Raw genomic sequence first — 115343 nt, forward strand, 5'->3', positions numbered from 1 at the left:
GCTTGCTTCATTTTATATTCTTTCAAATAAGAGATGATTTCTGCATTTTGTTCTTGTGTTCCGACTGTGATACGTAAGCATGTCGGGAAACCTAAAGCTTTTCCGGACCTCACAATATATCCTTTTTTCATTAAATATTGGAACAATACATCAGAGTCTGTTTGGAAATCAATCAAAATGAAATTCCCCTCAGAAGGATAATAGGCTAGTTTCATTTCTTCGCAAAAAGAATAATACTGCTCTAACCCTTCTTTATTCTTGAATACACATTCTTTGATAAAAGATTGGTCTCCTACTGCAGCCTTGGCAGCAACTTGCGCTAGGGAGTTTGTATTAAAAGGTTCCCTGGCAGGTTCGATCAGGCGGATAAGCTTTTCATTTGCGATCCCATAACCGATCCGGAAACTTGCAAGTCCGTATGCTTTCGAGAAAGTACGGGTAATCAAAAGGTTTGGATAGTCCTTAAGCAGCTTCACTGTTTCGGGGTAATCCGCTGCTGTCACATATTCCTTGTATGCTTCATCTACCACTACTAATGTGCGACTTGGTACTTTTTTAATAAAGGATAGAAGAAGTTCTTCATTGATATAAGTCCCTGTTGGGTTATTCGGACTGCATAACCAAACGATTGCTGTGTTTTCATCGATAGAGTTCAGCATTTCATCCAGCTGGTGATAGCCATCTTTCAAAGGAACTTCTCTCACTTCAGCGCCTTCAATGATGGCATTGTGTTTGTATTGCGGGAACGAAGGCGTTGGCATGACAGTATTCTTACCTGGTTTTAATAGTGCTCTGGAAAGAATCTGGATAACTTCATCAGAACCATTTCCGAAAATAAGCTCTTTTTCTCCTACGCCCGTTTGAGCTGCAAGCACTTCTCGCAAATCTCTTGCGTATCCATCAGGATAAGTGGCAGACTTGCTGAGTTCATCCATCAATGCCTGATTGACAAAAGGCGAGCAACCATAAGGGTTTTCATTGGAGGCGAGTTTGACGATTTTCTCCAAGCCCAATTCCCTTTTCACTTCTTCCATTGTTTTACCTGGTTGATACGGGGTTAAGTTAAGCAATTGTTCTTTTACATCCATCTTCAACATTCACCTTTCTGCTAAAAGTGGAGAAATAAGCTCCTCTATTTGTTGCTTTAATTCCTGCAATGTTTTTTCTTCATCAACTTTAAATTGTTTTTCATGTTCTTCAATCATTGTAATGAGCGCACTTCCTACCACAAAGCCGTCGCAATACGGCTTTAATGTTTGTATGTGTTCACTCTCTGAAATTCCGAATCCAACAGCAGTGGGAACGTTACTTTTCTTTTTAACTTCTTCTAGAAAGGCATAGAGCTCACTGGAAAATTCCTTGCGAACTCCTGTCACTCCAAGTGACGAAATACAGTAAAGGAATCCTTGAGCATGTTCTGTGATCCTGTTCATCCGTTCTTTGGAAGTTGGTGCTACTAAAGATATATACGTTATAGCATGTTCGGTGCATTTCTCTCGTATGCGTCCGCTCTCTTCAAAAGGAAGGTCAGGAATAAGAAGCCCATCGACCTGATTTTGCTTCGCTAAAGCGAAAAAGGATTCTTCCCCTAATTGTAACACAGGATTATAATACGTAAAGAGGATGATCGGAATTTTCAGTCCTCTTCTTCTCATCTCTCCAGCTAGCTTCATGGTGCTCGTAATCGTCGTTTTATGTGCCAAAGCCCGCTTGGAAGCACGCTGGATGACAGGTCCATCTGCTAACGGATCCGAGTACGGGACCCCAAGCTCAAGTACAGAGGCCCCTGCTTTTTCTAATAGAAGGGCAAGCTTTATCGTCAATTCTGGTGTAGGGTCTCCAGACATGATAAATGGAATAAACAGCTTGTCATGTTTTGGCAATCTTTCTAGATACGATGTCATTCTACTGTCCCCTCCATTCTATTCATTAATGTATGAACGTCTTTGTCCCCACGACCTGACAAACAAACGAGTATTGTTTTGTCCCCTGGCATGTTTGCAGCCTCTTTATAAGCTGTCGCTAGCGCATGTGCCGACTCAATTGCCGGGATGATCCCTTCTTCTTTTGCCAGAATGTGAAGAGCCTCTAAAGCTTCCTCATCTGTGACACTTTGGTATTCTACTCGGCTGCTGTCCTTGAGATATGCATGCTCAGGTCCAATACCTGGGTAATCAAGGCCTGCAGAAATGGAATAAGGCTCAATGATTTGGCCGTGTTCATCTTGGATCAGGTAAGTCAAGGATCCATGAATGACTCCCTTTGTTCCTTTTGTTAACGTTGCAGCGTGCAGGGGGGTATCGATACCCTTTCCGGCAGCTTCCACTCCAATGAGTTCCACATCGTCGTCCACAAACGGGGCAAACATCCCAATTGCATTGGAACCTCCGCCCACACAGGCTATAATCTTATCAGGCAAACCGCCTTCTCTTGTCTGGAACTGTTTTTTGGATTCTTCTCCGATCACTCGTTGAAACTCCCTCACCATATATGGATATGGATGTGGACCAACAACGGATCCAATCATATAGAAATGATCTTCACAATGTTGGACCCAATAGCGAATCGCTTCATTTGTCGCATCCTTTAACGTTTTATTGCCGCTTGTTGCAGGTATGACTTCCGCTCCTAAAAGCTTCATTCGAAAAACGTTCAACGCCTGCCGCTCAATATCTTCCTCGCCCATGAACACTTTACACTCTAGACCGAACTTGGCAGCAACTGTTGCGGCTGCTACCCCATGCTGGCCAGCTCCAGTTTCCGCGATAATCTTCTTTTTACCCAATCGTTTTGCAAGCAATGCTTGGCCGATTGCATTATTTATCTTATGGGCACCTGTATGATTCAGATCTTCCCTTTTGAGATAGATTTTCGCTCCGCTAATTCGACTTGTAAGTTTCTCAGCATACGTTAAAGCGGTAGGTCTGCCCGAATACTCTTTCAAATAATAGTGATAGTCTTCTAGAAAGGTTGGATCTTTAAGGGCGTCCAGTAGGCCTTGTTCAAGTTCTTCCAACGGCAGCATCAATGTTTCGGGTACATATTTCCCCCCGAACTCTCCAAATCTACCGAAACTATCTGGTGTTTTTACGTTTGTCATGTTCCCTCACCATTCTTTCTATCAGATTCATTTTTTCTCTGCTTTTGACAAAATTCTCTTCTATTCCACTCGACAGATCGATTCCTTGTGGGGCATAAGGTAATAATTCTAGTAGTGTATCTTCATTTATTCCGCCTGCAATCAAGTATGGAATATCATATAGGGTAGACAGTTTGTCATAGAGCGGTATATGGGTCCAGTTGAAGCTTGTTCCCGTTCCACCGTATTGAGAGCCGTTCTTTTTATCAACGACAAAACCGTCTACTAAGCCAAGGAAGGATTCTAATTTCTCTATGCTCGTTTCATCTTTATGGTGAATCACTTTCCAAATCTCGACACCACAAACTGCCTTCAACTCTTTTATAAAATTTAGGTCCTCATCTCCATGGCACTGAATGACATCAAGCGGGACCGTGCGGATGACATGTAGAATATCCTCTTTGCTTTGATTGACAAAAATCCCTACGAGCCGCTTATTCTCTGGCGGCAAGTCCGCTACCCATTTTGCCACCCATTCTGGTTTCACTTGACGCTTACTCTCTGCAAAAACGAACCCTATATAATCTGCGTCACTCTGTACGGATGACTCATAATCTTCCAAACTTTTGTTGCCACAGAACTTTATTTTCGTTTTAGACATGCTCAAGCTCTCCAAATACTCTCCTAACTCCTGTACCTGGGGTCTGATCTTTCATGAACGCTTCCCCTACTAGAACTGCCTTTGCTCCAAAGCCTTTTACTTGGCGAAGGTTTTCTGCTGTAAGGATGCCACTTTCACTAACGAGCAAGGAAGAACTTGGGATATGAGCTGCCAGTTCCTTCGTAGTTTGAATGTCTGTTTCAAAGGTTGCAAGATTTCTATTATTGACTCCGATTATTTTTGGCGTGATTGTTTGGAGGAGTTGAGTGAGCCTATCCAAGCTGTGCACCTCCACCAGTACATCCAAACCTAAGTCTATTGCTTGTTTATACAACAAGGCTAGCTTTCTGTCAGAAAGGATTTCAGCAATCAATAAAATTGCATCTGCTCCAATACGCGCACTTTCTTCGACCTGAATTGGATCAATAATAAAATCTTTTCTTAAAACAGGTAGGCTTGTTGTTTCCTTTACCATCATCAAATCATGTTTTGATCCTTTAAAATAAGTCTGGTCCGTGAGCACCGAAATCGCGTCCACGCCGACTTTTTCATACTCCGCTCCAATGTCTATCGGTGCGAAGCTTTCTTTTAAAATTCCTTTGGACGGAGAGGCTTTCTTCATTTCAGCAATCACACCTAGTTCTCGCTTTGGATTAGCCAGCGCATCGTAAAAGGAAAAACGCTCTACTTCTTTCTGTGAAGGGAGTGTTAAGTTCTTCACTTCCATCTTCTTCGTTTCCACAATTTTAGTTAACATGCTCGTTTACCCCTGCCTTCTTTAGTTGCTGTAGTAGTTCGTTCGGTTTATTTGCTTCAATCAGTTGTGAGGCAAGTTCTACACCCTTGTGGATGGTTTCGGTAATTCCTGATACATAGAGAGCTGCACCAGCATTTAAACAAACAATGTTTCGTGCACTTTCGTTACCTTTATTTTGAAAGATATGTTTGATAAGATGGGAACTCTGTAAACTGTTAGATACTTGAATGTCCTCAAGTCTGCCCCGTTCAAATCCAAAGTCCTCTGGCGCTATGGTATAAGAGGATATGTTACCGTTTTTCACTTCCACTACATGCGTGTTGGCATTGATAGTAATTTCATCCAATCCGTCCTCTCCCGCTACTATCAATACATGTTGTGAACCGAGTTCATTCAACACTTCGGCCATTTTAAAGGCATAATCCGATGAAAACACCCCGATTACCTGCTTTTTGCACCGAACAGGATTGGCAAGCGGACCAAGCAGATTGAAAATAGTCCGGAATCCAATTTCCTTTCTCGGAGCGACGGCATGCTTCATTGCCTCATGATAGATAGGAGCAAAAAGAAAGCTCATTCCATTGACTTGGAGATTTTCAGTAGCTTCTTCTAGAGTTTGTTGGACAGGAAGCTGTAATTGCTCCAATACATCTGCACTTCCACTGGAGGAGGATACTGCACGATTTCCATGTTTGGCTACTTTTGCGCCGCCACTAGCTGCTACGATCGCAGAGGCGGTAGAAATATTGAAAGTAGATGCTCCATCCCCCCCTGTACCGCATGTATCTATTAGATGGGGATGCTCATAGGTTATCGGTTTCATATGACCTCGCATCGCTTTGGTGAATCCCAACATTTCTTCTGAAGTCTCCCCACGAAATCTTAGAATAGAAATAAAACTTGCAATCTGACTGGATGTCACTTCCCCTTTCATCATCAAATCCATCGCACTTTCTGCTTCATCCGTCGTAAGGTTTGCGCCATCTATAAGTTTGGTTAAATAGGCTTTAAACATAGCTGCATGACCCTCCTGTCTTTTTTGCAAAATACTTATTTGCTAGCTGGATTGTTTCAATTAATGCCGAAGCTTTATTAATCGTTTCCTTGTACTCTAGTTCCGGGACGGAATCTGCTACCACTCCCGCACCTGCCTGGACATAAAAGCTATTCCCACGCTTTTGGATGGTCCTGATGGTAATACACGAATCAATATTCCCGTCAAAACCGATATAACAAATGGCGCCTGCGTATGTGTTTCTCACCGTCGGCTCAAGCTCTTGCAGGATCTGCATTGCTCTTACCTTTGGTGCACCTGAAACCGTACCAGCCGGGAAAGCCGCAAGCAATGCTTCTACAGGTGTATAATTTGGTGCCAGCTCTGCTTTTACGATGGAAATCAGATGCATGACTCTCGAAAAATATACAAGCTCTTTCATCACAGGCGTATGAACAGATCCATAGGATGCGACCCTTCCTAAATCGTTTCTTGCAAGATCTACAAGCATATAATGTTCCGCCTGTTCTTTTTCATCTTGCATTAGATCTTGGGCTAATTTCTGGTCCGCCTCTTCTGTTTTCCCTCTTTTTCTCGTACCGGCAATCGGGTGGATCTCTAATTTTCTATCTTGAATTTGTATTAACCTCTCCGGTGAACTTCCTATCAATTCCATCTCGTCATATTTCAGATAAAACAAATATGGTGATGGATTTTGCCTTCTTAGTACTCGATATACATCAAAGCCTTCAATATCCGCTTCTAATTCAAAACGCTGGGATAGAACGCATTGGAAAATATCCCCTGTCTGGATATATTTTTTTATCTTTTCTACCTGTTCAATAAATCTTTCTTTTGTGTAATTGGACTGAACCGGCAGTTCTTCTTTTTCTGTGTTCACTTCCACAAGCCCGTCGTTTTCTCCCCGCCTTCTAATTAAAGAGACTTTGGCAAGGATCGATTGTTTAGCCTGAGTAAATCTCTTCTTTAGCTCTTTTTCATCCTCTTCTCCATCTAAGCGGATGTAATGAATAAAATGCAATTCATTCTCCTTATGGTCACATACCACGATATCCTCACAATAGAATAGATTTGCAGTGTGTTCACCGGCATAAGAAGGATGCATCGGCACTTTTTCGATCGTAGGGATAAAATCATAACTTAAATAGCCAACTGCTCCACCAGTAAATCCTATCTTTTTTTCCAGCTGCTTTACTTGCAACAATCTATTGGCATGTTGAATGACTTCATTCAATTCTTTAGATTGATAGAGGACATTGTTGCTCTTTTCATCTCGTAAAGAAATGGTGGTACCCTCTGCTGTAATTTTCATAAAAGGATTCAATCCAATAAAGGAATATCTTGCCCAAGCAGAATTTGGCTCTTTGCTCTCTAAAAGATAAACCGCTTCTTTTCTTAACGCTTGGAAGATGGAAACTGGTGTTAATGTGTCTTCAAAAAAACTTTCGATAATGGGAATGGTTTTAAATTGTTTGCTTGCATGTAGGAACTCTGCAAACTGTTGCATTAGATCTCCTCCATTTTCAAGAAATGGAGAATGAGTTTTGTAACGAGGTGTTACAGAATGAGGAAAAAAACAAAAACCCAAAGACAGAGGATAGTCTTTGGGTAGATATATAGAATACATTCTAACCTCAGCTCATCTCGACTCATTCTCAGCTATTCTCTTCTCAACTCGGCTCATTTAAAATTCAATTGGTAAAACTGCTTGGCTCTATAGCCCTCAACTTAATTCTCTACACTGATCTCTAAACTGTTTACTTGCTTGTAAGTACTATATGATAGAAGATTGCTAATTGTCAACCGATAATGTTTTTGCAAGATCTGGCCTGAGACTGACCGCTTCATGCAGATAAATGTGGCGGATGTCTTTTTGGGATACTTCTGTGTTCACTGTCATCATGATCCTGACACAGGAAGAAAGTGAGTTGGGTACAGCGATTTCCTTCGTACACATGACTGGAACATAATCCCACCCTTCAAGGTTACGCAGCGCCTTGGCCGGGAAACATGCCGTGATATCTGCCGTCACGGAGATTAACACTTGCGCGACATCTTCTGCAACAATGTTGTTTGCTTCGATCATATTTTGTAATAATTCTTCTGTCTTACTAATGATTTCATTTTCCGCATTCTCCAATATGGTCGTTGCGCCTCTTACTCCACGGATCACCGAATTCCCCCTTTGTTAATAATCTAATAACTTTTTTAATAAAATTCTTGTAAAGTTTCTAAAATAAGCTCATCTGGTACCGACCGCACTTCCACACGTCCTACTGATTGAATCAATACCATATGTATATGACTGTTTTGTGTTTTCTTGTCTTTTTTCATCCAAGATAACAGTTGTTGTGGGGATACAGTAGATTGAACCTTGGTTGGAAAACCGTAACGTTTCCAAGCCTCAGACAAGTTATGGCTAAGCTGCAGCTCTGGATTCAGCTTTTCACTTAACCTTGTTGCAAAAAGCATCCCAAGAGCCACCCCATCACCATGTGTAATTTTTCCATACCCATAAGCCGCCTCAAGGGCATGACCAAGGGTATGGCCAAAATTTAAAATCGCACGCAGACCTGTCTCTTTTTCATCATTTGACACGACTTCCGCTTTGATTTTAATACCGTTTTCCAAGCATACAAGAAGTCGGTCTTCTGTAAGATCGTTTAGATAATGTATATTGCTATTTATCCATTGATGGAACTCTCTGTCCCAGATAAGGGAGTGCTTGACCACTTCCGCAAAGCCTGAGCGAATCTCACTATCTGGCAAACTGTTTAAGAAATCCACGTCATAAATGACTGCTTCTGGTTGATAAAAGGAACCAATCATATTTTTCCCGAGTGGATGATTGATGGCGACCTTTCCGCCAACTGCACTGTCATGTGCGAGCAGTGTAGTTGGGACTTGAATAAACTTAATACCCCTCATAAAAGTAGAGGCAACAAACCCAGCAATATCGCCAACTACACCACCACCAAGCGCAATGATGACGGAATGGCGATCCAAGCCATTTTCAAGCGCATATGTCTGGATAGCATGATAGTTTTCAAATGACTTGGCTTCTTCCCCATTTGGAAGTACAAAAGTAAGGACAGAGAAAGATGGAGCAAGACTTGAAACTATTTCTGATAGGTATAAGTTTGCAACAATGTCATCTGTCACAATTAGCACTTTACTTGGTTTCTTTTGAAAAGAACCAAGTAACTGCGGCAGTTGTTCTATCGCCCCTTTTCCCAAAAATACGGGATAGTCCTTTGAGGAAGTCTGAACGGTAACCTGTTTCCAATTAGAATTTTGCGGCATTATCTCGCATCCTTTGGACATTTTCCTTAATAAGATCCATTCGATCCTGTCCGAATTGTTGTACGATAGCTTGAGCAATTTCCCACGCAACCACTGCTTCGGCAACAACACTTGCTGCTGGTACTGCACAACTGTCAGAACGTTCAATGCTTGCCTGGAACGGTTCCTTTGTATCAATATCGACGCTTTGCAACGGTTTATATAGGGTTGGAATTGGTTTCATGACCCCTCTTACGACAATCGGCATACCAGTTGTCATACCGCCCTCAAAACCACCAAGGTTATTGGAAAGTCGGTAATAGCCTCTTTCTTCGCTCCAGGCAATCTCATCGTGCACTCTACTGCCAGGTAGGCTGGCTGCTTGGAATCCAACGCCAAACTCGACTCCCTTAAACGCATTGATGCTCATAATCGACGCTGCAACCTTTGCATCTAATTTTCGATCATAATGTACGTAACTTCCCACTCCAGCAGGAACTCCTTCTACAATGACCTCGACAATCCCGCCAATAGAATCACCGTTCTCCTTGGCTGTATCAATCGCATCCATCATCGCTTGCTCTTTTGCTTTATCGTAGCAACGAACAGGAGAAGCTTCTGTTTGCGCTTTTAAGTCATCTAGGCTTGTAATAGATTGGGGCTCTGCTTTCACGCCTCCTATTTCCGTTACATGGCCCGCTACCTTGATACCCAGTTCAGCAAGGAACTTTCTTGCAACAGCACCTGCTGCTACCCTGACGGTTGTTTCACGGGCGGAAGAACGTTCCAAAACGTTCCTCATATCACGGTGTCCATACTTAATGGCACCATTTAAATCTGCGTGTCCTGGTCGAGGCTTTGTCACCTTGCGCTTAACCTCTTCTTGGTCTTCTTGGGAAAGGGGCTCTATCCCCATAATTTTCGTCCAATGTTTCCAATCATCATTTGTAACCGCCAAGGTTATGGGAGAACCTAATGTTTGACCATGACGAACTCCACTTAGAATATTTACGGTATCCTTTTCTATTTGCATTCTTCTGCCACGGCCATGCCCCTTCTGTCTTCTTGCAAGATCCTCATTAATATCCTCGACAGTCAGTGGCAGCCCAGCTGGGACACCTTCCAAAATGGTTGTCAATTGCGGTCCATGCGACTCGCCAGCAGTCAAATATCTCATCGTCATCAGCCTCTCCTTTATCTCTTTAAAGCTTTTAAGCGTGTAAGTGAAATTAATTATGTAATACTATAACACAAGTGTATCGGATTGTTCTAGTAAAAAAAAGCAGGTTGTTGGGGAAATGGGGGCAGATTGCATGGTTTATAACTTTTCTATTAGACAATATGCGCTTTTTACGTTGCTGTTCGGGCGTATAGACTGGTTCTATTGGACAATTTGGGCATTTTTCATTGCTGTTCGGGCGTATAGAGCGGTTTTATAAGACAGTTTGGGCATACCTCGTTGCTGTTCAGGCGTATAGAACCGTTCTATTAGACAGTTTAGGCATTTCTCGTTGCTGTTCGGGCGTATAGAGCGGTTCTATTAGACAGTTTGGGCATTTCTCATTGATTTTTGGGAGTATAGAACCGTTCTATTAGACAGTTTAGGCATTTCTCATTGCTGTTCGGGCATAAAGAACCGTTCTATTAGACAGTTTAGGCATTTCTCATTGCTGTTCGGGCACAAAGAACCGTTCTATTAGACAGTTTAAGCATTTCTCATTGCTGTTCGGGCACAAAGAACCGTTCTATTAGACAGTTTAAGCATTTCTCATTGCTGTTCGGGCATATAGATATCCAGCGGCAACCATACGTTTATACTTTCCTGTAAAAAAAGGTGTCGACCACTTCAAATCCGTACTTTGCAGGCTGGAAAATTTGTTCGGTACTTCCAACAAATAGAATACCGCCCTTTTTAAGCGAGTTACTAAACTTGTGGTAAAGTTGCTCCTTCGCTTCTTCTGTAAAATAAATGAGAACGTTTCGACAGACAATCAAATCGTGTCCAGTTTCAAACGGATCAGAGAGTAAATTAAGTCTTTTAAAAATTACGGTATTCTTTATTTCATCTTTGACCTTATAGAAACTATCTTGTTTAGTGAAATACTTATTTTTGACTCCCACGGGAACTTCTTGTAGCGACCTTTCCTGGTATGTTGCTAGCTTTGCCCTTGCAATAACATTTGAGTCAATATCGGTCGCTTTCACTCTGATATTATTTGTTGGCAGGAAATTACTAAGGACCATAGAGAGTGTATATGGCTCCTCTCCAGTCGAACATGCAGCACTCCACACTTTTAGACTTATATTTTCTTTTATCATTTCAGGTAGGATTTTCTTCTCTAAGATTTCCCAACGCTTGTAATTGCGATAAAACTCCGAAACATTTATGGTCATTCGATCGAGAAATTCGAAAAGTTCCTCGCGATTTTTATCGAGCAGTTGGTAATATTCATTAAAATTCTTCAGTCCCTTTTTTTCGTAGAGTGAGGTCAGCCTTCTTTTCATCTGCCCTTCTTTATACAAAGCCAGGTCAATACCTGTTTTCCTCTTTATTTGTTCAATAAACTGATTGTAATCGTCCCTCATGCTATTCATCTACTTTCTCTCTATATCTGTAATTTCAGTATAGCTGATTAGAGATGAAAGATGGGAAGGATTTTTCAAACAAAAACACCCCTCTCAAACTGAGAAGGGTGCCTTAGATAAAGCGTTTTCAATTTATCGTAAGTATTAGTAGATCCAGTTGTTTACGTCTCTTTTGTATTCAACAAGACCTTCGCCTTTAAAGAAAAGACCGATTTCGCGTTCTGCACTCTCGGAAGAATCAGAACCGTGAATGATATTCTTGCCAACGATAACTCCGTACTCGCCACGGATTGTTCCAGGAGCTGCATCTTTAGGGTTTGTAGCACCCATCATGTGGCGCGCGGTAGCGATTACATTTTCGCCTTGCCAAACCATTGCGAATACAGGACCAGAAGTGATGAATTCTACAAGTTCTCCGAAGAAAGGACGCTCTTTATGTTCACCGTAGTGCTCTTCTGCCAATTCAGTTGGAATTTGCATTAATTTTGCACCAACAAGTTGGAAACCTTTTTTTTCAAAACGAGAAACGATTTCACCAACAAGATTACGTTGTACGCCATCAGGCTTTACCATTAAAAATGTTTTTTCCATAATAATTTCTCCACCCCATTACGAATATGTAAGATTAGGTAAACCCTAACCTACCAAAATATATCACGGTTTTTACAGTTTCGCAACAGAAGATGGAGAATTATCGTAATATTTTACAAAGTTCACGTAATTGGGCCTAATATTTACGTTTTCCAATATACTTTGCCACGTTGTTGAAGGTGCGTTTAGCAATTCCGTTAGGAAGGTTGGCAAGCTCCTTGAAGGCTTTTTCCAAATAACGGTCACTTAATGCAAAGGAACGGTCAATAGCATCTGATTTCTTGATTAACTCAATGATTTCCTTTATTTCCTCCGAACCGCTGTGTTCATGAATAGTACGAATCTTTTCGTTCAATGTAGGCGATTCCATCGCATAGAGGACAGGCAACGTAATATTCCCTTGCAGAAGATCGCTTCCGGCAGGCTTTCCCAGTTGTTCTTCGGTGGAAGTAAAGTCTAGAATATCATCTGTAATTTGGAAGGACATTCCGACATAATAACCAAACCAGTAAAGGCTTTGATGAACAGAAGCGGGGACACCAGAAGTGATGGCACCCAGCTGACAACTGACTGCAATAAGGATGGCGGTTTTCCTCTTGATTCTTCGCAAGTATGTCCGCAGGTTTTGATCATAATTATATTTATCCCGGATCTGTTCGATTTCCCCTTTACAGAGTTCGACAAGCGTATTGGACAGGATACGGTGAGCTTCGATATCATCCACTTTGGTCATCATTTCAAGGGATCTGGCAAAAATATAATCGCCTGTGTACATCGCGATACGGTTGTCCCACTTTGCTTTAATAGTGGACTTACCGCGCCTTAATTCGGCATCATCAATGACATCATCATGCACTAGTGATGCCATATGCATGAGTTCAAGGGCAACTGCGACGTTCTTGACCTTATGAATGTCGTACGTTCCCAGTTTTGCAGCCAACAGGACAAATACCGGCCGAATCCTTTTTCCGCCAGCCTGAAGCAAGTGCAATGACGCCTCTTGCAACAGGGCACGTTCTGTTTGGATTGTAGCTTCTAATTCGTTTTCAATTATTTGCAAATCGTTATTTAAAAAGGAATACATCATCTTTAATTTCATGTAGGTCACCTTTACAAACTATTTTCTAGGTTTAACTCCTAAATGCATGGCAGCAACTCCACCTGTATAAGCCTTTACCTCTACTGGTCGGAAACCTACTTTTTCATACATCATTTTTAGTTCTTTCATTCCCGGAAAGTCCTTAGCCGATTCATGTAACCACGCGTACTCATTATAGCTTTTAGCGAAAACCTTTCCAAGCAACGGCATTACGTATTGGAAGTATAGAAAATAGACTTGGCGGAAACCCGGCATGGTCGGTTGTGATGTTTCCAGACAAACAACCTTTCCTCCTGGTTTGACTACCCTGTACATCTCCTTTAACACTTGGAAGTAATCAGGTACATTTCGCAAACCGAAACCTATCGTGACATAATCAAAGGTGTTGTCTTCAAACGGGAGTGCCATCGCATTTCCATGAATCAATTCAATGTTGTTCATTCCAAGGCCTTTGACTTTTTCCTTTCCGATAGAAAGCATGTTTTCACTAAAGTCCAGGCCTACCACTTTCCCATTATGGCCAACTGCCTCTGCCATTGAAATGGTCCAGTCCGCTGTCCCGCAGCAAACGTCCAATGCTTTAGCGCCATCGGCCACATTCATTCTTTTCATCGTGTCTTTACGCCATGCTACATGACGTTGGAAGCTGATGACAGAATTCATTTTGTCATAATTTTTATATATTTTTTCAAAAACGGTATGGACACGCTCTTCTTTGGATGGATGTTGCATGGATTACCCTTCTTCCGCATACTTTTTTGATGAAAATGGAATTTCATAGAAAAGTTCTTGTATTCTTGCTTCCAATAGTTTGTTCATGGTTGGAATGGAGTGCGTCAATTGTTCAATCTTTTGTTTGATATGATCTATATATCGGTCAATCAGGTATAACATATATGTTTCCTGTTCTTTTGATGCGACATCCTTTTCTCCTTTAGAGAAAGCAATTCTTCGCAACGTATCAAAAAGGAAGGTAGATCTTTCCTGACAGAAATGTTTGCGTTCCTGAATTAAGCGCTTTAATAAAAGAAAGTTTCCGCTTAAGTCTTTAAGAAGCGAGTCGGAGAAAAAGGCAGAAACGGACTGTATAAGTGAAGATTCAATTTTCCCAAGACTGTCCATTAATGGTTCAATTCCTTCAAGCTCTTTGTGATAATAGGCAATTTTGTGCTCATTAATTTGTTTTATGGAATGAGCCAGTGTCTTTATCATGGAAATATCATTTACATCTGCCAATAGGCTGTAATAAAGGCCGCTATAATAATCCCCTGCCAAAACGGTCAGTTGTTGACTTTGGGCATTGCCGTCTTTCAATTGATCCGATTTCGCATTTGTCACCATATCATGGGTATCAAGGGCGATCTGAACAAGCATGGTCGATAATATGTATTTTTCTTTTGTTTCATCAGGTAAATCAATGGACTCCAAGACGGAATATAGCAACAATAACTTATCCTCATCAATAGCCGGGTATTCAATATGTTGTATTAAATATGGATGTGTAATCAGATTATGTAGTTTCTCTTTTATAATAGATATATGTATATGACTCACTAAAGACCACCCTTGTTCCCTTTTCTTGACTGCCGCCCGTTATCCCAAAAGATAACACAGACGATAGAGTCGAACTAAAATAGACAAAGTTAATTATAGCACATTAGTGGAGCATATTGTTAAAATGGGCTATCTTTCTTTAGTTTAACCCGCTATTGAATAGATAATAAGAAAAGCAGAGAAATATTTATTCATCTGCTTTCTTACTCCGTACATATAATAACTTTATTTAGTAGGAAAATGTACGTCAGTCTGTTTCCATTTCTCCATGGGAAGATTGAATGAGCGCTTTGCCTCTTATCTTAATCGCGGAGGTATGTTCTGTGAACTGGGCAATCATGACTTCTCCTCTGTCAAGCTTTTCGGAATGATGGAACCTTGTGTCGGTTCCGCGTGTAAGTCCAATGACACTTACGCCATCTTCCTTCGCTTTAATTACAATAAAATCGTTCGAGTTTGATTGACTCATGACAATCCTCCTTTTAGTTTACAGTGATGGCTTATCCCTTTATGAAAGATAAAACTTCGGCTCTTGCTGCAGGATCATTTTCCAGCACGCCGCGGACTGCAGATGTTATGGTCAATGCACCAGGTTTTTTTACTCCGCGCATAGTCATGCACATGTGCTCCGCTTCGACTACTACCATAACACCATGCGGATCAAGGGACTCTACAATGGACTCCGCTATAGTAGATGTAATTCTTTCTTGGAGTTGTGGTCGTTTTGCAACCGCCTCCACTGCACGGGCAAGTTTACTTAGACCAGTAACTTTTCCGCCTTTAGGTATGTATGCCACGTGGGCTTTTCCGAAGAAAGGAACCAAATGATGTTCACACATAGAGAAGAAAGAGATATCTTTGACAAGTACCAATTCTTCATGCGCTTCCCCGAATACTGTCTTAAAGTGTTCTTTAGGATCCTCATTTAAGCCTGCGAAAACTTCCGTGTACATCTTTGCTACACGTTTTGGTGTATCTAGAAGCCCTTCACGGTTAGGATCTTCTCCGATTGCTTCCAAAATCATTCTTACTGCTTCTTCTATTTGCGCCTTATTTACTTCTGTCATATATTTATCCTCCTACATTACCCTTAAATAGCTGTAATGTGATTCTAGCATAAGTTTTTTTAAAAAAGCAAAAATAAAGAGGCGCAAACTATGCGCCTCTTTAAGATGACATTCATTTGACTATGTAGCTGTCAATTATTTCACAGCATCCTTAAGTGCTTTACCAGGTTTGAAAGCTGGTACTTTGCTTGCAGCGATTTCGATCTCTTCCCCAGTTTGTGGGTTACGACCTTTACGCGCAGCACGCTCACGTACTTCAAAGTTACCAAAACCGATTAATTGTACTTTGTCACCGTTTTTAAGTGCGTCAAGAATTGTATCGAAAACAGCATCAACTGCTTTAGTAGCGTCTTTTTTGGAAAGTTCACTCGCTTCAGCAACTGCATTGATTAGATCTGTCTTGTTCATGCCATTCACCTCCTCCCAAAGGAGTTATCGCTATTCTAAACCAAAATAGAATTTTAGTCTAGCAAAAGCCTTTAGTACTAACATTTGTTCACAATTTTGATTGATTCTATACATGCTAGAATCGCTTAATCTTGTAACTAGGCTTATATTAACCCATTAAACACTAGATTTCAACAAATTTCTCACAAAAAAGTGCTTCTAGAGGAATATTTCACCATTTCAGAGAAGATTTTCTGTTTGTAGATTAACACATGAATGCTTTGATATCAAGCGTTCCTCTGTCTTAATACACAAAACAAGCTTCCCATCTGTGTTATTTCCACAGTTGGAAAGCTTTTAAACATTTTCTACAGAAGTCTTATAGAATTATCGCGATCAGGCCGCCAGAGCCTTCGTTGATGATTCTCTCTAGTGTTTCTTTTAGTTTATATCTTGCGTTTTCAGGCATTAAGGATATTTTTGCATGAATTCCTTCTCTTACAATGGAACTCAAGGATCGTCCGAAGATGTCAGAATTCCAGATAGATAGCGGGTCATCCTCAAAGTCTTGCATCAGGTAGCGGACAAGTTCCTCGCTTTGTTTTTCGGTCCCGATAATCGGTGCGAATTCACTTTCCACATCCACCTTGATCATGTGAATGGATGGAGCTACAGCCTTTAATCTGACCCCAAAGCGTGATCCTTGGCGGATAATCTCTGGTTCCTCAAGGCTCATATCTGTAAGAGCAGGAGAGGCAATGCCGTATCCCGTCTGTTTCACCATTTTCAATGCGTCGGAGACTTGATCGTATTCTGCTTTTGCATAAGCAAAGTCTTGCATCAACTGCAGCAAGTGATCTTTTCCTCGAATCTCTACTCCCACTACTTCTTTGAGAATGTGGTCATAGAGGTCGTCTGGAGCATATAGGTCTATTTCCGCGATCCCCTGCCCCATTTCAATTCCGGCAAGACCAGCCCTGTCGATGAATTCATATTCACTGAAATGACCCACCACTCTGTCTACGTCACGAAGCCGCTTGATGTCCTTCACTGTGTCTTTCACTGCTTCTTGGTAGCTTTCACGCAGCCAGTGGTTATCTTTAAGGACCATCACCCAGCTTGGAAGATTAACATTCACTTCAAGTACCGGGAATTCAAACAATGCTTCTCTTAACACATTGTAAACATCAGATTCCCTCATGCTTTCCACACTCATTGCAATTACTGGGATATCATATTTTTCACTGAGCTCACGCTTTAGAGATTCTGTTTCAGGGTGATGCGGTTGAACAGTGTTGATTACCATAATAAATGGTTTCCCAACTTCTTTTAACTCTTCCACCACTCTTTCCTCTGCTTCAATATAATCTCTGCGAGGAATTTCTCCAATGGAGCCATCTGTCGCGATAACAACACCAATCGTAGAATGCTCTTGAATTACTTTTCTTGTACCGATCTCTGCTGCTTCATGGAATGGGATTGGCTCATCATACCAAGGTGTATTAATCATTCTTGGTCCATTTTCATCCTCATACCCTTTAGCACCTGGGACTGTATAGCCCACACAATCCACAAGTCGAATATTCACATCAAGGCCTTCATCCACTTTAACCTTTACTGCCTGGTTAGGAACGAATTTAGGCTCTGTCGTCATGATCGTTTTTCCTGCTGCACTTTGTGGCAACTCATCTTGAGCACGAGCTTTATCGGACTCGTTTCCTATATTCGGCAGAACCACTAACTCCATGAACCTTTTGATGAATGTTGATTTCCCTGTACGAACAGCTCCTACGACCCCTAAATATATATCGCCGCCCGTACGTTCAGCGATATCTTTGAAAATATCTACTTTTTCCAAGTGATTCCCTCCCGACATTTATCTTGGGATTTTCATTTTCTAGTAAGGATATAATCTATGACACTATATGTGTATGATGTTGTCCTAATTAAATATGACTACTTTAATAGAAAATTTATCCCGTTTCCCTCTTTATTTTTATATATGGTTAATATTCAAGAATTAGTGGGGAATTAAGTTCTATGTGTATAAAACAAAAAACCCTTCTTTAGAATGTATTCTCTAAAAAAGGGTTCATGACAACTATTCTATTCTTTATTTAAAAAGACCGGCTCATTGTTCTCATCTATCGTGTAAGCTAGCGAAAATGCAGGTACAAACACGGAATGTTCCACTATGATGTCACGGATATCATCCCCTGGTTTGTAGTCATGATCATGCTCTTGAAGAAAATCATACAAATCGATAGAATAATCTAATTGAGCTTGTCCAGCGCTATTTAAAACAAACGGCAGATTTTTACCGGAAATCGGACTTTCGGCAAAAGGCTCTGAAGAATATCCGAGTTTTTCCCAATCCACTTTGAAAGCCTGATCATTTATTACTTCTTTGATCGGGGCATATCCATTATTGGAGCGCTTGTACATATCAATCCTAATATTAATATCACGTATCTGTTCAGCCACGCGGAGATCAATCAGCTTCACTTGTGGGTCTTCTTCAACATTTACAAGGACATAAAGATAGACTCCGCCACTCTCATACGCTGTCCCAGGAGGATCTTGCATGTATCGCGGGGAGAGTTTATTAAAGTCGATTGGATACTTCTGATAGATAGGAGTCTCCATATCCCTGTCTTTTATTGGTAACAAGCCTCCCGTTGCCTCTTGGTACTGCTCTACTGAGGACTGCACCGCTTCTAGTTGATCCTGATAAGGGATTTGGTTTTGCTTTAGACGATCTTGAGGGTATAAACATCCAGAAAGAACGCTGCTTACCACCATTATTCCTACTAGTAGGAAGAACCTATTTAATTTCATAAATTATTCCTTCCTTCATCATTATTGCTCTGGCACAGGACCGCTGAATACTACATAAAAAATAATTAATCCGGCAAACACTATCAATAAAAAAGCAACCGTATTCAAAATACCTCTGATAATGGTGTTATTTACCTTGAATCTAGTAAAATAAACCGTTAAAACGGATATAAACATGAACCCCATTGCTACAAATGAAATCCACATCTTCATTAATGCAGGTGACATCCTCATCTCTCCTTTTCCGTGAAACATTATAGCATAAGATATACATGAAATAAAACAACAAAAAAAGCTGAAGTAAAAGGGGCCATTTTTACTCCAGCATGATAAAAAAGACTAAATAATCCAATCCCACAGCTCAACCAGTGATATCCTCATACACATCTTATGCGGCAGTTAACATACATGCATCGCCAAATGCCTATTTATCGCAAAAAAGCTTGTAAAAATTATGGATTTCTTTCTTGAGCACCCTCCTATGGTTTCTTCTTTATAAGTTATGCACTCTTGATGGATGGGTGTTTGTTTACTTTATGTAACAATTTGTTAATAAGGTCAAGAAAAATAGTCCGTTTTATTAGTATGGTGTATTTGTTTGTGGGTAGTCGACCGCTGTTCCTTTCCGCGGGACGGTGCTTGAGCCTCCTCGGCTTCGCCTGTGGGGTCTCAAGCTACCGTTACTCCCCCGCTGGAGTCTACGCCATTTGCTCCAATTCACAGCTGAAAATCACATAATCAATACGCAATGCTTATTCAGTTAACACAGTTAGATTGCTTTTCATAGCCCTTCAATAAATGAAACCACCTAGTTGATTGTAGTGGAAGGCGCGCAGACGCCCGCGGGAGGAAGGGACAGGTGAGACCCCGCAAGGCGAAGCCTGAGGAGGCTCACGGACCGCCCGCAGGCAAGCGAAGCGCCTGGAACGGAAATCAACTGTATTAATGGACTATTAAAAATGGTCTTAAACAAACAGAAGCCCCTTCATAACACAAAGGGGCTTCTGGATTTATTGGACTCTGTCACCCAAAAGTTGTGCAAGGTCGTCCAGTTCAGTTGTTTTGGAACGGCTCATCAGTTCATCCACCGCATCCTTTGGATCCACACCGTCAAATAGCACATGATAAAGTGCAGATGTCAGCGGCATTTTCACCTGGAGCTTCTGTGAAAGCTGGTAGGCTGCCTTGGTTGTACGAACACCTTCGACGACCATACCCATGCTATCTAATACCTCTTCAAGCTTCATGCCCTTCCCTAGCATGTTTCCGGCTCTCCAGTTTCTGCTGTGAACGCTTGTACATGTTACGATGAGGTCTCCCATACCTGTTAGACCAAGGAAGGTAAGTGGATTGGCACCGAGGCAACTCCCAAGGCGTGCGATTTCAGCAAGTCCCCTAGTAATCAAAGCAGCTTTCGCATTATCACCATATCCTAGTCCATCCGTAATACCTGCAGCCAGAGCAATGATGTTCTTAAGAGAACCACCAATTTCTACCCCCACTACATCACTATTGGTATAGACGCGGAAATGCTGGTTGATGAAAAGGTCCTGTACCTTCTCAGCAGCCGCAGCATTCAAGGAAGCGGCAGTAACCGTTGTAGGTTGTCTCATACTTACTTCTTCAGCATGGCTAGGTCCGGATAGAACAACAACCGCTTCACGGACAGTTTCCGGCAGCTCGTCTTCTATCACTTCCGAAACCCTTAAGTGAGTATCAGGTTCAATTCCTTTACTTACGTGCACAAACAAGGCAGGTGCCTTCAAGTAGCCTTTCAGTTGTTGGCACACTTCCCTCATCGCTTTGGTAGGAACAGCAAGTACGATCGCTTCTACAGAATCAACCGCCTCATCCATCGATGTATACCCGATAATTTTATCGGATAGTTTTATATTTTTTAAATATTTTTCATTCGTATGAGTTTGATTAATCTCATCAATTTGAGCCTGTTTATGCCCCCATAGACGAACTTCATGATTATTGTCGGCAAGAACCATCGCAAGGGCAGTTCCCCAGCTACCAGCTCCCAATACAGCAACCTTTTTCACTGATTCACTCCTCCCTTTTACTTTCGTGGACGTGCGATTAGTTTAATAGGTGTTCCTTCAAAACCGAATGCATCTCTTATACGATTTTCTAAGAAACGTTTGTATGAGAAGTGCAAGAGCTCTGGGTCGTTGACGAAAATAACAAAAGTAGGCGGCTTTATCGCAACTTGAGTTGCGTAATAGATTTTCAAGCGCTGACCTTTATCGGTTGGAGTCGGGTTCATCGCAACTGCATCCATGATAACATCATTTAAGACAGTTGTTATTACACGCATGGAGTGATTTTCACTTGCCAACTCAATTTTAGGAATAAGTGTATGGACTCGCTTCTTTGTCTTAGCAGATAAGAACACGATTGGTGCATAATCCAAGAACAAGAAGTGATCTCTAATTTTTTGCTCAAATTCCTTCATAGTCTTTTCATCTTTTTCCACAGCATCCCACTTGTTCACTACGATAACAATAGCTCTACCTGCTTCATGTGCGTATCCTGCGATTTTTTTGTCTTGCTCAATAATTCCTTCTTCCCCATTAATGACAACCAATACAACGTCAGATCGTTCAATAGCACGCAAGGCACGTAATACACTGTACTTTTCAGTCGTCTCGTAAACTTTACCTTTTTTACGCATACCAGCAGTATCAATGATTACGTAATCTTTCCCGTCGTATGAGTAAGGAGTGTCAATTGCATCCCTTGTTGTTCCGGCTATATCACTAACAATAACACGCTCTTCCCCTAACAACGCATTTACAAGGGAAGACTTTCCAACGTTCGGACGGCCAATTAACGAGAATTTAATGATATCCTCATCATATTCCTCTTCTTCATCTTTTGGGAAGTTATCAATGACAAAATCAAGCAAATCCCCAAGCCCCAAGCCATGTGAACCCGAGATCGGGATCGGCTCGCCAAATCCTAGTGCATAAAAGTCATATAAGGTATCTCTCATATCAGGATTGTCCACTTTATTAACAGCCACAACAACAGGCTTTTTAGAACGGTAAAGTATTTTGGCAACTTCTTCATCTGCTGAAGTTAATCCTTCACGCCCGTTTGTCATGAAAATGATTACATCTGCTTCATCAATGGCAATCTCCGCTTGTTCACGGATTTGTGTCATGAATGGAGCATCACTTATTTCTATTCCACCTGTATCAATGACATTAAAATATTGGTTTAGCCATTCTCCAGAGCTGTAAATTCTATCTCTTGTCACTCCTGGTACATCTTCGACGATAGAAATTCTTTCTCCAACAATTCGGTTAAATATTGTGGATTTACCCACGTTTGGTCTTCCAACGATCGCTACGGTTGGTTTTGGCATGGTGACCACCCTCCCATTTTTCTATAATTTATGTAATATTTCTTTCATACTTAACATTCGGTTTTCTTAGTCTTTACTAAAGGCGGGTTTTGGATACTTTGTTGTATCCTCTAATAAAAGAAACCCTCCTGCAAAGGAAGGTCTAACTTGAATAGTTTAACATTATTCCCCGCAATAAGGAAGTCTGACTTTTTTAAAGTCTTTATATTGCCCTTAATGTTTCACGATAATATATAATTCTTCACCCAAACCATGGGCAATTCCATCTAGTATCGCCTCTAGATTTGCTGCAACAAATTCCATTTCCTCTTTCGTTTCACAGGGGAAAATCGGGACCCCTCCTGTTATTTTCGATGCATTGGTGGTTATAGCTGCAAGTATGTATTTCTCAAATTCCATCCTACTTTTCCACCTTTTTCTTCAAGTTTTTCGTAGGCATTCTTATTGCATTCTCTAAAGTAGGCACCCTTTCAAGGATAGCCATACCTATGGTTAAATCTTGTTCCTGGGGCAAGAGGAATACCCCGACACGGCCGTCATCCAAGTCCCGTTTTGCCAACGGAACAAGTGCAGGTGTTCCAGAATCACGGTAGACTCCAAGGGCAGTGGACATATCGTGCAGGATAGCCTGTCTCTGTCCCAGGTTTGCTATAGTAGTTCTGGCGTTAAAATTTTTAGGTTTTAAAATAAATCCCATTCCGTAATGCAACACTTCCTTTTGGCGTTCGGGCAAACCTATATTCATAATATAGATGTTATCTACATACAGACCTGCTCCATCAAAGTGCGGTTTTACATACTCAATATCCACTATATCTTTCAACTGCCCACCAGTCATTAACTTGTGGGAAATGAGAGCAGCAGAAATCCCCACCACTAACCCTACCCACACATTCGCTGCCAAATATGCAAGCGTCGCCAAAAATGCTGTAATCATAACGAGATAGTTTCTGCCTTCAAATGCAATGGCAATTCCCTCTATATAAGTACTTCCTCTAGGTACCAATTCAAATGAATCTAATTCAGTTAGTGTGTTTCTTTCCATATTCCGAACATCACGAAATTGGGACGCTGCCAAAGCCAGAAACGTTATTGCTGCAAACTCTTCTTCCATAATGGCCGGGACTGCAATGGTACCTAAACCAGATGCAATGAACGCAAGTGATAAGTGTATGATTTTTCCATGCAAATAGGTAGGATATTGACGATAATCCGTAACAAGCATATAAAGTCTTGTCGCTAAACCTATTACAACACCGAAAATGATGGGCAATGTGTACTCATTCATCCTTGTCTCTCCCTTACACGCTTTTGTATTAACGAATCTAATTGTATGGTCAAGGTTTCAAATATCATCCATGTACAAAGCCCCGCTGTAGATAGCGCAAGGACTGCCAAAAACTCAAATGACCCAATTACAGAAAAGGAAAAAATTCGGTCTATTACAATACTGTGCAAGATCTCACCCAGTAGGACCCCAGTAAGCTGAAACACAAACCTTTCCCGCTTCGCTTTGAACAATAGCAAGGATAAATATAAGATGATAAAGGAAAGCAACCAAGTTCTATCAAAAATAATCCAGACAGGATCATAAATTTCAAAAATAATAAAGCAAACATACGCCATTGCTACAGTACAGATGGACAGGTAATGTAAAAGGTATTTTTGCTTTAATGAGTTTACTAATAGGATAAAAGCAGACACTGCTAATACGAGAAAAGAGACAGTCACACTGAATCCGAAAATTTGGACAGCAGTGGTTGAGCCTGCAATCACTAATAATAATAGAATAGACATATATGTTCGGAATGTAGATTTAGGGAAGAAAAACGTAACGATTATCCATCCCACCCAAGATAAGAAATAAAAATATTGATCAGCTGTTTCCATTTTTCTCCCCTCCTCTCACCAAATCATTATGCCTAAAATGAGAGAATACTAATCATTTTTCCCAGTATGTTTTTAACGATAAGGCAAATAATATCAAACATATTCTCGGAAAAGAGGTGATCATATGGGAAAAGATAGACAAGAAAGAAAATTGAAGGCCCAAAAGAGAACTGAATCAGATCGCGATCAATCTCTAAAATACCCAGGAGCGACAAGCATGGAAGGTCCTGCAGAAGCAAGAGAGAGAAACAAATAATTATTCGGGATTTAACTAAGCGCAGCTGTTCCTTACCGCAAATCGCTTCGCCTTCTGGTGGGGAAGTCTTTATACCGCCCACTTGTACTTGTATACTTTCACATTTTAAAAAAACGCCCCCTTTCTCAAATAAGAAAGAGGGCGTTAAATATTCCTTTAAAACGTTCTATTACTAAATTCCGAACAATCAACTCTACGTTGAGTCAACCAATGATAGGTTTGCCCAGTAATCACGACAGGAACATGCTGCAATTGTTCAATAGTGGAGGCTCCAAGCGCAGTCATCATCCATCTTAATTCGTCGTGCGTCTGTTGAATCAATTGAATCAGAGTTTCTTGACCTTCCTCCATATATGTCTTTAAGAAGTAACCTGCCATTCCAACAGCAGAAGCACCAAGGGTTATTGCTTTTGCAATATCCATTGGATTCTGTATTCCCCCAGAGCCGATAATAGAGGTATGAGGAACTGTATGTTTAACTTCGGCAATGGATGCGGCTGTAGAAATTCCCCATTCGTTAAAGAATTCCAATTTTTGTGTGCGGCGTTCGTTTTCTATTTTTGAGAAATTTGTCCCGCCATAACCACTAACATCAATAATAGAAACCCCTATATCCACTAATTTTGTCGCGGTCTCCCTGCTGATCCCAAAACCTGTTTCTTTTACAATTACCGGAACGTGTATAGAATGAACAATTTCCTCAATTCTTTTCAGTGCACCGGAAAAATCACGGTCACCTTCTGGCATCACAAGTTCCTGTATAACATTCAAATGAATTTGAATAGCGTTTGCTTCTAGCATATCTACAGCCTTTTTGGCTTGATCAACCGTGGCTTCGCTTCCTAAGTTAGCAAAAATGAGCCCATTTGGGTTTGTTTTTCTTACTATTTCATACGTGGCTGCCTCATCACGATCCTTGATTGCGGACATTTGAGATCCAACTGCTAAACCGATATTGCACACTTTTGCTACCTCAGCAAGCGCCTTATTGATTTCCCACGTTCTCTCGCCGCCACCGCCTGTCATCGCATTGATAAAAATAGGCGAACTTAGTGAAAGTTCGCCTATTTTTGTATTCAATTGAATGTCAGTGGTGGCAAGGTTAGGCAAGCTTTGGTGAACCATCATAATGTCGTCAAAACCTGATTGCCTTAATTGTCCAGTAGTTAATGCATGTTGGATATGGTCCATTTTCCTTTGAGCTCTACTCACCAGTTATCACCTTGACATCTTTATTTGTATATCATTTATTATTTCTTAAGCTTACTCAGTTTATCCCCGATCATTTCGCCCAATTGGAAACCGCCAGTGTCCTCTGATTGGTTATACTGTCTGTAATCCTCTTCTTGCTCAGGCTCTTCCAATTCACGGATGCTTAAGGAAATTCTTTGATCAGCTTCATTTACATCCAAGACTTTCACTTGTACCTTATCGCCTTCTGTTAATACTTCATGCGGCGTACCGATATGCTTGTTGGAAATTTGAGAAATGTGAACCAAGCCTTCCACACCAGGAAGTACTTCAACAAATGCTCCAAAAGATACAAGGCGTTTAACAACACCTTCTGTCACACTACCTGCAGAAAGCTTTTCTGATACTTGGGACCACGGTCCAGGCAATGTTTCTTTAATAGATAAAGAAATCCTTTCATTATCGCGGTCTACAGAAAGAACCTTCACATTTACCTTTTGGCCTTCTGTCACAACATCTGAAGGTTTTCCTACATGTTCATAGGATAATTGGGAAATATGAACCAACCCGTCTACTCCACCAATATCAACAAATGCTCCAAAGTCGGTGATTCGTTGTACGGTACCTTCAAGCACTTGGCCCGTCTCAATGGTATCTAATAGTTGATGTTTTTTATTTTGCATCTCTTCCTCTACTACAGCACGGTGAGAGAGGATAACACGATTTTTCTCTTTTTCAAGTTCTACCACTTTAAAAGTTAATGTTTTCCCTTTATAATCGGAAAAGTCATCTACAAAGTAATTTTCAACTAAGGAAGCAGGAACAAATCCCCTTACGCCAAGGTCCACTACAAGCCCGCCTTTGACTACATCCTTAATTTCAGCTTCAAATACTTCTTTTGATTCGAATTTTTTTTGAAGATCTTCCCATGCCAAGTCAGCATCCACTGCTTTTTTAGAAAGTACCAGCAATTCTTCTTCTACTTTTGTTACTTTAAGTTGAAGTTCTTGACCTTCTGAAACGACATCCGTCGCTTTTTCTACATGTAAGCTGGATAGTTCGCTTATTGGAATGATACCATCTAACTTGCTGCCCTCAATGGAAACAAGGACCTGCTTTTCTTCTACTTTTGTAACTGTTCCAGTCACTGTGTTGCCAACCTCTAAATTGTTAACTTCTACTTGATTCATGTCTTCCACCATCATTATTACCTCCTCCATACAAACCAGCTAATCCATTATTTATGTAAGTAACGGTAGACGTTACGTAAGCATGCCGGCATAAACCAGTACATGCATACTTAACAAAAGTTGCATTTGTTTCGTGTAATAATTCATAAATTAACGGATGTTAACTTACTTGATTGATTGGACAGATCAATTAGAACTGCCAGGTGATAAATTAATAGAAATAACCTTAACAAATTCCTACATAATTTAGCTTCCTTCTACTAACTTCTAATAAATAGGACATTTTGTCAAGTTAAAACTCTTAAACTATCTGTTTTTTTCGATAAGTTCTCTTATGGAATCCATTACCAATATAGTAGCTTCCTCTGCCGAGATTTTTTCCAACCTGTGTTGGGTAAAATCGATTGGTTTTCCATATACCACTTTAAGTGGCTGGAACTTTTTATAAGGTCCGATGATTGCACATGGAACTACTGTAGCTTCAGAACGGAGTGCAAAAAAACCTGCGCCTGCCAACCCTTTACCTAGCTCGCCCGTTTTACTTCTCGTACCCTCTGGAAAAAGTCCTAAAACATGGCCTTCTTTTAACACTTTTAATGCTTTTCTCAACGCTTCCCTGTCACTCATTCCCCTTTTAACAGGGAAAGCATGCAGCTTTGGTAGGATCGTTTTAAGAATAGGAACATGGAAGATTTCTTCCTTTGCCATAAAGCGAACAGTCCTTGGGGAAGTGATTCCGACAACTGGAGGATCCAAATTATCTATATGGTTGGAACAGATTAAAACGGAACCTTCTTTAGGTATATTTTCACTTCCCACCACTTTAATACGGTATAGCGGCTTTAGCACAACAGAAACGATGAACTTGGCAAATGAGTAGAATGTCATGGTTACCTAGTCTCCTCTTTTTGATCAACCAAATCCATTATTTTACCTACAACTTGTTCAATTCCCAAAGAAGTGGTATCAATTTCTTTCGCATCCTTTGCCTTTTGTAATGGGGCAATTTCGCGCTCGGAATCAAGTTTATCTCTTCTAGCAATTTCTTCTTTCAGTTTTTCAAGGTCTGAGTCAAAGCCCTTAGAGAGATTTTCAGCATGTCTTCTATGTGCTCTTTCATCCACAGAAGCCAAAAGGAAGACTTTTATTTCAGCATCAGGTAGTACATGAGTCCCGATATCTCTTCCGTCCATTACAACGCCGCCTCTTTTAGCCAGCACTCTTTGCCTTGCAACCATTTCTTCTCTGACATGTTTATGTTTGGCAACAATGGACACGTTATTTGTCACCTCATGTGTGCGGATTTGTTCTGTTACATCCTCATCATTTATGTAGACGTGTTGCGTTTGATTGTTTGCAATTCGAAGGTCGATATCCATCTTTTCTACCAGTTGTTGCAAAGACTCCTCGTCTTCAAGATTTACATCCTCTCGAATCGCCTGGAACGTCACAGCTCTGTACATAGCCCCTGTATCAATATATAGATAACCCAGTTTGTCTGCTACAATTTTTGCTACCGTACTTTTACCAGCCGCTGCAGGGCCATCAATTGCTATAGATAATTGTTGTTTCATAGTTCCTCCTGAATGTACCTTTTATCATTTTTCGCATGAAAAAAGCAGGTTACCCTGCATATTTTCTCACACATATTGCATGTATATTTTATCATACTCATCTACTTTGGTCGAATGTTTCTATATGTTCTATTATCTTCATGCCACCTACTCCTTCATACTGAATGACCTTGCTTAAAAAAGGGGCAGATTCGGTATATAACAAGAGTCCTTGAGCACAAATTAGACAGATCAATTGAATGACTATCAGTTTAATGATAATCCCTTCCACTCTTTTCATTTCAATCTCCCTCTTTTTTCCGATCTTTTCACTAGTACTAGTATGGATGGATTTGGAAGGATTTATGCTAACGAATACGTTTTTCTTAACAATAGCTGCTGTTCAAAGCAATACTTCATGATTATCTGTCTTTCTAATTCATTAATAGGATCGAACTGCAATGATGCTTTCCATCTTTTCTTTGCAGGTTCCTCGACTAATCTAATGACCTTACTTTTAAGTTTTAAATAATGCGTCTCCCCATTATTCAAATGGATGACAAAAGTGGTGAATACGTGCCCTTTTTCTGGGATACTGATGTTTTTAGGCAGGTTAAGCGAAGCTCCTCCAGCACTAATATCATGGGTGACTGTAATAAATGGTGAAAAATGATGGGTTAGCGGATGTACCGAGACATCGATATTACTTTCAACCCTTACATATTGCCTACGCTGGACCTTTTGCACCATATGGTATCCAGGAAAGGATAATTGAACCATTGGAATGGCTTGCTTCATACGTCCAAGGACTTCACTTTCAAATGTGTATGCTACACCTTCATCTGACACGTAAGTAATAAGTAGTTGCGTGCCGTTTAATATGTATGTTGTTCTCCCGTTAACTATATGGGCTGGATAATCTACATAAAATTCTCTCTCTTTAACTTCCTGTACTTTACATCTATATTTTTCAACCTTATCATCGTTTCTCACCTGTAGCGTTAATACAACCCCTGGCTTTAACAAAAAATTGCCTCCCTCACAAACCCGTTCTCTCTATATACTTATTAAACCATTTTACGAAAAAAAGGAAAAGCCAAATTTGACTTTTCCTCCATATAATTACAAATCATATAATAGTTCCGGGTTTTTTAACTTTTCGACTTTTTCTTCACTGCCATCATTGGCATTGATGAAAATTTGATAGGTGTCATTATCGATTGTACCCAAGAACTCATAGCAAAGCACTTCTTCACCAAGATCATTGTTGATGATGGCAAGGGAATCTTCCATGATCATCACTTTATCATTAATTCTCTCCGTAGCTTCTTCAGATGTAATACCCGGTTCTGGTATTTCACGCAGGTGATGTGACATTAAGTAATCTTTTGCAGAAAACCCTACGATTTCGCCTGTTTCAAGACTCACTTTCATCTTAATGGAATCAGGATATATCCTTACCCCGTCCACATTTGACACAAACGTAAAAATACCAAGTTTTTTGTATTCCACACTTTCATACAAATCCAACGTGTCAAAATTATTTTGCTTCAGAAAGTTTCTAGCTTTCTCGGTTGCTTCGTTCAAGCTGATGTTTTTCTTTTTAGATTCTTTGTTTTGAACCAGGTAGATAGGGATACCACCTTTTTTAGCAATATCCATGAATGTGTCCTGCTGGTTTTTATCTACAATTTTTAAACTGTAGAAGCCAAACTTAGAACCTTCTCCATTTTCAGTAATGGTAATCTTTTCGTTTCCTTCAAGCTCTAAGTATTTATCCGCAATCTTTTTAGCCTCTTCTTTTGTTATTGTTTTTCCTGAGAGTTGGCTGAAGTTCTTGTCTTCCTTATTCATAGAGGTAAATGTTGGACCGAAGTCAGCTTCATCATAGCCTTCCACGTTCTTCTCTACCGTTTTAAATCCGTCAATGATGGTGTTATCTTGCGGCTGGTCTTTAGCAGAAAGCGCAAGTTCCACATCCATCCAGCGCAGGTTGTTGCTCATAACCATGCTTTGTACTCTTCTCAGCTCTTGTTTAATTTCATCCGATTTTTGATAGAGCGCTTGCAGGGTGCTATATTCTTCTTCCGATAAAGGATTTTTGTCCAAATCCCTGATTGCCACTTGATACGTATAATCCCCTGTATTGGTCAAAAACTCTTCCGTTTTATTAAAAGGAAGAAGTGTCAACGGCAACTGACCTACGTCATTCTGAGCTTCTGACGTGATTCTCCACACCTCCGCAAAGGATGGTGACAACTGCTCTCTTGAACTCATTGCCAAGGTAGTTCCAATTTTGTCATGCAACAAATCTACATGATAGACAAGGTCATGAAAAGCACGCTGATAATTGTTTTCCGCATTGATGAGGACTGCGTTTTTATCTTGATGCTCTTGATAACCCCAATAGCCTGTTCCTGCTACTGCAATTGCTAAAACAGCGATGATAACAAGTCTCAACATAATTCTTCACCCTCTTCTTTAGTCACAGAAAATGTGCTTTCCAATTCGCTTAATTTGCGGACGACCCCATATCCAACCACTTGTTGCGGTATCAGGATTAAAATAATAAGTTGCCCCTTCTGATGGATCCATTCCGTTGATCGCATCAATGACCGCTCTTTTTGCCGTATCATTTGGAGTTAGCCAAATTTGACCGTCAGCAACTGCTGTGAAGGCTAGCGGTTCAAAGATTACACCTGAAACTGTATTTGGGAAGGTAGGCGAGTTGATACGGTTTAAAATAACAGCCGCTACCGCAATCTGACCTTCATACGGTTCTCCGCGCGCTTCCCCGTATACGGCATTTGCCATCAATTGAATATCGTTTTCCGAAAAACCGCCAGGCATGTTGGTAGCACTCTGCGCTTCTCCCTCTTCTTCTGCAGGTTGGTCTTCGGGAGCTGCTTGTTCTTCTGGTGCTGGCGCTTGCTCTTCTGGTGCAGGTTGTTGCTCAGGAGCTGGTTGTGCTGGTTGTGCTGGTTGCTGCTGCTCAGGAGCTGGTTGTGCCGGTTGTTCTTGTTCTGGTGCAGGCTGTTGACTTGGCGCCGGCTTAGCTTGGTCCTTTTGCGGAGCCGCCGGAGTTTGCTTTTGATATTGAGGCTTTTGCTGTTCCCACTGATTTGCTGCCCCTTGTTTCGCTTTATCAACGGTCGCCTGGGAAGGTTCTACTTGGTACTTTAACTCCATTCCCCCGTAGTGCGTAAACTTTTTACCGGACTTGATTTGCTGGTGAACCCAATCTTTATAGAATTTCGTAGACTTATGAAGCATTTGTTTCGTTTTAGGTCCGACAAGCCCATCCACATGATCTAATCCAAATTCTTGCTGAAAATTTTTTACTGCCCAATATGTGCTCCACCCATATACCCCATCAATTCTTGCATGGTAATACCCGTTATATTGGAGGCGTGCTTGCAATTCGACCACATCATTCCCTGTCGCGCCTCTTTGGATGATTTGCTCAGAAAAGGCGCTGACTGAATGTTGATTTATCGAAAATAACATACAGGTGCTGAAAAGAAACATACATGAAATTAACAGGAACCGTTTCACCTTACATTTCCTCCTTTGACTACTTTAAACAATTGTTACAATGTATTTTCTGTAGATATTGGTATTTTATACAGGTTCATTTGGAGAAAAGAGGTATTCCATAAAATGGATGTCACACAAAAAAATAGCTCGCCACAACCGTTGTAAGATTTAACGTTTGTGTGAGCTATATTTCTGCTGTATTTGCGAGTTTTACTTTTCTAAGGCCAAGCCACCATAAGAACACCATAAAGGGGACCATATACAATCCCCAATACTTCTGGGAAAGAATAATCATGTCATACAGGCCGTGTAAAAAGATCGGAGTTAATAATGACAGAGTAAGACATATCCTCTTTTGCTTCGTATTCGTATTGAATTTCCCTTTGCCAAGGTAATACCCCATTATTACACCGAATAAGGCATGACTTGAGACAGGAAGAATCGCTCTGCCCAAGGCAAGTTCCACTCCATTGGCAATAAGAAAGAGAATATTTTCAGCTGTAGCGAAGCCAAGTGATACGGCAACTCCGTAAACGATACCGTCGTAATGCTCATCAAAATGGAGGTTTTGGTAGACCAGATAAATGAGAATAAACCATTTAAAAAATTCTTCGAGGAGACCGGACATGAGAAATGCTTTTACAAAATGGGAAGTTACTCCGAGTTCAAGCTCAATGACATATTGAATAAACATAAGCGGAAACACAAGTAAAGCACCGAACATAAACATTTTAAATACATAAGTAATTGGTTCTTTTTTTAATGTATCCTTTAAATAAAAATAAGACAATAATGCTAAACCTGGAGCAATCCCGGCGGACACAACTGCCAGCATAAATAAGCCTCGTTTCAATCTGTTTTTTTTTATCGTATCATGTTATCGTAATTAATGAAATAAGATGTGAAAACTTTTGGAAATTGTTTGTAAACTGAGAAAAAAACATTTGCAAAGTTAATACAAGAAAACAGTCCAATTTAATGAGGTGACATATGTCAATGAAAAAGAAAATCATGATTATACATACTGGAGGGACTATCTCGATGTCAGAGGATGAACAGACCGGTGCAGTATCACCCGGTGAAAGAAATCCTTTGACTACGATACCGTTGATTGTGGACAGCAATATTGATATAGAAAGCCATGAACTTTTCAACCTTCCTTCTCCGCACATCACATCGACACATATGCATTTGCTTTCTAAATTTATTGATCAACAAGTCATAGAACGTGGCATTGAAGGGTTCGTGGTAACCCACGGAACGGATACTTTAGAGGAAACGGCCTTTTTCCTTGATTTAACTGTCCAGACCCGGCTCCCCATCGTATTGACCGGAGCTATGCGTTCAAGCAATGAAATTGGTTCTGATGGCCCGTACAACCTGCTTTCTTCAGTTAAGGTTGCCGCAAGTTCAGAAGCTATAAATAAAGGTGTACTCGTGGTATTGAATGATGAAGTTCATACAGCCAAAAATGTAACAAAGACACACACCTCCAATATAGCAACCTTTCAGAGTCCACAATATGGTCCAATCGGAATTGTAACTAAGCGAGGGGCATTCTTTCACCACTCCCCTGTTTCCGAAGACAAATATCAAGTGGATTCCGTCACCAAAAATGTGATGCTTTTGAAAGCATATGCAGGAATGGATTCAAGTATTTTTCATGCGTTGAAAAATATGCATGTTGATGGGGTAATATTAGAAGCTCTTGGACAGGGGAATATTCCTCCAACAGCAGTGGAAGGAATTAAGTCTTTAAGGGAAGCCAACATCCCGGTTGTGATGGTTTCACGATGCTTTAACGGAATCGTCCAGGATATCTACGGTTATGAGGGAGGCGGGCGTCGTTTAAAGGAACTTGGGGTAATATTCTCCAATGGTCTTAACGGCCAAAAAGCACGAATCAAACTGATGGTTGCACTAGAAAGTACGAATGACCCTCTTAAGTTACAGGAGTTATTTCTAAGATAAAACGCAAGCCAGTTTCCAACATTGGATACTGGCTTTTTTATATACTATCTATTCTCGCCCTTTAATGCATTCTGCGATCATCCCGCCATGAAAGCGACCGTTTTCAATGAAGATCTCATTTGCATTATTACCCGCGGCTATAACACCTGCAATGAAAATACCTGAAACATTTGTTTCCATCGTTTCCTCGTTAAAAGTCGGCCGTCCAGTTTCCTCATCAATCCCTACACCCATCTTGGTCAGGAAAGAATGATCGGGATGATAACCAATCATGGCAAATACATAATCATTATAAATGGTTTTTTCTACTCCAGCCTTATTTACAAAAGAGATTTCTTTCTCCGATATCTTTGTCACATTTGATTCAAACTCCATGCGTATCGTTCCGTTTCGCACCAGTGCGTCAAATTCAGGAAGAATCCACGGTTTTACACTCGGAGAATAAGTTCCCCCACGGTAGATGACCGTTACATGTGCATCTGCTTTCACTAATTCTAATGCAGCGTCGACACTGGAATTCTTGCCCCCGAGTACAGCAACATGTTTATCAAAGTAAGGATGCCCTTCCTTGAAGTAATGTGCCACTTTATCTAAATCAGCCCCTGGCACATCTAGTTTATTATGATTATCATAATAACCTGTAGCTATAATGACATATTTTGTGGAGTAGGACTGTTTGGAGGTATGTACGTTAAATGAACCATCATGGACTTTTTCCACACGTTCTACCAATTCAAACGCATTCACTTCAATTTTCTTTCTCTTCACAACTTCACGATAGTATGTCATAGCTTGTATTCTAACAGGTTTCCTATTTTCTGTAATAAAAGGCACTTCTCCTATCTCCAGCTTTTCGCTTGAGCTGAAGAATGTTTGGTGCGTAGGGTAATTATAGATGGCATTTACGATGTTTCCTTTTTCTATGACAAGCGGGGATAGTCCTGCATCCTTAAGCGCAATGGCTGCTGCCAGGCCGCACGGACCACCGCCGACAATGATGGCATCTCTGTTTATCACCGTTGTTCAACTCCGTATTCTAAAATTCAGGGGAATGAATATAACTTTGTTGATTTCCGTTGCTGGCTCTTCATTTATTTACACAATCGGAAAATCCCCCATCATTATATGATAGGGGATTGTGAAGTCTTAAGCAAATATTATATCCATCCTCTGAAGCGGGAAGCTTCCGCCATTTTACGGGCGCCGACCATGTAAGCGGACAATCTCATATCCACACGGCGGCTTTGAGATGTATCGTACACATTGTTGAATGATTTTACCATAACCTTCTCAAGTTTCTCTTCTACTTCTTCTTCTGTCCAGTAATAACCTTGGTTGTTTTGAACCCATTCGAAGTAGGAAACAGTCACGCCACCTGCACTTGCAAGGACATCAGGAACAAGCAAGATGCCGCGATCCGTTAGAATCTGCGTACCTTCAATCGTAGTAGGGCCATTTGCTGCTTCTACGACAATTTTGGCACGAATATTATGTGCATTCTCTTCTGTAATTTGGTTTTCAATGGCTGCAGGAACTAAAATGTCACATTCCAGCTCAAGCAATTCTTTGTTGGTGATCGTATTGTTGAAAAGCTTTGTAACCGTTCCGAAGCTGTCACGGCGGTCTAACAAATAGTCGATATCCAATCCGTTAGGATCATACAGTCCACCGTAAGCGTCGGATATACCTACAACCTTGGCTCCAGCATCATGCATGAACTTGGAAAGGTAACTTCCAGCATTTCCGAAACCTTGTACAACTACGCGAGCTCCTTCAATGTTAATTCCTTTTTTCTTGGCTGCTTCACGGATACAGATAGTAACCCCTTTAGCTGTAGCTGACTCACGGCCATGGGAACCACCAAGCACTAAAGGTTTTCCTGTAATGAAGCCAGGAGAGTTAAATTCATCAATTCTGCTGTATTCGTCCATCATCCAAGCCATGATTTGAGAGTTGGTGAAAACGTCTGGAGCAGGAATATCCTTTGTAGGCCCTACAATCTGACTAATCGCACGAACGTAGCCGCGGCTTAACCTTTCAAGCTCTCTAAATGACATTTCACGAGGATCGCAGACGATTCCCCCCTTACCACCACCATAAGGAAGATCCACTATTCCACATTTCAAGCTCATCCAGATGGATAGGGCTTTTACTTCTTTTTCAGAGACATTGGGATGGAAACGAATTCCACCTTTGGTTGGTCCAACTGCATCGTTATGTTGTGCGCGATATCCAGTAAAGATTTTCACTGATCCGTCGTCCATACGAACAGGGATTTTCACTGTCAGCATACGCAAAGGTTCTTTTAGTAATTCATACACTTCTTCGGGATAGCCTAACCTTTCTAGTGCTTTATGTATAACAACTTGTGTCGATTTTAAAACATCTAACTTATCTTCATTGGAACTTTTTTTATCATTGCTTTTCTCGGCTACCATAAGTAAACCTCCTAGATTGTCTCACATAATAAGATTCAAATAGTCCGTCTTCATGACATAGTATACACCTTACTTCAACTTATGCAAAGATAGAAAATAAACTTTTATTAAAAAAATGTAACCGATTACAAAACGTAAGAAATATCAGAAAATACTTACAGCCTACACTACAAAATATATTATGTAGAATAGGCTGCTTTCTAATTAAAATACGAATTTATTTGTTTCAGTGCGGAATCTCTCATAATCAACTTACCGTATTCTTCTATTCGATGTATCGTCATCGTCGATGGTGTACCATATTCAGATAAAAGGGCAATTAAGGTATCGATATTAATGTCGGCATCTACATCTTCATCCATCAGCAGAAGATAGAACATTTGGTCATGCGAATAGATGGTACCGCCATTTATTTTAAGGCTTTGAAGCCTTTTGGCTAAATCGATTAAGTGATCGAAAGATTGAAACACATAAAACAGTTCTTGACATTCATCTACCGTCACTTGCATCTCTATATAATCATCATTGAACTCTTCTTCTATTTCTTCGTGTTCTGTTGATGTTACAATAACCACCATTCCCTGGGCTTGAAGAGCATATACTTCCACATTCAATGATCCGCTCACTTCAAATCCCAGTTCCGCACTAGCTTCATCAATCATGTCTCGAAACAGCTGATGAACCTTTTGCGAATCCTTCCACAAATCCTCTTTTGTCAACCCGCGATCTTCCAAGTCATCAAATGTGAGGAATATCTTTATCTTGTTGTAGTTTAACCGTTCCAGCCGCATGAAAGACTCCTCCCAACCTTTAACACCATTGAACTTCTTACATTTTATGATAAAAGGTGTTAGTTGGTTCGTGAGTAATACTCATTGTTGGTGTGGAAATTAATTCATTCTGATTCTTAACCAATCTTCCCATTGTTTCATGGAATTACCGATCAAATGATCAGCATATTCACTTTTCTTGTTCTCAGGCATTTTATCCACGGCCGTACCGCCCAAACCGATCATCAGTTCCGGATATTGCTCTTTTAGATCTTTCACCATTTCTAATGTTTTTGGCAGATTGACGGACAACGTACAAGACAGGAATAAAAACTTGGGCTGCACTTCTTTTAATACTACATGAATATCATCATCTGCAATACTTGTACCTAAGTAAATGGTTTCGAAACCTTTTCTTCTTACAAAAAGTGTATAGATTAATAACCCGAGCTCATGCCATTCTCCTGGCCCGCACACAGACACGGTTTTGGGAAGGAATCCGTTAACTGGCAATCCGTGGAGAATCATTCCTATTCTAGAACGTAAAAAAGCAGAAGCAAAGTGTTCATGTGCACTTGATATTTCATCATTTTCCCACATGTCACCAACCTTCACGAGTAACGTCCCCAATATATCTATTAATACTTTTTCAACTGAATACAAACTAAATATTTTATCCATTAATTCGTGCGCTTGACCTTCATTAAACTCTAAAAGTGCCTCTAACAATTGGTTTAGCAAATCAGTAGATAAGTCTTGTTGATCCGTATGTTGGGGGGAATCTGACTCCAGAATAGCCTGATTGTTTTTTTCAAGGAGCGAAACAGCTTGGCTGATGGTAAACCCTTTATTTACCCTTTGAATCAACCACTTCAGTATCTTAATATGCTCCTCTGTGTATAAACGGTGTCCAGACTCGTTCCTTACGGGAGCGATGATCTGATATCTTCTTTCCCAGGCCCGTAATGTACCGGGTTGGATACCCAGCATTTTTGATGCTGCCTTAATATTGTACTTTCCTTCATTATTTGCCATACAGATCCCTTTCTCTCTTTTCAAAATCATTACTTGAAGTATATAGCACGCTGGTCGTTGTGTAAACTTTGTATAGGTTTTGAATAGGTTAAATCTTGTTTACTATGCCAGATAATAGTTCGCTTCCAAAAAGAAAAGCGGAACCCAAAAATCAGGCCTCCGCTCGGGTTGTAATGGTTAAAATATGTGTTTCAGGCGGGGCACCAAGCCTTAGCGGCACAAGGGATGTCCCAAATCCATTACTGATTAAATGGGTTGTATGGGGCAACTGAGAAAGCCTCCCTTTTTCATGAGGACCATAATCGAATATCCTTATTTGCCCACCGTGTGTATGCCCGCTCAATACTAGGCTGATTTTTTCTACGCTCGTAAACTTTTCCACTATCTCAGGCTCATGACTGACCAAAATTTTAAAACTCTCACTTATGGTATTGTTTAAAGCGACGTCAAGCTCGTCCCTTTCATGTACCATGTCATCCACTCCAACTACTTCAAGCATGTCTCCCTGTTTACTCTCAAATAAATAACTAGTGTTGTCCAATATTTTCACCCCATGTTGAAGCAATAGGGAGTCCAATTCATGATACTCGACTTCATAGTCATTATTTCCCCATACGAAAAAAACAATGCCGAGTTTCTTTAGTTGTTCGATATTTTCAGAAACTTGTTGAAAAGGGACATTTTTCTCTGTTAAATCTCCGCCAATAATGACCAAATCTATATTGTTTAATTTTTGTATGAAATCAGAACTGATTTTCCGTCTATGGATGTCTGAAATAAAGAAAATCCTTATTTCCCCAAAACTTTGCGGAAACTCTGGAAAAGCGAGAGTTTGCTCTATAATATTTTCTTGTGTGGCTTGTTTATACATATAAAAAAGAAGTGATACTCCTAAAAGAGCCACCACTCCAAGTAGAATCCATAGCATGTTGAAGTTCCCCTTCTGCGATTAGTAGTAATCCAACTATATCACATTGAATCTAAATCTGTATCACACTCACTTGGTCTCATGATACAAATTGATATCAAACTCTTTTTTCATTAAATCGAATACTTGATGTCGCTGCTTCCAATCTACCGGTTTTGACCAATAGTCGTCGCTTCGTTTCACCATTTCCTTTCGGAGATCATGGTATTCCTTTTCTGCTTTGTCTTTCTTATACAGTAAATACTTAATCATCCCAATTTGAACTCCTATAAACATGACAATCCAAAAGTGAATGGAACGATCAAAGAAATAGGAAATACCCTCAGAGTTGGATGGCGCTTGACGGAAAATGAAAAAGTAAATGTAAATCAAGAATAATCCCAAGGTGATGCAGCAGGAAATTCTCCATCTCCACTCCCTCTTTTTGAATGTATCTTGTTTACGCTTTTTTTCTACTAATAGTTGCAGTGTTTGTTTTGTTGCTTCGTCCGTATGATGATTGAGCATTTTAATAGCATTTTCCAATGTCTTCCCCTCTTTCGACGTGTCCTATTAGAAAGCTATGCGCAAAAAATCAAGACTATGATTTAGGAAAGACAGGAAGTAAAAGAAAAAACACAGGGAGGTTCTGTGTTTTATGTTTTAACATTATCTATTTATAGGTATGAGTAGCTTTTGGCCGACATCCACTTGGTCGTTCACAAGGTTATTGTGGTCGCTGATGATTCTTTCTCCATCCCTGCTGCTAAAATATTTCATGGATATGCGGTAAAGAGTTTCGCTTTCTTGAACTATATGTTCTACATATGTCACATTGGATGATTCCTCTTCCACTTCCGTTACATTCTCTTCTTCAGGTTCTGATTCGGTTACAGGAGATGCGCTATTTTGCCCTGAAGAACTTTCTTGACTTACTTCTTCGTTTTCTGCAGTTTTCCCTGAACCATCTGTTTTACTATCCTGATCCGCAACGTTTTTTGCTTCTTTATCTTCAGTAGATGTCTGTTCTGCAGCAACTGGTGTTTCCTTGTCTTCTTTATCAGCTTTTTCTACTGTACTTGCAGAAACATTACTTGGAATAGAGATCTGCTCTACATTTTTAACTGCCGGCGTAAACATTTTGTCTAAGAAATTTGTTTCCTGATTGTTAAAATGGAGGGCCATAATACTGATAGGAATTAATAAGAATAATACGCCTACCAATCGTACGAATGGGAAATTCACTTTCCATTTTGTTTTTTTGCTTCGCTTTTGTGCGTGAAGTTCACTTCTTGATGGCAGTTTCTCCGACTCTTTTTGTACTTCTTCTCGCAAACCGTCTGCTTGATCCAAACTTCTTTTATTCTCCATCTTTCACCACTCCCGTGTTCAACTTAACTTTATTTTTTAAATAATCTTTTCTGATTTTGTAAGCGAGCAGCGCGTCGATTAGAAAATGGGCCCAAATAGTAACCCACAAACTACCTGTAACCTCATAGGTGTAACCTAAAATAAAACTGATCATTACAACCGATAAAAACAATACCCACTTATGTAAGTATCTGATATGAAGTACTGCAAACAAAATACTGGCTATCCAAATTCCAAAATGAGTTTGGATAACTCCGCGAAATAGGAATTCCTCTGCAGTGGATATGATGAAAGCTAATAAAATAATGTGCGGCAAAGTCCTAGTTTGAAACATTTTCTCGTTAATGCCGCCATCATCTAAAAGGTTTCCAGGTACCATTTTTATTAATAATAGGTCAGCCCCTACTACACAAAATGCGATTATTGTTCCTATGACAAATATGTCTACAGGCTGCCATGCAAATATATCTATAAAAGTTGGGAAGCTGTCAAATAAAAAGTAGGCTAGTACAAGTCCGATAGCGAAAAAAGCAAACTGAGAAAGATAGAGATGATACAAAAGTTCTTTTGGGCTCATATGCTTGATCATTTCTGATTGTCTGTTTTTCAATTCTCATCTTCCTGCCAAAATATATTTTTCAAAACCTTTTCCCAGGTTACAAGTTCCTCTGTAGTATTGGAAGTGACATGGATCTTCCTAGTATAGCGGTCAATATTTACCCCACAGTTATCACAGCAATGTTCCACTGTTGTTAGCAGTTCCTCATCGAAATAAAGAAGCAATTCTTTTCTCCTGCAATTCGCTGTGGTTGTCCAATGGTTTAACTCCTCAAGCTTTGAACGTTTCATGGAAGTGCGACTGTCGATCTTTCTTTGAATAGCTTCCGTGCACTGTTCAAGGGAACTCGAAGTAAGTTTACCGTGACTTTCCATATACTCGTTTAGTTGAAATAAAAGATATCTCAAATGCGACTCATTTTCCGGTTGTTGCTCCATCCAATCTCTCATTTGTTTCTTTGACAGATATTCTATCTCACCATAATGGTTCACCAAATTGCGAATAATAAAAGATGCCCAAGCCGGATCAGGTAATTCATTTTCAATCATAAATTCCGGCAACTTCGCGTCTTCCTTACTCTTAAGCAGGATAGCAATACTCTGGTTTCCACCTCTACCTGCACGGCCAATTTCCTGGACATATGATTCAATCTGAGTTGGTTGGTGGTAATGAATAACGTACCGCACATTACTTTTATTGATTCCCATACCGAAAGCACTGGTACAGCAGATGATATCTATCTGATCCATCAAGAACTGTTGTTGAATTAATATGCGCTGTTCTTGTGATAAACCAGCATGATAATAAGCGACTTTAATTATTCCGTTTTCGGACAAATATTCATACAGCTCTTCTGTTTTTGTTCTGCTTGAAAAGTAGATGATACCAGGAGGCTTTAAGGCTGTCGCCAAATCCAATAACCGTTCCTTTTTTTCCTGATTATTGGTGACCTCCTCCACTTTCATTGCTATATTAGGCCTGTCCAAAGAATTGATATGAAATAAAGGCGCTGACAAGCATAAATATAATTGAATATCTTGGATGACAGCTTTTGTAGCGGTCGCTGTCAGTGCCAAAGTAGGCGGCTCTCCAAGCAATTGCTTCACCGCTCCCAATTTCAAGTAGTCGGTGCGGAAATCATGTCCCCATTGGGAAACACAATGTGCCTCATCTACTACAAACAAATCGATTTGTATGGATTGAAGTTTCATGACCCATTTATCTACTTGAAGCATTTCTGGTGAAATAAAAATATATTTAAACGAATTTAAATCAACGGTCAATAGCTTTTCTTTTTCTGAGAACGTTAAAAACGAGTTTAAGGCGACAACACTTTTTTCTCCGCTTGACCTTAATTGTTGTACCTGGTCCTCCATTAAGGATAAAAGGGGAGAAACAATGACTACCGAGCCATCAAGAGCATAACCTGGAAGTTGATAACATAGAGATTTACCTCCTCCTGTAGGAAGTAATGCTATGACATCCTTTTTAGAAAGGACGTCTTGAATAATTTCTTTTTGTCCCGGTCTGAAGGATGAAAAACCGGTTTTAACTTTCAGCAGGTTGTCTAGATTCATTCGCATTCACCATCCTTGTCAGCACTAACCTTATCTGAAAATAGCTGATTGCCTCACTGTTTAACTGTTCCTTGATTTTTCGCAGTTGGTGAGTTTGCCTATCATGTATAACCGCTTCAATTGCTTTTATTTTCTCTGCTTCCACATATGGGGTGATGGGGAAATCCTTCATCTGCATGGCAATCTCCACCACGTGATCTTCAATGGTGCTTTTCTTCAACCTGCGAACATTCGCAATTTCCGATATGCTAAGCCCTCGATGTAAAAGTTTTAAACTTTTCTGTGTCGTATCAGTTAGAAGGGGCCGATCGAGCAAATCACAACATATTAAATAAAAGCTTTTGTACGTTGAAGCAGTTTCTTTTTTTTCTAAGGTTTGAATGATATAGTGCAGTAGGGAGTGGAACTCTACATGTATCCATACAGAATCTTGTTTCATGATTCTCGCTATTTGCTCCTCTGTATTACCGGCATGATGATAACCTGATAATTTGAGCGCAAAAACAGTAGCCTGATTAGCCGGTACTTGATTCAGCAGTTTGTACGTTTCGTCATATAAATCATTTAACAATCGCTCTTTCGAAACACCCTTTTGACTTAGTAGATGATTTTTGACCCACCTTTGTATGTCATCATCATACTGGATAGGAATGAATGAACTTTCTTTGCCCACTAGGTTAGATAAAGTTTGAACAAGAAGGGAATATCTTTTCCAAAAAGTCAAACTTTTATCTTTGTAGGCATATCCATTTAAATATGGGGCTAATGGATAGATATGTTCTCTTTCTGACAACTGCCTTGTCCCTTTGTCTGTAACTTCCCAATGTTCATTATGTATCTCGCGTATAAGTTGATCCGCCTTTAAGGAATGTATGGTTTGTTGAAGATAGTTCCTGTTTAAATCGGGAAAAAGTCCATATACATTCACGAGTAAGAAGATATTGGCATCTTGTATCGTTTGAGAAGATTTCTTCCCTCTAAATAAATGGTATATGGCAGAAATACTTCGTTCTCCTTTGAAAGCATATATGCATTTCAAACACAAATATTCGAATGATTTCATCAAATTTCTACACCTTTCTTCCCCTACAGTCATTTTATCAAAATTTTGTAAAGGATGACATGTTTATCACATCTTTTCGTCGGGTAATCTAACAATATGTTTCAAAACCCTTGTGTGATAAGCATTCTCAGTGAGTTTTCTATTGAAAAGTTGGGAAAACAGTTTTACAATATATAATATAAGGAATTGGCTTCCAACTAAATATTGGAAATCACTTAATTGACTAGTTACTATTTGGGAGGTTTATTTTCATGGCAAAATACACGATTGTTGACAAAGATACTTGTATCGCTTGTGGAGCGTGCGGTGCTGCTGCTCCAGACATCTACGATTACGATGATGAAGGTATTGCGTTCGTAACACTTGATGACAACCAAGGAATTGTAGAGATTCCTGATGTTCTTGAAGATGATATGATGGACGCATTTGAAGGCTGTCCAACTGATTCAATTAAAATTGCTGATGAGCCATTTGATGGCGATGCATTAAAATTTGAATAGTAAATAAAAAAAAGCCCCGAATCCTTAAGGATTCGGGGCTTTTTTTTTATTGCTTTTATTTATACATTTTTCATTTCTAACTGACGATCGAGCCAAATTGCCAGCTTCTTGTATAACAACAAAAATAAGAAAGTGACAATCAACCCTTTAATTATATTAAATGGAAGGATTCCCTTCACAATCCCTTCTATCATCTGAGCGGAAGACCCAGATGGGACATTAAGGAAATACGTGAAAGCCGGCAAGAAGATATAGTAATTGAGCACACTCATGATTAGTGCCATGGATAATGTACCTGCTACCAAACCTAACCCTAATCCTTTTGTTGTACGGATTTTATTGAAGATGAAATAAGTTGGCAAGATAAACAATACGCCTGCTGTAAAATTGGCCAACTGTCCAACAGGAACTCCTGTCATACTTCCTTGGACAATATAATGCAGGATATTTTTAATTGCTTCCACAGTGATACCCGCCACTGGTCCAAAGATGATGGCAGCAAGCAACGCCGGCACATCACTGAAGTCCACAGATAAGAACGGCGGCAACAAAGGCAGTGGAAAACTTAGCCACATAAGCAGATAGGAAATACCACTTAACATCCCTACTGTTACCATTTTTTTAACGCGTCTTGATTGATTCATACTTTTTCTCTCCTTTTCAAATGGAGATCCACCTCGTACGAAAAGAGAGAATTCAAAGATGTTTGTATATTTTTCAATGCCAAACCACGCAAATAACCGCTTGTCATATTAACAAACGGGAGTACGAAGGCATCAGAAAATAAGCATCGAAACAAGGAATTTTCGTTTCGAAACCTTTGAACCTCCATCTTCTCCCATCCAGACTATACTGTCGGCTTTGGAATCGCACCAAATCCTGCCCCAACATCAGGCTCGCGGGCTTAGAGTATTTCTCTCATCACCGCCGATCGGGAATTTCACCCTGCCCCGAAGATAGATCATATTATTTAGTTACGAATTTATTATACTCAAAAAATAGTAAAAAGGGAAGAGAAATGAACTTTTATTCATTTCTATAGGGATTTTGGAACAATAAGCGCTTACATAGGTTCGACCTGTCGTAAAGTTATTGACAGGGCTACTTGATAGATGATAAGTTATCAGAAATTTTATAATATTTTTTGGAGGGATTGCATTTATGTTTCATGTGCTTGTTGCAGATTCTATTAGTTCAGAAGGACTTACCCCGCTCTTAGAAGCGGATAACGTAAAAGTATATCGGAAAGACCGAGAAGGCGATAACTACAATCCAGAAGATATTGATGCATTGCTTGTTCGAAGTGCCACGCAGGTAGACGATGCCCTTCTTTCTTCCCTGCCGAAGCTCCAAGTAGTCGCAAGAGCCGGCGTCGGAGTGGACAATATTGATATTTCTGCTGCTACTAAAAGGGGCGTTGTGGTCATAAATGCACCTGACGGAAATACCATTTCCACTGCAGAGCATACATTTGCCATGATTTCTTCATTGGTCCGCCATATCCCTCAAGCTAATATGAATGTGAAGGGTTCCCAATGGAGCAGAAAAAAGTTTATTGGGACAGAGCTTTTCGGCAAAACACTTGGAATTGTCGGCTTCGGCCGAATCGGTGGTGAGATTGCCAAACGTGCAAAAGCTTTTCAAATGAAAGTAGTTGTATATGATCCGTTTCTAACAGATACGCGCGCTGAAAAATTAAGTGTGACCTCCTTATCTTTAGATGAAGTGATGAAGCAAGCAGATATTATCACCGTACATACCCCACTTACAAAAGAAACAAAAGGTCTGTTTAATAACGAAAATATCCCTCAATTAAAAAAAGGGGTATATCTTGTTAACTGTGCCCGAGGTGGGATAATTGATGAAGAAGCACTGCTTCACCATTTAAACACAGGGCATGTTGCCGGTGCTGCTCTGGATGTATTTGAAGTGGAACCTCCAACCAATCATGATCTTGTACAGCATGAACATGTAATCGTCACACCACATCTTGGGGCATCCACGAAAGAAGCACAATACAATGTGGCTTACCAAGTTTCAAAAGATGTTTTGGCTTATTTGAATGGGCAGTCTGTCAATACAAGCATCAATTTGCCTACTATCCCAAAAGAAATTTATAAAAAGATTCAACCGTTCTATCAACTTGGAAAAACTCTAGGTTCTATTCTCTCTCAATCTGCAAAAACACCTATTGAAGAAATTACTGCTACTTATGCCGGCGTCATTACAGAGTGGGAAACATCCATACTTACTAAAAGTATCATTGCAGGATTTTTAAGAAATCGCGTCGATACGACTGTCAATGAAGTCAATGCTGCTACCATTGCCAAAGAACGAGGCATCAGCTATGGGGAAAAGCATCAAACGGATAGTTATGGATACTCCAATATCATTCAAGTAGAGGCACAAGGAAAAGATGTAAACTTAGTCGTCAGAGCGACATTCATTGAAGGTTTTGGCGCGAGAATTGTTCATATGAACGGATTTGATATCGACTTTGCACCTAGCGGACATTTGCTTTATGTGCAGCATACAGACCGTCCTGGGGTAATCGGACAACTTGGGAACATATTCGGTAAACACGAAACCAATATCGCTACTATGCACGTTGGCCGTATGCTTCAAGGTGGAAAAGCCATCATGATGCTTTCTTTTGACCAGCCGATTGAAAAGGTGCTTGTAGATGAAATCCTTCTCATACCTGATATCTCTTCTGCGATTACTTTAGAGTTATAGCAATATGGTGGATGAAACTGTTCCCAAGCAAAAAAATCCCTTTATTTTTGTAAGGGGAATCAGACTTTAGACAACCTCGTGGTAATTCGAGGTTGTCTACAGTTTTTTTGTGTAGCTGTATAATAAAAACCGTTGATTTCCAAATTTATTGTAGAACGATAACCACGTGTATTTTAAAATGAATAATGATAAAAAGGAGTTCGGAATGTGAACAATCCGAACCCCTTTTTATCTACAAACTGAAACGAGCACTAATAAGTGCTCGTTCTTGTAGTCTACCTCTATTATCACCATGTTAACTATTATCTTCGGAATAGGTATGTTTGCTGTTGGTAAGTTTCTGTAAATCTTCTCTATATAATGTATCCTTCAATTCATGCATTTTAAATGGAATTAATGGTGAAAGGTAGGGAACACCTACTGATTTTAGGCTCACCATATAAATTATTTGCAGAGTTGTAGCAATAATTAACCCGATAAATCCAAAAAAATTAGCAGTAAGCAAAAAAATTATTCTTAAAGTGTTATCAACTACTACGAGGCCTCTGTTTGCCCCTAAGAAACTTGAAAGAGTTGTTATCCCAATGACGATTAGACTGACTGGGTGAATTAATTTGGCCGTAACCGCTGTTTCGCCAATTACTATTGTTCCGATTAAAGAAACCAAAATTACTGCCGTTTGCGGAAGACGGAACGAAACATCAACTAGTATTCTTATCAAAAATATTAGAATGATAATTTCCCAAAAGGTCGGCAACATCTCATCCTTAGAAATGATTGCTTCTGAAATCTTTTTTGGCAGATCATCTTTGTGAAAATTGGCTATCGCTATATAAACAGCAGGCAGATATACTCCCATAAAAAATGCGAACAATCTCATTGCACGGCTAGTAAGCCTGCCCAATGGAATATGATATTCATCAGGTGCCTGAAGAAATTCGACAAATAAAGCAGGAGCTATGATGGCGAAAGGGTAGCCATCCACAATAACAGCTACTCTTCCTTCAAATAAGGAAGATACCACTCCGTCAATTCTTTCTGAATGTCTTACTCGTGGAAAAATAGACCTTGGATTTCCCTCTAATATATCCTCCACTACTCTTTCACTGAGGACATACTTTATCCTAAGACTATTTATTCTTTTTTTAACTTTTTTTAATATTCCTTTATCGACAATTCCTTCTATGTATAAGATAGAAACTGATGTTGGGGAAATCGAGCCCAACTCTATTGTATCTACACAAAAATCGGGAGTTTTTAACGAACTTCTTATCAGATTGATATTTGTTTTCATTTTTTCAGTTAATCCAATTTGGGGACCTCTTGCGGTACGTTCTCCTAGTGTTGCTTCGATGCTCCTTTCCGCCCACTTAGGAGATGGGATGATGATTCCTTGTTGATGCTTGTTTATCAGTAAAACAGCACTCCCCTGTACAATGGCATCGGTCAGCTCTTTATACTGAGCAGTGGTCTTCACTTCTGCCGATTCAATGAATCTTCCCATTATCTGCTCTATGAGTAATTCCTTCATATCTACATTCTTAAAGGGTTCCAATAAAGGTTTGACCACGTGTTCCTGAATTAGATCTAAATCAATGATTCCGTCCAGATAGACAACAGTCATTTCGGCAGAACCTTTGTAACCCACCTTTAAATTACGTACTATAAGATCGGATGTATGGTGAAAAGTTTTTTTGATATTTCTGATATTTTCTTCAAGGCATGTTTCTATGTTAGGCATTACACTACCTCCCTTAAAGGTAGTATTAGAAAATGTCAAAATACTATACTTTTTAACTGAATCAGTGCATGCTGTTTTGGGACTAATATATAGGAGAGAATCACGTTGTTAACATTAGGGGGAATAATATGAATTTTTAGAACATTAGTATTCGCCGATGCCAAATAAAAGCATAGCATTTGTCGGACAACCCTAAGGGGGCTTAGATACTTACTTTCGCTGCATTAAATCTAAAGAAGATGGCCAACCCTTGACATGGAGAGGCCGAGCGATGTCCTATAAATAGTATTCAAGAGGTCTATCCATTCATCTCAAATCGATTAAATCCAACTAAATATAAAAAGGGGTTCGAATTGTGAACATTCCGAACCCCTTTTGTCTACAAACCGTATCCCCCTTTACTTTTGTAAGGGGATTTTGACTGCCATAATATTTATTTAGTGGACAAGATTAACCTAATTCTACTTCTCTGCGTTCTCCTCTATTAAAGGTCATAATTGTTTTATATCCAACTTCCTTAGCAAGCTGAACAGCTTGGTCATAATCGGCACCTACATGTTCAGGCACATGAGCATCCGAAGAGAGCATAATCGGCACCCCTTTGTCATGACACATCTTCAGCAATCGTTTATCCGGATATAGTTCTCCCACCGGTTTTCTCAGTCCCGCAGTACTGATTTCCACACAAGTTTTTGAGTTGGCAAGCGCGGAAGCTGCTCGCTCATATTGCTCTAATAGAAACTCTTCGTCCTTTGGCACATAATTGAAAATCTTTACTAGATCTAAATGTCCGATAATATCGAACATATCTGACTGTGCAAGGGTGACGACCTGGTCAAAATATTTCGTATATACCTCATTGGTATCACGGCGATCCCATTCTTTACGAAACTCTGCCAAGTCAATTCCAAAGTCCTCTACCCAATGTATGGAACCGATCACATAGTCAAAAGGATAAGCATCGATAAACTTTTTCATCTCAGCATGTTTACCAGGTGTATAATCCATTTCAATGGACATTTTTACATGGATACCTTCATTCCACGCCTGCTGAAAAAGTTGATAATATGTAGCCATATCATAAAATCTTCGTTCTTCCACCCAAGGGTTGCTGAGAATATCTTTTGTTTGATAGAAATGATAAGCATGTTCTGATATGCCAAACTCTTCTATCCCTTTTTGTTGAGCTACTTTCGTAAATTGTTTCAGATAATCTAAAGTTAATGTCCCTCTCTCAAGATGATTATGATAATCTGTCAGCATAAAAATGTCCCCTCTCTTCTTTTTTGCTAATTATACTATTAATCTAAAGAGAGATGGGACTTATTTTCAAAATCTTCACAAAGAATAAAGGAGCCTAATCAGCTCCCTTTTCCTCTTCTTTTAGAAGGGATGTACTAGGACAAGGGCTGCTATTCTGTGAAAGGCATCTGGATTCATACCGGTAGATTGAGCCAATTGATAGTATTGATCGCCCGATACTTCCAGGGCAATTCCCCTCCCACCTGAAGCAGACCCTGTAATCATTGCCATTAATTGAACGGACAGTGCTTTTGAAATAAGTGGATTACCTTTTATACCAAGAAGGATGTCCGTCAACGTTTCAAACCCCGGAGCTGCTGTTACGACTGCACCGAAACCTACTGCAGCACTCGTATTAATAATGGCCATTACAGAATCCGATGCTCCACCATTAATCGCTCTAATAAAGGATTTGAACTTTTTTATATTAAAAAGCATGATTGCTAATGTTCCCACAATGAGTGATGGAATGATGTCCCACTTAAAGCCATTGAGTGTGATCACTACAATCACTAAAGGAAGAAAAGACAAAATCCAATTAGGCAATTCTTCTTCCTTGATTTGCTTTACTTCTTTTCCGCCATTTGGCTCATCAAATGTCTCTCCAGCTTTTGTAAGTCTTCCTTCTCTCCATTTCAAGTAGAAGTATCCACCAATAGCCATTATTAAGCCTGTTACAATCCCCATGATAGGTGCTGAAAGAGGAGTGGTTTTAAAGTACGGAATAGGAATCAAGTTTTGAATTTGTGGTGTGCCGGGTAAGGCAGTCATGGTAAAGGTGAAGGCTCCAAGCGCAAATGTTCCAGGCAGCAATTTTCTAGAAATATCCGCTTCCCTTAACAGAGCAATGGCGAGCGGATAGATGGCAAAACCACCACAAATAAGCTCACCCCGCCATATGTCAGTACTGCTGCAGCTATTAGTACACCTAGAATGGCTCTCTTTTTCCCTATCAACTTCGTGATTTTAAATGCAACGGATTGAGCTGCCCTAGTGTCTCCATCAGTTTTCCAAAGATGGCTCCAAGCAAGAAAACAGGAAACCATTGTTTGGCAAAATCGACAAAACCAGTTATATAGGTTTGAGTATAAGCTGGCAACAGGTCCAGACCGCTTAATAACGCTAATGGACCAGCCAAGGTATGCTAGTAACATTAAAAGCACTAGACCGACAATAATACTTAACATATGTACCCTCTTTAGATGGGAGAAATGGCCTTGCTTTACGTATGGAGGTAGTGTCTACTTTTCTATATAGAAATATGTATAAATGTATGGTGGAGGTTTCGGGCGGAGAGAACCCATAAAAAGTAAAAAAGCGTGCTCATTTGCACGCTTTTTAAACTTACTCGCTATATGGAATTGGATTCGGGGAATAAGGCACGCTTACTTCTTCATTGAGTGTGATAGTACCGATCGTTCCATTTTGAGAGGATTCAAAAATCACACCCCGTAATCCGAATTCTTTTGCCACCATCATCATCGCCTCAAGGGCAAAGATGGTTTCATCGTTATTTTCAAGAACGCTGCTATCTGCCAGCTTAATGCGAACCACTTCATTATCATTTTCTAGCGCCAATTTTTCCACTTTTACCGTAGCTGGAATGGATGGCTCTAGCTTACTGGTATCAGCTTGCTCTGGTGCACTTGTCATCGCCGTGAGAGCATCACCTATTGAAGTATATCGTTCATGGCCTGGTACAAGTAAAGGCAGGCTACCTGAGTGATATTTGAAATAAGCCCTCTTGTTTTTAGTCTGTAACTCTATCGGGCCATCATATACATTATTGCCGATTTCTACGCCTTTTGTTGATCCGTTTTCACTAAACAGAATATAAGTATAATTAGTACTGAAAGTATCGCTTAGTTCTCTAGTGAAAAGAATATCTTGATAGGTTGATAAGCCTTTAGCCATATCAGTTACATCTAGGATAGGCATTGGACTAGCCAATCCTATATCTCCTTCTGAGACTTTTACATTGTCATTAATTAACGGCGGTACAGCCCCAAGTTCATCATAAGCAATGTTTCCTCGGACCTTATTGAGCGCATCCACATATGTGTCATTTTCACCACGGGGCACTATTACTGTCAAAGGAGTTGTAGATCCACCATGGTCAAAGTTATCCGCCTCCATCAAGGACACCCCAATGGTAACAGCATACTCTGATGCTACATTATAGGAAGGTGTGACAAAACTCTTCCCTTCTGCTGTACTGATCTCGGCTGCAGCAAAGTCACTTGATTCCTCTTCCCCCTCCACCTGTAATGAAGATTCTTTCTCTTCCTTTAAGGCTTCCCTGCTGGTGTCTGCGGCAGAATCATCTGAGTTTTCATCGGCATTCATCGTTGCAATGTCCATACTTTCTTCTGAACTGCTGTTCGCGTCAGAGCCACTTAAGCTCATGTCGAATTGCATGTTGTTTACGAACATAGGTGTAACCAGGACAAAAAGGACTAGAGCAGCAACCAATGCGAATGCTGGGACTATTTTCGATCGACGTGGTGAATTGGACAGTTTAGGTTGTATTTCTTTATATATTTGTTTAGGGTCACGATCATCTTTAATTTTAGGCATTTGCCTCAAAAGCTTTTCCAATTGGTCTTCATCATTATGACGCATTGCTGTTTCCTCCTTTCTCTTGAAGTTCTTCCATATATGCCTTCAAGACCTTTAAGGCTCTATGTTGAGTTGTTTTCACCTTACTTTCCGTCCAGCCAAGAATTTGGGCTGTTTCTTGGATAGTTAGGGCTTGTATGTACCGAAGGACAAGGACCAGTCTGTGATCGACTTTACATTTATCCAAGCACAGGTACATTTGTTGAACTTGTTCATTTTGTACGGCTATCTCTTCAGGAAGAGGAGCATGATCTCTGACTTGTTGTTTATTCCAGTCAAAAGTTTCAAGTAGTTTGTTTTTCCATCCTTTTTGTTTGCGAAAGGAATCAATGGCAACGTGCTTGGCAATAGAAAACAGCCAGGTCTTTTCACTGCTCTTCCCTTCAAAACGGTCATAGGAACGCAAAACTTTTATATAAACTTCTTGAACGAGGTCTTCCGCTTGCTCCTTGTTGTTCACCATGTAATATAAAAATTGATAAACATCCTGGTGATATTTTTCATAGAGCTCTTGAAAAACGGTATTCATAGTTTCCCTCCGTTCATTTCATTAGTCGCAAATTATAGTAAGAAAGTTACATTACAAATATATTAAAAAAGTTACAATTTGACTAGAGGTATTTGGTAATTATTTCTTTTATTTTTTGTGTGTAATATAAGTATAAGGGATGTCCATTAAGGATTGTAGGGATTTTTGTAGGCTTTTCCAGGAAGGTTTATACATATTTCGACCTATTATTTTTAGTTATCCAATGATACCGCTGTTACTTTCCGCAAATGACTTCGCTTCTATAATATAAATAGTAAAAGCGCCAACCCAATTGAATTGACGCTTTCGTTTTATTTCTTGTACGAACTGCTCATTTGGTATTCAGGTAAACTCTCTTTCCTTTTTATTAGGAAGGGTGCTTTTTCGTTTAAGAGTTTGGAAAGGATCGGATATAAAATGATGAAGAATACGACATTTCCTACTGCGTGATTAATATCAAACGGAAGTCCTGCTAGATAATAAGGAAGGAATGGAAAGCCGCCGACAATCATGTTCTGAATTGAAAATACAAATCCAAAAAACAGACCGCAAAGTCCAGCATAAATGGAAAGAATGAATACAGGAATTCTTTTGAACCAGATTCCGATTGCCCCACTCAGCAATCCTATAATAGACCATGCAAGTATTTGTGTGAATGTCCACATGCCTGTTCCAAGGACCAGATTCGTTGCAAAGGTCGTACCTACTGCGAGAATCACACCTGAAACTGGACCCATCCAGAAAGCACATATAATAATAATTGCTGTCACTGGCTGGACGTTAGGTACGGAGGCGAAAACAATTCTCCCTACTACACAAAGGGCTATGAGTACTCCAAGCAGAGCTATTTTTCTGGTTGTCATAGTTATTCCACCTTTTGATAATCAAAATGAACTTCGTCGTTCTCCTCTAGCGTATAGTCATTTGCTCCTACCATTAAACTTTCACCATTGACCGAGATGTTCCAGTAGAAATCTGCTTCTTCTTCAGAACCTAGGCCGTCGATTCCAACGATGAAATCCCCGCCAAATCCAGTTGTAAGGTCAAAATTGCGGTCCATAACCTCCATCAAAGACTCACCTTCTTCAAACTCAATGGTATCTTCACTGATGACTTCTTCGCCTTCTTTAGTCAGCTTTATGGAAGCAGACAGCTGCTCTTCTTTTTGTTCTTGGCTCTCAGTAGTTGTTTCATTGTTTGAAGGTTGATTGGAGTCACTACCACCACTTGCGCAACCTGTAAGTGCAAGAATTAATGTTAAAAGTAGTGTGAATAATAGTTTTTTCATGTGTATTTCCCCTTATGTATTAGATTTGTAAAGCATGAAGAACCGTGTATTTTTCTCCTCCCAACTTTACCCCAGTGTGTTTCAATCAATTCGGCTTGAGTAAAAATAAAAAACCTCATCCAATTTCAGGATGAGGTGATAACGGCATGATCAGGATACATGTACAAATAAAAACAGAATTCTGCCATCTCTCCTACTCAACCCCCGAAGTATTGAAACTGGTGTAATAATTGGCAGGTCTACTGACTTATGCTTCTCCCTACTTTGAGCCTTCCCATATGGGGACCTAATTTCTTAAGCCCAATCATACAGTGGTCCTCTCATTTCGTCCACATTTACAGTTGCGGGGACAGTTTTGGCATCTCACCAAATTCCCTATTAAGTCACTATTGTGACACCAACTATTTCTTTACGCTATTCAGTTAACTATTTTTCATATTACAAGATATATTGGTACTTGACAAGATAATGTTTCATAGAAAACAAGATTTTTCGCTACACGTCTCCATTTTAAGCGTGTTTTTGCGGAATATACATGGAAAATGTCGTTCCCTCGTTCTCTTTTGAATGGACTGAAATAGTTCCTTTATGGGCGTCAATAATATTTTTTACAATAGCCAATCCCAATCCAGTTCCTGCACGGCCCCTTGTACGCGCCTTATCTGCTTTATAGAAGCGTTCAAATACGAATGGCAGGTCTTCTTCCGGTATACCGTGTCCTGAATCTTTGACGTCTATTTTCACGCCGTTGTTCATGAATTTTGCATGAATGTTGATTGCACCATCATCTGAGGTGTGGCGAATGGCGTTGTCCACGAGGTTAGTCATGACCTGTTCCATACGATCCACATCCATTTTAATGATGCCATCCCCTTCTACCTGTGCCTGCAATACGATAGATTTCTCCTTTGCAAGCCCTTGAAACTTCCGTGTTATTTTTTCGACAAACGCTACAATATTGGCCTCTTCATAATTTAATGAAATATGACCTGCTTCCATTCTTGCCAGATCAAGCAAATCATTTACAAGACGGCCCATCCTCAGGGATTCGTCATAAATGACGGAAGCCAGTTCTTTTTTCTCTTCTTCCGTACCGGCAATATCATCCACAATTGCTTCGCTGTATCCTTGTAGCATGGAAATCGGTGTCCGCAATTCATGAGACACATTGGCGATGAAATCTTTTCGGAGTTTGTCCAATCTTCTTTCTTCGGTCATATCCCGGATTACTGCCACTGCGCCACGGATGTGTGTTTGAGTATAAAGAGGACTCATGACAATCACCCACGTACGACCCTGGTAGGTGAGCTCGATGCTTTGTTCTTTTTCCACTGAAATGGCCCGTTGGAACATTTCCATTACCTCACATGGAAGGTCTTCCCCGCTTGCATTACCTTCTTGATAGAACCAGGCTTGCAAAAACTTCTCTGCCGGTGGATTCGTTACAAGAATGGTTCCATCTCGGTTCAGGGTGATAACTCCATCTGCCATACTGCTGAGAATATTCGCCAAATGTTCCTTCTCTTGATTCAGGGCATTAATATTAAATTTGAGTTGTCTTCCCATTTGATTGAAAGCCATCCCAAGTTCTCCGATTTCATCTGAAGTTAAAATAGGAACCTTCGTATCAAACTTCCCTCTTGCCACTTCAAAAGCAGCTTCACGCATATTACGAAGCGGTGCGGTAATTCTTGTAGATAAAAAGAATGCGAAAATGGTCGTCAAAAAGATAGCAAAACCGGCAGCAAGAAGGATAAGTTTAGTTGTCTGTTTGGTTGTTTCTTTAATTGCAAGCAGCGATTGGTAAACAAAAACTGCACCATCTTTATCTTCATTGATATGCAAAGGGATTCCGACGATCATCACTTCACCTTGCATTTCATCTGTTATTTGAAAGTCAGGCAAATAAGTTTTTTTCGTCACAATTGGCTGATCTTCAAATACCAGGGAAAGGTCCGGGTCATTAAGGAAAAATTCAGCAGGCAGGTGGTCGATTTGGGAGGTTGGGGAATGGGAGTACTCGCCCTTATCAGTGAATATAACCACGCGGGACACTTCATCCACTAGCTCCCAAGCTATTGATTTCGATTGCTCCATGTCTTCATGCTGTTCTAGGATCAATGAGATCTTACTGGCTGCCTGTGTTAAATCTTTTTCGGCCTCCTGAACATGATAATTCTCAAAGAATTCTAGTAAAAGAATAGTTAAAACGAATAATACAAATGAAACTAAGAGTAACACGGTAAGCCAAAGCTTACCAACAACACTTCTCCAAATCATGATTCATTGCCAACCTCGAATTTATAGCCTACGCCCCAAACTGTCACAATCATTTTGGAGGCTGGTTCAGACACTTTATTCAGCTTCTCGCGAAGGCGTTTTACATGCGTGTCGACTGTACGTAAGTCTCCAAAGAATTCGTATTGCCATACTTCTTTCAATAGTTGTTCCCGGTCAAAAACTTTATCAGGTGATTTTGCAAGGAAGTAAAGTAGTTCATATTCTTTAGGAGTCAGATTTATTTCTTTCCCTTCAGAGGTAACCCTGTGTGCATCATTATCGATTGTCAAATGAGGGAAGACGATCACATCTTTTGTTGTCGTTTCTGTTGTCAGGAATGTGGTACTAGAAGAACGACGTAATAACGCTTTCACTCTGAGTACTACTTCTCGTGGACTGAACGGTTTTACAATATAGTCGTCTGTTCCCATTTCAAACCCTTGCACTCTGTTCGTCTCTTCGCCCTTTGCTGTGAGCATAATGATCGGAGTAGCTTTTTTCTCCCTTATCTCTTTACACACTTCCATTCCGTCCATACCTGGCATCATTACATCAAGTAGGATTACATCGTATTCCTTTTCAAGTGCCAGCTCCAGAGCTGTGTTTCCATTGTCCGCCTCTTCGATCACGTAATTTTCCCTCTCAAGGTACATCTTCAGCAACCTTCTAATGCGGTCCTCATCGTCCACTACAAGAATTCTCACTTCTTTTTCCATTCTTTAAACCCCCTTAAATGATCTGTAAGAAAAGCCCTCACAATATTGTGAAGGCCAATTATTAGTATTACATTGCATAAGAATGTAGCCCTGCAATAATCAGGTTTACACCGATCAAGTTGAACAGGATGATAGCAAAACCGACAAGCGTCAGCCAAGCGGATTTTTCTCCTTCCCATCCTTTAGAAAGACGGAGATGTAGATATGCCGCATAGAATAACCACGTAATAAACGCCCATACTTCTTTTGGATCCCACGCCCAAAATCTTGACCAGGCTATTTGTGCCCATATTGCGGCAAAGATAAGCCCACCAAGTGTGAATACAGGGAAACCTATTGTTACTGCTCGATAACCTATCTCATCTACCATATCCAGGTTAACCTTTGCAACAGCAGGTTTCAAGGCTTTACCGATTGGTTTTCTGATGATGACTCTTAATAAAAGGTATAAGATGGCTCCGCCTAGAAGCGACCATATAACAGTGTTTAGTTTCACCGTATTGATCCATGGAGAAAGATTAACAAGTGCGTCCATTCTGCCTTCCGTTAACAGTTCCCCTTCATTAGGTCCAACTATTGGGTATAAGGTATATGTTACTTCTTCTTGTGCTCCATCTTTATTGATGTAAGAAAATTGAGATTCGTAATCCACTGCTCCAAAGCCGATGGAGATGAATATGAAGCCTAAGAAAGAAATTAAAACATAAAGGGTAAATTCCACCCAAAAAGGTTTTTGACCTTTTTTACTATAATCTACCACTTTCACCAAATAAATTAAACCCGCGGCAAAACTGACGGAAAGGATGGCGATTCCCAGTGCTACCGTTGATACGTGAATGGCAAGCCAATGGCTTTGCAAAGCAGGTATAAGCGGCGAGATATCGCTTGGGAACATTGCTGCATATGCAATCAACAGCAGTGCTATAGGAAGTGTAAAAACACCCAAGGTACTAGTTTTATATATGAAATAGATGACAATAAAAGCTAACACCATCATCATTCCAAAGAAAGTTGTAAATTCAAAAAGATTACTTACAGGCGCGTGCCCCCCTGCGATCCAACGGGTGATAAAATAACCAAGTTGGGCTAAGAAACCTATGATAGTTATGACAATACCTATTTTCGCGGCTTTATTTCCTTGTTTGCCACGGATGGCCCCACCGAAGAAGGCTGTCCCAATCAGGTAGAGAATAAATGCTGTGTAAAGCAAATTACCACTTAGCTGAGCCATTATTAAGCCTCCTCTTTCTTTTCTCTCTCTTGTTCCTGTTCTTTTTCTGCTTCCACTTGATCGACAGGAACGGAGATACTTGTATTTTCTAACGCTTTATTAATTTCATTTTTCAGACCAAACCAGTTTTTGTTTGTATGACCCGCTATCAGAACCTCATTGTCATTTCTTCTGATCCAAACTCGACGATGGTTCCAATACATACCTTGGATCACACCAATCATAAAGATGGCTCCACCTGCTCCAAGTATCCATAATGTCAGGTCTTTTCGCACAGTCAATCCAGAAACATTGCGGGTTTCCACACCGGCAAATGTCATCTTGTTCTGGTTTGTCCCATTCGGTTCTATGTTTTGTTTTATTGCTACTAGTGCTATTTCACCCTCAGGAGTTTCTGGTGTGATCATCCTGAAAACGAACGCAGGATTATTAGGCACTCGTGTTTTAGTTGCCGGCTCTCCACCATCTAAAGTGAAATCAGGAAAGTAATTTACAAGTTCCACAGAGACACCTTCACCAAGGTCATATTTTTCCTGAGGATTTAATAAGTCCACTTTTATAGAACCAAAAGTCTCACCAGAATTCTTGTTTTCGAGATTAAAGGACATGTTCTTAAATTCATTCAATTTATAGTCTACTTGATAGAGAGCATAGTTATCATGCTTTAAAGGTTGATTCACTTGAACAGCATGCTCTTTAACTTTTTCAAGTTCAGGTTCGGCGCCAACTATGTATTCCCCTTTACGCTCATAAAGAACCGCGTTTGTTTGGAAATTACTCGCAATCGCACCTTCCCCTGCTCTAGATATGGCAGAGTTGAATATTTCATCTGATGATTCACTATTATATGTTTCAAAGATAAATCCTTCATTTTTCAAATAGTATTGACCGCCTGTCCCTGGGATCAATTCTGTCTCCCCTTCGCGGACCCATACTACTTCGTCTACGTACATACCTGGAAAGAACCTAAGCATAGCCCCAATTAAAAATATGATGATACCGATATGATTCACATAGGGGCCCCATCTGGAGAAACGATTTTTCTCAGCAAGAATATTTCCGTCTTCTTCCCTGACGTTAAATTTACGTTTGAGTAATCCTTGCTTCGCTTTTTCAATTTCCTCACCAGGATCTCCGTTCACGACCGTCGTACCATAGACTCTTTGGCGCTTCATGAAGCTTTCGTGCCTCGTTACCTTTTGAGTTTTAAGCGATTTATGTAAGGGGATAAATCGGTCCAAACTCGCAACAATCAAGGAAATACCAAGGGCTGCAATTAAAAGCATATACCACCAGGATCCATAAAGATCGTGAAAACCTAACGTATAATATAGCTTTCCGGCAAACCCGTATTCCTGCTCATAATATATTTCTGGAGGAATCGCCTGATTGATATAATCTTGTTGCGGAAAAATTGTTCCAAATGATGAAGCTACTAGAATAAGGAAGATAATCCATATACCTACCTTTACGGAAGAAAAGAAATTCCACACTTTATCAATGATCGTTTTGTTATAGGTTTGCGAACGTCTTGCACTACCTTCATATCGCATGTCCAGTAGTTTTTCCTTACCCTGATCATTTTCAGTCGGCTTTCCGCAGGCTTCACAAAGTATGGTACCCTCTGGGTTAAGGTGTCCGCATTCACATTTTATTTCATTCATACGTAAAACTCCCTATTATTCAGGTTTAATCATTTCCATGTATTCTTTTACTTTTTCTTCTGTCAACTCACCTGAACTTTTTTTCACAACCTTGCCGTTTTCATCCAGGAGAATAGTTGTCGGCAATGGGAGTATTCCATATGCCTGTCTTACTTGGTCACTCTTATCCATTGGAATAGGAAAAGTTAAACCATGGCGATCTCTGAATTTCTCGACTGCCAAGTTCGTTTCTCTAATATTTACTGCTATCACTTCTACTCCTTGGTCTTTGAAAGCTTGATATTGATTTTCCATATATGGCATTTCTCTTTCACACGGCTTGCACCATGTTCCCCAAAAATTCAGGAAAACTCCTTTGCCTCGGTAATCTGAAAGCATGACTTCATTGCCTTCAAGATCTGTAAGTACAAAATTCGGCGCCTCATCCCCCACATCCACTATTTCTTTGGACTCGAAGAAATTTGTGTACATGGTATATCCAATTGCCGCTAAAAGAAGCAGTAGTATGCTTGTGCGCATGATTAAACGTTGCTTTTTATTCATATACATACTCTCCTAAAACTGAGACATTTCATCCTAGTTATTATAACATTTACTACTTTTTACATAGATAATAGAATATGAAGGTTTTGTGACCGAAAAGCGGAGTGTGACAGTTTCTTCCGTCTTTTAAAACACAAAAGCGGAAGCTGCCTTTTAAGCTCCCTCCGCCTCTACTACCATGTCATTGTTATTTCTTCGGTTTTGTCGCCATTACACGAAGCTGTTTTACTTCATGTGGAGTCAACTCTCTAGCTTCCCCTGCAGACAGACCATGCAAATTCAAAAAGCCATACCTTTCCCTTTTAAGCTTCATGACCGGAGTTCCAATCGCTTCAAACATACGGCGAACTTGTCGGTTACGGCCTTCATGAATGCTGATTTCAAAGATAGAGGTATTCTTCGTTCTTTCCATGGAAAGCAACTTAATTCGAGCCGGTGCGGTTTTTCCGTCCTCAAGCTTAATACCTCTTTCCAAACTTTTAATAGCTTCTCTGGAAGGGATCCCCTTTAACTTTGCAACATAGACCTTTTCCACTTCTGAAGTGGGATGCATAAGCGCATTAGCGAACTCCCCATCATTAGTCATCAGCAATAAGCCAGAAGTATCATAATCTAATCTTCCAACTGGATAAATGCGTTCTTCAATATATGGAAAGAAATCCGTCGCGACTTTTCTGCCCTTATCGTCACTTACACTAGATATTACGCCTCTTGGTTTGTATAGTAAGAAGTAGACTTGCTTCTCTCTTTCAACGGGAATTCCCTCTACTTCAATTTTATCGTTTGGATTTACTTTAACTCCTAGTTCTCTTATAACTTTATCATTAACTTTTACTTTGCCTTCTTTTATCAATTCTTCTGCTTTTCTTCTTGACGCAATCCCTGCGTGTGCGATAACTTTTTGTAACCGTTCCATTTCTTTCACCTCATTCAACATCTTACCCGACTTTCACAATAAAAGCCAAGATTTCTCTTCTTCTATGATTCCCAATGTTTGCAAACTCTAATTATACCTGTTGTTGATTGTAAAAAGAAAGAGGAAATAATAGATAATCGTATTTGATTCCCCACATAAAAAAAGACCGAGAATAAATGCTTAGTTTTTTAATATTAGTTATTGGGTTATCGCCGCTGTTCCTTTCCGCAAATGGCTGCGCTTTCCGCGGGACGGTGCTTGAGCCTCCTCCCTTTCGTTGCGGGGTCTCAACCTACCGTTACTCCCCCGCTGGAGTCTTCGCCATTTGCTCCAATCCACAGCTAGAAATTACGTTAAAGGAAGGTTAGTGGTTTTAAGGTAACTCAATAGCTTTATTTTTCTTAAGTTTAATGAAGTCCTCTTGTTGATTGAAGTGGAAGGCGCGCAGACGCCCGCGGGAGGAAGGGACAGGTGAGACCCCGGAAGGCGAGAAGCCTGAGGAGGCTCACGGACCGCCCGCAGGCAAGCGAAGCTCCTGGAACGGAAATCAATGGTAATATAGATTTCTTAACTAAATATAAAAACACCGGGATATTTCTCCCGGCGCAAACAGTTTACATTGCAAAAAATATAGTAACGACCAGAATAGATACGACTATTCCCACTACATCTGCCAATAAACCTACTTTCAAGGCATCTCCCATTTTCTTTATTCCTACGGCGCCGAAGTAGACTGTAATAACATAGAGAGTGGTATCTGTGCTTCCTTGCAGTACCGAAGCAAGCCGGCCCATAAAAGAATCCGGCCCATAGGTTGCAATCATATCTGTTGTCATCCCAAGTGCTGCCGTCCCTGAAATTGGTCGAATAATAGAAAGTGGCACTATTTCTGCCGGAACGCCTATTGCCTGCATAGCCGGTCTGACAAATTCCACGAGAAAATCTAATGCCCCTGAAGCTCTGAAGATGGAGATGGCAACCAACATCCCAACCAAGAACGGAATGATTGAGATCGCAATTTTGATACCCTCTTTCCCTCCTTCTACAAAGGTCTCGTATGTGGGTACTTTTTTAAATGTTGCATACAAGAGAATGAATCCAATGAGCAAAGGGATCATCCATAGAGATATAAGTGAAATGAGTTGCATGGCCTACCTCCTTTTTGCCATACGCCTGTAATAAAATAGACGATCTATTGTAATGGCCGCGATGGTGGAACACAGGGTAGCTACAAGGGTAGGGCCGACTATTTCTGTTGGAGAAGCAGATCCATAATTCATCCTGATGGCAATTACAGTGGTAGGAATCAAGGTAAGACTTGAGGTATTGATTGCCAAGAACGTGATCATTGATCTGCTTGCTTCTGTTTTCCCGCCATTAAGTTCTCTTAGCTGTTCCATAGCTTTAATACCCATGGGAGTCGCTGCGTTTCCAAGCCCGAACATGTTTGCAATCATGTTAGATAGCATATACCCCATCGCCGGATGATCTGCTGGTACTTCTGGAAAGATCCTCCGTACCACAGGTTTAAAAAGAGACGCTAATTTTTCAAGCAGTCCCGCTTCCTGGGCAATTCTCATCAAGCCCAGCCAGAAAACCAGTATACTGATAAATCCAATGCATATCGTTACCGCATCCTTTGCACCGGAAAATATGGCCTCGTTCACTTTATCCATCGTTCCATTGATCATCGCGAACAGGATCCCGATAATTGTCATGGCCACCCAGATAATGTTTACCATGGAAGCTTTCCTGCCGTTATAAAAAAGATATCTTTGAAGATACTCCAGAAACCGCCTTCCTTCTTTTGCTTCTGCTCAAAGTAGATCGGAGTTTCTACAACAGCCTCATCATGGACAATCAACGTATATTCCCCGACTACTTCCGGTACATTTTCCTCTTCTTCCCACTCTTTTTTTGGTTTTTCCAATGTAACTTTAATACGTACATCTTCTCTTTCCTTTTTCGTCATAGGGTACTTAATATCACGAGAAAGAGAGACTTTCCCTTTATAAAAATCATCTTTCACATTGTCCAGTTCTCCCTTTTCCGCTATGTCATATAACTGGTAATCGACAAACGCTCGGTTGAACATATAGATATGATCTTTCCAGTCATCTGGACCATTTAAGGTCACTGCAATCATATCCAATCCCTCTTTTGAAGCAGTGGTGATGAGGGTCCGCTTCGCCCGCTTTGTATACCCTGTTTTACCACCCGTTGCATATTGATACATTCCCGTTACTAAACGGTGCTTATTGGTCCAACTCCTGTCCCAAGATTCACCCGGAGCTGCTGGCGCACGGTATACTTTTGTGCCTGCAATCTCTTTGAATTTGTCATTTTCCATGGCATATCTAGTCAATATTGCCATGTCATACGCAGTAGAGTAATGGTTCTCATGGTCATCCAGACCATGCGGATTTGCAAACTCCGTGTTGGTCATTCCGAGTTCTGCCGCTTTTTCATTCATCATGAACACAAAGCCTTCCAAACTCCCTCCGACATGTTCTGCAATAGCAACAGCAGAATCATTTCCAGAGCGAAGCATCAAACCAAACACTAAATGTTCAAGTTTAATCTTTTCACCGGGTTTCAGATAGAGAGAGGAACCTTCTGCGCGGACAGCCTTGTCACTGACCTTCACAATTTCATCCAATTTTCCCGATTCAATTGCCAAAATTGCAGTCATCACCTTTGTAATACTGGCAATTCTTTGCTTGTCATGGGCATCTTTTTCGTATATGATTCTGCCACTTTCCTGTTCAATCAAGACCGCATTGCGAGCACTGACACCTACTTGTTCCGCATGTATATTTTGCGGAATACATATAGAGAAAATCAGCAGCGAAACTAGTGCGATGCTGAACATATGTCGTTTGTGAGACATCCAATCCCATCCCTTATCTATTTTTGTACAAGTTTATGCGGAACCTGTCCAAAATTATGAATAGTTTTTATGTCGAAAGGATGGAAAGGGCATTTGAAGACCTGTCTCCACCTATTTTCCCGCCACTCCGGTCTTCATTGCCTTGATGAAGACTTCTCTCTACCTATTTTCCGACTACTCCGGTCTTCATTGCCTTGATGAAGACCTGCCATCACCTATTTTCCGGTCACTCCGGTCTTCATTGACCACATTATCTACCCCTAACAAAAAAAGAGAGGCACAAAGCCCCCCTCACTAATCAATGCGGTTTCCACTTCAATTTTGACGCCTCTTGATAACGCTTTTCAACGTCTTTCCAATTTACGAGATTCCACCACTTATCTATATAGTCTTTGCGGTTATTTTTATATTGGAGGTAGTATGCATGCTCCCAGACATCCAATCCAAGAAGTGGAATGGTGTCCCATTGAGTAAATAGTTGCTGTTTCTCTGTTTGTAAAATTTCCAACCGATGGGCACGAGGAGACCAAACAAGCAAAGCCCACCCGACACCTTCCACTTTATCGGCAGCTTCTGAAAAATGCTTTTTAAATTTTTCATAATTGCCAAAATCTTGGACAATCTGCTGCATTAATCTCCCGCTTGGCTGACCACCGCCATTTGGAGACATGTTATCCCAGAACATAGTATGCAAATAATGACCAGATCCATGAAAAGCAGCCTCACGTTCCCAATGTTTGATTAAATCAAAATCGCCTGTTTCGCGAGCTTCTAGCATCTTCAATTCCGCCTTATTCAACCCATCCACATAGCTCTTATGATGTTTCAGGTGATGCAGCTCCATAATATCTCTAGAAATATACGGTTCAAGTGCGTTATATGGATACGGAAGTGGCGGAAGGGTATGCTGTCCAATTGCAACTCTTCCATTATTAAGGCGTCTGGCTGTGACATTTTGCAATCCTTCTGCCGTCTCTTCCACACATTTTTGAATTTCGAGTATATCAGACTCGTAAATATACGATTGCTCTTGAGCATGTTGAACTCTTTTTAGAATCCCTCTTACTTCCGGTAGCCAACTACTGCGAAAAGCATCTTTGCTAACTTGATTGGTAGTTAATAATTCCAAACACCATTCTTCCACTTCGCTTAAAAACTGTTTAAAAACAAGCTGATTTTGTTTAATCGTTCTCACCCTCCCCAGCACTCATCGTTTTATTCTATGCTCCATCTGGGCGAAACGGAACAATTCAGTAGTAAAGGAGTAAATAAACAAAAAACACCAGCCCAAAAGAAAGGGCTGGTGCATGCACATCAATTACTTTGCATCATTTTTGTTCGGTAGTCCGTTTCATAATACTCTAACTCTTCACGAACTGCTTGAAAATCACTTTCTAAGCCACGAATCACTACTTTTAATGATTCAGGTGGCGCTTCATGGAACTGAATGGAATTCTTGCCAGTATAAGCAGAACGGCTGTCCTCATACCAAGCATCATTTCTAGGTGCAAAAAACTCTTCAATACATTGGTGATATATGTTATATAAAACTTTTTCAGCAGCTGACTTTCTAAACGGTTCACTTTTCAGGATAACTTGACAAGCGTTCAACCCTTCGTCACAGAATACAGCAAGTCGACGAGTATTCAATAAAAGAAGTTCTACATACTCCTGTTTGGAAGAAGACTCTTCCATGAGCGTGGAAAGTGTAGCTTCATTCAAGAAGGCATTCAGTTGATGTACCGTGTTTCCTAAAAAGCTCTCAACCTGTTCTGTTTGTGATTTTACAATTGTATTTGCCATTGAAAAATGACCCTCCAAGTATTAGTTTTTTCTAAATGTCGGTTTCTACTACGTTACGTATGGAATGATGAAAGTATTACAAGCTTGGCCAACTTAAGAAGAAGGCTGCAATAAGAAATGAAGTGAAGATGTGAGTTGATAGCCACCTTTATTGTAAATGCCCTCAAATATTTCTCTTGTTTTCGGGATATTCACTCCTTCAAAGTAACCCGCAAGCTCTTCTTGTGTATTAATATAGATTCGCTTTCTATGACGAAAACTCGGGTTTTTGATTAAACAAGTAATGGCTACCAAATCTTTAAACGTAATTTGCTTTTCACCGATCTTGAAAATAGGATCTGTCTCTCCACGCATCGTGGGGATAAACTCAGCAAAGGTTTCGTCATAGTACCGAATGTACAGCACATGCAACGTCTTTTCTTCTCCATCATCTTCAAACGTCACTTCAGAGCGGTTAAAAAAATCCTCAGAAGTGTTGGGTTGCGCCTTTTCTAATTCATACCCTCTACTATTAATTATACGCATACGGTCACTCCCACCTGCTAATCTGTCATAGGGGCCTTCTGCTTAACAGCCTCCCATACTACTATTTTACCATAAGAGGATTAAATAATCTTAAGATTCAAACGTTTCTTGGAACTTTTCAAAGAACAAATCCGCTTCTTCGTCCATTTCTTCCATATTTACTGATAAAGACGGCAATTCTTTAATATTTTTTAGACCAAAGTAATCCAGAAATTCTTTAGTCGTACCATACAAGATTGCCCGACCCGTTCCTTCCGCCCTGCCAACTTCTTTAACTAGCGCTTTTGCTGCGAGCGTTTGTAGAGGTCTTTCACTTTTCACTCCACGAATATTCTCCACTTCCGTTCGTGTAATTGGCTGCTTGTACGCAACAATTGCCAACGTTTCGAGTGCTGCCTGTGAAAGAGTCTGCGAAGATGGAGATTCAACCAGCTTTTTCAGATAGACAGAATGCTCTTTTTTGGTGGTTAGTTGATATGTACCAGCAAGTTCTATGAGGGTGATGCCCCTCTCTTTTTTTTGATAGCCCTTTTTTAACTCATCTAATATATCGGTTGCGACATGTTCTTCCACTTCCAATACAGCAGTAAGTTCCTTCAACGTAAGCCCTTCATCCCCTGCTGCAAAAAGTAGGCTCTCTACTATCGCTTTCCAATTAATAATAGCCAATTTCTTCGTTTCCTCCTTCCTTATACGACACATATATATCTGAAAAATTGTTATCCTGTTCTAGGATAATGCTGTTCTTTTTTAAGAGTTCGAGGATTGCCAAAAATGTAACGACTACATACTCTTTGCTTGATTCCGGGAAAAGTTCATAAAAATGCTTGCGACCTTTGAATAGACGCAAATCTTGGATTAATTCCGCCATCCTCTTCTCAATGGGTATTTCTTGACGTGTAATCCTAGCTTGCATCGGTTTCTGTATCTTTTTCCTGCGCATTAGTTTCTGTAGGGCCCCGAGCATATCATATAAGGAAACATCTAATTTTACTTCTTCGGGCTTCACTTCCTTCATGAGACCACTCAAGTCACTAGGAGGCTTCGTGAAAAGATGGCTTCGTTCCTCTTCCATCTCTTTTAAATCATCTGCCGCCTCTTTATATTTTCGATACTCAATAAGTCGATTTATTAACTCTTCACGAGGATCTTCTTCGTATTCAGTAAATTCATCTACCTCATCTAAAATTTCTTCTTCATGTTTTGGAAGCAGCATTTTACTCTTGATTTCAATGAGGGTCGCTGCCATGACAAGGTACTCACTTGCAACATCTAATTGCAGTTCTTTCATGGTATGTATGTATAATAAGTATTGCTCGGTAATTTGAGCAACCGGAATATCATATATATCAATTTCCAATCTGTTGATTAAATGTAATAATAAATCCAAAGGGCCTTCAAAGGCCTCTACTTTCACATTGTATTCCTGCACAATCATTCATCCACCTAACATAAACATCAAACTATACAATAGTATAGAGTATTGTAGCAAGATTTTATAGGGTTTTCATGATTATGTTAAAATATTATTAGAATTGTAATTAAGGAGGAAATCCTTTGTATCCAAAAGCTTACCTCGATTATTTATATCATTTTCATTGTGATAGAGACTATTTTGAATGCCATGAAGTACTAGAGGAATATTGGAAGGAAAAAGATGCGGGTGAGCGTGAAATTCATTGGGTCGGTCTTATTCAAATTTCCGTAGGTCTCTACCATCATCGACGTGGAAACTTCAAAGGAGCTTTGCGGATGCTTCAAAATGCTTTTCGGATTATCGGCAAGGAGTCTTCAGAGATTGAGGCGTTGGGGCTTGATAGTGGGCGATTGCTTAAAATGCTAGAAGAGCGAATAGTTTATGTGACAAACCAAGAACCCTATGAGAGTATGAATTTGCCGATAGCTGACCCCGATTTGCTGCTGTCTTGTGATACTATGGCGAAAGAAACAAACTTGGTTTGGGGCACAGCCAGTGATTTGCGTGATGGTTCATTGGTGAACAGGCATACTCTTCGGGATCGTTCTGATGTGATTGAGGAAAGGAAAAGGCAGCTGGAATTGCGGAGAGAAAGGGGATGAACATAAGCCGGGGAGGTGGTGTCGGAGTTTGACTGTTGTTGTCGAACGGCATGTATTTGGTCCATTTCGGCTCGTATTTTCATTTTTCGGACAGTATCTGCTTCGGTTCCGCTCGTATTTTCATTTTTTGGACAGTATTTGCTCCGGTTCCGCTCGTATTTTATTTCACAGAAAGTCCGGACTTTCCCGGACTGTATCTGAGGCAAAAATCCACCTTCACAAAATAAAAACGACGTGCTTTCACAAAGAAAGCCGTCGTTTTTTTTCAAATATGCAGTTATTCACTGCATTCATTTTCATCAAGATCACATTTTTCAATAAATGCAGTCGTATATTGTGTTGTTTTGACTGCTTTGTTTGGATAAGTTTTCGTGAGTGCGACAACCATTCTTTTACCATATCCTTGCCCACGATGGGAAGGAATTACACTGATGTGTTGAATGGTGAAGCTTTCTTCTTCTAACTCGATACCAATCAATCCTATAATATCGTCTTCCTTCCAAAGGAAAAGCTGCCAGTTTTCTTTCTCTTCGTAGTCTCTCATCGATTGCTGTAATTTCTTCAGCTCTTTTTCTGTTGGCATAAAGGACATAAGACCCATAGCAATTTTCTCAAAGCTCTTCTTATAACGAATTAACATAAATTACCCCTCATTATCGAAAAAACTTTCATAAGTATAACTACAAGTAGTATAGGAAAATTATTAGAAAACGTTCCTATCTGAAAGATTTTCTTACTCTTAAGTATACATTCTATCCAAACAAAGCTTTAAAGTACACCTTTTTAAGATAAATCTTAGAATTCGCGTAATAAATTTGCCATTTCAATAGCCGCTGCAGCAGCTTCCCATCCCTTATTCCCAGCTTTCGTTCCGGCTCTTTCAATAGCCTGTTCAATGGTTTCTGTTGTAAGTACACCAAAGATTACCGGAATACCCGATTGCATGGAAGCTTGAGATACTCCTTTTGCCGCTTCGTTACATACATAGTCGAAGTGAGGAGTAGATCCACGAATTACTGTTCCAAGGGTAATTACTGCATCGTACTTACCGGAGTCGGCCATTCTTTTTGCAACCAATGGGATTTCAAACGCACCCGGTACCCAAGCTACGTCCACTTGGTCTTCTTCTACGCCGTGTCTTTTAAGTGCGTCCTGTGCTCCGCCTAGAAGCTTGCTTGTAATAAACTCATTGAATCTCCCTACTACGATTCCTACCTTAAGACCTGTTCCTACTAAATTACCTTCATATACTTTTGCCATTGTTGGTTCCTCCTAATTAACATTTATATTTTTGTTAAATACCATTGTTACTTCCTCAAAATGCTTCGCTTTCCGCAGGGCGACCTTGAGCCTCCTCGGCTTCGCATTTTGTTCCAAGTAACAAGCGTACTGGACTATTTAAAAATGCAACATATGCCCTAACTTAGTATGCTTGGTTTTTAAATAACTTTCATTAGCTTCCTTGGTGGGCATTTGAAGTGGTACTCGGTCTACTACCTCTAACTCATATCCTTTTAATCCTGCTATCTTTCGAGGATTATTAGTCAGCAACTTCATTTTGGATACACCAAGGTCTCTTAAGATCTGCGCGCCGATTCCATAATCTCGCAAATCAGCACCAAAACCCAGCTTCTCATTCGCTTCTACGGTGTCATACCCTTCCTCTTGCAACTTATAGGCACGCATCTTATTTAATAAGCCGATGCCCCGTCCTTCTTGCCTCATATAAAGAAGCACTCCGTTGCCCTCCTTCTCAATCTGAGCAAGCGCTGCATGAAGCTGGGGTCCACAATCACATCGGTTGGATCCAAACACATCTCCTGTCAAGCATTCAGAGTGCACCCGTACAAGCGTTGGAGATTCAGGGTCAATATCTCCTTTCACCAATGCAACATGTTCTTTACCATCCACAACATTGGAGTATCCAACGGCACGGAAATCACCAAATTCAGTAGGTAGTTTTATTTCAACTTCCCTTTGAACAAGCTTGTCTTTTCGGTTACGGTATTGAATCATATCTTTAATGGTAATCATTTTCAGATCGAATTTATCGGCAATTTTTCTTAACTCCGGCACACGCGCCATTGAACCGTCTTCGTTCATAATTTCACAGATTACACCAGCCGGGTAGGAGCCGCTCATTAAAGCTAAGTCGACCGCCGCTTCCGTATGACCTGCTCTTCTTAATACGCCGCCTTTTTTGGCAACAAGCGGGAATATATGCCCGGGACGCTTAAAGTCTCCTGCTTTCGAAGTTGGTGATAAGAGTTCCAGAATGGTGGTGGAACGCTCAAATGCAGAAATGCCCGTTGTAGTGGATTTATGATCAATACTGACGGTGAATGCAGTACCATGTGAATCGGTATTGTGATTAACCATCGGAACCAGGTCCAATTTATCAGCTAAATCTTCTTGCACAGGCACGCAAATTAGACCACGGCCATGTGTCGCCATGAAATTCACCACACCAGGTGTTGCCTTTTCAGCAAGCGCTATAAAATCTCCCTCATTCTCTCTGTCTTCGTCATCACAAACAATAATAACTTTGCCCTGTTGTAAATCTTCCAATCCTTCTTCTATTGAATTAAATAGTTCACTCATCTTTCTCACCCACCTTATTTGAATCCGTGCTCTTCTAAAAATGATGCTGACATACTAGATTTTCTGGCAGGAGTTCCATTCTGCTGTTGTTTCAACAAATGCTCCATATATTTAGCCAACATGTCTACTTCAATATTTACTCTATCTCCCTTACCTTTTCCTCCAAGGATTGTATCATTCAAGGTATGGGGAATAAGTGAGATAGTAAAGCTATGATCCTTTACACCGAATATTGTTAGACTTGTCCCATCAACCGTTACGGAACCTTTAAGCATTAAGTACCGTGACAGATCAGCATGGACAGTAATGGTATAGTAGACTGCATTGCCGATCCTTTTTTTATCTTGAATGGTTCCTACTCCGTCCACGTGTCCACTTACAAAATGTCCTCCGAATCTTCCATTAGCAATCATAGCTCTTTCGAGGTTCACCATAGAGCCGGCGTTCAAATGCTCCAAGGAGGTTGCACGTATCGTTTCTGGCATAACATCCACTGTAAAGCGATTTGCAGAAAAAGTGGTCACTGTTAGACAGACACCATTGACCGCAATACTGTCCCCTAGCTTCACATCTTCTAAAACTTTCTTTGCTTCAATCTCTAAAATGATTGCTTGATCGCCTCGTATGATTTGTTTGATGGTTCCTATTTCTTCAATTATTCCTGTAAACAAGCAATCACCTCCTTGGGTCTTCTTTTAGTATCGAAACAATTTTCAGGTCAGAACCAATCTTCGTCACTTCTTTTATCTCGAGTTCTACTACTTCTTCCATAGTGGCAAACCCTTCACCGCCAATTAGGGATGGAGCATCTTGTCCGCCTATCAGTTTAGGAGCAAAGTAAGTGATTACTTGCTGGATAGCTTTCTCTTTTAAAAAACTGGCATTAACTGTCGCTCCGCCTTCTACCAACAAAGACGTAATCCCAGCCTCGCCAAGCAACGTAAGAAGGTCGTTGATTTCTACTTTTTCAGAGGGAAGCGCAAGAACCTTTATATCTTCCTTGCCTTCTAGGGCCTTCACTTTTTCCAAATTCGGCTTATTACCGGTTACAATCCATGTTGGCGCCTTACCATCTGTCATCACCTTAGCATTCAAAGGAGTCCGAAAATAAGTATCTAATACGATTCTTATCGGATTTTTACCTCCATTTGGCAGTCTGGTGTCCAGACTTGGATCATCAGAGAGAACCGTACCAACCCCAACTAATATTCCGTCATGTTGATGACGATATTGATGTACATCCATGCGTGCATCAGGTCCCGTTATCCATTTACTCTCATTTGTGTGAGTGGCAGTTTTGCCATCAAGGCTGGCCGCCGTTTTCAATGTAACAAACGGTTTTCCAGTTTTTATATAATGAAAGAAAACCTGATTCAATGCCAAGGCATCTTCTTCACAAACACCAAGCTCCACTATTATCCCTGCCTCGCGTAACTTTTCTATACCTTTTCCCGCAACCAAAGGATTTGGGTCTGTGGAAGCAATAACCACCTTGCTAACTTGAGATTGAATAAGAAGATCTGAACATGGAGGCGTTTTGCCAAAATGGCTGCACGGTTCTAATGTTACATATACGGTTGAACCTCTCACTTTGTACCTGCTGCCTGCCATTTGGATAGCATTCACTTCAGCATGAGCTTCTCCTGCCCGCAAGTGGGCCCCGAACCCAACAATTTCGCCTTCTTTCACAATGACACAGCCAACAACCGGGTTTGGAGAGGTTTGACCTGTAGCACGCTTGGCTAGATCAATGGCAAATTTCATATAGTACTGATCTTCCAAAGCAAATCCCCTCCTACAAAATCAACTTAAAATAATAAAAACCTCTAAGAATATCGCCTTAGAGGTTTGGTTTGGATTAAAATTGCGTATAGGAAAATAAACAGTGTTCATACATGAATTTTTCACTGCTTGCAATCTATAATCCTTCTCCCATCCAGACTTTCACTGTCGGCCCTGGAGTTGCACCAGATCCACCGCTTTTCTTTTTCAAGAAAACCGGGTCACGGACTAAGAAGCACATGGCTTCATCACCGCCGGTAGGGAATTTCACCCACCCCCGAAGGACATTCATATGTAGTTGTATACCGTTATTATTTTAGCATATCTTCATGATAAGTAAAATTTAAAGTTTTAGATAAGTTTGTCAAACGATGAAAAACCAGTAAATTATGCCCCAGACAAGAGACATGCCGAGCAGCACGCCAAGTAAAATCCAATTCTTTTTATTCATGGTAGGTACCTGCTTTCTTTTCTTGTAAAAAAAGAGAGAGCATCTCTGCTCCCGCTTTTAAAACTATTATTCAGCGTCTGTAACTTCTACTTTCTCCATAACGTCGCCATTTTTCATATTTCTAGCTGTTTCAAGTCCAGAAGTCACTTTACCAAAAACAGTGTGAACACCGTTCAAGTGAGGTTGTGGCTGGTGTACGATGAAGAATTGGCTAGAACCAGTATCTCTTCCAGCGTGAGCCATGGAAAGGCTTCCTGCTTCATGCTTATGTGGGTTACCTTCTGTTTCACATTTGATTGTAGTGCCGCTACCGCCTGCACCAGTCCCAGTTGGGTCTCCACCTTGGCTTACGAAACCAGGGATGACACGGTGGAATGATACACCATTGTAGAATCCTTCGTTTGCTAATTTTTCAAAGTTAGCAACTGTGTTTGGCGCTTCGTTTGGATAAAGTTCGAATTCGATTTTTTCTCCGTTTTCCATAAGTATGTATCCTGTTTTTGCCATTATGAACATCTCCTTGTATCTAAAATTAAAAATGAACCAGTTATTATCATACATGATTATAGTAGGAAAAGGAAGTAAGATGGCCGGTTAAACTGCTATTTCATTTTCAAATTTCAAACTCACCGCTGTTGATTTCCGCAAATGGCTGCGCTTTCCACGGGGCGACCTTGAGCCTCCTCGGCAAGCCCGCGGGGTCTCTACATTGCCGCTACTTCCCCGTAGGACAAGGAAGGCTTCGACAGCGATACTTCGCACGAAGAAAATGCGTAGCATTTTCGAGGAGTCTTCGCCATTTGCTCCAATCCACAGCTAGAAATTGCATTAAATTAGCGTTAATGGATTTTCAGGTTGAGGTCAAATAACTACTTGCTTTTTAGGTGAATGAAGTAACTCTGTTGATTGCAGTGAAAGACGCGGAGACGCCCGCAGGCAAGCGAAGCTCCTGGAACGAAAATCAACAATTTATTAAAAAAAGCCCGCCCTTTAGAAAATAGGGTGAGCTTTTGAATGATTGGATTTATTTTGTAAGCTTGGTTTTCGCTTGAAAAGGCAGATCCAGTCTTACCAGGTCTTCGAATGTTTCTCGGCGGATGACTAGTTGGGCTTCCCCTTCTTCCACAAAAACAACAGCTGGTTTGGTGATTCGGTTATAATTGTTTGCCATTGCATATCCATATGCTCCGGTGCAGAATACCGCAAGATAATCTTCGTGATTAGCTTTTGGTAATGGAAGGTCCCAAATTAACATGTCTCCTGATTCACAGCATTTTCCTGCTATGGACACCATGTCGTCAGCTTCATCTAGCACTCTGTTTGCCAGAACGGCTTCATATTTTGCCTGATACAATGCTGGACGGATATTATCTGTCATACCACCATCAATCGCTAAATAATGCCTAATATTAGGGATCTCTTTCTTCGACCCAACAGAATAAATCGTAGTGCCAGCATCTCCAACAAGTGAACGGCCTGGCTCGATCCAAATCTCAGGCATCTTCAAATTATGATCTTTTACAAACGTTTGAACGTCTGTGATAATTTCTTCCACATAAACAGAAGCAGGAAGAGGATTGTCTTCTTCTGTGTAGCGAATTCCGAATCCGCCGCCAAGGTTCACTACGCGTGCTTCAAAACCTTCTTGTTCATTCCACTCTTTTAATGTATCAAAAAGTTTGCCTGCAGCAAGTTTAAATCCTGTTGTTTCAAAGATTTGAGAACCAATATGACAATGGATACCGAGCAAGTCCAAGTGAGAGGCACCGGAAGCAATTTTCATCGCTTTATACGCCTGGCCGCTTTGTAGATCAAATCCAAATTTGGAATCTTCTTGTCCTGTCAATATATAATCATGCGTATGAGCATTAATTCCCGGTGTGACACGAAGCAAGATCGGCATCGTATATTCATGCTTTGCACAAATGTCCTGAAGCAATGTTAATTCTAAAAAATTGTCTACAACGACGCAACCAATTTTCTTTTCCACAGCCATTTCAAGTTCTTCCACGCTTTTGTTATTGCCGTGAAAATGGATGCGATCTACTGGGAAGTCCGCTACGAGTGCCGTATATAGTTCACCACCAGATACAACATCAAGAGATAAACCCTCCTCTTTTATAAGCTGAAACATAGCAACAGAAGAAAATGCTTTACTTGCGTATGCGACTTGCGCCTTTACACCAAGATTTTTAAACGTGGTCTGAAAATCGCGTGCACGCTCTCGAATCAATGCTACATCATATACGTATAGTGGAGTGCCATAATCGGCCGCAAGCTCAATCGTGTCCACTCCTCCTATTTCCAGGTGTCCTTTGGTGTTTACTTTACTAGTTCCATGAAAATACATATGCCGTTTCCCCTCGCGCAGTTAGTTTATATGTAACCCTATTTAATACCATATTCTCTAATAGAGTGATGTGGATGTGCTCTAGCCCTGATAAAAAAATTTAAGCAAAAAACAGCTAAACAGAATCTTTAGCTGCCTCAAAACTCTTTCATTCTGTACTTGATTAAACTAAACTTTACCACACATGAATGCCTCTATCAAGCGAATATTCTTACTAGTTTGTTATTGTGGTTGTCTAAATCGATTTCTTGGATGTACAATACTCGGACGGATTTTCGCACCCGGCGTACTTCTTCTTACGAGTATCATAAACAATGCTTTTGGACTGAATGGAATGAACGGCCATAGGTATGGAGTATTTAATGAACGTGTTCCAGCCAGGAATAAAATTAATAACGTCACTCCGACAACCAAGCCTGGCACATGGAAAAATGCAACCAGAGCTAAAAGCAGCAACCGCATTATTTTATTTGCTACACTAAGCTCATAACTCGGTGTTGTAAATGACCCGATAGCCGCTACCGCTACATACAAAATAACCTCTGGAACGAATAGCCCAACGTCTATCGCAATTTGCCCAATTAATACAGCGGCAATTAACCCCATCGCAGTAGAAAGGGCGGTAGGTGTGTGTATTGCTGCCAACCTCAGGAACTCCACCCCTATATCTGCAAGAAAGATTTGAAAGACAACAGGTATATTAGATTCTTCATTTGGCCCGATAAAGCTTATCTGTTCCGGAAGCAAACTCGGTTCCAGAATCATTAAAAACCATAGTGGCAGCAGGAACAAAGAAGCAAAGATACCGCAAAAGCGAACCCAACGGACGAACGTACCTACTGCTGGGGATTGCCGGTATTCTTCTACATGCTGCACATGGTGGAAGAATGTGGTTGGGGTAATGATGACACTTGGAGACGTATCTACCATCACAATGACATGACCTTCCAACAGGTGAGTGGCAGCAACATCAGGTCTTTCGGTGTAACGTACGAGAGGGTAAGGATTATAGCCCTGTTTCACAATAAATTCTTCTACTGTTTTATCCGCCATGGTCAGCCCATCGATATCGATATTTTTTGTTTCTTTACGAACTATATCAACCAGATCAGGATCGGCTACATCTTTTATGTAAGCAAGACAAATATCCGTTTTAGATCGTTCGCCCACTTGAAAAATCTCGTAACGCAGTCTTTCATCTCTAATTCTTCTACGCGTGAGTGCAGTGTTGACAATAATATTTTCTACGTAGCCATCCCTTGCTCCCCTTACTACCTTCTCGGTATCAGGCTCTTCCGGAGTACGCCCTGGATATGCACGTGTATCGATGACAAAACCGCTGTTTTCGCCTTCAAGCAAGATGACGACCAGTCCGCTGAGCACTTGGTCGACCACTTCATCCATATACTCAATATTGTTCACTTGCTGATTTACCAAACGATTATGAACAATCTCTTTCACCTTGTATGTCTTCTTTTCAAAGTCATTGATATGAAGCAATTCTTCCATAAGTTCAATGATAAACATCGTGTCACAAAGGCCGTTTACATAATAGAGGTTCAACTCTTTGCCAAGGATGGTGAACTTCCTCACGCCAAGGTCAAAACTGACATCTAGTCCTACCTCGTCTTTAAAAAATTTCTCATTATTCGTCAGTTTCGGTGATATCGGTATTTTTTCCATTCCATTGTGAGACATCATACCCATTCCTCTCTAAAATGATTTCGACCGCTTTGCTGGTAATGGGAGCTCCTCGTTTAACATCATCTCTTCTTGCCATCTTGCCTATATCGCCAATTCCGACAATAAGCGGAAAATGCAATTCATCTAAACAATAAACGGTGTCTCCATTTATTCTTCCAATTTCCATTTCCTGTATTCCACTTTTATCAACTCCATGGGAGGAGACTTGTAGATCACGGTCAACAGTCACGTGCACTCTTGTCCATTCTGATTGATGTGTCTTAGAAGCAACCGCAATGACACCAAGCACTTCAATTTGTTGATGAGTGGCTACGTATCGAAGCGCCCGCTCGCCGGCACCTTCTCCCAGAAAACCGCTATCATCGAACATTACAAATACGGGTTCACTTTTCGCCTGCAAAATCAGCTTCACTAATTCCTCCCCGCTTAACAGGGTAGGATTGCCAAAGGAAGCAGAAATACATCTGCCGCCATAGTGTGCGGCAACAAGCTGTATCGTCTTCTTGGCGTATACATCTCCATCTGTAATTAAGATGACCCGTTTTGTAATCACATCGATCTACCCTTTCGGCTTAAAGATAAGTGCGACAATAAAAGCGAACAGAATGGCAGCTGAAATTCCCGCAGAGGTTAATTCGAAAATCCCCATTCCGATTCCGATAAAGCCATGTTTCTCTGACTGGTGCATAGCACCATGCAACAAGGAATGACCGAAGCTTGTAATTGGCACGGTTGCACCTGCACCCGCAAAATCAATCAGCTTATCATATATCCCAAATCCGTCCAGGATCGCCCCTGCTACTACAAATGTACTCATCACATGTGCCGGCGTCAGTTTGGCAAAATCCAGTAATAGTTGTCCAATAACACAAATCAGCCCGCCGACCACAAATGCTATTAGATATTCCATTATGGTTCCACCCTCTCTAACACCACTCCATGCGCAATCGTTGGAATTGATTCTTTCTGTTGAATCATAGTAGGACTTAGTAAGGCTCCCGTTGCGACTACCAGCACTTTCTTAATCATGCCAGTCATCAACTCATTGATCAGGTGAGCATACGTAACAACCGCACAACATCCACAGCCGCTTCCACCTGCAAAAACTTCTTGATCTGGCCTGAAAATCATCAACCCGCAATCACTGTGTTTCACCGAAATATCATAGCCCTCTTCTTTTAAAAGCTCTTTCAAAATTGGACTTCCGACACCCGAAAGGTCGCCTGTTACAATCAGGTCATAGGTGTCAGGGTTCACATCCAAATCTTGAAAATGGGCTTGTATCGTATCTGCCGCCGCAGGTGCCATGGCAGACCCCATGTCAAATGGATCTGTGATGCCAAGATCCATTACCCTTCCAATGGTCGCTGACGTAATACGGATAGGGCTTGGCACCTTGCTTACAAGCGCTGTTCCAGAGCCTGTCACAGTAAAGGTGGCGGAATCCGGTTTTTGGCCACCATATTCCGTTGGATAGCGGAACTGTCTTTCTGCGGTGGCATTATGACTGCTTGTGGAAGCAAGCACCCTGTTTGCAAAACCAGCGTCCACAAGCGCTGCACCTACAGCCAATGTTTCCATCGAGGTCGAACAAGCACCAAACATGCACAGGAACGGAATTTGATGATGCCGTGCCACATAATTGGCTGTTACATTCTGGTTGAGGAGATCCCCAGCAAGGAAAAAATCAATATCTGAATATTTTAGATTTACTTTTTCAAGACAAGCATTTACCGATTGCTCCATCAGCCTTCTTTCGGCAAGCTCCCAATTATCTTCCCCGCAGTGAAGCTCAACATAGGTTTTATCAAACAAAGAACCAAGTGGCCCTTCCGCTTCTTTTGGTCCAACAGCAGTTCCAGTTGAACTTATATATATTGGCTTCTCAAATACCCAACTTTGTTTTCCAGTGAGTCGCACTACCTTTACCCCCTAACCAGTAAAACTCATATTTAATAAATACCTGATCATCCCTACCACATAGGCAGCCACCACTCCAAATACAATGACGCTTCCAGCAAGCTTAAACATGTTTGTCGCAACACCAAGTACGATTCCTTCACTCCGATGCTCCATTGCCGCACTTGTCATGGAATTTGCAAAACCAGTCACAGGAACCGCTGAACCCGCGCCAGCAAATTGACCAAGTTTATCGTATATGCCAAGGCCTGTTAGCAGGGCGGAAATGAGAACGAGGGTAGCCACAGTAGGGTTTCTCACATTTTCTTCATTAAAATTAAACATGGTCATATAAAAATTTTGAATACCTTGGCCAATTAAACAAATTAGCCCTCCTACAAGAAAAGCCTTCACGCAATTTATTACATAAGGTGTTTTAGGCTGGAACTTCTTGATGTTATTTTTATAATCATCCTTAAGCTTTGCACTCATGATTATCGCGCCTCCCTATAGATTGACAAACACTAACCAATGATATAAAGAACCAATTATCTTTCCGAAAACGATGGCCATTAAAAGAATAGCCATTTGTCCGTCCACTCCGATCCTTTTGGCCAAAATAGGCAACACATTCAATACTTCCGTCAAAGCTGCTGCAAGCAACCCAACAAAAACGCCACAAAACAGCCCGATGGGTATGGCCAAAATAGAAGGAAGATGAAAAGCAACGCTGTTTAAACTTATCCAGCTCCCAAACAATGCTCCCCCTATAACCCCCCATTCATAGCCATACACAAACTTTGTCGTCTTGGTCAACTGAGTCAACCTTGGAATAATGCCCAGCACTGCCAGAAACGCAACAAACCCTGAACCAACCGCAAGTCCCCCTGCCAAACCCAAAAATACGACAAAAACAATATTAATCGTCATCAATTTTTTTCGAGCTCTCCTTGTTTTCATGCATAATGACATATTGGTCAAGATCCTGTTGATAGTTGAACATTTCCACTTCTAGAGGGCTAGGCTCTTCGTTAATCCGTTTACGGAAAACATGATTAAAAAACAATATCATCCCTAAGCCTAAACCAATGGAATAAGGGATCTGGAGAAGCAACGGTTTATCATCCTCAAGGCCGGTGATGGTTTTGAAAATCTTTTGGTGTACAATCCGCATGCTTACATCTTCATGGAAATTCATGATGGCCAAGGCAGCACCTAGAAAAAGTAGCAGCCAAACCCCAACAAAAAACATTGGACGGAATCGCTTTTTCTTATATACCACTTCCACAATTGTCTGCGCTGGTCCAAAGGTTTGAATATCTAATTCTCTGTCTACTTTCCTTATCTCTTTAATCATCCGCATAACATCCAACACCACGATGGATTTATCACTCATGTTTATTTGATGAATAGAAATGTCCCGAATCTTATCCAACGTTTCCGTATCTGCAATCAGCTGTGCCACATCTTCTATTTTTATCATTTGATTTGGACGAGCTTGAATCCGATGACGAAGGCGAACATATAGTGATTTATCCATCTTCCAAACACATCCTGCCAAAAGATATTGTATATGTAGTATGGATTAGTGGGAGATTTACCATGCAAAGGAAAAAAGAACACCAAGAATTACCACGTTTTCTTCAACAAAAAAAACCGCACGGAATTCATTCATCCATACGGTCTTTCATTTGTTGCAGTATTTTCTTTTCCAAACGACTTACCTGTACTTGGGAAATCCCTAAGCGCTGTGCCACTTCGGTTTGAGTTTGATCTTTATAGTAGCGCAAATACACTATTAGTTTCTCCCGCTCATCAAGCTCTTCAATGGCTTCTTTCAAAGCGATCTTATCGAACCAGCGATGCTCGGAATGATCAGCAATCTGATCCAAGAGCGTAATAGGGTCTCCATCATTTTCATAGACAGTTTCATGGATAGAGGAAGGAGCGCGGGCTGCTTCTTGCGCAAGCACCACTTCTTCAGCCGTAATCTCAAGGAATTCTGCTATTTCATTAATGGTCGGTACTCTACCGTATCTTTTGGATAATTCATCTTTTGCTTTTCTGATTTTGTTCGCGACTTCCTTTAACGAGCGGCTCACCTTCACACTTCCATCATCCCTGATGAAGCGTTGGATTTCTCCAATGATCATCGGCACTGCGTAAGTGGAAAATTTTACGTCATAGGACAGGTCGAACTTATCTACTGATTTCAATAGGCCGATACAGCCTATCTGGAACAAGTCGTCTGGCTCATAGCCTCTGTTCATGAAGCGTTGAACGACAGACCAGACAAGACGCATGTTTTTTTGCACAATCGTATCCCTTGCCTCTTGTTCCCCAGATTGACTTCTTTTTATCAGTTCTTTCACTTCATGATCTTTTAGGTATGTTTGTGTTTGGTTCTTGACCTCAACATCCATAGGCTTAGCTCCTTAATTACAAAGCGCTTTGCTCTTAGCTAAATACTTGGTCATACGGATTGAGGTGCCAGTTTCTCTTGATGAATGAATTTCTACATAATCCATAAAGTTTTCCATGATGGTAAACCCCATACCAGAACGCTCGAGCTCAGGCTTAGTAGTATATAACGGCTGTCTAGCTTCCTCTACATCCTCAATTCCCATACCTTCATCCTTGATGGTGATATGGACAGCTCCGTCTTCTAGTTCAACAGAGATGTATACAGTGGCATTAGGGTCATTGTTATAACCATGAATGATTGCATTTGTTACTCCCTCTGATACGACTGTCTTGATCTCAGTCAACTCATCCATGGTTGGGTCCAATTGCATGATGAAAGCAGCTACCGTCACCCTTGCGAACGATTCATTTTGACTAAGTGCTGAAAATTGAAGGTTCATGTGGTTTTTCATTATGCCACCCCCAATTTTTGCAGAGCGTTTTCTTCACTTTCCTCTAAACGGATAATTTTAAATAGCCCGGACATTTCAAACAGACGTTTAACAGCAGGTGAAATAGAACAAACCACCATTTCTCCACCATTATTTTTAATTTGCTTATAACGACCCAAAATGACACCGAGCCCTGAGCTGTCCATGAAAGACAACTGTTCCAAATTTAAAATAATATGAGTAATCTGATGTTTTTCAATTATTGCTGTTGCTTGATTACGTAAATTTTCAGCAGTATGGTGATCCAATTCTCCTGCCAAACGTACGCAAAGAACGTTTTGTTTTACTTCCAAATCAACGGTAAGACTCACTGCACTTTCCCCCTTGTGGAAACTTTGTTCAGTGAGTCAATTTCTATATTCTTTTTCCGTTTTCCTGCCTAAAGACAAAACTAGTGTTTATTCGCTAAAAAAACAGGTTATATTTTAGAAACTACTTGAAATCATCCAAGCTTGGAGAAGTGTCCCATAGACCGCTTGAAAAGCTGCCACCAACTTGCTTCCATACTGTCTTTCGCAGCAACAAGGTCACTTTCTGAAAGAACCTTTCCGCCTTTTTTCAGAACAATCTTACCTACTTTATCTCCCTTTTTAACTGGAGCCTTCACATTTTCTTCTACAGTGATTTCTTGTTCCACATCATCTGTATTTTCACCTTTTTTTGTTAAAACAGAAATAGGTTCACTCGTAACTGCATCTACTTCTTTTTCAGAGCCTTTACTTATTTCCACTCTGCCTACCGCTACGTTTCTTTCATACATAGGATGGGTTTTGTATTGACTGAATGCAAAATCCAGCATATTAGTAATTTGAGCATTTCGATCTTTCGGTGTTGGTGCACCGAATACAACAGCGATCACACGCATATTGTCTTTCTTCGCAGTAGCGGTTAAGCAATATTTTGCTTCTTGTGTGAATCCTGTTTTCACTCCATCCACACCAGGATAGAATCTGACCAGCTTATTTGTATTCACCAACCAGAATTTCTTTTCCGAATCTTGTCGGAGATAGTCTTCATATTGGCCTGTATATTTGGTTATGCCTTCATATTTCAACAATTCTTTTGCCATCACAGCCATGTCATTGGCCGTGCTATAATGATTCTTTGCCGGCAAGCCTGTTGGGTTTTGGAACATGGTATTTTCAAGGCCCAGATCTTTTGCTTTAGCATTCATTCTATCTACGAATGCAGCTTCAGATCCTGCGATACGTTCTGCCATGGCAACAGATGCATCATTTCCAGAAGCAATCGCAATACCGCGTAGCATTTCGTCTGTTGTCATTTCTTCACCAGGTTCAAGAAAGATTTGCGATCCTCCCATAGAGGCTGCATATTCACTCGTCCTGATTTTTTCATCCCACGTTAGTTCCCCTTTATCAATGGCTTCCATGATTAAGAGCATCGTCATGATTTTCGTCATACTCGCCGGAGGCAATTTTTCGTGTCCGTTTTTCTCATACAACACTTGACCCGTGTCGCGTTCAATCAATATTGCAGATCTAGCATTTTCAGTAAGTTGAACACTTTTTTCTTCCGCCCCTGCAACAGGACTAAATGCGGAAAAAGTAAAAGCAATTGCAATTATTGCGGTAATAAACTTTTTCATCCTTAGACCTCCATTCATATTCCTACTTCACATTTTTTCCAAAAAGATTAAATTTATACTAAGTTTTGGTAATGGAGGGAAATAATTTTATCAAAATAAAAAAGTACTTAACCTCGGGAAACTGCAAAGATGCAATAATGGCCACCTTGCCTTTTCGCTTCATCTTCTGTCGAATTAAGACTTCTCTTGATTTATTTGCTTGTCACCGAGGTCTTCATTACGCCGATGAGGACTTCTCTCCTCCTTTTTGCTTGTTACCGAGGTCTTCACCATGGCGATGAAGACTTCTCTCCTCCTTTTTCTTTGTCACCGAGGTCTTCATACTGATCATGAGGACCTCTCTCCTCCTTTTTCCTTGTCACTGAGGTCTTCACCATGGCGATGAAGAATTAGCATGAGGACAGTCTCCACAATTCGATTATTTAATAATTTCCTGGTGTATATAAAATGGACTTTGACACAAAAAACAGCCCCACCAAAATGGCAGGGCTGCTATTAACGCAATCAATCTTATTCAGAAATCGTATCATATACAAGCGGCGGAACCTTAACGTCACCATTTACCACTTTAATGCTCTCATATAATGCTTCTTTTACTTTTGTAAGATCTTCTTGGTTACTGTGGATTGTGGCAAGGGATTCGCCTGCTTCTACTTTATCACCAATCTTTTTGCGTAGAACAATTCCTACTGCAAGATCAATTTCAGAGTCTTTTGTCGCACGACCAGCACCAAGTAACATAGCTGCTGTACCAACAGAATCAGCCACGATTTCAGAAACTACACCAGCTTCTTTTGCTTCAAGCTCCACCACATGCTTTGCTTGAGGCAATTTCTCCGGATTATCTACAACAGAAGCGTCTCCACCTTGTGCTTCCAAGAATGTTTTTAACGTTTCAATTGCAGCTCCAGAACGGATTACTTCTTCTAACATGCCGCGAGCTTCTTCCAATGTAGAAGCTTTTTCTGCTAAAAGAACCATGTAGCTACCTAGTTCTAAGCATAGCTCCTCTAAATCTTTTGGACCTTCTCCACGCAAAGTGTCGATTGCCTCTTTAATTTCTAATGCATTACCGATGGCAAAGCCAAGTGGCTGGCTCATATCTGAGATTACAGCCATTGTTCTGCGTCCAACATTGTTCCCGATATCAACCATTGCTTTCGCGAGTTTTTTTGCTTCATCCAAGTCTTTCATGAATGCGCCAGCACCAGTTTTTACATCCAGTACAATTGCGTCTGCTCCAGCGGCAATCTTTTTACTCATGATGGAGCTTGCAATTAACGGAATGCTGTTTACAGTTGCTGTTACATCACGTAAAGCATAAAGCTTCTTGTCCGCCGGGGTTAAGTTACCACTTTGCCCGATAACTGCAACTTTATTTTTGTTTACATAGTCGATGAATTCTTGATTGTCGATTTCCACGTGGAAACCTGGAACAGATTCAAGTTTATCGATTGTTCCACCAGTGTGACCAAGACCGCGGCCACTCATTTTAGCAACAGGAACTCCAACAGCCGCTACAAGTGGTGCCAACACTAATGTTGTTGTGTCTCCAACTCCGCCTGTACTGTGCTTATCAACCTTGATTCCTTCAATTGCAGATAGGTCGATTGTGTCTCCAGAGTGTACCATTGCCATTGTTAAGTCAGCACGTTCTTGGTCACTCATTCCTTGGAAGAAAATTGCCATGGAGAAAGCGCTCATTTGATAATCAGGAATGGATCCGTCTGTGAATCCTTTTACGATGAATTGGATTTCGTCTGTCGTTAGTTCTTTTCCGTCACGTTTCTTTTGTATAAGGTCTACCATTCTCATTCCGAAACACCTCTTATTTTCTGTAAAATAGATACCATAAAACACCGGTGTTGATTTCCGCACCGGACTGCGCTTTCCACGGGGCGATGCTTGAGCCTCCTCACAACGCTTCAGGGGTCTCAAGCTACCGCTACCTCCCGTCGGAGTCTTCGTCCTGTGCTACAATCAACAGCTAATATATTCTCTTAATTACATACCTTTAACAATTGTTTTAACAAATTGAAGGAAGTTTGCTTTTACCATTTCTGTTGTTTCCATTACTTCATCATGTGTTAATGGCTGGTCAAGGATTCCTGCTGCCATGTTTGAGATGCAAGAGATTCCAAGTACTTTCATGCCGCTATGACGGGCAATGATAACTTCCGGAACCGTGGACATACCAACTGCGTCTCCTCCAAGCGTTCGAAGCATTCTTACTTCTGCAGGTGTTTCATAGGAAGGGCCTGTGTTCCCAACATAAACGCCCTCTTGTACCTTTAAGCCTATTTCTGTTGCAACGTCTTTAGCCAATTTACGAAGTTCTTTGCAATATGGCTCAGACATATCAGGGAAACGAGCTCCAAGCTCATTGTTATTTGGTCCGATTAGCGGATTAGTTCCCATATTGTTGATGTGATCAGTAAGAATCATTAAATCACCTGCTTCGAAGCTTTCGTTCACTCCTCCGGCAGCATTAGTAACAATCAATTTTTCCACACCCAAATACTTCATTACACGTACTGGGAATGTTACTTTATCCATTGCATACCCTTCATAAAAGTGGAAGCGTCCTTGCATGGCAATAACAGTTTTTCCTTCTAATTCACCAATAACAAGTTGACCTGCATGACCTTCTACAGTAGACACAGGGAATTCGGGAATCTCTGTGTAAGGGATTACTACAGGGTTTTGGATTTCTTCTGCTAACACACCAAGTCCAGACCCAAGAATTAGGCCGATTTCTGGTTTCTTTGACAATTTTGCATTAATATATTCAGCTGATTTTTTAATAGCTTCTAAGTTCATTTAATCATTCCTCCTAGTTCAAATCTTGTAAAAAGCTTTTTCCGTGCTTAGGCATTTTTGTATTAAAGTTATCTGCAATCGTAGCCCCAATATCGGCAAATGTTTTACGGATATCCAACTGCTTACCTTCTTTATGTTTAGGGGAGTATGCTAATAACGGTACATACTCTCTTGTGTGATCTGTTCCAGGCGCTGTTGGGTCATTACCATGGTCGGCTGTAATGATTAAAAGATCATCTTCGTTTAAGTTTGCAAATACTTCAGGAAGGCGAGCATCATATTCTTCCAATGCTTTTCCATATCCCTCAGGATCTCTTCTATGACCAAATACAGCATCAAAATCAACAAGGTTCAAGAAACTGATACCTGTAAAGTTCATAGCTGTTGTTTCCACCAATTTGTCCATTCCGTCCATGTTAGAAACAGTGCGCAGTGATTTTGTCACTCCTTCACCATCATAGATATCGGATATCTTACCAATGGAAATTACATCATACCCACCGTCTTTAAGTTCATTCATAACTGTTCGCTCAAATGGTTTTAATGCATAATCATGGCGGTTGGACGTACGCTTCCAGTTACCTGCTTCTCCAACAAAAGGACGAGCGATGATACGGCCTACCATGTACTTTTCGTCTAATGTTAATTCACGCGCAATTTTACAAATATCATATAGTTCCTCGATAGGAACAACATCTTCATGTGCTGCAATTTGAAGGACAGAATCTGCAGAAGTATAAACAATCAACGCCCCTGTATCTACGTGTTCTTGACCAAGTTGATCAAGAATTTCCGTTCCGCTGGCAGGAATGTTACCGATGATCTTTCGGCTTGTTCGCTCTTCTAGTTCGTTGATAAGCTCATCTGGAAATCCGTCGGGGAATACACGGAAAGGTGTATCAATACGCAAGCCCATGATCTCCCAATGTCCTGTCATGGTGTCTTTTCCGCTTGAAGCCTCTTCCATTTTTGTATAACATGCAAGGGGTTTGTCAGCTTTAGGAACACCTTTCACTTCTTCAATATTACTAAGCCCAAGCTTTGCCATATTCGGCATGTTCAGCCCGTTCATGTGCTCTGCGATATGGCCTAATGTATTAGCCCCTTTATCACCAAATTTTTCAGCATCTGGCGCTTCGCCGATTCCAACAGAATCCATTACAACTAGAAATACTCTTTTATATGTATAAGAACTCATTTTCATAACCTCCCATAAACTTTCAATCTGAATTCACCTCTTGTATTTTCCCCTTTTTCACATAGGATAGTCATACAAGTACACACTTCCACTTGTCAGAAGTCTGACCTCTGATACCAGTATAAACAAGCGCTTTCAAAGTTGCAATTAAAATGATAAAAAAAGACTGTTCAGATAGTTCGAACAGCCTCTTTTTCTGTTCCCGCAATCAATAGTATCATTATGCTCTTGGGTGAAACATGGAATAAACATCTTTCATGCGGGTTTTCGTGACATGTGTGTATATTTGAGTGGTAGAAATGTCGGCATGTCCAAGCATTTCTTGAACAGCACGAAGATCTGCCCCGTTTTCTAACAAATGCGTGGCGAAAGAATGTCGCAACGTATGCGGTGTTAATTCTTTTTCAATACTGGCTTCCTTCGTCAACTTTTTTAATATTTTCCAAAAGCCCTGCCTTGTCAGACGGTTGCCATAAAGATTCACAAATAAAGCATCGGTTGTTTTCTTTTTCAACAGTTGACTCCGGCTTTCTTCTATATAATTGGTGATGGCACTTTGAGCCATGGAACCAAGCGGAATAATTCTTTCTTTGTTTCCTTTCCCAATACAACGAACAAACCCCATGGTTAAATGGACATCACTAAGATTTAGCGATATTAGCTCAGAGACGCGCATTCCTGTTGCATATAGAAGCTCTAGCATCGCTTTATCGCGCATTCCGAACACTTTGCTAGTATCAGGTGAATCTAACAAAGCCTGCACTTCTTCCAATGACATCACCTGCGGAAGCTTTTGCTCTTGTTTAGGACGGTCAATATGTACAGTAGGATCTTGGTTTGTAACCTTTTCCCGTAGCAGAAATTGATGAAATGAGCGGATCGAGGCGATGTGTCTGGCAATTGTTTTGGCCGATTTCCCTTTTTCAGTGAGAAATTTCAAAAACTGAATAATGGTAGAACGTGTTACTGCATCCAACGACGACATTTCCTCTACCTTATTTAAATAGAGCAAATAAGATTTCAGATCTCGCTCGTAGGAAATCACAGTATTAGACGCCAATCCTTTTTCGACTACTAAAAAATGAATAAAATCTTTTAAATGATCCTGCAATACCCTCTACTCCCCGTAATGATAAAAGAACACCAAGCGCTGCAACCAGCCCTCATCCCTTTCTTCTATCATTTTTGTCACTTTCACCGCCGCCCCCTCAGGCTCATCATAACGGTGATAATTCTGATATTCTTGATTAATCCACATGATTCCAAAGTAAAATAAAACCGTGCAACCGGTGAATAAAATAAACACTTTAAATGTATTATAGCATGAATCTATGATATTCTTCATAAAAGCCAACCTCCAACTATGCAAGTTATTACATTAAACTTGTCTTATTAGAAGGTATGACAAATTAAAGCGGAATTATACCTGTGAATCAAAAATTCAAAAATAAAAACCTTTTCCGTGTTTGTCGGAAAAGGCTTATGTACTTTCTTCTTCAGTTTGGTTTTCGGTATCTTGGCATCGATGGCAAACTCCATGAAAAGTCAAACGGTGATCTTTTATTTGGAAGTTCCAATCACGCTCTACAATTGCTTCTACATCTTCTAATAAATCGTCTTGGATCTCATCTACCGCTCCACACTCGATACAAACCAAGTGATGATGGAAATGCTTTGCACCTTCTTGACGCAGGTCATAGCGAGATACTCCGTCGCCAAAATTTATTTTATCGACAATTTTCAGTTCCGTTAGTAATTCCAAAGTTCGATATACAGTAGCCAGTCCAATTTCAGGTGACTTTTCTTTAACGAGGAGGTATACATCTTCCGCGCTCAAATGGTCCTCTTCATGTTCCAGCAAGACTCGAACTGTTGATTCTCGCTGAGGAGTTAGCTTATAGCTTGCGGAGTGCAGTAGCTTTTTTATGCGATCTATCCTGTTTTCCATATTCGTTCCCTCCCTCGCTTTACCTTTTCATTTTATCGAAAGCGCGGGAAACTGTCAAAGAAAAAAATAATGATTATAAATAAGCATAAATAATAATTATTAAATAATGTTCATTCTAAAATGGATATGACCGACTTCATAAATACCGGTGAAGCTAGGGCTTCAATTAAGGAAGCACCAACGAGCAGCAAGCAGATGAATCCCATCGCAACCGTGTACTTCATAAACTGCTGAAAAAACGGTTCTTGAATTCTTTTCACAAATTGCTGTCTGATCATTTTCAAGGAAAATGCCACAGATAAGGTACCAATGATAATGTACGCTGGAATAGCTATCATATTCTGAGGTAGAATGGCAACGAAGGAAAACAGGAAGCCTTTCCAGCTTAGTTGATTCACTAAAAATCCAACAGTGAATCCCACTACCACCCCCTTTAAAAACAGCAGGATTAGGATAACCGGCAGTCCGATAATAGAAATCCCAAGCACCCACATTAGAAGCACATATTTAATATTATGAAAATAACTTTGAAAGAAAATGTCTTTCGAACTTGCAAACTGTCCTTCTTCCACCTGTCCAAAGAAACGGCTCAAATAAACGAACAGATCCTGTTTTTGCGAAAAGTTCATGCTATTGACCACAATGGCCCCGAATATCACTCCCATAAAAAAAAGCACCACTATAAACAGATATAGAGAGGAGTGTTCTTTTATATGCCCTAGTAAAATACTAAACCGCGACTGTTTTTTCATCCCTCTTCCTCCTATCACTCTCTTACTAGATTGTATGATAGAGGAGGAGAAGTATGACTTGTTTTAGGGGAGAAATTTATGTTAGGTGTGGTTAGGTTGGGTTGGGTTGATGAACAGGGTGAATTGTGTGACGACCGTGTTGTGCACTTTTCCCTGCCTGAGGGCGTCTTTGCCACTCTATGACCACCATGCTATGCACTTTTCCCTTACGAAGGCGTCATTGGTGCTCCAGACGAACCCTTATATCAATCTCCCCAATTTAAAATTACACCGCCTCATTCATCACTTACCTTACCAAACCTGCCCCCACCGCCGGCTTTAAATGCCAACCTTCCGCTTCTGGCAGCAACAATCAGAGACGCGACCTTCTCCCCGACAACTTCCACTAATTCTTCGTGACTTGCTTCATGCAGAATGCCCATCTCGGTTCCAAAAACTCCCCGTAACTTCATCAAAGTTTTCGGCCCTACACCTGGTATGAAGTCCAAAGGGACCTGATGTATATACGGCGGGCGTTGTCTCAAGGGCCCTTCGTTATCAGCGAGCTCCTCAATCCGATCAAACACACCTTTAACAAATTTGCTATGTTGGCAATTAGTACAATCAACTTCCCCCTGTATAAATGGAGAATAGCACTTTTCACAAACTGTCGTATAATACTTACCTAGCTGCGGGCTCAATCCGTAATTACTAACCACTCCTCGCCCATCCACTTCCTTTAATGCAAGGCGCAACTCCTCAAAGCTCGGTTCCTTCATGCGTATCTTTTGGTACTCCCTCGCAATCTTGCCGACTGAATGGGCATCGGAATTAGAAAGGAAAGCGTACTTCCCCAATTCGCCCAATTTCTCTGCCATAGATGTATCCGCACTTAACCCAAGCTCTATTGCATCAATCAAGTCTCGGTCAAATACTTCGGATAAACTTTTTCTCACACCCTTGCCATACATACTTTTAAAAGGTGTAAAAACATGGGCTGGGATGAATAATCCATCTAACCTCTTTACCTCACGCTGAACTTCCACTGCATTCTCATACACACGCTGAGTCGACAGAGTCACATTTTTCATTCGCATGCTTAGCCAGTTTGAGAACTCAACCATCTTCTCCACCGTCTTCATATAACAGAGTACATGAATTAAGCCCCGACAGTTCTCATCATAGATTTCAATTTCCGCACCAAGGATCAATGAAATATCTCCCATGCGCACACCGCCATCTACGAGCTCCTTCAACTCACCGGTCGCAATACGGTTCCTAAGACCGATAAGCACTTCCGGCACATGGCAATCAATGACACCGACCATGTCTAATCCTTTACGAAAACGGGCCTCTTCCAAAACAGCCTCCAATGTCAATTTATTGGAGGCTGTGATTTTTACCGGCTTGCCACTGACTGTCCGGCCCAGATGTATATGTAAATCTACAAAATAATCTTGCATGCCCGTCCCCTACTTTCGAAGCAAAGTTTGCAACTGCAAATACTGCACGGCATAAGCAGTTTTCGCATCATAGATTTCTTTCTTTTGTATAAGTTCGAGTGCCTCATCTAGCGATACTTCCATTAAATCCACAAATTCATCCTCATCTAAGTGATGTTCTTCCGTGTCTTTTCGCAACCCCTTTGCAATGAATAAGTGTACCAATTCATCTGCGAAACCTGGTGAAGTATAGAAAGAAATCAATGGTTCCAACTCATCACATGTATAACCAGTTTCCTCCTGAAGTTCTCTTTTTGCAGTAACGATTGGCTCCTCACCTTTTTCTAGTTTACCCGCAGGAATCTCCACCAACGTACGTTCCATAGCCTTTCGATATTGGCGAACCATGATAATCTTATTCTCTTCTGTAACAGCAATTACTGCCACTGCACCAGGGTGTTTAATAATCTCTCTCTTACTTGTTTTACCGTTTGGAAGTTCCACATCTTCTAAATATAAATCAATGATTTTTCCTGAAAATAATTTCTCACTATGTATAGTTTTTTCTTTTAAATGATTCATGCCGACCGCTCCTTGTTCTGTAGTCATCCATTTCTTCATACATTCTACCATACTAGGGTTAGGAGGGAGCAAATTGAAGGTCTATGTCCGCCCAAACAATATCGTATTGGTAGGAAAGGCTTGGGAAATCCGTAACAAGCTTAGGGAATATTCCCTTCATCACGTGTATGTAAAAACATGGATAAACGCCCTAAAAGATGAATGATTTGTAGCAGAACCCTCCTTTTCGGTAAAATGAGAAAAAGGAGGGTTTTTCTTGTTACCTAAAAACCGACTTGGCAAATCAGATTTATATGTAAGCAAATTAGGACTTGGTTGTATGTCCCTTGGTACGGAAGAAACTAAAGCAATAGATATTGTGAAAAAAGCGCTTGATTTAGGTATCAATTATTTAGATACTGCAGATCTATACGATTTTGGACAGAATGAGGAACTGGTAGGAAAAGCGTTAAAAGGGCAACGTGACAAGGTCGTGCTTGCCACAAAAGCTGGAAACAAATGGACAGAAGGAAAGGAAGGATGGGAATGGGATCCTTCTAAACAGCATATTCAAACAGCAATAAAAGATAGCCTGCGCCGCCTTCAAACAGATTACATCGATTTATATCAGCTTCACGGTGGTACGATAGACGATCCGACCGAAGAAACGATTGAGGCATTTGAGGAGTTAAAAAAAGAGGGATACATCCGTGAATACGGGATATCTTCTATTAGACCGAACGTTATTAAGCGATTTGTAGAAAACTCCTCGGTAGTATCGGTAATGATGCAATATAGCATGCTGGATACACGGCCAGAAGAGTGGTTAAATTACTTACACGAAAATCAAGTGAGTGTAATAGCTCGGGGTCCACTGGCCAAAGGATTACTGTCCGACAATGGACTTAATAAGCTTCAAGGCAAATTTAAAGGAAAAGATTTTTTTGACTATAGTCACGAGGAGTTGGAAAATCTCTTACCAAAACTATTGGATGTTGCTGGTGAGAAGCCACTTCAAACAACTGCTTTCCACTATTGTTTGGCACACCCTGCCGTTGCAGCAGTTATTCCTGGTGCAAGCTCCATTGAACAATTGGAGGCGAACGTCCATGCCATGGAGAAAGATGCACTTTCAGAAGAAGAGTACGCAACAATAAAAGAAATCGTCAAGCAGTCTACTTACGACTCACATCGCAGCTAACATCAAGCAGTCTCCCACTTAGGGAAACTGCTTTTTTAAATTCTAGGAAGCCTTTTGCGGAGATCAACAGCGGTGTTTGGCTGATCTTTAATTTCAAGAATTTGAAACTTATTCCATTTTGAAACGTAGAATAATCTATCTAAGTACCGAAGGGGGAAACTTGATGATTAAATACCTTATTACACTAATCATTGTCTTAGCAGTAGAAATCGGAATCCTACTCGGAATCTCCACCTACTTTGACTTTAACCTCTTAAGCACCATGTTTTTCGGTTCGCTTGCCTTTGTCTTCCTTGCATTCTTCACTAGCTCCTCAGGAGACATTTTCACCAAAAATTCAGAAGCAGCCGTTTTTGATTCCATGGCTGGACGTTACACCCCGCAACAACAAAAACCAACATTACATATCGGTCCATTTTTGCTTGGATCCCTGCTATGTTTGGCCGTCTATTTCATCATGGCTTTTTACCTCTCATAAAAAAGAGAGAATGGTCATGTTAGCAGGCCATTCTCTCTTTCCTTTTCTCTCCATTCTTACTTGAATTCTTTCCAATTTTGATTACTTTCTTCAAACAGTTCTTCAAACGATTTATTCTTCTCTTTTAATCGTTTTTCTTCTTTTTTTCTTTCATCTTCTTCCGCTTTTTGTTTTTGTTCTGTTTGAACAAGTTGGTCCTTCATTGATTTCAATTTCGAATAAACATCCCCCTCTAACTGATCTTTTAATGATACTTTCTCTTCCTTTTTATTCGTCAAAGGCCTTAGATTATTCTTATGCTTTTTCTTCACGGCATGTACACTCCCATAAACACATTTTTTAGTAGTATAGCAAATTACGATTTAACCATAAACAATCATTTAAAATATATTCGTTTCTTTAAAATAAATATTATTACTTTATAATAATTATAAAAAAGTATTGATTTTCGTCTGATAACTGTTATCATTATTAATGTGATCTTACTTTTTTAATTGAGGTGAAGGATTTTGACAACAAATAATAAACTAACAACTAGCTGGGGGGCTCCTGTTGGAGATAACCAGAATTCCATGACTGCCGGTTCCAGGGGACCTACCCTTATACAAGATGTACATCTTCTAGAGAAACTCGCACATTTCAATAGAGAACGTGTACCTGAACGTGTTGTTCACGCAAAAGGTGCAGGTGCACACGGGTATTTTGAGGTTACGAACGATGTTACAAAATACACCAAGGCAAAATTCCTTTCTGAAGTAGGAAAACGCACGCCACTTTTTGTGCGATTTTCCACGGTAGCTGGTGAAAACGGCTCTGCGGATTCAGTTCGTGATCCACGTGGGTTTGCGGTTAAATTCTATACAGAAGACGGCAACTATGATCTTGTAGGAAACAATACGCCGGTGTTCTTCATCAGAGATGCCATCAAGTTTCCTGACTTTATTCATACACAAAAACGTCATCCTAAAACACATCTTAAAAATCCTAATGCCATTTGGGATTTCTGGTCACTTTCACCTGAATCACTTCATCAAGTGACCATCCTGATGTCTGATCGTGGTATTCCTGCTACTTATCGGCATATGCATGGGTTCGGTAGCCATACGTTCAAATGGGTAAATGCAAATGGTGATGGAGTTTGGATCAAGTATCATTTTAAAACAGAACAAGGCATAAAAAATCTGACTGAAGAGGTTGGAACGAAGATTGCAGGTGAAAACCCTGATTATCATACAGAGGATCTGTTTAATGCCATTGAAAAAGGAGATTATCCGGCATGGAAGCTTTATGTACAGATAATGCCGATGGAGGATGCTGATACTTACCAATTTGATCCATTTGATGTGACCAAGGTATGGTCTCAAAAAGATTATCCATTGATGGAAGTTGGACGGATGATTTTGAATCGAAATCCTGAGAATTATTTTGCAGAGGTAGAGCAGGCAACTTTCTCTCCAGGCACACTTGTCCCTGGAATTGATGTCTCTCCAGACAAAATGCTGCAGGGACGCCTTTTTGCCTACCATGACGCGCATCGCTACCGTGTTGGAGCGAACCACCAGGCTCTACCTATAAACCGAGCACGAAATGAAGTGCATAACTATCAACGGGATGGCCAAATGAGGTTTGATAACAATGGTGGAGATTCCGTCTATTATGAACCCAACAGCTTTAATGGTCCAACCGAAACTGTTGAAAATAAACCAGCTTCCTTTGCTGTTTCTGGAATGGCAGACAGTGTGTCTCATGATCATAATGATCACTACACACAAGCAGGAGATTTATATCGCCTGCTTAGTGAGGAAGAACGTTCCCGCTTGGTTAAAAATATTGTGGGGGCAATGATGCCTGTTGAAAATGAGGAAATCAAGATTCGCCAAATTGGTCATTTCTATAAAGCTGACCCGGAATACGGAAATCGCGTTGCAGAAGGACTTGGGTTACAAGTCCCACAAAAAGTACGCTAGTTATATAGTTTACTAACTTAATATTTCTCTTTTATTCTCACTTCTGTCAAGCAGGCACTGATTATTGTTGGTGCCTGCCTTAAATCTAGAACATGCGGAGGTTATCATAATGAACAAAAATATGTGCAAAATCTGTGAGAAGCCTGCAAAAAAATTGAAGCATACTATATTATGTGGGTGTGGAGTGAAGATACTTCTCAAATGAATGGCAGTATAACTCGATGTAAAAAGACCGGAAGAATGCAAAGATTCCCCCAGTCCCCTTCGTCTTAGCTCCCTACCTTCTCCAGATAGACGAATTTATTCTCTTTTGACATGGAAACAGAAGATAAAAGAATCCTCCATCCCTTCAAAGGACTTCCACATTTAAAGTGCATCGTGTGAGTTTCTTCAAGTTCCACTGTGTAGGTCCTACTTACACACCAGTCCACTTTAATTTGAAAAGTGTAGGTTCCAGGCTCCAGTTCTATCGTTTCTTTACCACCATTTGCAATTTCACCGATAATTTTTTCATTAGCTAGGATTTGATAGTTTCTCATTTTGTTTGCAAATTGATCATCCCGCTCGAAAACTACTTTAGCCATCTCTATTCCTCCTAATCCATCCCAAAAATTTCATACCAGAATTACTAAATTTTACAAACCTTTCCCATCTACTCTTATTTCTTTAGTGAGCTTTTCAGAATCTTCTTCTGAACTGGAAGAATATATATGATATTCCGCTCTCGGGATGGAGGTATGCCCCGATTCTAAATGAGCAACGAAATTCTCAAATTTTTCTCTCATCGTATCTTCCTTTGATGAAAAAACATTTACCGTTATCTTTGGGAGATAATTAGGAAGTTGAGACTGGTGTTTAGCCATTAATTTATCATAATGAACTGCATTGCGAAATTTTCCATCATTGTAATCCTCAATAAGCGAATAGATCAGACTTCCTTCTTGCGCACTTTCAGACTTTACGAGTACTTCCTCCAAATGCACCCCATCCATTTCATCTAACGCTTTTAGGTCTTTCTCATGATGTAGTAAATAAAGGTGGGTTAAGAGAAAATCTCCTAATTCTTCAATTCCCTCAATCTCCATTAAGCTAGGCTCTCTCTTTCCATCTTTATCAGCCTTAATACTGAAATCTGCACTTACCACAAAGGCAGGTACCCCAATAACTTTAACCGGAACCCTCAGCTCGTCCATATTTTTCACTAATGGAAACTTCTGATCAGGCCCAAATTCCATGTCATCGGTGTCGGCTTCTAATTCCAAGTCGTAAAAATCAATGCCATAGGCGGATACTTGTTCTTCAATTTGTTCTTTTATATCATCATTTTTCATAATGGCTCTACCTTCTTTAGAAAGGCAGCCGCTCAAAAGAGGAATCAAAATTGCTACAATGAATAAATTTAATACTGTTCTTACATTCATCACCTTTAACTCCTAACTAATTTTATGGACTTTATTCAAAAGAAAAGGCAGCTTAATAGCGAGCTACCTTTTTGCCTCTTACATTAATGGAAGGAACGCCAAAAAGCTCCTTTTTTATCAATTATACTGTTAATTTCCTTGAAAGGTATTTCAAAAGTCGGAAACCCTGCTGCATATGGTGCTATTTCATAAGGTGTAAAATAAAGAAACAAGGAATCACTCGACACGTAGAATGGCTGATCGGGTTGAATTCCTTTAAAAGAATCAGGGAAATAGTTATCAGGGTTTTTCTGAATTTGCTTTGCAACCAAATCACTTAACACTTTTACATAGTCACTGTTCGGTTTGAACAAATCTTTTAGCACATATATTTTACCAGTATCTATGTCTATCGGCACCATGAATTGTGTAGGCATGCCATGAGCTGCTCCAAACGGGTAGTTGTAGCCGTTTAGTTCTAAGATTAATAAGTTCTTTTTATAAAATTGCACAGAAAAATCACCTGTGTAATTATAATCCAACTGTTTATCAGGCGGGATGGGAACAATTTGAGATTGCGTGCGCAACACTTCGTTCACTTTTTTCTCTGCTTCTTTATTATTCAATCCTTGTAGCTGTGGATAATACACAAGGTAATCCTTGTTTGGCCGATATTTCTCCTCACGAATAGACACGTTCCGATTTACCGGGATGACCGAATTTTGAGCGTAGACTAGATTGCCACTCTTATCATAGTAAGACAATCTCTGATCTACGAAGGCTTTTACTAATTGCCCTTCAATGGACAGAGTCCCAATCCCATCTATAACAGGAAGATCTTTTGCCTGTCTGCCACTTTTATTGATAAAAAAGCTCTTAAGTCCTTGCGTAACCGAGCTGTATTCCCCTTTGTAATTGTTCACAGCATCATACTGAAAATCCGTGATAATTTGCCCGCTAACCGTATCAGCAATTGCATAAGTGGAGCCGACAACTGGTTCCTCCAGGTTAATGGCCCTTCCGATTGCTGCCCTGTTTCCACCAAGTTGGTTAATGTCGTTGTATCTTGGAGGAATGATATAATTTCCAGCCTTATCAATTAATCCGTATTTATTTTTATAGTCATTAGAAGCATTGACAACAGCCCTTCCCCCCTGAAAAGGTAAGGCCATACCGAATTGTGGTTTAATGACGACATTCCCTGCCTCATCCACATACCCAGCTTTATCCTGGTAAGTTCTCTTAAAAGAAATCAACCCTTCGCTCAACCCATTCATCTGTTCATATGGATAGGTTTGAAGCTGGGTCCCTGTTGAATTTAACAAAGCATACAAGCTACTTTTTACCTGAACAAGTGCTTTTCCCTCACTCATATCAAAGGCATACTGATATTGGGCAGGTATCGCTACATTTCCGTTAAGATCTAAGTATCCATAAAGTGTGGTTCCATCATTTTTGGTATCTTGGAAAACCGCACGGCCTCCTTGATAAGGACTGATGAATGAGTACGGTCTTTGCGTCAATACTTTCCCCTTCTCATTAATGACTACGGAACCACCTTCATTTAACATAGCAATGGCACGGCCCTCCGTAAAAGGGAAAATAGAGCTGTACATGGGGCGAACCACAAATTTACCGGTTTGTGTAATGACCCCTGCCCCACCCTTGCGAACAATCGCCAATCCATTTTGCTGGAATTCACCGGCATCTTTAAAGGTCGGCTTTAACACAAACTTCCCCTTTTCATCTATATATCCCCACTTTGTTCCTTCAACTGTTCTAACGGAAGCTGGAAACAAACGCGGTTTAATTATTCTTCCGAACATATATGTGGTCACCCCATTAGTTTTTGATATCTTATGGGGTTTTGCCACAATAGGTGAAGGCCTAGCTTGTATGCGAGAACGATTAAGGTTCTGTATGCAAGGAAAAGTCAGGTGATTTGTGATTTTTCCTTAGTAAACTGCATTATTTTATGTAAGACGTAGGTCTCCCTTTCAATCCAACCGTTATGTCCAGTAAGTTTTTGTGCACGCTCGTTTTGCCGTATGGCTTCTTCTATTAAAATCCATTTAGCGGTAAATCCAAGTTCAGTCTCATAAGCCTCCAACTGTTGGGCAACCGTTTCTCCTGTGCACTCACACAAGTAATAATGGGAGTTCATTTCAAATATAATACCTTGGTTGAAAAGGTCTTCTCTTCTCTCCACAAACACGCCAAATTTCTCTCCAACAAATGTATCCACATAACCCGTTTCTTCTAACACTTCTCGGATAAGGGCTTGTTTATGGGTTTCTCCAGATTCGACACCACCGCCAGGAAATTTGAGATCACCTTTATTGGTGTGAAGCATCAATATTTTGCCGTCGCGGATAACTATAGCCCTGACTGCTTCCCTTTCTTTTATATGGTTGTTTTCTACTTTTTCTATTCCTATAAATTTATTAAAATACATATTTAACACCTTTCTTTAATAGGTCTATAAACTTTTTGATATCCATTAACTCCCAATAACCACCATATAATACTTATTATCTCCCACAGAATTGCAACAGTCTATGCAAAATTGTAGAAGGTTTGTGGTTAACGGTAGAAGTTCGTTTGGGAAATGTCGAAAGAGGTCCGGGAAATGTAGAAGTAAGCACTTAAACGGTCGAAGCGGACACAATCATGGTCGAAGCTCCTATTTTCCCCACCAAATATAAAAAACAGGTGCACTCTCAATAGAGTCACACCTGCTTATCTTCCCCTCTTACCACTTTATATCGATTTTGAACAAGTCCTGAAGGAAACGAATTGCTCTCAACAAGCTCAAGCTTATTTTCTCGTTCTGTTCCTTTAAATAATCTCACGCCGTTCCCTATCAAAATGGGTATGGTGGAGATGACATACTCGTCAATCAGATCTCGCCTGACAAATTCTTTAATCACTTCTGCTCCTCCATCAACAAATATATGCTTTCCACTATTTGAACTAATGGTATTAATTAACTCTCTTACATCGCCAGAATAGTATTCAACATTATCATCTGAACCATTTTTAGAATTGGAGAGCACATAGGTTTTTCTTTCTTTGTGGGGAAATTCCATGCCAAAAGACAATACTTTCTCATAAGTTCTACGACCCATGATTACCGTGTCTATATTTTCAACAAACTCCCCATAACCATAATCTTCACCAGGAGCATCCACAATGGAAAGCCAGCTGATATCATCGTCTTTTTTTGCTATATATCCGTCCACACTTTGTGCAATGTATACAATTACTTTTCTATCATGTTTCATTCTTTCACTCCTTAGGCTAGCATTTACTTATAGTAGCATCCTAAATTGGTACAATCAAACACCCGCATATTCATTTATCCGCTTTTCTTAAAACTCCCTTTTTCTATTAGGGAACCCTTGACTCTATATACAGAGGAGACAAATTTGATTCGTTCTGACCTCATGATATCTATTGGTGTTACATCTCCTGTGACCAAGTCCTCTACTATATCTATTCCTATATGCTGAAATGCTTTGTCAATTATTTCGGAGCAGATGTAACGATCTTGTTCATGAATAATGATGTTCCACCGGAAATAACGTTTCACACATAGTGAAACAAGCCGCCACCAATCATACCCTTTAGAGGTGGTGACCTTTTTATGGATGAAATGGAGCAACTCTTTTTGTTGCTCAACCGTCAAGTTCTCTTTCAATCTATATAAATCATATTCTTTATATGGATTCTTCATAATTTCCATTTTGCGGTATAGATCCACTTCACATATATGCTCTTCATCCACTGCTATGGTCACATGGGTATATTCAGATTTCAGAAAAAAACGGATAAAAGGGCTGAAATTACAATTTCCTTTTACAAAAATTAAATCTCCGACTACCATTTTCATCGTACCACCTCATTAACTATTAAATCAGGTAAAATATCCCTATATGTATCCACCTCATTATATAACAATATTCATGACTTTTTTACTAATTTCTCAATATATTTCTTTAAAAAGAACGAGTTGGTTCTAAAGGTGAATTAGATTATAATGAGAGTACTAGAATTAAAGGAGTACATATCTAATGGAGAAAAAGGAATTAGAACAAGCAATCATACAAAACTACCAAAAAGAAGAAAATATGATGATATTGGTATTTGCTCAATGGTGTATTAATCATGACCTCGATCCATTTACGCTTTATACAAAAGCATACCCTGATCAGGCTAATAACCCCGCACTTGCTCAAGCATTGGAATTGACAGTGTCTAAAGAAGAAGCCGGGGATATCTCAAACGATACGGTACTAGGGGTATTAGCTATGTTTGGTAATGATGACTTGGCTTTTGTTGTGTCAGAGGAAATAGAGAAAGCAAAGAAAAAATAGGATTCTTAACTAAAAAGAACGGCGTAAGCAGAAAACAGACTGCTTACGCCGTTCTTTTATTTTTCTCGTGGTTCACACTTGTTGTTCCTCTGCTAGCCCATATGATTAAGGGCAATAGAAGAAGGGATAAAAGGCCACCGCCCAAGGAAAGGGTGGCGTAACTTGATTGGGCTACAATCATTCCAGACATAATTCCTCCAGATGCCCCAGATAATGCCACCAGTACATCCATGGAACCTTGGACTTTTGCACGAGTGGAAGGCGTCGTAGCATCTACGATTGTAGCAGTGCCGCTTATCAATCCGAAGTTCCAGCCCAAACCGAGTAGTGCCAAAGCCAAAATTAAAACATATAAATTGTCACCAGGTGCAGTCGCTGCCACGATCCCGGCAAGTAGCAACGTTACGCCTGCCGCTGAAGCCATAGCTGTTCGACCATACTTATCGACCAGAACACCGGTAATTAATGAGGGCAGATACATAGCGCCAATATGAATTCCTATTACAAGACCTATTGCATCCAGCCCATGTCCATGGTGCCCCATATGAATGGGTGTCATCGTCATGATGGCAACCATCACCATCTGAGTCAACACCATTACAGATCCACCGATGATAATTCCCCTGTTATCTTTTGTATGAGTGGTATTTAGTGTTTTCTCAGAATCTATCTTTTTCTCATCTTCCAAAGCTTTAGAAACAAGTAAAGGATCTGGTCTCATGAAAATAAACAGTATAAATCCGGCCAAAATAAACGCTGCCGCTCCTAATATAAATGGTCCCGCTAATGACGGAACACCTATTGATACTGCAAAATCTCCCATCACACCGACTAGATTAGGACCCGCGACAGCCCCAAAAGTAGTCGAAACTAGCGCAATACTTATGGCTTTACCTCGTTGTTTAGCAGATGCCAAATCTGTTCCGGCATATCTCGCTTGAAGATTGGAAGCCGTCCCAGCCCCGTAAAATAGCAAGGAAAAAAACAACAACCACACACTATTGTTGACAGCAGCTATCACCACACCAAGAGCGCTAATTCCTCCGGTTAAGAATCCTCCCGCCAAGCCAATCCTGCGACCAAACTTTTGCGATACACGCCCAATCAAGTATGCTGCACCAGCTGAACCTAGTGTCAATAAGGCGACGGGTATACCGGAATATGCATCTGTACCTAGCATATCTTGAGCGAGCAATGCCCCTACCGTAATACCTGCAGCAAGACCTGCTCCACCAAATATTTGTGATAGAACAACAATAATAAGTGTTCGTCGATATATCTGATCTAATTTTTCAGGGGAAGCAATTATCTCTTCCGAAGTTGTTTTATGATCATGCATTATATTCTCCCCTTTTATTCAGAACCAACTTTTCTTTTTATTTTAGCACGCTTCCATCAAAAGGCTTACTGTTTTTAACATATATTTGATTAACCCATCATAAAGAAATTTAGAAGAATATTTAAGGGGTTGAACCTATGCGAACAGAGTACAGAAGATGGTCCCAATATCCCTATCAAGGAGAACGAATTCCCCCTATCGGAAATCCTAACGCTGCATCTTGGCCAATGTTTTTCATCAGGCGAGAGGGGGGCAATAAATTCCTAGATCCTTTCGGAAAGGAAATCACTTGGCAAATAAAAGATCCTTTATCTATAGATTGGAACAGTGAACTACAAATTGTAGAACAGACGATGAGTGTACTAACTCCACAACAGATACAAAGTGCTCAATACTGGGCAACTGGTGAAATAGTGGAAAGGTTTTCAACTATGCTATATGATCTCGCTGAGCAATATCCAATGGGATCCTCAAACATTGCCCGCATGCAAGGATTTTTCCATTCCACCATGAATGACGTTTTTGTAATTTGCTGGGATTTAAAGTATTTATGGGATGTTGCCCGTCCCAATCAATATGGGAGAAATATTAGAAAAATCATGGACACACCTCGTTTTCCAGCTTATCCTTCTGCACATGCATGCTTAGCGGGTGCTGCTCAAGAAATAATGATGTATTATTTCCCGCAAGAACAAGCAAGAGTCAAGGCTACTATGGATGCTGCTGCACAGTCCCGCTTGTATGCAGGCGTGCATTTTAAGGTAGACAATGATGAAGGGTTAAGGCTTGGTCGGCAAATAGGCAAGATGGTCGTAGATGTTCTAAAGGCCCAAAATGTGAAGCAGTAATATTAAATTACAAAAGACTTACACGCCTTTAATTTCCTCGGTATGACGGTCTATGCGTTCCATTCTTTCCATGATTCTTCTTTTCTGATACAGCATCGTACCTGTTTCCGTTAGGTCGCCTACCATGGCCCGATTGGCGAATGCGCCAAAAAGAATCCCTGCGACCGGTACCAATTGAAAAAGCTTCTTCCAACCAAAAGACTCTGTGAATGTCACCGTTACTTCTCTCCAACCTTGGAGTTGAGAGAATACCTCTTTCGATTTCATTTCTTTGTTCGAAAAATCAGCTAGTTCATTCAATATTGCCTGCTTTCCAACAATATCTGCCGATGTGAACTGCAAGCATTTCAAGATAAATATCCTCTCCGTTTTTTCTTTCGGATCATACCCATGTAAAATGGCTATTTCCTGTAACGTCTTTAAAGATATAGCCAATATGGCAGGAATATCTATTACTAAAGTGAAGATTCCCCCAATACCAGTGCTTGCTCCTTGGATGGTAGCTGCGTTCTTTCGGGTCTTTCCCAATGCGAGAGAAGCATCTTTCATTTCAACCACAGGCACCTCTTGGAAATCTTCTAGATCTGTAATCATCCTGCCTGTTTTTTTCTCAAAATAATGGAACACACTCTTCTCGTTGGAAAGATAGTTCCCTCCGTTTTGGATAAAGCTCCCCAATTCATCAAGTAGGGTCCCTACCTTCTCTTGAATAAATCGTGGTGTCAATCTATCAAGCAATTTAAAAGGAATACGTCCTATCCTCTCCCAAAACCATAGCCCCTTCTGATCTTTCTCCCATTTTTCTATTAATTTCAGTTCATTTTGCAATGTTTCTTTTGGTTCCATCCGCGTCTTTCTCCTTTGGATTTATAAGGCTGGTATTTCTTTTGTTTTTTGAAACTTTTCCTTTTCATTATACGTAAAAACATTATCATACCTATTCAAGGAGGCAACGATGAAAAAAGAATTATCGATGAAAAGTTTATTAAACATCATAGGCCTCTTTATTTTTCTAGGCATGATTATCATGGCCGTTACTAACCCATTAACCATAGATCCAAACTTAGGAATCTATCAAACTGATAAGGCTGTTATTAAAGGAAAAGAGCTATACAACTTTGCAATCTTTTTACTAATATCTAGCATCATTTATTTTCTTCTTGTTCAATTATACTTTTCAACTCCAATAGGACGAAAGGTATTTTTCATTATTCTCACAATCTTAGCCATTGCTGCACCAATGGTTGCTATGTACCTTGAAAGGTGATTACGTTATAGCCTTCAACATATTTTCTTTTAATGTTAGATATTGTTTTAAGTTTGTATCTTGGAAAGCTTCTGCTCTGTTGGAAGGAATATCCGTGTAAGATATCTCGTTCTCAAATTGAGAGACTGTAAAATCATAGCGAACTCCATTTACCATGTTATAAAAATGCCATCCTTCTTGCAGTAGGGTCTTTACTATTACTCCACCTAAAAAATCATGTACTACTAGTGAAGTAACTCCACATTGCCCTTCGGCAGGATTCTCTGTACTCCACTTGGAACTTGTACCACTAGACCAAGATATAGAAAAAGCATCTATTAAAGTATCTTTGTCGATATTTTCTTGTTCATTTGCGTAATCAATAGCCGGCAGTGATTTTATCAATCTTTCAATTGTGTTTATTACTAGCTGAGGTTCATCGTTTTGGATATAGTGAGCACTATTTTCAGCAATGATAAATTGGCCATTTGTCGTGAAACTTAGAATCTCCTCCTGCATCTTATTACATAAAAGTTGGGATTCTCTAGAGTAATGTGCTTTTTTTCCTGCTGACAATACAATTGTAGGGGTATCCGAAACTCTATTACTTAAATGAAGCTGGTCCAAACTTTCCTTGAACTCATCGAAGTCTCCTTCAAGAGTAAACTGTTTATTGTATGCCTCTTTGAATTCATCAGACATGGAAGGTAGAAACCTTTCAGGATATTCTTCGGGAGTAGAGTCTATCAAAACTAACCCAGCTACCTCCTGAGGGTACATATTATTAAATAAACGCATGTTTACTCCACCGTAAGAATGACCAATGAGAATATAGGGTGCCGAGACATTCTTACTCTTTAAGAGTTCTCTTAATTCCTCTACCATAAATAGGCTGGTCCTCGGATTAGAGCTTCTTTCGCTTTTCCCAAGTCCAGCTCTATCATAAAGAATGACCTGAGTTAATTTTGAGATAGTAGGATAGATGGATTCCCATGCTTTGGAATAGTCTCCATACCCAGCGTCCATGATGACAGTTGGAAATTGACTTAATTCCCCATATAATTTACATTCCAAGTGAATATCGTTTAAATTTAATTTACTATCATTCATTCCGATTCTCCCTACTTTACATAGTTGATATCTTGCTTTTGTTTCTCAATATTTATTTCAGGCTTATATAATTCCACCATTTTAAATACCTCGTCTACTAATTGTTCTAAGGTTGCAAGACTTTCACTCGGATTCCCTAGTAAAATATTACTCATTCTTGGTAGAAAGTCATCGGGTTTAATTTGCATTTCCTCTATTTTATGCATCATCCACTTGTATGCTGGATGATGAACATACATGGAATTCAATCCAAACAAAACCCCCATTAGTTTCCTTTGCACATCACATAACACACTGTAAAACATCAGCCAATCCTTTCGTTCTAGAAGAGTATGGCGGTTATTCCACCTGGCTCCAAGATCAAGATTGTTTAAAATCATCTTGCCTGCGAGTTCACTTGGATATTTACCCACATTTTTTTTAAACACATTGATTACACTTTGACCATACAAACCTACCCCTTTTTGAATCGAAGCAATTAGACACTGTTTATCAAAACTAACGTCAGATTTCACCACTACATCTTCTATGTGAGATTGTATGGTTGAAGTCAGAAAACTACTAATCTCCAATTTAACCCCGTCATGTGTTACATATGACTCTGACCATTCTTCGTCTTCATAAGGATGATAGGTTAAAATATTCCCTTCTACAGATCGAATTGGACCTTTTCTATCTTCATCGGTAGGAGCTTCCTTCCAAATAATATGGAATTCAATGTCTGAAAACTCATCCTCCCAACCCATTGCAACGGATCCGGCTAGGAGGATGGCATCTACCTTTGTATTCTCTTTGTATACGGCTGCCATCTCTATGGCTTTTTGTTTCAAGTCCAAAGTTTTACCCCAATCAGTTTTTTCCTATTTTATTTTTCATTCCTAAATTTGATATGACTGATCCCTAATCACTACAGTCTTAGGTTGAAATTTAATTAACACATTAGACGAATCTAGGTTTTGAAACCTCTGATCCCATTTAGTTTCATCTTTCCCAAGGTATTTCGAAATGATTTTATATGCGATAACTGAATTAAAAGGCTCTACAATACCATTTCCACGGAATCCTGCATGGTGCACTTTACCAGTAGAAAAATCAAAGTCTACTATCCCAATTGCACACTTTGAGTTATTCTGAATTCTTTTTGGAAAGGTGTCTTTGGCAGTTCCAATTATCCATAATTCATTTTCCTCCCAATGAAACCAAACAGGAGAATCTTTAGGGACATCCCCCTCAACGGTTGCCAAATGAGCAAACAAAGGTTTTCCTAGTAATGCTTCAAGGTCAAAGCTTCTCTTTTTATCTCGGATAATTTGCAAACCTACCCACTCCTATTTATCTTTTACGTACTACTCCAAGTGATGCTCTTCTATAATTTCAACGCTTCGTTTATTCGCTACATAAGCAAGAATGTGTTCCTTAATATTTGGATATAGAATCACTTTATCCAATTCGGTTAAAGGAACCCATATGACTCCTGTCTGATTAGGATCTGGGTTAACAGGTAGCGTCGGGGCATTCCCTTCTTTAATACTGCAATCAAATATTAATGCCAATGAATGCGTGTCTCCATACTTATTGTTGTTTAAGTGAGGGGCATATTCATAAACAAACGCCAATGGGCCAACTTCCACATTAATGGACGCTTCTTCTTTCGCTTCTCTTTTTACCGCTTCCTTTACCGTTTCGCCTAGCTCTGTACCTCCAGCAGGCAAATTATAATGCAATCCATTTTCATCATTAAATTCAATTAATAAAATTGAGGCGTCCTGTATGATCAAAGCACCAGCTCTTACTCTAATATGAAATGACATCCATCTAGTACCTACCTTTTTATTTTAAATCACTCGGAATGGTTGCCTCTTGATTGTTATGTACAATCCAAGAAACCATTGTTGTACTATCCTTAACGTTTTTTGACTGAATATCCTCCAATAGTTTCCGGACTCCTATCTCACAAGTCTCGACACCCTGGAACATATGATAGATCTCTTTTGATTCACTATATGAAGTATGAGGACATTCCACTAATCCATCTGTTGTCATGAATATATGGTTATTGCCAGTACGCAATTCCTTCACACCAGTGCTATAACAAGGAACGTCCTTGTTGAATGTACTTTCATTACCGACCCATTCATAAAAGCTGCGGTGGTTCTGTTGGAATTCGCCTAACTTAACAAGTTCAGGGTGATGTATAAGCAATAGACAGTCCCCTACTGAAAACCACCATAAATACTTCCCTTTGCGCAATGCAAATAAACAAGCTGTCTCCCCCTGAACATTCTCACACTCCTGTATGAAAATCTCGCTTTGAAAGATATCCAATATCAAGGCATTCAGACTTGTAAATAAACGTTTGACTGGCAATGTAAAAATGTCCAAAAACCTTTGTTCATTCTTTTCCATTGTTGAAATAACCAATTCAGCACTCTCCGCTGTAAAATGGGCATCTAGTAAAATCACAAACTCCCAATCTTCTTTAACATCACACCAGATTAAACAACCATCTTCATTTTTGTATTGTCCTGCGGTGGAATTCCCACCAAAACGACCGAGAATGACCTCTTCTCCAATTTTCGTTACACTGATTTCGTCCACAAAATGTTTCTTGCTTCCTACCCAACTTAGTTTGTGTACCACCATTGCATCCCTCTCTTAACTCCCTAAATACTTTGTTGGAAGCTCTTCTTCAATAAGTTTTTTCTCGAAATAAACTTTGTATGCTTTTGCACTTGGCCTTGAACTAACGATATGTTCGAGTTTATTGTTCACGTAATGAAGGGCAACACCATCATCGGTTGCAATACCTGGGATAATTTTATTACTTGCCACCAATTCTTGATAAGACGGTCTTCTTTTTACTTCACCATCATAATGAGGACAATTGCTACCTTCCAGGAAACCTAAGCACTGAATAGGTTCTAATACATCCCCAAAGGAATCAGTAACACCTTCTTGAAACCAACAAATGGACCCTGCACTAATGCCGGCCAGTAAAACTCCTTGGTCATATGCCTTTCTGAGAATGCCGTCTAGCCTCCATTCTCTCCACAGTATTAATAGATTTCGAGTGTTGCCACCTCCCACATATATGATATCTTTTTCTAATAAAAATGTTTCAAAGTCTCTCGTAGGAGGGTTAAAAAGAGAAAGATGGGAAGGTTCACACTCCTGCTTCTCAAAAAACTGATAAAACCTAGCAATATAATTATCCGCATCACCGCTTGCAGTGGGAATAAAGCATATTTTGGGTGTGGACTTACCTGATTGTTTAAGGATATAACGATCTAACAATGGGTTCTCAGGTTCCATTGAAAAGCCTCCTCCACCGAGGGCAATCAATTGTTTCATATCCATTCTCTCCTTTATAAGTGTAACGAGTTATTTATGGTATATTGTACCATATAGCGAAACTCAATAATTTCGAATTATCTCATTATAGAGAAATATACACAAAAAACACCGAAACTAAATCCGGTGTTCTAACTCATTTAATGAAATTTTGTGCTAATGAAGATATTATGCTAGAGGTGTAATTTTTAGGGGGTCTTAAGAAGCTTTTTGATGGTTATCTTACACTTCTGTGTTTTTCTCTAATCTATTCACCCTAAATTCCAATTTGGCGTTCTTTTCAATTAGAAGATCAGTATCAAATTTAAATGAATCAAGTCTTTCGTTTGTGGCGTTAAGACGTAAATCAATCATTTTTATATCACGACTGTATTCAACTCTATATTGTTTGAACTCAGTTTTTAACGTGTTTACATCACTTTTTAATGTACTAACATCACTTTTTAATGTACTAACATCACTCTTTAATGTACTAACATCGCTCTTTAATGTACTAACATCACTCTTTAATGTACTAACATCGCTCTTTAATGTACTAACATCGCTCTTTAATGTACTAACATCGCTCTTTAATGTACTAACATCACTCTTTAATGTACTAACATCGCTCTTTAATGTACTAACATCGCTCTTTAACTCTCTTATGTCTACCTTCATTTCATTGATTCCTTGCAGGATTTGTTTCAAGAGTTCATTTTCCACTTTAGCTCACCTCCCTTTTTGTAATTATAGCATGTCTACAAGATATCATGTACAATTTATCATCATTTTATAGGCAAAAAGACCCATTCGGAACTTTAAGAATAATACAAGATCAAATTAACATAGTGTTTTATAAGGAGATATTCCTTCCTAATCTTTTGCCAAGGTTCAATCAAGGGGCTGATTGCATTGTACAAGAATAAACATAAACAATTAATCCTATTTTTAGGTATTTTTTTATTGCTATTTCTTGTTGTTAATATTGTTCGTCATGTACGAATTTATGTTGTTTATAGTTCTGGTGTAGGTCCATTCTTTATAGGTGGTCTAATATTTTTGGCCATAGTAGTTCTTTATGTTAGAAGATAGAGATATTAATTCAAGAAAAAACAGGAAGGATTCGTGCTCCCTCCTGTTTATGTTATAAATTTTAAAATGCCTCAAGTTTCACATGCTCATCCACAATCAGCGTCGGCTCCGTAGAGTTTTGGATATCCTCCACCGTAAAGCCGCTTGCAACTTCGATAAGCTTTAAGCCTTGTTCTGTAACATCCAATACAGCACGATCTGTGATGATTCTGTCCACCACACCTTTCCCGGTTAATGGCAATGTGCACTCTTTCAAGATTTTTGCTTCCCCTGCCTTATTGACGTGATCCATAATGACGATGATACGCTCGGCACCGTGCACAAGGTCCATTGCGCCTCCCATGCCTTTGATCATTTTGCCTGGAATCATCCAATTGGCAAGGTCACCGTTTTCGCTCACTTCCATGCCGCCTAAGATTGCAATGTTTACGTGACCGCCACGAATCATCGCGAATGATTCCGCACTGTCAAAGTAAGCAGCTCCAGGAATTGCTGTAACCGTTTCTTTTCCGGCATTAATCAAGTCTGCATCCACATTTTCTTTAGTCGGGTATGGGCCGATCCCTAACAGGCCATTTTCTGATTGAAGAACTACCTGTTTGTTATCGGATATGTAATTCGCCACAAGAGTGGGCATACCGATTCCAAGGTTTACATAGTAGCCGTCCTCAATTTCTTTCTCAGCTCTTTTGGCAATTTTTTCACGGTTATTAATAGTTGTCATCGTTTGTTCCCCTCCTTGCTAGTCTCTTGTGGTAACACGTTCGATTTTCTTTTCTTGCTGTCCTACGATTAGTCGTTGAACATAGATGCTTGGAGTTTGAATCAGGTTTGGATCCAAGTCACCGATTTCTACAAGCTCTTCCACTTCCGCAATAGTAACCTTCCCTGCTGCAGCAATCATCGGGTTAAAGTTACGAGCCGTTTTATTGTAAACGAGGTTCCCCATTTTATCAGCTTTGGTAGCCCTAACTAGACTAAAATCAGCGCTATATGCTTCTTCAAGCAAGTACTCTTTTCCGTTGAATTCACGGACTTCTTTGCCTTCTGCAATTGGCGTTCCTACTCCCGCTGGTGTGTAGAATGCAGGGATCCCCGCTCCGCCTGCTCTAATTTTCTCCGCAAGTGTACCTTGTGGTGTTAACTCTACTTCTAGCTCGCCAGACAAAACTTGACGTTCAAATTCTTTGTTTTCCCCTACATAAGAACCGATCATTTTCTTGATCTGTTTGTTTTTCAATAAGAGTCCAAGGCCCCATTCATCAACGCCGCAGTTATTGGAGATTACCGTTAAATCTTTCACCCCTGTTTCCACAAGTGCAAGAATTAAGTTTTCCGGTATGCCGCATAACCCAAATCCGCCGACCATGATGGTTGCCCCATCATGAATGTCATTTACCGCTTCTGTAAAGGATGTATAAATTGGTTTCATCTTAAGTTGCACCTCTCTCTTTATATGTTTTCTACTATTGTAGCGACACCTTGTCCGCCGCCGATACATAGTGTTGCAAGTCCTTTTTTCGCTTCTCGGCGTTTCATTTCATGGATAAGAGTTACCAAGATTCTAGTTCCACTTGCACCAATAGGGTGACCTAACGCAATTGCACCGCCATTAACATTCAACTTTTCTGGATCAAACTGCAATTCTTTTCCGACAGCAAGTGCTTGAGCTGCAAAAGCTTCATTTGCTTCCACCAGGTCCATTTCTTCCATGGACTGGCCGCCTTTTTCCATCGCTTTTTTCACGGCAGTAACAGGACCAATCCCCATGATGCTTGGGTCTACTCCACTGCTTGCATTTGCCACAATTTTGACAAGTGGTTTGATTCCAAGCTCTTCCGCTTTTTCCTTGCTCATTACCACGACAGCCGCAGCTCCGTCATTTATCCCTGATGCGTTACCAGCCGTAACAGAACCATCCTTTTTAAATGCAGGACGCAATCCGCCAAGCTTTTCTGCTGTGGTTCCTTTTCTAGGATATTCGTCTGTATCTATCGTCAGAATTTCTTTTTTCTTTTTCACTTCTACAGGTACAATCTCGTCTTTGAACTTGCCGTCTTCGATTGCTTGGACTGCTTTCTGTTGGCTGTTTGCAGCAAATTCATCTTGTTCTTCACGTGTTAATTCATATTTCGTGCAGAGATTTTCCGCTGTCACTCCCATATGATAATCGTTAAATGCGCAAGTCAATCCATCCGCCACCATGGTGTCTATTAATTTTTGATCACCCATTTTGAACCCGTCACGTGCACCTTTTAACAAATATGGAGCTTGGGACATATTTTCCATTCCACCGGCTACGACAATATCTGCATCTCCAGTAAGAATTGCTTGAGTTGCAAGGTGAACTGCTTTTAACCCTGATCCACACACTTTATTAATTGTCATAGAAGACACTTCTTGAGGAAGGCCTGCTGCCATTGCCGCTTGTCTTGCAGGATTCTGCCCAAGTCCCGCCTGAAGAACATTTCCCATGATTACTTCATCTACACTATCTGGTGCAAGCCCTGCTTTTGCGAGCGCTTCTTTAATTACAACTGATCCTAACTGTGGAGCGGAAACATCTTTAAATACCCCACCAAAACTTCCAATCGCTGTTCTGACAGCGCTTACAATAACTACTTCTTTATTCGACATAATTTCCTCTCCTCTCGATTGATTAATTTCGAGATTCATGTCGAAATTCCTTCTTTTTTTATAAAATTTCTATTATTCTTGCTTTTAGCCCCCTCTATTCCATAAAATTAAAGATGGGAGAAATTATTCGTAAAGGGGGAAACAACCATGAAATTGCCATCTAAAGCTACTATAATCGAAGTCGGTCCACGTGATGGATTACAAAATTTGAAGACATTTGTACCAACGGATGCGAAAATTGATTTTATCAAAGAATTGAAGAAAGCAGGAATTCCGGAGATGGAGCTAACCTCCTTCGTCTCTCCAAGATGGGTACCACAAATGTCAGATGCCGCTACTATCATTGAAAGTTGCAATGATAGTGAAACTAGAAATTTTGTGTTGGTACCAAACCTAAAAGGCATTGAGAGATTAAGAGGTACCTCATGTAAAAATGCCGCTGTGTTTGTAGGGGTAAGCAATACATTTAACAAGAAAAATATAAATAAAACTACTGAGGAAAGCTTAGTGGAACTGGAACCTTTAATATACGAGTTACAAGAACAGGGGTACTTTGTCCGTGCATGTATTTCCACTTCGTTTTATTGTCCATATGAAGGGAAAGTAGCAATGGAGGATGTCGTTTCATTGTGTAAGCGCTTTGTTGCTTTTGGAGTGGATGAGTTGAGTGTTGCAGATACAATTGGAATGGCGAATCCAAAGGAATCTTTTCAGCTTTTCTCTGTTTTGAAAAAGGAACTAGGAGACGTCCTGATAACCGCACATTTTCACAATACGCGTGGTATGGCTTTGGCTAATATTTTTGCCGCACTTCAAGCAGGAGTGGACAGATTTGATACATCTGCTGGAGGCCTTGGAGGTTGTCCATTCGCACCCGGCGCTTCTGGAAATGTTGCAACAGAAGATGTTGTCTATATGCTTGAACAGATGGGCATTGATACAGGGATCAACTTGAAGCGCGTCGTAAGAGCATTGGAGAATCTCCTGCCTCATTTAGATAAACAATATGAAAGTCAATATTACAAACTCGTACAAGCCAATGGAACAGCTGTGCCTCCCGGTGTATAAATTTTCGTTTCCTTACTCACATTAATTAGGGAGAATAAGGAAGGGAGAGACTGAAATGTCCAAGCATAATAATCATAAAGGTCCCAGCCAAAAGGGCCAGCCTAACGCTGAGAGCGTGAAGCAAGTTGTTTCTGCTGAAGAAGTGGAACGCGCGAGCCATCCGACAAAGCGTCAGAACTCGGAGCAATAATCATTTGTTATTTTTGATGGAAACTGCAGCGGGATTTTTGCTTGCAGTTTCTTTTTTTAGATTTTTATTATGTATGAATACAGGTGATTGA

Annotated in this window: 124 protein-coding genes, 2 pseudogenes and 3 riboswitches (1 of these 129 cut by a window edge); of the genes and pseudogenes, 13 read left to right on the forward strand and 113 right to left on the reverse strand. The window is 40.3% G+C overall.

All coding sequences use genetic code 11. From position 1 onward, the window contains the following. From hisC to LG307_RS12915, 26 genes are all read right to left on the reverse strand, one after another. A protein-coding gene (hisC, locus tag LG307_RS12790; protein WP_404442471.1) for a histidinol-phosphate transaminase crosses the window boundary here: on the reverse strand, positions 1-1088 show its 5' portion. 7 nt of this gene lie to the left of the window's left edge; the window shows 1088 of its 1095 coding nt (coding positions 1-1088); it begins with the start codon at positions 1086-1088; its stop codon lies off the left edge, out of view. A 9-nt stretch (positions 1089-1097) separates the two neighbouring features. After that, positions 1098-1904, reverse strand: a complete 807-nt coding sequence (trpA, locus tag LG307_RS12795; protein ID WP_404442474.1) for a tryptophan synthase subunit alpha — start codon at positions 1902-1904, stop codon at positions 1098-1100. Then, entirely contained in the window at positions 1901-3100 is a 1200-nt protein-coding gene (gene trpB / locus LG307_RS12800; protein WP_404442476.1) for a tryptophan synthase subunit beta, read from the reverse strand. The genes trpA and trpB overlap by 4 nt, the downstream gene beginning before the upstream one ends. Continuing rightward, positions 3075-3740 (reverse strand): phosphoribosylanthranilate isomerase, encoded by a 666-nt coding sequence (locus LG307_RS12805; protein WP_404442479.1) that lies wholly within the window; start codon positions 3738-3740, stop codon positions 3075-3077. The genes trpB and LG307_RS12805 overlap by 26 nt, the downstream gene beginning before the upstream one ends. After that, entirely contained in the window at positions 3733-4497 is a 765-nt protein-coding gene (gene trpC / locus LG307_RS12810) for an indole-3-glycerol phosphate synthase TrpC (RefSeq protein WP_404442482.1), read from the reverse strand. Before trpC ends, LG307_RS12805 begins: the two co-directional genes overlap by 8 nt. After that, the gene (gene trpD / locus LG307_RS12815; RefSeq protein WP_404442485.1) at positions 4487-5512 is read right to left on the reverse strand and encodes an anthranilate phosphoribosyltransferase; all 1026 of its coding nucleotides are present in this window, start codon (positions 5510-5512) and stop codon (positions 4487-4489) included. Before trpD ends, trpC begins: the two co-directional genes overlap by 11 nt. Next, on the reverse strand, positions 5505-7019 hold the full coding sequence (gene trpE, locus LG307_RS12820) for an anthranilate synthase component I (protein ID WP_404442488.1): 1515 nt from the start codon (positions 7017-7019) through the stop codon (positions 5505-5507). Before trpE ends, trpD begins: the two co-directional genes overlap by 8 nt. A gap of 285 nt (positions 7020-7304) precedes the next feature. Then, positions 7305-7685, reverse strand: a complete 381-nt coding sequence (aroH, locus tag LG307_RS12825; protein ID WP_404442490.1) for a chorismate mutase — start codon at positions 7683-7685, stop codon at positions 7305-7307. Positions 7686-7720: 35 nt separating this feature from the next. Next, positions 7721-8815 (reverse strand): 3-dehydroquinate synthase, encoded by a 1095-nt coding sequence (gene aroB, locus LG307_RS12830; RefSeq protein WP_404442493.1) that lies wholly within the window; start codon positions 8813-8815, stop codon positions 7721-7723. Continuing rightward, on the reverse strand, positions 8799-9971 hold the full coding sequence (gene aroC / locus LG307_RS12835) for a chorismate synthase (RefSeq protein ID WP_404450447.1): 1173 nt from the start codon (positions 9969-9971) through the stop codon (positions 8799-8801). The genes aroB and aroC overlap by 17 nt, the downstream gene beginning before the upstream one ends. Before the next feature lie 635 nt (positions 9972-10606). Beyond that, entirely contained in the window at positions 10607-11389 is a 783-nt protein-coding gene (locus tag LG307_RS12840) for a CheR family methyltransferase (protein WP_404442496.1), read from the reverse strand. A 135-nt stretch (positions 11390-11524) separates the two neighbouring features. After that, positions 11525-11971, reverse strand: coding sequence for a nucleoside-diphosphate kinase (gene ndk / locus LG307_RS12845; RefSeq protein ID WP_404442499.1), 447 nt, complete (start codon positions 11969-11971; stop codon positions 11525-11527). Between the two features lie 136 nt (positions 11972-12107). Next, positions 12108-13070, reverse strand: coding sequence for a heptaprenyl diphosphate synthase component II (gene hepT / locus LG307_RS12850; protein ID WP_404442502.1), 963 nt, complete (start codon positions 13068-13070; stop codon positions 12108-12110). An 18-nt stretch (positions 13071-13088) separates the two neighbouring features. Further along, positions 13089-13802, reverse strand: a complete 714-nt coding sequence (locus LG307_RS12855) for a demethylmenaquinone methyltransferase (RefSeq protein ID WP_404442505.1) — start codon at positions 13800-13802, stop codon at positions 13089-13091. 3 nt (positions 13803-13805) lie between these two features. After that, positions 13806-14624, reverse strand: coding sequence for a heptaprenyl diphosphate synthase component 1 (locus tag LG307_RS12860; protein ID WP_404442507.1), 819 nt, complete (start codon positions 14622-14624; stop codon positions 13806-13808). Positions 14625-14871: 247 nt separating this feature from the next. Next, positions 14872-15093: a trp RNA-binding attenuation protein MtrB gene (gene mtrB / locus LG307_RS12865; RefSeq protein ID WP_404442510.1), complete on the reverse strand. Its 222-nt coding sequence runs from the start codon at positions 15091-15093 to the stop codon at positions 14872-14874. A gap of 31 nt (positions 15094-15124) precedes the next feature. Further along, entirely contained in the window at positions 15125-15691 is a 567-nt protein-coding gene (folE, locus tag LG307_RS12870; protein WP_404442513.1) for a GTP cyclohydrolase I FolE, read from the reverse strand. Between the two features lie 135 nt (positions 15692-15826). Next, positions 15827-16099 (reverse strand): non-specific DNA-binding protein Hbs, encoded by a 273-nt coding sequence (gene hbs / locus LG307_RS12875; protein WP_010193643.1) that lies wholly within the window; start codon positions 16097-16099, stop codon positions 15827-15829. 358 nt (positions 16100-16457) lie between these two features. Further along, positions 16458-17936, reverse strand: coding sequence for a stage IV sporulation protein A (gene spoIVA / locus LG307_RS12880; protein WP_404442516.1), 1479 nt, complete (start codon positions 17934-17936; stop codon positions 16458-16460). A 248-nt stretch (positions 17937-18184) separates the two neighbouring features. Continuing rightward, positions 18185-18916 carry a hypothetical protein gene (locus LG307_RS12885; RefSeq protein ID WP_404442519.1) on the reverse strand — a complete coding sequence of 244 codons (732 nt, stop codon included), beginning with the start codon at positions 18914-18916 and terminating at the stop codon, positions 18185-18187. Positions 18917-18937: 21 nt separating this feature from the next. Beyond that, positions 18938-19144: a DUF2768 domain-containing protein gene (locus tag LG307_RS12890; protein WP_404442522.1), complete on the reverse strand. Its 207-nt coding sequence runs from the start codon at positions 19142-19144 to the stop codon at positions 18938-18940. A gap of 782 nt (positions 19145-19926) precedes the next feature. Beyond that, a complete protein-coding gene (locus tag LG307_RS12895; protein ID WP_404442525.1) occupies positions 19927-20964 on the reverse strand; it encodes an NAD(P)H-dependent glycerol-3-phosphate dehydrogenase in 1038 nt (345 codons plus the stop codon). 17 nt (positions 20965-20981) lie between these two features. Then, positions 20982-22292: a ribosome biogenesis GTPase Der gene (gene der, locus LG307_RS12900; RefSeq protein WP_404442527.1), complete on the reverse strand. Its 1311-nt coding sequence runs from the start codon at positions 22290-22292 to the stop codon at positions 20982-20984. Positions 22293-22505: 213 nt separating this feature from the next. Next, entirely contained in the window at positions 22506-22691 is a 186-nt protein-coding gene (locus LG307_RS12905) for a capping complex subunit for YIEGIA (protein ID WP_404442530.1), read from the reverse strand. A gap of 1 nt (position 22692) precedes the next feature. Next, positions 22693-23580, reverse strand: coding sequence for a YIEGIA family protein (locus LG307_RS12910; RefSeq protein ID WP_404442533.1), 888 nt, complete (start codon positions 23578-23580; stop codon positions 22693-22695). Next, complete coding sequence (locus LG307_RS12915) at positions 23577-24182, reverse strand: hypothetical protein (RefSeq protein WP_404442535.1); 606 nt, start codon at positions 24180-24182, stop codon at positions 23577-23579. The genes LG307_RS12910 and LG307_RS12915 overlap by 4 nt, the downstream gene beginning before the upstream one ends. Positions 24183-24306: 124 nt before the next feature. Between LG307_RS12915 and LG307_RS12920 the strand changes: the two genes are divergently transcribed. Continuing rightward, entirely contained in the window at positions 24307-24438 is a 132-nt protein-coding gene (locus tag LG307_RS12920) for a YpzI family protein (protein ID WP_404428381.1), read from the forward strand. Positions 24439-24594: 156 nt separating this feature from the next. Here LG307_RS12920 and fni read toward each other — a convergent pair whose 3' ends face one another. The 9 genes from fni to prsW form a co-directional block, all read right to left on the reverse strand. Next, positions 24595-25650: a type 2 isopentenyl-diphosphate Delta-isomerase gene (gene fni, locus LG307_RS12925; protein WP_404442538.1), complete on the reverse strand. Its 1056-nt coding sequence runs from the start codon at positions 25648-25650 to the stop codon at positions 24595-24597. Between the two features lie 38 nt (positions 25651-25688). Further along, on the reverse strand, positions 25689-26831 hold the full coding sequence (gene rpsA / locus LG307_RS12930) for a 30S ribosomal protein S1 (protein WP_404450448.1): 1143 nt from the start codon (positions 26829-26831) through the stop codon (positions 25689-25691). 294 nt (positions 26832-27125) lie between these two features. Further along, a complete protein-coding gene (locus tag LG307_RS12935) occupies positions 27126-27707 on the reverse strand; it encodes a lysophospholipid acyltransferase family protein (protein ID WP_404442541.1) in 582 nt (193 codons plus the stop codon). 2 nt (positions 27708-27709) lie between these two features. Continuing rightward, a complete protein-coding gene (gene cmk / locus LG307_RS12940; protein WP_404442544.1) occupies positions 27710-28393 on the reverse strand; it encodes a (d)CMP kinase in 684 nt (227 codons plus the stop codon). A 97-nt stretch (positions 28394-28490) separates the two neighbouring features. After that, positions 28491-28673 (reverse strand): YpfB family protein, encoded by a 183-nt coding sequence (locus LG307_RS12945; RefSeq protein WP_404442547.1) that lies wholly within the window; start codon positions 28671-28673, stop codon positions 28491-28493. A 62-nt stretch (positions 28674-28735) separates the two neighbouring features. Next, positions 28736-29398, reverse strand: coding sequence for a flagellar brake protein (locus LG307_RS12950; protein WP_404442549.1), 663 nt, complete (start codon positions 29396-29398; stop codon positions 28736-28738). 96 nt (positions 29399-29494) lie between these two features. Continuing rightward, the gene (gene ypeB / locus LG307_RS12955; protein ID WP_404442551.1) at positions 29495-30835 is read right to left on the reverse strand and encodes a germination protein YpeB; all 1341 of its coding nucleotides are present in this window, start codon (positions 30833-30835) and stop codon (positions 29495-29497) included. Positions 30836-30853: 18 nt separating this feature from the next. Then, positions 30854-31900, reverse strand: coding sequence for a cell wall hydrolase (locus LG307_RS12960; RefSeq protein ID WP_404450449.1), 1047 nt, complete (start codon positions 31898-31900; stop codon positions 30854-30856). Between the two features lie 193 nt (positions 31901-32093). Further along, entirely contained in the window at positions 32094-32744 is a 651-nt protein-coding gene (prsW, locus tag LG307_RS12965) for a glutamic-type intramembrane protease PrsW (RefSeq protein ID WP_404442554.1), read from the reverse strand. A gap of 161 nt (positions 32745-32905) precedes the next feature. Here prsW and LG307_RS12970 point away from each other — a divergent pair, with 161 nt between their 5' ends. After that, positions 32906-33880 carry an asparaginase gene (locus LG307_RS12970; protein WP_404442557.1) on the forward strand — a complete coding sequence of 325 codons (975 nt, stop codon included), beginning with the start codon at positions 32906-32908 and terminating at the stop codon, positions 33878-33880. A 48-nt stretch (positions 33881-33928) separates the two neighbouring features. Here the strand turns inward: LG307_RS12970 and LG307_RS12975 are convergent, their stop codons facing one another. The 10 genes from LG307_RS12975 to LG307_RS13020 form a co-directional block, all read right to left on the reverse strand. Further along, positions 33929-34897 (reverse strand): YpdA family putative bacillithiol disulfide reductase, encoded by a 969-nt coding sequence (locus LG307_RS12975; protein ID WP_404442560.1) that lies wholly within the window; start codon positions 34895-34897, stop codon positions 33929-33931. Between the two features lie 140 nt (positions 34898-35037). Further along, positions 35038-36318, reverse strand: a complete 1281-nt coding sequence (locus LG307_RS12980; protein WP_088018572.1) for a Glu/Leu/Phe/Val dehydrogenase — start codon at positions 36316-36318, stop codon at positions 35038-35040. A 200-nt stretch (positions 36319-36518) separates the two neighbouring features. After that, on the reverse strand, positions 36519-37109 hold the full coding sequence (locus tag LG307_RS12985; protein WP_404442562.1) for a genetic competence negative regulator: 591 nt from the start codon (positions 37107-37109) through the stop codon (positions 36519-36521). A gap of 99 nt (positions 37110-37208) precedes the next feature. Continuing rightward, entirely contained in the window at positions 37209-38123 is a 915-nt protein-coding gene (locus tag LG307_RS12990; protein WP_404442564.1) for a MerR family transcriptional regulator, read from the reverse strand. 151 nt (positions 38124-38274) lie between these two features. Next, the gene (locus tag LG307_RS12995) at positions 38275-39051 is read right to left on the reverse strand and encodes a metallophosphoesterase (protein WP_404442566.1); all 777 of its coding nucleotides are present in this window, start codon (positions 39049-39051) and stop codon (positions 38275-38277) included. Between the two features lie 69 nt (positions 39052-39120). Then, positions 39121-39576, reverse strand: coding sequence for a DUF2663 family protein (locus LG307_RS13000; RefSeq protein WP_404442568.1), 456 nt, complete (start codon positions 39574-39576; stop codon positions 39121-39123). A gap of 123 nt (positions 39577-39699) precedes the next feature. Continuing rightward, positions 39700-40401 (reverse strand): LysM peptidoglycan-binding domain-containing protein, encoded by a 702-nt coding sequence (locus LG307_RS13005; protein WP_404442570.1) that lies wholly within the window; start codon positions 40399-40401, stop codon positions 39700-39702. Then, on the reverse strand, positions 40391-41011 hold the full coding sequence (locus LG307_RS13010) for a lysostaphin resistance A-like protein (RefSeq protein ID WP_404442572.1): 621 nt from the start codon (positions 41009-41011) through the stop codon (positions 40391-40393). The genes LG307_RS13005 and LG307_RS13010 overlap by 11 nt, the downstream gene beginning before the upstream one ends. Further along, positions 41008-42537 (reverse strand): RecQ family ATP-dependent DNA helicase, encoded by a 1530-nt coding sequence (locus LG307_RS13015; RefSeq protein ID WP_404442574.1) that lies wholly within the window; start codon positions 42535-42537, stop codon positions 41008-41010. The genes LG307_RS13010 and LG307_RS13015 overlap by 4 nt, the downstream gene beginning before the upstream one ends. Then, entirely contained in the window at positions 42509-43600 is a 1092-nt protein-coding gene (locus tag LG307_RS13020) for a helix-turn-helix domain-containing protein (RefSeq protein WP_404442577.1), read from the reverse strand. The genes LG307_RS13015 and LG307_RS13020 overlap by 29 nt, the downstream gene beginning before the upstream one ends. A gap of 251 nt (positions 43601-43851) precedes the next feature. Between LG307_RS13020 and LG307_RS13025 the strand changes: the two genes are divergently transcribed. Then, positions 43852-44100 carry a ferredoxin gene (locus LG307_RS13025; protein ID WP_063560637.1) on the forward strand — a complete coding sequence of 83 codons (249 nt, stop codon included), beginning with the start codon at positions 43852-43854 and terminating at the stop codon, positions 44098-44100. Positions 44101-44159: 59 nt separating this feature from the next. On the opposite strand, the gene LG307_RS13030 is transcribed toward LG307_RS13025, so the two are convergent. Then, positions 44160-44744, reverse strand: a complete 585-nt coding sequence (locus LG307_RS13030) for an ECF transporter S component (protein ID WP_404442579.1) — start codon at positions 44742-44744, stop codon at positions 44160-44162. A gap of 182 nt (positions 44745-44926) precedes the next feature. Then, positions 44927-45062: riboswitch (FMN riboswitch) on the reverse strand. Positions 45063-45261: 199 nt separating this feature from the next. On the opposite strand from LG307_RS13030, the gene serA reads away from it, so the two are divergent. Then, the gene (gene serA, locus LG307_RS13035; RefSeq protein WP_404442581.1) at positions 45262-46836 is read left to right on the forward strand and encodes a phosphoglycerate dehydrogenase; all 1575 of its coding nucleotides are present in this window, start codon (positions 45262-45264) and stop codon (positions 46834-46836) included. Between the two features lie 295 nt (positions 46837-47131). Here serA and LG307_RS13040 read toward each other — a convergent pair whose 3' ends face one another. The 21 genes and pseudogenes from LG307_RS13040 to LG307_RS13140 all read right to left on the reverse strand — a co-directional run bounded on the left by LG307_RS13040 (position 47132) and on the right by LG307_RS13140 (position 68321). After that, positions 47132-48577, reverse strand: a complete 1446-nt coding sequence (locus LG307_RS13040; protein WP_404442583.1) for a spore germination protein — start codon at positions 48575-48577, stop codon at positions 47132-47134. Between the two features lie 450 nt (positions 48578-49027). Beyond that, complete coding sequence (locus tag LG307_RS13045; RefSeq protein WP_404442585.1) at positions 49028-49840, reverse strand: histidinol-phosphatase; 813 nt, start codon at positions 49838-49840, stop codon at positions 49028-49030. Positions 49841-49981: 141 nt separating this feature from the next. After that, positions 49982-51066 (reverse strand): annotated as a pseudogene (locus tag LG307_RS13050) (GntP family permease); the annotation flags it as partial. 157 nt (positions 51067-51223) lie between these two features. Continuing rightward, complete coding sequence (locus LG307_RS13055; RefSeq protein ID WP_404442588.1) at positions 51224-52501, reverse strand: hypothetical protein; 1278 nt, start codon at positions 52499-52501, stop codon at positions 51224-51226. Further along, positions 52491-53027, reverse strand: a complete 537-nt coding sequence (gene sigX / locus LG307_RS13060; protein WP_404442591.1) for an RNA polymerase sigma factor SigX — start codon at positions 53025-53027, stop codon at positions 52491-52493. Before sigX ends, LG307_RS13055 begins: the two co-directional genes overlap by 11 nt. Positions 53028-53338: 311 nt before the next feature. Continuing rightward, on the reverse strand, positions 53339-53890 hold the full coding sequence (locus tag LG307_RS13065) for an ECF transporter S component (RefSeq protein ID WP_404442594.1): 552 nt from the start codon (positions 53888-53890) through the stop codon (positions 53339-53341). 2 nt (positions 53891-53892) lie between these two features. Continuing rightward, the gene (locus tag LG307_RS13070) at positions 53893-54315 is read right to left on the reverse strand and encodes a DUF4430 domain-containing protein (protein ID WP_404442597.1); all 423 of its coding nucleotides are present in this window, start codon (positions 54313-54315) and stop codon (positions 53893-53895) included. A gap of 214 nt (positions 54316-54529) precedes the next feature. Continuing rightward, positions 54530-54732, reverse strand: a riboswitch (cobalamin riboswitch). A gap of 93 nt (positions 54733-54825) precedes the next feature. After that, positions 54826-56595, reverse strand: a complete 1770-nt coding sequence (locus LG307_RS13075) for an ATP-binding protein (RefSeq protein WP_404442600.1) — start codon at positions 56593-56595, stop codon at positions 54826-54828. Next, positions 56592-57311: a response regulator transcription factor gene (locus tag LG307_RS13080; RefSeq protein WP_060667004.1), complete on the reverse strand. Its 720-nt coding sequence runs from the start codon at positions 57309-57311 to the stop codon at positions 56592-56594. Before LG307_RS13080 ends, LG307_RS13075 begins: the two co-directional genes overlap by 4 nt. A gap of 67 nt (positions 57312-57378) precedes the next feature. Next, positions 57379-58542, reverse strand: coding sequence for a c-type cytochrome biogenesis protein CcsB (gene ccsB / locus LG307_RS13085; RefSeq protein ID WP_404442603.1), 1164 nt, complete (start codon positions 58540-58542; stop codon positions 57379-57381). Positions 58543-58544: 2 nt separating this feature from the next. Continuing rightward, on the reverse strand, positions 58545-60206 hold the full coding sequence (locus tag LG307_RS13090) for a cytochrome c biogenesis protein ResB (protein ID WP_404442606.1): 1662 nt from the start codon (positions 60204-60206) through the stop codon (positions 58545-58547). A 15-nt stretch (positions 60207-60221) separates the two neighbouring features. Beyond that, a complete protein-coding gene (gene resA / locus LG307_RS13095) occupies positions 60222-60749 on the reverse strand; it encodes a thiol-disulfide oxidoreductase ResA (RefSeq protein ID WP_404442609.1) in 528 nt (175 codons plus the stop codon). A 187-nt stretch (positions 60750-60936) separates the two neighbouring features. Next, positions 60937-61665: a pseudouridine synthase gene (locus LG307_RS13100; RefSeq protein ID WP_404442612.1), complete on the reverse strand. Its 729-nt coding sequence runs from the start codon at positions 61663-61665 to the stop codon at positions 60937-60939. A gap of 614 nt (positions 61666-62279) precedes the next feature. After that, positions 62280-62813: a spore maturation protein gene (locus tag LG307_RS13105; protein WP_404442615.1), complete on the reverse strand. Its 534-nt coding sequence runs from the start codon at positions 62811-62813 to the stop codon at positions 62280-62282. Between the two features lie 3 nt (positions 62814-62816). Further along, positions 62817-63407 (reverse strand): nucleoside recognition domain-containing protein, encoded by a 591-nt coding sequence (locus LG307_RS13110; protein ID WP_404442617.1) that lies wholly within the window; start codon positions 63405-63407, stop codon positions 62817-62819. Further along, positions 63401-64555 (reverse strand): D-alanyl-D-alanine carboxypeptidase family protein, encoded by a 1155-nt coding sequence (locus tag LG307_RS13115; protein ID WP_404442620.1) that lies wholly within the window; start codon positions 64553-64555, stop codon positions 63401-63403. Before LG307_RS13115 ends, LG307_RS13110 begins: the two co-directional genes overlap by 7 nt. 298 nt (positions 64556-64853) lie before the next feature. Continuing rightward, positions 64854-65741 (reverse strand): superoxide dismutase, encoded by an 888-nt coding sequence (locus LG307_RS13120; protein WP_404450450.1) that lies wholly within the window; start codon positions 65739-65741, stop codon positions 64854-64856. A 128-nt stretch (positions 65742-65869) separates the two neighbouring features. Continuing rightward, positions 65870-66358 (reverse strand): YpuI family protein, encoded by a 489-nt coding sequence (locus LG307_RS13125; RefSeq protein WP_404442622.1) that lies wholly within the window; start codon positions 66356-66358, stop codon positions 65870-65872. A 93-nt stretch (positions 66359-66451) separates the two neighbouring features. Beyond that, positions 66452-66883 (reverse strand): hypothetical protein, encoded by a 432-nt coding sequence (locus tag LG307_RS13130; RefSeq protein ID WP_404442625.1) that lies wholly within the window; start codon positions 66881-66883, stop codon positions 66452-66454. Between the two features lie 90 nt (positions 66884-66973). After that, on the reverse strand, positions 66974-67552 hold the full coding sequence (gene scpB / locus LG307_RS13135) for an SMC-Scp complex subunit ScpB (RefSeq protein WP_404442627.1): 579 nt from the start codon (positions 67550-67552) through the stop codon (positions 66974-66976). Beyond that, positions 67539-68321 (reverse strand): segregation/condensation protein A, encoded by a 783-nt coding sequence (locus LG307_RS13140; RefSeq protein WP_404442630.1) that lies wholly within the window; start codon positions 68319-68321, stop codon positions 67539-67541. Before LG307_RS13140 ends, scpB begins: the two co-directional genes overlap by 14 nt. Positions 68322-68440: 119 nt before the next feature. Here LG307_RS13140 and LG307_RS13145 point away from each other — a divergent pair, with 119 nt between their 5' ends. Continuing rightward, positions 68441-68962 (forward strand): DUF309 domain-containing protein, encoded by a 522-nt coding sequence (locus tag LG307_RS13145; protein WP_404442633.1) that lies wholly within the window; start codon positions 68441-68443, stop codon positions 68960-68962. 277 nt (positions 68963-69239) lie between these two features. On the opposite strand, the gene LG307_RS13150 is transcribed toward LG307_RS13145, so the two are convergent. From LG307_RS13150 to LG307_RS13280, 27 genes are all read right to left on the reverse strand, one after another. Next, positions 69240-69602, reverse strand: a complete 363-nt coding sequence (locus LG307_RS13150; RefSeq protein ID WP_404442636.1) for a GNAT family N-acetyltransferase — start codon at positions 69600-69602, stop codon at positions 69240-69242. Positions 69603-69757: 155 nt separating this feature from the next. Next, positions 69758-70222: a 6,7-dimethyl-8-ribityllumazine synthase gene (gene ribE / locus LG307_RS13155; protein WP_404442639.1), complete on the reverse strand. Its 465-nt coding sequence runs from the start codon at positions 70220-70222 to the stop codon at positions 69758-69760. A 138-nt stretch (positions 70223-70360) separates the two neighbouring features. After that, a complete protein-coding gene (locus tag LG307_RS13160; RefSeq protein WP_404442641.1) occupies positions 70361-71563 on the reverse strand; it encodes a bifunctional 3,4-dihydroxy-2-butanone-4-phosphate synthase/GTP cyclohydrolase II in 1203 nt (400 codons plus the stop codon). A 14-nt stretch (positions 71564-71577) separates the two neighbouring features. Further along, a complete protein-coding gene (ribE, locus tag LG307_RS13165) occupies positions 71578-72234 on the reverse strand; it encodes a riboflavin synthase (protein ID WP_404442643.1) in 657 nt (218 codons plus the stop codon). 4 nt (positions 72235-72238) lie between these two features. Continuing rightward, positions 72239-73345, reverse strand: coding sequence for a bifunctional diaminohydroxyphosphoribosylaminopyrimidine deaminase/5-amino-6-(5-phosphoribosylamino)uracil reductase RibD (ribD, locus tag LG307_RS13170; protein WP_404442645.1), 1107 nt, complete (start codon positions 73343-73345; stop codon positions 72239-72241). A gap of 138 nt (positions 73346-73483) precedes the next feature. Beyond that, positions 73484-73634: riboswitch (FMN riboswitch) on the reverse strand. Between the two features lie 228 nt (positions 73635-73862). Beyond that, positions 73863-74303, reverse strand: coding sequence for a peptidylprolyl isomerase (locus tag LG307_RS13175; protein ID WP_404442647.1), 441 nt, complete (start codon positions 74301-74303; stop codon positions 73863-73865). Positions 74304-74820: 517 nt separating this feature from the next. After that, on the reverse strand, positions 74821-76146 hold the full coding sequence (gene lysA / locus LG307_RS13180) for a diaminopimelate decarboxylase (RefSeq protein ID WP_404442649.1): 1326 nt from the start codon (positions 76144-76146) through the stop codon (positions 74821-74823). Positions 76147-76368: 222 nt separating this feature from the next. After that, the gene (locus LG307_RS13185) at positions 76369-77844 is read right to left on the reverse strand and encodes a spore germination protein (RefSeq protein ID WP_404450451.1); all 1476 of its coding nucleotides are present in this window, start codon (positions 77842-77844) and stop codon (positions 76369-76371) included. Continuing rightward, the gene (locus tag LG307_RS13190; RefSeq protein WP_404450452.1) at positions 77792-78409 is read right to left on the reverse strand and encodes a stage V sporulation protein AE; all 618 of its coding nucleotides are present in this window, start codon (positions 78407-78409) and stop codon (positions 77792-77794) included. The genes LG307_RS13185 and LG307_RS13190 overlap by 53 nt, the downstream gene beginning before the upstream one ends. Next, on the reverse strand, positions 78410-78760 hold the full coding sequence (gene spoVAE, locus LG307_RS13195; RefSeq protein ID WP_404442652.1) for a stage V sporulation protein AE: 351 nt from the start codon (positions 78758-78760) through the stop codon (positions 78410-78412). Then, positions 78760-79770: a stage V sporulation protein AD gene (spoVAD, locus tag LG307_RS13200; protein ID WP_404442655.1), complete on the reverse strand. Its 1011-nt coding sequence runs from the start codon at positions 79768-79770 to the stop codon at positions 78760-78762. The genes spoVAE and spoVAD overlap by 1 nt, the downstream gene beginning before the upstream one ends. A 12-nt stretch (positions 79771-79782) precedes the next feature. After that, a complete protein-coding gene (gene spoVAC / locus LG307_RS13205; RefSeq protein ID WP_404442657.1) occupies positions 79783-80241 on the reverse strand; it encodes a stage V sporulation protein AC in 459 nt (152 codons plus the stop codon). A gap of 15 nt (positions 80242-80256) precedes the next feature. Beyond that, positions 80257-80679, reverse strand: a complete 423-nt coding sequence (locus LG307_RS13210) for a stage V sporulation protein AB (protein WP_088018611.1) — start codon at positions 80677-80679, stop codon at positions 80257-80259. Further along, a complete protein-coding gene (locus tag LG307_RS13215) occupies positions 80669-81289 on the reverse strand; it encodes a stage V sporulation protein AA (RefSeq protein WP_404442660.1) in 621 nt (206 codons plus the stop codon). Before LG307_RS13215 ends, LG307_RS13210 begins: the two co-directional genes overlap by 11 nt. A 127-nt stretch (positions 81290-81416) precedes the next feature. Then, the gene (gene sigF / locus LG307_RS13220; RefSeq protein WP_010194391.1) at positions 81417-82172 is read right to left on the reverse strand and encodes an RNA polymerase sporulation sigma factor SigF; all 756 of its coding nucleotides are present in this window, start codon (positions 82170-82172) and stop codon (positions 81417-81419) included. A gap of 12 nt (positions 82173-82184) precedes the next feature. After that, the gene (gene spoIIAB, locus LG307_RS13225) at positions 82185-82625 is read right to left on the reverse strand and encodes an anti-sigma F factor (protein WP_404442662.1); all 441 of its coding nucleotides are present in this window, start codon (positions 82623-82625) and stop codon (positions 82185-82187) included. Next, the gene (gene spoIIAA / locus LG307_RS13230; protein ID WP_060667032.1) at positions 82625-82975 is read right to left on the reverse strand and encodes an anti-sigma F factor antagonist; all 351 of its coding nucleotides are present in this window, start codon (positions 82973-82975) and stop codon (positions 82625-82627) included. The genes spoIIAB and spoIIAA overlap by 1 nt, the downstream gene beginning before the upstream one ends. Positions 82976-83106: 131 nt before the next feature. After that, complete coding sequence (locus LG307_RS13235) at positions 83107-84270, reverse strand: D-alanyl-D-alanine carboxypeptidase family protein (protein ID WP_404442665.1); 1164 nt, start codon at positions 84268-84270, stop codon at positions 83107-83109. Between the two features lie 510 nt (positions 84271-84780). Further along, the gene (locus LG307_RS13240; protein WP_404442668.1) at positions 84781-86085 is read right to left on the reverse strand and encodes a pyrimidine-nucleoside phosphorylase; all 1305 of its coding nucleotides are present in this window, start codon (positions 86083-86085) and stop codon (positions 84781-84783) included. A gap of 189 nt (positions 86086-86274) precedes the next feature. Then, positions 86275-87090, reverse strand: coding sequence for a purine-nucleoside phosphorylase (locus LG307_RS13245; RefSeq protein WP_404442670.1), 816 nt, complete (start codon positions 87088-87090; stop codon positions 86275-86277). Between the two features lie 13 nt (positions 87091-87103). After that, positions 87104-88288: a phosphopentomutase gene (gene deoB / locus LG307_RS13250; protein WP_404442673.1), complete on the reverse strand. Its 1185-nt coding sequence runs from the start codon at positions 88286-88288 to the stop codon at positions 87104-87106. Between the two features lie 220 nt (positions 88289-88508). Then, positions 88509-89399 (reverse strand): site-specific tyrosine recombinase XerD, encoded by an 891-nt coding sequence (gene xerD, locus LG307_RS13255; RefSeq protein WP_404442676.1) that lies wholly within the window; start codon positions 89397-89399, stop codon positions 88509-88511. Between the two features lie 6 nt (positions 89400-89405). After that, entirely contained in the window at positions 89406-89633 is a 228-nt protein-coding gene (locus tag LG307_RS13260) for a YqzK family protein (protein WP_404442679.1), read from the reverse strand. Between the two features lie 135 nt (positions 89634-89768). Continuing rightward, positions 89769-90236 carry a Fur family transcriptional regulator gene (locus LG307_RS13265; RefSeq protein ID WP_404442682.1) on the reverse strand — a complete coding sequence of 156 codons (468 nt, stop codon included), beginning with the start codon at positions 90234-90236 and terminating at the stop codon, positions 89769-89771. 110 nt (positions 90237-90346) lie between these two features. After that, positions 90347-90988 (reverse strand): stage II sporulation protein M, encoded by a 642-nt coding sequence (gene spoIIM, locus LG307_RS13270; protein ID WP_404442685.1) that lies wholly within the window; start codon positions 90986-90988, stop codon positions 90347-90349. A gap of 275 nt (positions 90989-91263) precedes the next feature. Beyond that, complete coding sequence (locus tag LG307_RS13275; protein WP_404442688.1) at positions 91264-92430, reverse strand: endonuclease Q family protein; 1167 nt, start codon at positions 92428-92430, stop codon at positions 91264-91266. 9 nt (positions 92431-92439) lie between these two features. After that, on the reverse strand, positions 92440-92991 hold the full coding sequence (locus LG307_RS13280; protein ID WP_404450453.1) for an NUDIX hydrolase: 552 nt from the start codon (positions 92989-92991) through the stop codon (positions 92440-92442). 73 nt (positions 92992-93064) lie between these two features. On the opposite strand from LG307_RS13280, the gene mciZ reads away from it, so the two are divergent. The 3 genes from mciZ (at position 93065) to LG307_RS13295 (ending at position 94649) form a co-directional block, all read left to right on the forward strand. Continuing rightward, entirely contained in the window at positions 93065-93196 is a 132-nt protein-coding gene (gene mciZ / locus LG307_RS13285) for a Z-ring formation inhibitor MciZ (protein WP_010194366.1), read from the forward strand. 114 nt (positions 93197-93310) lie between these two features. Next, positions 93311-94171 (forward strand): aldo/keto reductase, encoded by an 861-nt coding sequence (locus LG307_RS13290; protein ID WP_404450454.1) that lies wholly within the window; start codon positions 93311-93313, stop codon positions 94169-94171. A gap of 163 nt (positions 94172-94334) precedes the next feature. Further along, positions 94335-94649 carry a hypothetical protein gene (locus tag LG307_RS13295; protein WP_404442691.1) on the forward strand — a complete coding sequence of 105 codons (315 nt, stop codon included), beginning with the start codon at positions 94335-94337 and terminating at the stop codon, positions 94647-94649. Between the two features lie 56 nt (positions 94650-94705). Here LG307_RS13295 and LG307_RS13300 read toward each other — a convergent pair whose 3' ends face one another. Then, positions 94706-94960: a YqkE family protein gene (locus tag LG307_RS13300; protein WP_404442695.1), complete on the reverse strand. Its 255-nt coding sequence runs from the start codon at positions 94958-94960 to the stop codon at positions 94706-94708. 198 nt (positions 94961-95158) lie between these two features. Here LG307_RS13300 and katA point away from each other — a divergent pair, with 198 nt between their 5' ends. Beyond that, positions 95159-96616, forward strand: coding sequence for a catalase KatA (katA, locus tag LG307_RS13305; protein WP_404442697.1), 1458 nt, complete (start codon positions 95159-95161; stop codon positions 96614-96616). Between the two features lie 269 nt (positions 96617-96885). Here the strand turns inward: katA and LG307_RS13310 are convergent, their stop codons facing one another. The 6 genes from LG307_RS13310 to LG307_RS13335 form a co-directional block, all read right to left on the reverse strand. Next, complete coding sequence (locus LG307_RS13310; protein WP_404442700.1) at positions 96886-97200, reverse strand: hypothetical protein; 315 nt, start codon at positions 97198-97200, stop codon at positions 96886-96888. A gap of 51 nt (positions 97201-97251) precedes the next feature. After that, positions 97252-98037 carry a hypothetical protein gene (locus tag LG307_RS13315; RefSeq protein WP_404442703.1) on the reverse strand — a complete coding sequence of 262 codons (786 nt, stop codon included), beginning with the start codon at positions 98035-98037 and terminating at the stop codon, positions 97252-97254. A gap of 83 nt (positions 98038-98120) precedes the next feature. After that, a complete protein-coding gene (locus LG307_RS13320; RefSeq protein ID WP_404442706.1) occupies positions 98121-99842 on the reverse strand; it encodes a WG repeat-containing protein in 1722 nt (573 codons plus the stop codon). A gap of 107 nt (positions 99843-99949) precedes the next feature. Further along, a complete protein-coding gene (locus tag LG307_RS13325; RefSeq protein ID WP_404442709.1) occupies positions 99950-100471 on the reverse strand; it encodes an NUDIX hydrolase in 522 nt (173 codons plus the stop codon). Positions 100472-100745: 274 nt separating this feature from the next. Further along, complete coding sequence (locus LG307_RS13330; protein WP_404442712.1) at positions 100746-101300, reverse strand: dihydrofolate reductase family protein; 555 nt, start codon at positions 101298-101300, stop codon at positions 100746-100748. A 74-nt stretch (positions 101301-101374) separates the two neighbouring features. Next, positions 101375-101908 (reverse strand): hypothetical protein, encoded by a 534-nt coding sequence (locus LG307_RS13335; protein ID WP_404442715.1) that lies wholly within the window; start codon positions 101906-101908, stop codon positions 101375-101377. 181 nt (positions 101909-102089) lie between these two features. On the opposite strand from LG307_RS13335, the gene LG307_RS13340 reads away from it, so the two are divergent. Beyond that, complete coding sequence (locus tag LG307_RS13340; protein ID WP_404442717.1) at positions 102090-102392, forward strand: hypothetical protein; 303 nt, start codon at positions 102090-102092, stop codon at positions 102390-102392. Positions 102393-102435: 43 nt separating this feature from the next. On the opposite strand, the gene LG307_RS13345 is transcribed toward LG307_RS13340, so the two are convergent. Continuing rightward, positions 102436-103731 carry an MFS transporter gene (locus LG307_RS13345; RefSeq protein WP_404442719.1) on the reverse strand — a complete coding sequence of 432 codons (1296 nt, stop codon included), beginning with the start codon at positions 103729-103731 and terminating at the stop codon, positions 102436-102438. Between the two features lie 137 nt (positions 103732-103868). On the opposite strand from LG307_RS13345, the gene LG307_RS13350 reads away from it, so the two are divergent. Then, positions 103869-104579, forward strand: a complete 711-nt coding sequence (locus LG307_RS13350) for a vanadium-dependent haloperoxidase (protein WP_404442722.1) — start codon at positions 103869-103871, stop codon at positions 104577-104579. A gap of 18 nt (positions 104580-104597) precedes the next feature. On the opposite strand, the gene LG307_RS13355 is transcribed toward LG307_RS13350, so the two are convergent. Further along, positions 104598-105425, reverse strand: a complete 828-nt coding sequence (locus tag LG307_RS13355) for an EcsC family protein (protein WP_404442725.1) — start codon at positions 105423-105425, stop codon at positions 104598-104600. A gap of 109 nt (positions 105426-105534) precedes the next feature. Between LG307_RS13355 and LG307_RS13360 the strand changes: the two genes are divergently transcribed. After that, positions 105535-105846, forward strand: a complete 312-nt coding sequence (locus tag LG307_RS13360; protein WP_404442728.1) for a hypothetical protein — start codon at positions 105535-105537, stop codon at positions 105844-105846. A gap of 372 nt (positions 105847-106218) precedes the next feature. Here the strand turns inward: LG307_RS13360 and LG307_RS13365 are convergent. The 10 genes and pseudogenes from LG307_RS13365 to LG307_RS13410 form a co-directional block, all read right to left on the reverse strand. Continuing rightward, a pseudogene (locus LG307_RS13365) lies at positions 106219-106935 on the reverse strand (alpha/beta fold hydrolase); the annotation flags it as partial. Between the two features lie 11 nt (positions 106936-106946). Then, positions 106947-107771: a DUF4037 domain-containing protein gene (locus tag LG307_RS13370; RefSeq protein WP_404442731.1), complete on the reverse strand. Its 825-nt coding sequence runs from the start codon at positions 107769-107771 to the stop codon at positions 106947-106949. A 42-nt stretch (positions 107772-107813) separates the two neighbouring features. Then, positions 107814-108251, reverse strand: coding sequence for a pyridoxamine 5'-phosphate oxidase family protein (locus LG307_RS13375; protein ID WP_404442734.1), 438 nt, complete (start codon positions 108249-108251; stop codon positions 107814-107816). A gap of 30 nt (positions 108252-108281) precedes the next feature. Then, on the reverse strand, positions 108282-108746 hold the full coding sequence (locus LG307_RS13380) for an NUDIX domain-containing protein (RefSeq protein ID WP_404442737.1): 465 nt from the start codon (positions 108744-108746) through the stop codon (positions 108282-108284). A gap of 19 nt (positions 108747-108765) precedes the next feature. After that, positions 108766-109578 (reverse strand): protein phosphatase 2C domain-containing protein, encoded by an 813-nt coding sequence (locus LG307_RS13385; RefSeq protein ID WP_404442740.1) that lies wholly within the window; start codon positions 109576-109578, stop codon positions 108766-108768. Between the two features lie 12 nt (positions 109579-109590). Beyond that, entirely contained in the window at positions 109591-110286 is a 696-nt protein-coding gene (locus LG307_RS13390) for a Type 1 glutamine amidotransferase-like domain-containing protein (RefSeq protein ID WP_404442742.1), read from the reverse strand. Positions 110287-110508: 222 nt separating this feature from the next. Next, the gene (locus tag LG307_RS13395; RefSeq protein WP_404442745.1) at positions 110509-110988 is read right to left on the reverse strand and encodes a hypothetical protein; all 480 of its coding nucleotides are present in this window, start codon (positions 110986-110988) and stop codon (positions 110509-110511) included. Positions 110989-111418: 430 nt separating this feature from the next. Then, positions 111419-112081: a CoA transferase subunit B gene (locus LG307_RS13400; protein ID WP_404442748.1), complete on the reverse strand. Its 663-nt coding sequence runs from the start codon at positions 112079-112081 to the stop codon at positions 111419-111421. An 18-nt stretch (positions 112082-112099) separates the two neighbouring features. After that, complete coding sequence (locus tag LG307_RS13405; RefSeq protein WP_404442750.1) at positions 112100-112789, reverse strand: CoA transferase subunit A; 690 nt, start codon at positions 112787-112789, stop codon at positions 112100-112102. A gap of 20 nt (positions 112790-112809) precedes the next feature. After that, positions 112810-113994 carry an acetyl-CoA C-acetyltransferase gene (locus LG307_RS13410; protein WP_404442753.1) on the reverse strand — a complete coding sequence of 395 codons (1185 nt, stop codon included), beginning with the start codon at positions 113992-113994 and terminating at the stop codon, positions 112810-112812. 147 nt (positions 113995-114141) lie between these two features. Between LG307_RS13410 and LG307_RS13415 the strand changes: the two genes are divergently transcribed. Next, positions 114142-115062 carry a hydroxymethylglutaryl-CoA lyase gene (locus LG307_RS13415; RefSeq protein ID WP_404442756.1) on the forward strand — a complete coding sequence of 307 codons (921 nt, stop codon included), beginning with the start codon at positions 114142-114144 and terminating at the stop codon, positions 115060-115062. Positions 115063-115343 lie beyond the last annotated feature (281 nt).

Source organism: Sutcliffiella horikoshii, from assembly GCF_044809035.1.
Lineage (GTDB): Bacteria > Bacillota > Bacilli > Bacillales > Bacillaceae_I > Sutcliffiella_A > Sutcliffiella_A horikoshii_G.

Excerpts from the sequence above, each read along its gene's own strand:
- trpA (WP_404442474.1), bottom strand. The coding sequence starts at position 1,904 with ATGACATCGTATCTAGAAAGATTGCCAAAACATGACAAGCTGTTTATT.
- trpB (WP_404442476.1), bottom strand. The coding sequence starts at position 3,100 with ATGACAAACGTAAAAACACCAGATAGTTTCGGTAGATTTGGAGAGTTC.
- LG307_RS12805 (WP_404442479.1), bottom strand. The coding sequence starts at position 3,740 with ATGTCTAAAACGAAAATAAAGTTCTGTGGCAACAAAAGTTTGGAAGAT.
- trpC (WP_404442482.1), bottom strand. The coding sequence starts at position 4,497 with ATGTTAACTAAAATTGTGGAAACGAAGAAGATGGAAGTGAAGAACTTA.
- trpD (WP_404442485.1), bottom strand. The coding sequence starts at position 5,512 with ATGTTTAAAGCCTATTTAACCAAACTTATAGATGGCGCAAACCTTACG.
- trpE (WP_404442488.1), bottom strand. The coding sequence starts at position 7,019 with ATGCAACAGTTTGCAGAGTTCCTACATGCAAGCAAACAATTTAAAACC.
- aroB (WP_404442493.1), bottom strand. The coding sequence starts at position 8,815 with ATGCCGCAAAATTCTAATTGGAAACAGGTTACCGTTCAGACTTCCTCA.
- aroC (WP_404450447.1), bottom strand. The coding sequence starts at position 9,971 with ATGAGATATTTGACTGCTGGCGAGTCGCATGGACCGCAATTGACAACC.
- LG307_RS12840 (WP_404442496.1), bottom strand. The coding sequence starts at position 11,389 with ATGAATAGCATGAGGGACGATTACAATCAGTTTATTGAACAAATAAAG.
- ndk (WP_404442499.1), bottom strand. The coding sequence starts at position 11,971 with ATGGAAAAAACATTTTTAATGGTAAAGCCTGATGGCGTACAACGTAAT.
- hepT (WP_404442502.1), bottom strand. The coding sequence starts at position 13,070 with ATGAAATTAAAGATGATGTATTCCTTTTTAAATAACGATTTGCAAATA.
- LG307_RS12855 (WP_404442505.1), bottom strand. The coding sequence starts at position 13,802 with ATGCAACATCCATCCAAAGAAGAGCGTGTCCATACCGTTTTTGAAAAA.
- mtrB (WP_404442510.1), bottom strand. The coding sequence starts at position 15,093 with ATGAGTCAATCAAACTCGAACGATTTTATTGTAATTAAAGCGAAGGAA.
- folE (WP_404442513.1), bottom strand. The coding sequence starts at position 15,691 with ATGACAGAAGTAAATAAGGCGCAAATAGAAGAAGCAGTAAGAATGATT.
- hbs (WP_010193643.1), bottom strand. The coding sequence starts at position 16,099 with ATGAACAAGACAGATCTAATCAATGCAGTTGCTGAAGCGAGTGAACTT.
- LG307_RS12885 (WP_404442519.1), bottom strand. The coding sequence starts at position 18,916 with ATGAAATTAAATAGGTTCTTCCTACTAGTAGGAATAATGGTGGTAAGC.
- LG307_RS12890 (WP_404442522.1), bottom strand. The coding sequence starts at position 19,144 with ATGTCACCTGCATTAATGAAGATGTGGATTTCATTTGTAGCAATGGGG.
- der (WP_404442527.1), bottom strand. The coding sequence starts at position 22,292 with ATGCCAAAACCAACCGTAGCGATCGTTGGAAGACCAAACGTGGGTAAA.
- LG307_RS12905 (WP_404442530.1), bottom strand. The coding sequence starts at position 22,691 with ATGGAATTTGAGAAATACATACTTGCAGCTATAACCACCAATGCATCG.
- LG307_RS12910 (WP_404442533.1), bottom strand. The coding sequence starts at position 23,580 with ATGAATGAGTACACATTGCCCATCATTTTCGGTGTTGTAATAGGTTTA.
- LG307_RS12915 (WP_404442535.1), bottom strand. The coding sequence starts at position 24,182 with ATGGAAACAGCTGATCAATATTTTTATTTCTTATCTTGGGTGGGATGG.
- LG307_RS12920 (WP_404428381.1), top strand. The coding sequence starts at position 24,307 with ATGGGAAAAGATAGACAAGAAAGAAAATTGAAGGCCCAAAAGAGAACT.
- rpsA (WP_404450448.1), bottom strand. The coding sequence starts at position 26,831 with ATGGTGGAAGACATGAATCAAGTAGAAGTTAACAATTTAGAGGTTGGC.
- LG307_RS12935 (WP_404442541.1), bottom strand. The coding sequence starts at position 27,707 with ATGACATTCTACTCATTTGCCAAGTTCATCGTTTCTGTTGTGCTAAAG.
- cmk (WP_404442544.1), bottom strand. The coding sequence starts at position 28,393 with ATGAAACAACAATTATCTATAGCAATTGATGGCCCTGCAGCGGCTGGT.
- LG307_RS12945 (WP_404442547.1), bottom strand. The coding sequence starts at position 28,673 with ATGAAAAGAGTGGAAGGGATTATCATTAAACTGATAGTCATTCAATTG.
- ypeB (WP_404442551.1), bottom strand. The coding sequence starts at position 30,835 with ATGTTGAGACTTGTTATCATCGCTGTTTTAGCAATTGCAGTAGCAGGA.
- LG307_RS12960 (WP_404450449.1), bottom strand. The coding sequence starts at position 31,900 with ATGTTTCTTTTCAGCACCTGTATGTTATTTTCGATAAATCAACATTCA.
- prsW (WP_404442554.1), bottom strand. The coding sequence starts at position 32,744 with ATGCTGGCAGTTGTGTCCGCCGGGATTGCTCCAGGTTTAGCATTATTG.
- LG307_RS12970 (WP_404442557.1), top strand. The coding sequence starts at position 32,906 with ATGAAAAAGAAAATCATGATTATACATACTGGAGGGACTATCTCGATG.
- LG307_RS12980 (WP_088018572.1), bottom strand. The coding sequence starts at position 36,318 with ATGGTAGCCGAGAAAAGCAATGATAAAAAAAGTTCCAATGAAGATAAG.
- LG307_RS12985 (WP_404442562.1), bottom strand. The coding sequence starts at position 37,109 with ATGCGGCTGGAACGGTTAAACTACAACAAGATAAAGATATTCCTCACA.
- LG307_RS12990 (WP_404442564.1), bottom strand. The coding sequence starts at position 38,123 with ATGGCAAATAATGAAGGAAAGTACAATATTAAGGCAGCATCAAAAATG.
- LG307_RS12995 (WP_404442566.1), bottom strand. The coding sequence starts at position 39,051 with ATGCTATGGATTCTACTTGGAGTGGTGGCTCTTTTAGGAGTATCACTT.
- LG307_RS13005 (WP_404442570.1), bottom strand. The coding sequence starts at position 40,401 with ATGGAGAATAAAAGAAGTTTGGATCAAGCAGACGGTTTGCGAGAAGAA.
- LG307_RS13015 (WP_404442574.1), bottom strand. The coding sequence starts at position 42,537 with ATGAATCTAGACAACCTGCTGAAAGTTAAAACCGGTTTTTCATCCTTC.
- LG307_RS13020 (WP_404442577.1), bottom strand. The coding sequence starts at position 43,600 with ATGAAATCATTCGAATATTTGTGTTTGAAATGCATATATGCTTTCAAA.
- LG307_RS13025 (WP_063560637.1), top strand. The coding sequence starts at position 43,852 with ATGGCAAAATACACGATTGTTGACAAAGATACTTGTATCGCTTGTGGA.
- LG307_RS13030 (WP_404442579.1), bottom strand. The coding sequence starts at position 44,744 with ATGAATCAATCAAGACGCGTTAAAAAAATGGTAACAGTAGGGATGTTA.
- serA (WP_404442581.1), top strand. The coding sequence starts at position 45,262 with ATGTTTCATGTGCTTGTTGCAGATTCTATTAGTTCAGAAGGACTTACC.
- LG307_RS13040 (WP_404442583.1), bottom strand. The coding sequence starts at position 48,577 with ATGCCTAACATAGAAACATGCCTTGAAGAAAATATCAGAAATATCAAA.
- LG307_RS13045 (WP_404442585.1), bottom strand. The coding sequence starts at position 49,840 with ATGCTGACAGATTATCATAATCATCTTGAGAGAGGGACATTAACTTTA.
- LG307_RS13055 (WP_404442588.1), bottom strand. The coding sequence starts at position 52,501 with ATGCGTCATAATGATGAAGACCAATTGGAAAAGCTTTTGAGGCAAATG.
- sigX (WP_404442591.1), bottom strand. The coding sequence starts at position 53,027 with ATGAATACCGTTTTTCAAGAGCTCTATGAAAAATATCACCAGGATGTT.
- LG307_RS13065 (WP_404442594.1), bottom strand. The coding sequence starts at position 53,890 with ATGACAACCAGAAAAATAGCTCTGCTTGGAGTACTCATAGCCCTTTGT.
- LG307_RS13070 (WP_404442597.1), bottom strand. The coding sequence starts at position 54,315 with ATGAAAAAACTATTATTCACACTACTTTTAACATTAATTCTTGCACTT.
- LG307_RS13075 (WP_404442600.1), bottom strand. The coding sequence starts at position 56,595 with ATGATTTGGAGAAGTGTTGTTGGTAAGCTTTGGCTTACCGTGTTACTC.
- LG307_RS13080 (WP_060667004.1), bottom strand. The coding sequence starts at position 57,311 with ATGGAAAAAGAAGTGAGAATTCTTGTAGTGGACGATGAGGACCGCATT.
- ccsB (WP_404442603.1), bottom strand. The coding sequence starts at position 58,542 with ATGGCTCAGCTAAGTGGTAATTTGCTTTACACAGCATTTATTCTCTAC.
- LG307_RS13090 (WP_404442606.1), bottom strand. The coding sequence starts at position 60,206 with ATGAATGAAATAAAATGTGAATGCGGACACCTTAACCCAGAGGGTACC.
- resA (WP_404442609.1), bottom strand. The coding sequence starts at position 60,749 with ATGAATAAAAAGCAACGTTTAATCATGCGCACAAGCATACTACTGCTT.
- LG307_RS13100 (WP_404442612.1), bottom strand. The coding sequence starts at position 61,665 with ATGGAACGGTTACAAAAAGTTATCGCACACGCAGGGATTGCGTCAAGA.
- LG307_RS13105 (WP_404442615.1), bottom strand. The coding sequence starts at position 62,813 with ATGCAACTCATTTCACTTATATCTCTATGGATGATCCCTTTGCTCATT.
- LG307_RS13110 (WP_404442617.1), bottom strand. The coding sequence starts at position 63,407 with ATGGTAAACATTATCTGGGTGGCCATGACAATTATCGGGATCCTGTTC.
- LG307_RS13115 (WP_404442620.1), bottom strand. The coding sequence starts at position 64,555 with ATGTCTCACAAACGACATATGTTCAGCATCGCACTAGTTTCGCTGCTG.
- LG307_RS13125 (WP_404442622.1), bottom strand. The coding sequence starts at position 66,358 with ATGGCAAATACAATTGTAAAATCACAAACAGAACAGGTTGAGAGCTTT.
- LG307_RS13130 (WP_404442625.1), bottom strand. The coding sequence starts at position 66,883 with ATGCGTATAATTAATAGTAGAGGGTATGAATTAGAAAAGGCGCAACCC.
- LG307_RS13140 (WP_404442630.1), bottom strand. The coding sequence starts at position 68,321 with ATGATTGTGCAGGAATACAATGTGAAAGTAGAGGCCTTTGAAGGCCCT.
- LG307_RS13150 (WP_404442636.1), bottom strand. The coding sequence starts at position 69,602 with ATGTTAATTCGTTATAAGAAGAGCTTTGAGAAAATTGCTATGGGTCTT.
- ribE (WP_404442639.1), bottom strand. The coding sequence starts at position 70,222 with ATGGCAAAAGTATATGAAGGTAATTTAGTAGGAACAGGTCTTAAGGTA.
- LG307_RS13160 (WP_404442641.1), bottom strand. The coding sequence starts at position 71,563 with ATGAGTGAACTATTTAATTCAATAGAAGAAGGATTGGAAGATTTACAA.
- LG307_RS13175 (WP_404442647.1), bottom strand. The coding sequence starts at position 74,303 with ATGGCAAAAACAGGATACATACTTATGGAAAACGGAGAAAAAATCGAA.
- lysA (WP_404442649.1), bottom strand. The coding sequence starts at position 76,146 with ATGTATTTTCATGGAACTAGTAAAGTAAACACCAAAGGACACCTGGAA.
- LG307_RS13185 (WP_404450451.1), bottom strand. The coding sequence starts at position 77,844 with ATGTCTCACAATGGAATGGAAAAAATACCGATATCACCGAAACTGACG.
- spoVAE (WP_404442652.1), bottom strand. The coding sequence starts at position 78,760 with ATGGAATATCTAATAGCATTTGTGGTCGGCGGGCTGATTTGTGTTATT.
- spoVAC (WP_404442657.1), bottom strand. The coding sequence starts at position 80,241 with ATGAGTGCAAAGCTTAAGGATGATTATAAAAATAACATCAAGAAGTTC.
- LG307_RS13210 (WP_088018611.1), bottom strand. The coding sequence starts at position 80,679 with ATGACGATTAATATTGTTTTTGTCGTATTTTTGGGTTTGGCAGGGGGA.
- LG307_RS13215 (WP_404442660.1), bottom strand. The coding sequence starts at position 81,289 with ATGGATAAATCACTATATGTTCGCCTTCGTCATCGGATTCAAGCTCGT.
- sigF (WP_010194391.1), bottom strand. The coding sequence starts at position 82,172 with ATGGATGTTGAGGTCAAGAACCAAACACAAACATACCTAAAAGATCAT.
- spoIIAB (WP_404442662.1), bottom strand. The coding sequence starts at position 82,625 with ATGAAAAACCACATGAACCTTCAATTTTCAGCACTTAGTCAAAATGAA.
- LG307_RS13235 (WP_404442665.1), bottom strand. The coding sequence starts at position 84,270 with ATGAAAAAGTTTATTACCGCAATAATTGCAATTGCTTTTACTTTTTCC.
- LG307_RS13240 (WP_404442668.1), bottom strand. The coding sequence starts at position 86,085 with ATGAGAATGGTAGACCTTATACAAAAGAAACGTGACGGAAAAGAACTA.
- LG307_RS13245 (WP_404442670.1), bottom strand. The coding sequence starts at position 87,090 with ATGAACTTAGAAGCTATTAAAAAATCAGCTGAATATATTAATGCAAAA.
- deoB (WP_404442673.1), bottom strand. The coding sequence starts at position 88,288 with ATGAGTTCTTATACATATAAAAGAGTATTTCTAGTTGTAATGGATTCT.
- LG307_RS13260 (WP_404442679.1), bottom strand. The coding sequence starts at position 89,633 with ATGAAGAATATCATAGATTCATGCTATAATACATTTAAAGTGTTTATT.
- LG307_RS13265 (WP_404442682.1), bottom strand. The coding sequence starts at position 90,236 with ATGGAAAACAGGATAGATCGCATAAAAAAGCTACTGCACTCCGCAAGC.
- spoIIM (WP_404442685.1), bottom strand. The coding sequence starts at position 90,988 with ATGAAAAAACAGTCGCGGTTTAGTATTTTACTAGGGCATATAAAAGAA.
- LG307_RS13275 (WP_404442688.1), bottom strand. The coding sequence starts at position 92,430 with ATGCAAGATTATTTTGTAGATTTACATATACATCTGGGCCGGACAGTC.
- LG307_RS13280 (WP_404450453.1), bottom strand. The coding sequence starts at position 92,991 with ATGAATCATTTAAAAGAAAAAACTATACATAGTGAGAAATTATTTTCA.
- LG307_RS13290 (WP_404450454.1), top strand. The coding sequence starts at position 93,311 with ATGTCCCTTGGTACGGAAGAAACTAAAGCAATAGATATTGTGAAAAAA.
- LG307_RS13295 (WP_404442691.1), top strand. The coding sequence starts at position 94,335 with ATGATTAAATACCTTATTACACTAATCATTGTCTTAGCAGTAGAAATC.
- LG307_RS13310 (WP_404442700.1), bottom strand. The coding sequence starts at position 97,200 with ATGGCTAAAGTAGTTTTCGAGCGGGATGATCAATTTGCAAACAAAATG.
- LG307_RS13315 (WP_404442703.1), bottom strand. The coding sequence starts at position 98,037 with ATGAATGTAAGAACAGTATTAAATTTATTCATTGTAGCAATTTTGATT.
- LG307_RS13320 (WP_404442706.1), bottom strand. The coding sequence starts at position 99,842 with ATGTTCGGAAGAATAATTAAACCGCGTTTGTTTCCAGCTTCCGTTAGA.
- LG307_RS13325 (WP_404442709.1), bottom strand. The coding sequence starts at position 100,471 with ATGTATTTTAATAAATTTATAGGAATAGAAAAAGTAGAAAACAACCAT.
- LG307_RS13330 (WP_404442712.1), bottom strand. The coding sequence starts at position 101,300 with ATGAAACATGATAGAAAAGTAATTGTATACATTGCACAAAGTGTGGAC.
- LG307_RS13335 (WP_404442715.1), bottom strand. The coding sequence starts at position 101,908 with ATGAAAATGGTAGTCGGAGATTTAATTTTTGTAAAAGGAAATTGTAAT.
- LG307_RS13340 (WP_404442717.1), top strand. The coding sequence starts at position 102,090 with ATGGAGAAAAAGGAATTAGAACAAGCAATCATACAAAACTACCAAAAA.
- LG307_RS13345 (WP_404442719.1), bottom strand. The coding sequence starts at position 103,731 with ATGCATGATCATAAAACAACTTCGGAAGAGATAATTGCTTCCCCTGAA.
- LG307_RS13350 (WP_404442722.1), top strand. The coding sequence starts at position 103,869 with ATGCGAACAGAGTACAGAAGATGGTCCCAATATCCCTATCAAGGAGAA.
- LG307_RS13355 (WP_404442725.1), bottom strand. The coding sequence starts at position 105,425 with ATGGAACCAAAAGAAACATTGCAAAATGAACTGAAATTAATAGAAAAA.
- LG307_RS13360 (WP_404442728.1), top strand. The coding sequence starts at position 105,535 with ATGAAAAAAGAATTATCGATGAAAAGTTTATTAAACATCATAGGCCTC.
- LG307_RS13380 (WP_404442737.1), bottom strand. The coding sequence starts at position 108,746 with ATGTCATTTCATATTAGAGTAAGAGCTGGTGCTTTGATCATACAGGAC.
- LG307_RS13385 (WP_404442740.1), bottom strand. The coding sequence starts at position 109,578 with ATGGTGGTACACAAACTAAGTTGGGTAGGAAGCAAGAAACATTTTGTG.
- LG307_RS13390 (WP_404442742.1), bottom strand. The coding sequence starts at position 110,286 with ATGAAACAATTGATTGCCCTCGGTGGAGGAGGCTTTTCAATGGAACCT.
- LG307_RS13400 (WP_404442748.1), bottom strand. The coding sequence starts at position 112,081 with ATGACAACTATTAATAACCGTGAAAAAATTGCCAAAAGAGCTGAGAAA.
- LG307_RS13405 (WP_404442750.1), bottom strand. The coding sequence starts at position 112,789 with ATGAAACCAATTTATACATCCTTTACAGAAGCGGTAAATGACATTCAT.
- LG307_RS13410 (WP_404442753.1), bottom strand. The coding sequence starts at position 113,994 with ATGTCGAATAAAGAAGTAGTTATTGTAAGCGCTGTCAGAACAGCGATT.
- LG307_RS13415 (WP_404442756.1), top strand. The coding sequence starts at position 114,142 with ATGAAATTGCCATCTAAAGCTACTATAATCGAAGTCGGTCCACGTGAT.